The organism is Stenotrophomonas sp. KH_029 (genome assembly GCF_057839765.1).
The window spans coordinates 1265857-1381199 of sequence record NZ_CM174498.1 but is presented as its reverse complement, the minus strand read 5'-3'; the positions used below and the strand labels follow the sequence as shown (position 1 = coordinate 1381199).

The 115343-nt window shown below is 67.4% G+C and carries 88 protein-coding genes and 1 pseudogene (1 of these 89 running past the window's edge); 33 read left to right on the top strand and 56 right to left on the bottom strand.

Translation table 11 applies throughout. The features are described 5' to 3' along the window. Positions 1-31, top strand: the final stretch of a protein-coding gene (locus AC3ITM_RS06340) for a DUF885 domain-containing protein (RefSeq protein ID WP_489269206.1). It extends 1775 nt beyond the left edge of the window; the window shows 31 of its 1806 coding nt (coding positions 1776-1806); the start codon falls outside the window, past its left edge; its stop codon occupies positions 29-31. Positions 32-454: 423 nt separating this feature from the next. On the opposite strand, the gene AC3ITM_RS06335 is transcribed toward AC3ITM_RS06340, so the two are convergent. Continuing rightward, a complete protein-coding gene (locus tag AC3ITM_RS06335; protein ID WP_489269204.1) occupies positions 455-2287 on the bottom strand; it encodes an ABC transporter ATP-binding protein in 1833 nt (610 codons plus the stop codon). Positions 2288-2375: 88 nt separating this feature from the next. Continuing rightward, the gene (locus AC3ITM_RS06330; protein ID WP_489269202.1) at positions 2376-3971 is read right to left on the bottom strand and encodes a serine hydrolase; all 1596 of its coding nucleotides are present in this window, start codon (positions 3969-3971) and stop codon (positions 2376-2378) included. Positions 3972-4155: 184 nt separating this feature from the next. Between AC3ITM_RS06330 and AC3ITM_RS06325 the strand changes: the two genes are divergently transcribed. Beyond that, positions 4156-4974: a DUF72 domain-containing protein gene (locus AC3ITM_RS06325; RefSeq protein ID WP_489269200.1), complete on the top strand. Its 819-nt coding sequence runs from the start codon at positions 4156-4158 to the stop codon at positions 4972-4974. A 66-nt stretch (positions 4975-5040) separates the two neighbouring features. On the opposite strand, the gene AC3ITM_RS06320 is transcribed toward AC3ITM_RS06325, so the two are convergent. Next, positions 5041-5709: a Pr6Pr family membrane protein gene (locus AC3ITM_RS06320; RefSeq protein WP_489269198.1), complete on the bottom strand. Its 669-nt coding sequence runs from the start codon at positions 5707-5709 to the stop codon at positions 5041-5043. A 76-nt stretch (positions 5710-5785) separates the two neighbouring features. On the opposite strand from AC3ITM_RS06320, the gene AC3ITM_RS06315 reads away from it, so the two are divergent. Further along, positions 5786-6733 (top strand): DMT family transporter, encoded by a 948-nt coding sequence (locus AC3ITM_RS06315; RefSeq protein ID WP_489270041.1) that lies wholly within the window; start codon positions 5786-5788, stop codon positions 6731-6733. Between the two features lie 33 nt (positions 6734-6766). Here AC3ITM_RS06315 and AC3ITM_RS06310 read toward each other — a convergent pair whose 3' ends face one another. The 5 genes from AC3ITM_RS06310 to AC3ITM_RS06290 form a co-directional block, all read right to left on the bottom strand. Then, complete coding sequence (locus AC3ITM_RS06310) at positions 6767-7927, bottom strand: AAA family ATPase (protein WP_489269196.1); 1161 nt, start codon at positions 7925-7927, stop codon at positions 6767-6769. Positions 7928-8093: 166 nt separating this feature from the next. Continuing rightward, complete coding sequence (locus AC3ITM_RS06305; protein ID WP_228886675.1) at positions 8094-8816, bottom strand: pseudouridine synthase; 723 nt, start codon at positions 8814-8816, stop codon at positions 8094-8096. A gap of 60 nt (positions 8817-8876) precedes the next feature. Beyond that, a complete protein-coding gene (locus AC3ITM_RS06300) occupies positions 8877-10529 on the bottom strand; it encodes a sensor domain-containing diguanylate cyclase (protein WP_489269194.1) in 1653 nt (550 codons plus the stop codon). A 185-nt stretch (positions 10530-10714) separates the two neighbouring features. After that, on the bottom strand, positions 10715-13096 hold the full coding sequence (locus AC3ITM_RS06295) for a putative bifunctional diguanylate cyclase/phosphodiesterase (protein WP_489269192.1): 2382 nt from the start codon (positions 13094-13096) through the stop codon (positions 10715-10717). A 219-nt stretch (positions 13097-13315) separates the two neighbouring features. Next, the gene (locus tag AC3ITM_RS06290) at positions 13316-15250 is read right to left on the bottom strand and encodes a DEAD/DEAH box helicase (protein WP_489269190.1); all 1935 of its coding nucleotides are present in this window, start codon (positions 15248-15250) and stop codon (positions 13316-13318) included. A 265-nt stretch (positions 15251-15515) separates the two neighbouring features. Between AC3ITM_RS06290 and AC3ITM_RS06285 the strand changes: the two genes are divergently transcribed. Then, the gene (locus tag AC3ITM_RS06285) at positions 15516-15746 is read left to right on the top strand and encodes an RNA-binding S4 domain-containing protein (RefSeq protein ID WP_489269188.1); all 231 of its coding nucleotides are present in this window, start codon (positions 15516-15518) and stop codon (positions 15744-15746) included. Positions 15747-15760: 14 nt separating this feature from the next. Here the strand turns inward: AC3ITM_RS06285 and ubiM are convergent, their stop codons facing one another. The 4 genes from ubiM to AC3ITM_RS06265 form a co-directional block, all read right to left on the bottom strand. After that, a complete protein-coding gene (gene ubiM / locus AC3ITM_RS06280) occupies positions 15761-16936 on the bottom strand; it encodes a 5-demethoxyubiquinol-8 5-hydroxylase UbiM (protein ID WP_489270040.1) in 1176 nt (391 codons plus the stop codon). A gap of 134 nt (positions 16937-17070) precedes the next feature. Then, entirely contained in the window at positions 17071-17460 is a 390-nt protein-coding gene (locus AC3ITM_RS06275; RefSeq protein ID WP_228886670.1) for an MAPEG family protein, read from the bottom strand. 30 nt (positions 17461-17490) lie between these two features. Beyond that, a complete protein-coding gene (locus AC3ITM_RS06270; protein WP_489270039.1) occupies positions 17491-18033 on the bottom strand; it encodes a DUF4019 domain-containing protein in 543 nt (180 codons plus the stop codon). A 60-nt stretch (positions 18034-18093) separates the two neighbouring features. Next, positions 18094-19236 (bottom strand): COG3904 family protein, encoded by a 1143-nt coding sequence (locus AC3ITM_RS06265; protein WP_489270038.1) that lies wholly within the window; start codon positions 19234-19236, stop codon positions 18094-18096. A gap of 174 nt (positions 19237-19410) precedes the next feature. Here AC3ITM_RS06265 and AC3ITM_RS06260 point away from each other — a divergent pair, with 174 nt between their 5' ends. The 3 genes from AC3ITM_RS06260 to AC3ITM_RS06250 all read left to right on the top strand — a co-directional run bounded on the left by AC3ITM_RS06260 (position 19411) and on the right by AC3ITM_RS06250 (position 22795). Continuing rightward, the gene (locus AC3ITM_RS06260; protein WP_489269186.1) at positions 19411-20883 is read left to right on the top strand and encodes an AlkA N-terminal domain-containing protein; all 1473 of its coding nucleotides are present in this window, start codon (positions 19411-19413) and stop codon (positions 20881-20883) included. Next, positions 20880-21371, top strand: a complete 492-nt coding sequence (locus AC3ITM_RS06255; protein WP_489269184.1) for a methylated-DNA--[protein]-cysteine S-methyltransferase — start codon at positions 20880-20882, stop codon at positions 21369-21371. The genes AC3ITM_RS06260 and AC3ITM_RS06255 overlap by 4 nt, the downstream gene beginning before the upstream one ends. Positions 21372-21532: 161 nt before the next feature. Continuing rightward, a complete protein-coding gene (locus tag AC3ITM_RS06250) occupies positions 21533-22795 on the top strand; it encodes an alkaline phosphatase family protein (RefSeq protein WP_489269182.1) in 1263 nt (420 codons plus the stop codon). An 824-nt stretch (positions 22796-23619) separates the two neighbouring features. On the opposite strand, the gene AC3ITM_RS06245 is transcribed toward AC3ITM_RS06250, so the two are convergent. Together AC3ITM_RS06245 and AC3ITM_RS06240 are read right to left on the bottom strand one after the other, a co-directional pair. Next, positions 23620-23802, bottom strand: coding sequence for a 30S ribosomal protein THX (locus AC3ITM_RS06245; protein WP_038689543.1), 183 nt, complete (start codon positions 23800-23802; stop codon positions 23620-23622). Between the two features lie 113 nt (positions 23803-23915). Next, on the bottom strand, positions 23916-24329 hold the full coding sequence (locus tag AC3ITM_RS06240; protein WP_228886666.1) for a MerC domain-containing protein: 414 nt from the start codon (positions 24327-24329) through the stop codon (positions 23916-23918). Positions 24330-24499: 170 nt separating this feature from the next. Here AC3ITM_RS06240 and AC3ITM_RS06235 point away from each other — a divergent pair, with 170 nt between their 5' ends. The 6 genes from AC3ITM_RS06235 to AC3ITM_RS06210 all read left to right on the top strand — a co-directional run bounded on the left by AC3ITM_RS06235 (position 24500) and on the right by AC3ITM_RS06210 (position 32682). Next, positions 24500-26689, top strand: a complete 2190-nt coding sequence (locus AC3ITM_RS06235; RefSeq protein ID WP_489269179.1) for a TonB-dependent receptor — start codon at positions 24500-24502, stop codon at positions 26687-26689. A gap of 788 nt (positions 26690-27477) precedes the next feature. Then, positions 27478-27912, top strand: coding sequence for a MarR family winged helix-turn-helix transcriptional regulator (locus AC3ITM_RS06230; RefSeq protein ID WP_489269177.1), 435 nt, complete (start codon positions 27478-27480; stop codon positions 27910-27912). Then, positions 27909-29141: an MFS transporter gene (locus tag AC3ITM_RS06225; protein ID WP_489269175.1), complete on the top strand. Its 1233-nt coding sequence runs from the start codon at positions 27909-27911 to the stop codon at positions 29139-29141. Before AC3ITM_RS06230 ends, AC3ITM_RS06225 begins: the two co-directional genes overlap by 4 nt. 87 nt (positions 29142-29228) lie before the next feature. Beyond that, positions 29229-29795: a TetR/AcrR family transcriptional regulator gene (locus AC3ITM_RS06220; protein WP_489269173.1), complete on the top strand. Its 567-nt coding sequence runs from the start codon at positions 29229-29231 to the stop codon at positions 29793-29795. Next, on the top strand, positions 29792-31477 hold the full coding sequence (locus tag AC3ITM_RS06215) for an MFS transporter (protein WP_489270037.1): 1686 nt from the start codon (positions 29792-29794) through the stop codon (positions 31475-31477). The genes AC3ITM_RS06220 and AC3ITM_RS06215 overlap by 4 nt, the downstream gene beginning before the upstream one ends. A gap of 8 nt (positions 31478-31485) precedes the next feature. Beyond that, a complete protein-coding gene (locus AC3ITM_RS06210; RefSeq protein ID WP_489269171.1) occupies positions 31486-32682 on the top strand; it encodes an HlyD family secretion protein in 1197 nt (398 codons plus the stop codon). A 157-nt stretch (positions 32683-32839) separates the two neighbouring features. On the opposite strand, the gene AC3ITM_RS06205 is transcribed toward AC3ITM_RS06210, so the two are convergent. The 7 genes from AC3ITM_RS06205 to creB all read right to left on the bottom strand — a co-directional run bounded on the left by AC3ITM_RS06205 (position 32840) and on the right by creB (position 40528). Next, the gene (locus AC3ITM_RS06205; protein WP_228886659.1) at positions 32840-33325 is read right to left on the bottom strand and encodes a Fur family transcriptional regulator; all 486 of its coding nucleotides are present in this window, start codon (positions 33323-33325) and stop codon (positions 32840-32842) included. Positions 33326-33341: 16 nt separating this feature from the next. Then, a complete protein-coding gene (gltX, locus tag AC3ITM_RS06200; protein ID WP_489269169.1) occupies positions 33342-34745 on the bottom strand; it encodes a glutamate--tRNA ligase in 1404 nt (467 codons plus the stop codon). 88 nt (positions 34746-34833) lie between these two features. Further along, positions 34834-36438 carry a M28 family metallopeptidase gene (locus AC3ITM_RS06195; protein ID WP_489270036.1) on the bottom strand — a complete coding sequence of 535 codons (1605 nt, stop codon included), beginning with the start codon at positions 36436-36438 and terminating at the stop codon, positions 34834-34836. Between the two features lie 99 nt (positions 36439-36537). Beyond that, entirely contained in the window at positions 36538-36948 is a 411-nt protein-coding gene (locus tag AC3ITM_RS06190) for a hypothetical protein (RefSeq protein ID WP_489269167.1), read from the bottom strand. Positions 36949-36957: 9 nt separating this feature from the next. Next, positions 36958-38277 (bottom strand): cell envelope integrity protein CreD, encoded by a 1320-nt coding sequence (creD, locus tag AC3ITM_RS06185; RefSeq protein ID WP_489269165.1) that lies wholly within the window; start codon positions 38275-38277, stop codon positions 36958-36960. A 99-nt stretch (positions 38278-38376) separates the two neighbouring features. After that, positions 38377-39837, bottom strand: a complete 1461-nt coding sequence (gene creC / locus AC3ITM_RS06180; protein ID WP_489269163.1) for a two-component system sensor histidine kinase CreC — start codon at positions 39835-39837, stop codon at positions 38377-38379. A 1-nt stretch (position 39838) separates the two neighbouring features. Continuing rightward, the gene (gene creB / locus AC3ITM_RS06175; protein WP_489269161.1) at positions 39839-40528 is read right to left on the bottom strand and encodes a two-component system response regulator CreB; all 690 of its coding nucleotides are present in this window, start codon (positions 40526-40528) and stop codon (positions 39839-39841) included. A 45-nt stretch (positions 40529-40573) separates the two neighbouring features. Here creB and AC3ITM_RS06170 point away from each other — a divergent pair, with 45 nt between their 5' ends. From AC3ITM_RS06170 to AC3ITM_RS06155, 4 genes are all read left to right on the top strand, one after another. Beyond that, positions 40574-41431 (top strand): 23S rRNA (adenine(2030)-N(6))-methyltransferase RlmJ, encoded by an 858-nt coding sequence (locus AC3ITM_RS06170; RefSeq protein ID WP_489269159.1) that lies wholly within the window; start codon positions 40574-40576, stop codon positions 41429-41431. A gap of 117 nt (positions 41432-41548) precedes the next feature. Next, complete coding sequence (locus AC3ITM_RS06165) at positions 41549-42094, top strand: GNAT family N-acetyltransferase (RefSeq protein WP_489269157.1); 546 nt, start codon at positions 41549-41551, stop codon at positions 42092-42094. 190 nt (positions 42095-42284) lie between these two features. Continuing rightward, complete coding sequence (gene mfd / locus AC3ITM_RS06160) at positions 42285-45752, top strand: transcription-repair coupling factor (protein ID WP_489269155.1); 3468 nt, start codon at positions 42285-42287, stop codon at positions 45750-45752. 77 nt (positions 45753-45829) lie between these two features. Continuing rightward, positions 45830-46351, top strand: a complete 522-nt coding sequence (locus AC3ITM_RS06155; protein ID WP_228886650.1) for a hypothetical protein — start codon at positions 45830-45832, stop codon at positions 46349-46351. A 330-nt stretch (positions 46352-46681) separates the two neighbouring features. Here the strand turns inward: AC3ITM_RS06155 and AC3ITM_RS06150 are convergent, their stop codons facing one another. Continuing rightward, positions 46682-48778, bottom strand: a complete 2097-nt coding sequence (locus AC3ITM_RS06150; protein ID WP_489269153.1) for a M13 family metallopeptidase — start codon at positions 48776-48778, stop codon at positions 46682-46684. 216 nt (positions 48779-48994) lie between these two features. Between AC3ITM_RS06150 and AC3ITM_RS06145 the strand changes: the two genes are divergently transcribed. Then, entirely contained in the window at positions 48995-50077 is a 1083-nt protein-coding gene (locus AC3ITM_RS06145) for a hypothetical protein (protein ID WP_489269151.1), read from the top strand. 189 nt (positions 50078-50266) lie between these two features. On the opposite strand, the gene gpmA is transcribed toward AC3ITM_RS06145, so the two are convergent. After that, complete coding sequence (gpmA, locus tag AC3ITM_RS06140) at positions 50267-51016, bottom strand: 2,3-diphosphoglycerate-dependent phosphoglycerate mutase (protein WP_489269149.1); 750 nt, start codon at positions 51014-51016, stop codon at positions 50267-50269. A gap of 79 nt (positions 51017-51095) precedes the next feature. Beyond that, on the bottom strand, positions 51096-52154 hold the full coding sequence (locus AC3ITM_RS06135; protein WP_489269147.1) for a cation diffusion facilitator family transporter: 1059 nt from the start codon (positions 52152-52154) through the stop codon (positions 51096-51098). Positions 52155-52297: 143 nt separating this feature from the next. Here AC3ITM_RS06135 and AC3ITM_RS06130 point away from each other — a divergent pair, with 143 nt between their 5' ends. From AC3ITM_RS06130 to AC3ITM_RS06110, 5 genes are all read left to right on the top strand, one after another. Further along, entirely contained in the window at positions 52298-53722 is a 1425-nt protein-coding gene (locus tag AC3ITM_RS06130; RefSeq protein ID WP_489269145.1) for a GGDEF domain-containing protein, read from the top strand. Positions 53723-53822: 100 nt separating this feature from the next. Further along, positions 53823-54956: a metallophosphoesterase gene (locus AC3ITM_RS06125; RefSeq protein ID WP_489269143.1), complete on the top strand. Its 1134-nt coding sequence runs from the start codon at positions 53823-53825 to the stop codon at positions 54954-54956. 148 nt (positions 54957-55104) lie between these two features. After that, positions 55105-55491, top strand: coding sequence for a BlaI/MecI/CopY family transcriptional regulator (locus AC3ITM_RS06120; protein ID WP_489269141.1), 387 nt, complete (start codon positions 55105-55107; stop codon positions 55489-55491). Further along, positions 55488-56993: a peptidoglycan DD-metalloendopeptidase family protein gene (locus AC3ITM_RS06115; RefSeq protein WP_489269139.1), complete on the top strand. Its 1506-nt coding sequence runs from the start codon at positions 55488-55490 to the stop codon at positions 56991-56993. The genes AC3ITM_RS06120 and AC3ITM_RS06115 overlap by 4 nt, the downstream gene beginning before the upstream one ends. A 107-nt stretch (positions 56994-57100) precedes the next feature. Further along, a complete protein-coding gene (locus AC3ITM_RS06110) occupies positions 57101-59272 on the top strand; it encodes a TonB-dependent receptor plug domain-containing protein (protein ID WP_489269137.1) in 2172 nt (723 codons plus the stop codon). Here AC3ITM_RS06110 and AC3ITM_RS06105 read toward each other — a convergent pair whose 3' ends face one another. Both AC3ITM_RS06105 and AC3ITM_RS06100 read right to left on the bottom strand, forming a co-directional pair. Further along, positions 59273-60406, bottom strand: a complete 1134-nt coding sequence (locus AC3ITM_RS06105; RefSeq protein WP_489269135.1) for a fatty acid desaturase family protein — start codon at positions 60404-60406, stop codon at positions 59273-59275. A 2-nt stretch (positions 60407-60408) separates the two neighbouring features. Then, positions 60409-61485, bottom strand: coding sequence for a ferredoxin reductase (locus AC3ITM_RS06100; RefSeq protein ID WP_489269133.1), 1077 nt, complete (start codon positions 61483-61485; stop codon positions 60409-60411). A gap of 92 nt (positions 61486-61577) precedes the next feature. On the opposite strand from AC3ITM_RS06100, the gene fabR reads away from it, so the two are divergent. Then, complete coding sequence (gene fabR, locus AC3ITM_RS06095; RefSeq protein WP_228886691.1) at positions 61578-62243, top strand: HTH-type transcriptional repressor FabR; 666 nt, start codon at positions 61578-61580, stop codon at positions 62241-62243. 93 nt (positions 62244-62336) lie between these two features. Here the strand turns inward: fabR and AC3ITM_RS06090 are convergent, their stop codons facing one another. From AC3ITM_RS06090 to AC3ITM_RS06045, 10 genes are all read right to left on the bottom strand, one after another. After that, positions 62337-62699, bottom strand: a complete 363-nt coding sequence (locus AC3ITM_RS06090; RefSeq protein WP_228886643.1) for a glycine zipper 2TM domain-containing protein — start codon at positions 62697-62699, stop codon at positions 62337-62339. A gap of 238 nt (positions 62700-62937) precedes the next feature. After that, positions 62938-64128 (bottom strand): CaiB/BaiF CoA transferase family protein, encoded by a 1191-nt coding sequence (locus tag AC3ITM_RS06085; protein WP_489269131.1) that lies wholly within the window; start codon positions 64126-64128, stop codon positions 62938-62940. A gap of 130 nt (positions 64129-64258) precedes the next feature. Continuing rightward, positions 64259-66124 (bottom strand): glycoside hydrolase family 127 protein, encoded by a 1866-nt coding sequence (locus tag AC3ITM_RS06080; protein ID WP_489269129.1) that lies wholly within the window; start codon positions 66122-66124, stop codon positions 64259-64261. Further along, positions 66121-68310, bottom strand: a complete 2190-nt coding sequence (locus AC3ITM_RS06075) for a formylglycine-generating enzyme family protein (protein ID WP_489269127.1) — start codon at positions 68308-68310, stop codon at positions 66121-66123. The genes AC3ITM_RS06080 and AC3ITM_RS06075 overlap by 4 nt, the downstream gene beginning before the upstream one ends. A 37-nt stretch (positions 68311-68347) precedes the next feature. Next, positions 68348-69301, bottom strand: coding sequence for a ribokinase (locus AC3ITM_RS06070; protein ID WP_489269125.1), 954 nt, complete (start codon positions 69299-69301; stop codon positions 68348-68350). Next, positions 69298-70533 carry a serine hydrolase domain-containing protein gene (locus tag AC3ITM_RS06065; protein ID WP_489269123.1) on the bottom strand — a complete coding sequence of 412 codons (1236 nt, stop codon included), beginning with the start codon at positions 70531-70533 and terminating at the stop codon, positions 69298-69300. The genes AC3ITM_RS06070 and AC3ITM_RS06065 overlap by 4 nt, the downstream gene beginning before the upstream one ends. Before the next feature lie 163 nt (positions 70534-70696). Next, complete coding sequence (locus AC3ITM_RS06060; RefSeq protein ID WP_489269121.1) at positions 70697-72871, bottom strand: TonB-dependent receptor; 2175 nt, start codon at positions 72869-72871, stop codon at positions 70697-70699. Between the two features lie 243 nt (positions 72872-73114). Next, positions 73115-73996, bottom strand: a complete 882-nt coding sequence (locus tag AC3ITM_RS06055) for a LysR family transcriptional regulator (RefSeq protein WP_228886636.1) — start codon at positions 73994-73996, stop codon at positions 73115-73117. A 93-nt stretch (positions 73997-74089) separates the two neighbouring features. After that, complete coding sequence (locus AC3ITM_RS06050; RefSeq protein ID WP_489269119.1) at positions 74090-76534, bottom strand: sodium:solute symporter; 2445 nt, start codon at positions 76532-76534, stop codon at positions 74090-74092. 85 nt (positions 76535-76619) lie between these two features. Next, positions 76620-77477: an HpcH/HpaI aldolase/citrate lyase family protein gene (locus AC3ITM_RS06045; protein WP_489269117.1), complete on the bottom strand. Its 858-nt coding sequence runs from the start codon at positions 77475-77477 to the stop codon at positions 76620-76622. A gap of 707 nt (positions 77478-78184) precedes the next feature. On the opposite strand from AC3ITM_RS06045, the gene AC3ITM_RS06040 reads away from it, so the two are divergent. Continuing rightward, positions 78185-80710, top strand: a complete 2526-nt coding sequence (locus tag AC3ITM_RS06040; protein ID WP_489269115.1) for an aminotransferase class V-fold PLP-dependent enzyme — start codon at positions 78185-78187, stop codon at positions 80708-80710. Between the two features lie 13 nt (positions 80711-80723). Here the strand turns inward: AC3ITM_RS06040 and AC3ITM_RS06035 are convergent. Beyond that, a pseudogene (locus AC3ITM_RS06035) lies at positions 80724-80894 on the bottom strand (IS3 family transposase); the annotation flags it as partial. Between the two features lie 142 nt (positions 80895-81036). Next, a complete protein-coding gene (locus AC3ITM_RS06030; protein WP_489269113.1) occupies positions 81037-81933 on the bottom strand; it encodes a WD40/YVTN/BNR-like repeat-containing protein in 897 nt (298 codons plus the stop codon). A gap of 536 nt (positions 81934-82469) precedes the next feature. Here AC3ITM_RS06030 and mutS point away from each other — a divergent pair. The 3 genes from mutS to katG all read left to right on the top strand — a co-directional run bounded on the left by mutS (position 82470) and on the right by katG (position 88421). Further along, complete coding sequence (gene mutS / locus AC3ITM_RS06025; RefSeq protein ID WP_489270035.1) at positions 82470-85025, top strand: DNA mismatch repair protein MutS; 2556 nt, start codon at positions 82470-82472, stop codon at positions 85023-85025. A 328-nt stretch (positions 85026-85353) separates the two neighbouring features. Beyond that, positions 85354-85971 carry a DUF937 domain-containing protein gene (locus AC3ITM_RS06020; RefSeq protein ID WP_489269111.1) on the top strand — a complete coding sequence of 206 codons (618 nt, stop codon included), beginning with the start codon at positions 85354-85356 and terminating at the stop codon, positions 85969-85971. Between the two features lie 227 nt (positions 85972-86198). After that, positions 86199-88421, top strand: coding sequence for a catalase/peroxidase HPI (katG, locus tag AC3ITM_RS06015; RefSeq protein ID WP_489269109.1), 2223 nt, complete (start codon positions 86199-86201; stop codon positions 88419-88421). Between the two features lie 69 nt (positions 88422-88490). On the opposite strand, the gene AC3ITM_RS06010 is transcribed toward katG, so the two are convergent. Both AC3ITM_RS06010 and AC3ITM_RS06005 read right to left on the bottom strand, forming a co-directional pair. Continuing rightward, on the bottom strand, positions 88491-88895 hold the full coding sequence (locus tag AC3ITM_RS06010) for an RNA-binding S4 domain-containing protein (protein WP_489269107.1): 405 nt from the start codon (positions 88893-88895) through the stop codon (positions 88491-88493). Beyond that, positions 88888-89235 (bottom strand): hypothetical protein, encoded by a 348-nt coding sequence (locus AC3ITM_RS06005; RefSeq protein WP_489269105.1) that lies wholly within the window; start codon positions 89233-89235, stop codon positions 88888-88890. Before AC3ITM_RS06005 ends, AC3ITM_RS06010 begins: the two co-directional genes overlap by 8 nt. 64 nt (positions 89236-89299) lie before the next feature. Here AC3ITM_RS06005 and AC3ITM_RS06000 point away from each other — a divergent pair, with 64 nt between their 5' ends. Continuing rightward, positions 89300-90748 carry an MATE family efflux transporter gene (locus tag AC3ITM_RS06000; protein ID WP_489269103.1) on the top strand — a complete coding sequence of 483 codons (1449 nt, stop codon included), beginning with the start codon at positions 89300-89302 and terminating at the stop codon, positions 90746-90748. Between the two features lie 275 nt (positions 90749-91023). Here the strand turns inward: AC3ITM_RS06000 and rplS are convergent, their stop codons facing one another. From rplS to ffh, 8 genes are all read right to left on the bottom strand, one after another. Then, entirely contained in the window at positions 91024-91428 is a 405-nt protein-coding gene (rplS, locus tag AC3ITM_RS05995; protein WP_228886625.1) for a 50S ribosomal protein L19, read from the bottom strand. Positions 91429-91581: 153 nt separating this feature from the next. Beyond that, positions 91582-92340 (bottom strand): tRNA (guanosine(37)-N1)-methyltransferase TrmD, encoded by a 759-nt coding sequence (gene trmD / locus AC3ITM_RS05990; RefSeq protein WP_489269101.1) that lies wholly within the window; start codon positions 92338-92340, stop codon positions 91582-91584. A 5-nt stretch (positions 92341-92345) separates the two neighbouring features. Next, entirely contained in the window at positions 92346-92858 is a 513-nt protein-coding gene (gene rimM, locus AC3ITM_RS05985; RefSeq protein ID WP_228886623.1) for a ribosome maturation factor RimM, read from the bottom strand. A 43-nt stretch (positions 92859-92901) separates the two neighbouring features. Then, positions 92902-93162, bottom strand: coding sequence for a 30S ribosomal protein S16 (gene rpsP / locus AC3ITM_RS05980; RefSeq protein WP_017356068.1), 261 nt, complete (start codon positions 93160-93162; stop codon positions 92902-92904). A gap of 110 nt (positions 93163-93272) precedes the next feature. Continuing rightward, on the bottom strand, positions 93273-94079 hold the full coding sequence (locus AC3ITM_RS05975; protein WP_489269098.1) for an aminotransferase class IV family protein: 807 nt from the start codon (positions 94077-94079) through the stop codon (positions 93273-93275). Next, on the bottom strand, positions 94076-95152 hold the full coding sequence (locus AC3ITM_RS05970) for an NAD(P)H-dependent flavin oxidoreductase (RefSeq protein WP_489269096.1): 1077 nt from the start codon (positions 95150-95152) through the stop codon (positions 94076-94078). The genes AC3ITM_RS05975 and AC3ITM_RS05970 overlap by 4 nt, the downstream gene beginning before the upstream one ends. Before the next feature lie 76 nt (positions 95153-95228). Further along, a complete protein-coding gene (locus AC3ITM_RS05965) occupies positions 95229-95657 on the bottom strand; it encodes a hypothetical protein (RefSeq protein ID WP_489269094.1) in 429 nt (142 codons plus the stop codon). A 109-nt stretch (positions 95658-95766) separates the two neighbouring features. Continuing rightward, the gene (ffh, locus tag AC3ITM_RS05960) at positions 95767-97146 is read right to left on the bottom strand and encodes a signal recognition particle protein (RefSeq protein WP_228886619.1); all 1380 of its coding nucleotides are present in this window, start codon (positions 97144-97146) and stop codon (positions 95767-95769) included. Between the two features lie 131 nt (positions 97147-97277). On the opposite strand from ffh, the gene AC3ITM_RS05955 reads away from it, so the two are divergent. Beyond that, the gene (locus tag AC3ITM_RS05955) at positions 97278-98069 is read left to right on the top strand and encodes a cytochrome C assembly family protein (protein ID WP_489269092.1); all 792 of its coding nucleotides are present in this window, start codon (positions 97278-97280) and stop codon (positions 98067-98069) included. Between the two features lie 57 nt (positions 98070-98126). Here AC3ITM_RS05955 and AC3ITM_RS05950 read toward each other — a convergent pair whose 3' ends face one another. From AC3ITM_RS05950 to radA, 3 genes are all read right to left on the bottom strand, one after another. Further along, positions 98127-100433 carry a hypothetical protein gene (locus tag AC3ITM_RS05950; protein WP_489269090.1) on the bottom strand — a complete coding sequence of 769 codons (2307 nt, stop codon included), beginning with the start codon at positions 100431-100433 and terminating at the stop codon, positions 98127-98129. Positions 100434-100465: 32 nt separating this feature from the next. Then, positions 100466-102325: an ATP-binding protein gene (locus AC3ITM_RS05945; RefSeq protein ID WP_489269088.1), complete on the bottom strand. Its 1860-nt coding sequence runs from the start codon at positions 102323-102325 to the stop codon at positions 100466-100468. Positions 102326-102597: 272 nt separating this feature from the next. Beyond that, positions 102598-103977 (bottom strand): DNA repair protein RadA, encoded by a 1380-nt coding sequence (radA, locus tag AC3ITM_RS05940; RefSeq protein WP_489269086.1) that lies wholly within the window; start codon positions 103975-103977, stop codon positions 102598-102600. Positions 103978-104129: 152 nt separating this feature from the next. On the opposite strand from radA, the gene AC3ITM_RS05935 reads away from it, so the two are divergent. Beyond that, positions 104130-106193: a putative bifunctional diguanylate cyclase/phosphodiesterase gene (locus tag AC3ITM_RS05935; protein ID WP_489269084.1), complete on the top strand. Its 2064-nt coding sequence runs from the start codon at positions 104130-104132 to the stop codon at positions 106191-106193. A 222-nt stretch (positions 106194-106415) separates the two neighbouring features. On the opposite strand, the gene cyoD is transcribed toward AC3ITM_RS05935, so the two are convergent. The 5 genes from cyoD to AC3ITM_RS05910 form a co-directional block, all read right to left on the bottom strand. Beyond that, positions 106416-106766, bottom strand: a complete 351-nt coding sequence (cyoD, locus tag AC3ITM_RS05930) for a cytochrome o ubiquinol oxidase subunit IV (protein ID WP_228887606.1) — start codon at positions 106764-106766, stop codon at positions 106416-106418. Next, positions 106766-107383, bottom strand: a complete 618-nt coding sequence (gene cyoC / locus AC3ITM_RS05925) for a cytochrome o ubiquinol oxidase subunit III (protein WP_429000414.1) — start codon at positions 107381-107383, stop codon at positions 106766-106768. Before cyoC ends, cyoD begins: the two co-directional genes overlap by 1 nt. Positions 107384-107403: 20 nt before the next feature. Further along, entirely contained in the window at positions 107404-109401 is a 1998-nt protein-coding gene (cyoB, locus tag AC3ITM_RS05920) for a cytochrome o ubiquinol oxidase subunit I (RefSeq protein ID WP_228887609.1), read from the bottom strand. A gap of 8 nt (positions 109402-109409) precedes the next feature. Then, on the bottom strand, positions 109410-110486 hold the full coding sequence (gene cyoA / locus AC3ITM_RS05915) for a ubiquinol oxidase subunit II (RefSeq protein WP_489269082.1): 1077 nt from the start codon (positions 110484-110486) through the stop codon (positions 109410-109412). 274 nt (positions 110487-110760) lie between these two features. After that, positions 110761-111765 carry a 2-hydroxyacid dehydrogenase gene (locus AC3ITM_RS05910; RefSeq protein ID WP_489269080.1) on the bottom strand — a complete coding sequence of 335 codons (1005 nt, stop codon included), beginning with the start codon at positions 111763-111765 and terminating at the stop codon, positions 110761-110763. A gap of 808 nt (positions 111766-112573) precedes the next feature. On the opposite strand from AC3ITM_RS05910, the gene AC3ITM_RS05905 reads away from it, so the two are divergent. Further along, positions 112574-113143, top strand: a complete 570-nt coding sequence (locus AC3ITM_RS05905) for a hypothetical protein (RefSeq protein ID WP_489269078.1) — start codon at positions 112574-112576, stop codon at positions 113141-113143. A 93-nt stretch (positions 113144-113236) separates the two neighbouring features. Beyond that, positions 113237-114982, top strand: coding sequence for a hypothetical protein (locus tag AC3ITM_RS05900; protein ID WP_489269076.1), 1746 nt, complete (start codon positions 113237-113239; stop codon positions 114980-114982). Positions 114983-115343 lie beyond the last annotated feature (361 nt).

The following is a 115343-nucleotide window of genomic DNA, read 5'->3' as shown; positions in this document are numbered from 1 at the left end:
CCAGCTGATGCTGGACCAGCCGATCGAGTAAGCCGTGCCGCCGGGCGATGCCCGTCGTGCACGTATGGACAGGCGAACGGCCCGGTGAGAACCGGGCCGTTTTTCTTTGGTCTTCGCCGATCTGCGGGGAGACCAGCTGCAAACTACAGCCTCAGATCAAAAGCGGTGACGCACGTACTCGCTGGTTGGGCTGGCGCGGGTGGGTTGGTGGGACACGCCGTGAACCCCGCTCCGCGGTCCGGCCCAGCCGCCAGCGGCTAGGCGTTCGGGCGAATGTGAGGCAGTGCCTCGCAAGCAATCCGCCCTCACCCTTGGGGGCTTGGCGAAAACATGGATGTTTTCTACGAGCCTACAGGGATGTATTCACGGCGTGTCCCGCATACCCGCACCCGCCAGCCAAGCCGCCGGGACCGGAACAACAACAGGCATTGGCTTCCTGGCTTCTACGCCCTGGTCACGCGTCGGCCGCCACGAACCCGCCGGTCTGGCGCGCCCACAAGCGCGCATACAGGCCATTGGCCGCAATCAGCTGCGCATGCGTGCCGGTTTCCACGATCCGGCCTTCGTCCATCACCACCAGCCGGTCCATGCGCGCGATGGTCGACAAACGGTGCGCGGTCGCGATCACCGTCTTGCCGGCCATCAGCTCGTCCAGGTTGTCCTGGATGGCCGCCTCCACTTCCGAATCCAGTGCCGAGGTCGCTTCGTCCAGCACCAGGATCGGCGCGTCCTTGAGCAGTACCCGGGCAATGGCGATGCGCTGGCGCTGGCCGCCGGACAACTTCACCCCGCGTTCGCCCACGTGGGCGTCATAGCCCTGCCGCCCTTCGCCATCGCGCAGCGTGTCGATGAAGGCCGACGCGCGCGCCTTGGCCACCGCCGCGCGCAGCTGTTCCTCGGTCGCATCCGGACGCCCGTACAACAGGTTGTCGCGGATCGACCGGTGCAGCAGCGAGGTGTCCTGGGTGACCACCCCGATCTGCCCGCGCAGACTCTCCTGGGTGACCCCGGCGATATCCTGGCCATCGATGCGGATCTGCCCGCTTTCCAGGTCGTACAGCCGCAACAGCACGTTGACCAGGGTCGACTTGCCCGCACCGGAGGGCCCGACCAGGCCGATCTTCTCGCCCGGCGCCACCACCAGGTCGAGCCCGGCGATCACGCCGCCGGCCTTGCCGTAATGGAAATGGATGTGGTCGAAATGCACGGCGCCCCGGCTGACCTGCAAGGGCACGGCATCGGCACGGTCCTGCACGGTCAGCGGCTGCGAGATGGTGGTGATGCCGTCCTGCACCGTACCGATATCCTCGAAGATGCCGTTGATGGTCCACATGATCCAGCCGGACATGTTGTGGATGCGGATCACCAGGCCGGTGGCCAGGGTGATCGCGCCCACCGTGATATGCCCACCGTTCCACAGCCACAGCGCCAGCGCGCAGGTGCCCACGATCAGGAAACCGTTGACGACGGCGATGGTCACTTCCAGCCCGGTGGTGACCCGGGTCTGGCCGCGGTGCTTGGTTGCCAGTTCCCCGATCGCTTCGGCCACGTAGGCCTGCTCGCGCCCGCCATGGGCGAACAGCTTCAGCGTGGGCACGTTGGTGTAGCCATCCACGATGCGGCCCATCGCCTTGGAACGCGCCTCCGAGGCAAGCCACGCCCGCTGCTTGGCGCGCGGTACGAAGTACCACATGATCACCACGTAGCTGCCCATCCACAGGGCCAGCGGAATCATCAGCCGCCAGTCGGCCTGTGCGAACAGGTACAGCGCAGTGCCGGTGTAGACCAGGATGTACCAGACCGAATCGACCATCTGCACCGCCGATTCGCGCAGCGAGGTGCCGGTCTGCATCACCCGGTTGGCCATGCTGCCGGCGAAGTCGTTCTGGAAGAAGCTCAGGCTCTGCCGCACCACGTAGTTGTGCATCAGCCAGCGCGAGCGGTTGCTCAACCCCGGCACGATCGCCTGGTTGACCAGCAGGCTGTGCAGCGATACCAGCAGTGGCCGTGCGATCAGGGTGATGCCGGCCATCCACATCAGCGTGTTGGCATGCCGTGCAAAGAAGCCGCTGCCGGGCTGCTCGGCGACCATGTCCACGATGCGGCCAAGGAAATCGAACATCGCCACTTCGACCAGTGCCAGCAGCAGGCCGGCGATCAAGGTGGCCAGCAGCACCGGCCAGACCGGGCGCAGGTAATGGATATAGAACGGCACCACCTTGCGGGGTGGCATGCGCGCATCGATCGGCGGGAACACCGGAATAATCGATTCGAACCAGCGGAACATCGCAGTGCACCGAAAACAAAACAGGCCGCGATTATCCCACCGCGGCCTGCCTTTTGTTTTCACCTGCGCAACACGCCGCGCGTGCGGTTCAGCCCTTGTCCGCAGCGGCCACCGGCACCAGCAGCAGGTCCTGGAAATCGAAGCTGAAATCGGTCAGCGCCGAAATCGCCTGCATGCGCACTTCCCGCACCTTGCCGTCCGGGTCGAGGTTGAAATTCACGAAGGCATCGGCATTGAGCGAACGATCATCCCAGCGCACCAGGAAGGTATCGTGTTGCCAATGCTCCAGCGTGCCGATCAACTGCGCGGTCTTGCCGAAGCGCAGGCGCAGCTTGCCGCCCTCCTGTTCGATGAACACATCGCCGTACCACGCGTCGCGATAACCACCGGCATAGCGTGCCAGCGGCAGCGACGGCTTGGATTTCGCATCGCGCGCGGCCTGGTGCCTGGCCCAGCCCTCGTCCGCCTTTTCCTGCGACTTGGCGACGGCGGCCGCATACGCAGCGACCCAATCGGTGGCCGGTGCCTGCAGGTAGGCATCGAGCACGTCCATGGTGATCGCATTGAAGGCCGCGCCCACTTCCTGGTTGGTCAACACCACGATGCCCAGCTTGTGCTCCGGCACCAGGGTCACGCGCGAAACCATCCCCGGCCAGCCGCCGGTATGCCAGACCAGTTTCTGGCCACGGTAGTCGCTGAGGCTCCAGCCTTCGCCATAGCCGGCGAAGTTCGGCCGCGCCGCGGCCAGCTGCGGCACGCTCGGCTCGGGCACGACCTGCGGCGTGATCATCTGCCACATCGCCTGCTGGGTCTTTGCGGTGAACAGCGGCTGCCCGTTCTCCAGCGTGCCCTGGGCCAGCTGCACGTTCATCCAGCGCGCCATGTCGTGGACGCTGGAATAGATGCCGCCGGCGCCGGCATTGTTGGACCAGGTCAGCGGCGCGACGGTACGCAGCTGGCTGAAATCGTACTTGGCGTGACCGACCGCGGCGTTGTCGCCGGGCTGCAGATGGTCGGCGTTGTAGCGGGTGCCGCGCATCCCGACCGGCGTGAAGATGTGCTGCTGCAGGAAGTCCGCATAGGTCTGCCCGGACACCTGCTCGATCACCTGCTGGGCGACCGCGTAGAGAATGTTGTCGTAGGCATAGCGATCACGGAAACCGGCTTTCAGCGGCACGTTGCCCAGACGCTGCACCACCTCTTTGTTGCTGTAGGAGGTGGTCGGCCAGAACAGCAGGTCGCCCGCACCCAGGCTCAGGCCACTACGATGCGAGAGCAGGTCGCGGATGCGCATCTCGCCGGTGACATACGGATCGGACATGCGGAAGCCGGGCAGGTGCTCGATCACCCGATCGTCCATCTTCAGCTTGCCCTGCTCGGCCAGCAGGTTCAGCGCGGTGGCGGTGAACGCCTTGGTATTGGAGGCGATCGCAAACAGGGTGTCGGCCTGCACCGGCGCCGGCTTGCCCAGTTCGCGCACGCCGTAGCCACGCTCGAACACCACCTGGCCATCCTTCACCACCGCCACTGCGATGCCAGGCACGTCGAACTGGCTGCGCACGCGCTCCACGGTGGCGTCCAGGCGCTGCAGTGGCGCCGGTGCCGACGCCGACGCAAGGGGTGCGCATGCCAGCAGCACGAGGCCTCCGATCCAGGATGTGTTCAAACAGTGTCTCCTTTGCATGTCACGGGGGCGTGGACACCGTCAGGTCGCCGGCGCCGGGTTTCGCATGATGGTAACGCCGCGACGTTCAGGCTCGCCTGTGCCAGAAGCCAGTCCGTCCGGGAACACCGCGCATGACCGCCACCGCCATCAACCTAGCGCCCCGCATGGGGCAACGCCCCCGCGCAGCACGCCAGGCCGGCGCATGAGCGCAGCGCCCGGGCAGATCCGCGCCGGCATCGGTGGCTGGGTGTTTCCGGCCTGGCGCGGCGGCGCGTTCTACCCACCCGGGCTGGCCCAGCGCGAAGAACTGGCGTATGCCAGCGCGCGGCTCGGCTGCATCGAGATCAACAGCACGTTCTACCGTGCACAGACGCCGGCGGTGTATGCGCAATGGCGCGCGCAGACCCCGCCCGGTTTCCTTTTTTCGGCCAAGGCGCCGCGCACCATCACCCAATCCCACGACCTGTCCAGGGTGGGTGCCCGGGTGGAGGACTTCATCGGCGGCATCGTCGCGCTGGGCGATCGGCTGGGCCCGCTGGTGTGGCAGTTCGCCGAGCGCCATCCGGCGATGGCGCAGGAGTTCGATCGGTTCCTGCAGGGGCTGCCGCGCCAGGCCGACGGCCAACGGCTACGGCATGCACTGGAGGTCCGCAACCCGGCGGCATGGACGCCGGAACTGCTGGCGGTGGCCCGCGCGCACCATGTGGCGCTGGTGTTCAGCGGTTCTGCCGACTACCCCAGTTTCGCCGATCCCACCGCCGATTTCGTCTATGCGCGCCTGATGCAGGCGCGCGCCACGCTGCGCGCCGGGTATCCCGAGCGTGCGCTGGAGCAATGGTGCCTGCGCGCGATGCGCTGGGCGCGCGGGGACGACAACCCGGACCTGCCGCATCTGATGCCCGAAGCGCCGGCCAGCGGACCGCGCCAGGTGTATGTGCTGTTCATCGGCGCGGCCAAACAGCGCAACCCGGCTGCGGCGCTGGCACTGCGCGAGCAGTTGCAGCGGCTCGGTGCAGCGTAGCGCCGAGGGGTGGTCGGCTACCGTTCCGCACATCCCGCCAGACCCGTACCGACCAACGGTCGGTACCTACCGTGCCGGCGACCGGTTGCCCAGGCGCGCATCGATCCGCCACAGCAGCGCGCCCAGCGCCACGAACGCCAATGCCACCACGGCGGCATTGCGCGCCACCGTGGCCATCCCGAGCTGCACCAGGTCCAGGAACGGGTACGGGTACTGCCCGCTCCAGCGCCCGACCAGCAGTGCCCAGCCCAGGTAGGCCGTCGGGAACAGCAGCGCCCATCCCAGCTGGCGCCAGCACAGGTGGCCATGCGGCCCGGCCAGCCAGCCCAGCAGGTACAGCGCCGGCACCGCGTAGTGCAGGCCGGTGTCGGCCCACCATTGCGCGCCCTGCGGTTGCCACAGGGTGCGCAGGATCAGCACATAGATCAGCCCGGTGATGCCGATGTACAGCGCCACCGCCGCACTCGGCGCGGGCGCGGCCATGCCGTGGCGGCGGCCGCGCAGGCGCGCCAGGCAGACCGCGGCCACCGCGATGTTGCTCAGGATGGTGAAGTAACCCAGCAACTGCAGCGTGGCCAGGCCGTTGCCGCGGCTGGCGCCCACGCTCTGCAGCAGCAGCGCGTACTGCAGCCCGAGCGCGGCCAGCGCGACCAGGCCGGTCAGCGCGGCCCAGGCGCGCGCGCCGGCCGAAGGCGGCGGGACGGCGGCAGCGGGGTGGATGCGGGCAGGTTCCATCGGCGCAGCATGCCATGGCCTGCGCCGCCGCGACATGACCGTTTCACCCGGCCAGCCGGTGCCGCACAATACCCCGATGCCGATCTCCGACACCCGCAAGGCCCTGCTGCAAATCCACTTCTGCGTCCTGCTGTGGGGCGTCACCGCCATCCTCGGCAAGCTGATCACCCTGCCCGCACTGCCCCTGGTGTGGTGGCGCATGCTGCTGGTGGTGGCGATGCTGGCCCTGCTGCCGCGGGTCTGGCGCGGGCTGCGCCAGTTGTCGCCGGCGCTGTTCGCCGGTTACTGCGGGGTCGGTGCGCTGGTGGCGCTGCACTGGCTGACCTTCTACGGCGCGGTCAAACTGGCCAATGCCTCGGTGGCGGCCACCTGCATCGCGCTGGCGCCGGTGTTCACCGCGGTGATCGAACCGTGGGTGGCCAAGCGCCCCTTCCAGCTGCGCGAGCTGGCCTTCGGCATCGCGGTGCTGCCCGGGGTGGCGCTGGTGGTCGGTGGGGTGCCGCACGGCATGCGCCTGGGGGTGCTGATCGGGGCGTTGTCGGCGCTGCTGGTGGCGGTGTTCGGCTCGCTCAACAAGCGCCTGGTCAGCCATGCCGACCCGCTGACGGTGACCGCCCTGGAACTGGGCGCCGGCACCGTCACCTTGACCCTGCTCGCCCCGGCCCTGCCGTTGCTGCTGCCGGCCCTGGCCAGCCCGCTGTGGGTGGTGCCCAGCCTGCATGATGGCCTGTTGCTGCTGGGCCTGGCCGGGGTCTGCACGCTGCTGCCGTTTGCCCTGGCGCTGGTGGCGCTGCGCCACCTCAGCGCCTATACGGTGCAGCTGGTGACCAACCTGGAACCGGTCTACGCGATCGTGCTGGCGATGGTCCTGCTCAGCGAGCAGCGCGAACTGACCCCGCTGTTCTATGCCGGCGTGGCCATCATCATCGGCGCGGTGTTCCTGCACCCGCTGTTGAACCGCCGCAAGCCGGTCGAGCATGCCGAGATCCTGGCCACCGCCGAGGCGCGCAACATCGTCGATTGAAGGGCGTGCGCCGCACCGACCAACGGTCGGCAGCTACCGCGTGGGCCAGTGCCAGGCCGGCGCATCCAGCAGGCCCTGTCCCTCTACGCAGGTGCGGCCGAACGCCTTGTGCAGGCCGATCGTATGGCAGGCTGGATCCTCCTGCAGCGCGGCGATCAGGCGACTGGCATGCGACACCACCCACAGCTGGCTGCGTGCACTGGCGGCAATGATCAATCGCGCCAAGGCCGGCAGCAGGTCCGGGTGCAGGCTGGTTTCCGGTTCGTTGAGCACCAGCAGCGGCGGCGGTCGCGGGGTATGCAGGGCGGCCACCAGCAGCAGGTAGCGCAGCGTACCGTCGGACAGTTCGGTGGCCGCCAGCGGGCGCAGCAGACCGGGTTGCCGGAAGCTCAGCGACAGCCGTCCGTCATGGGCATCGATGGCCACCTGCGCGCCGGGAAACGCATCGTCCACGGACCGGGCCAGCGCCGGCGCATCGCCGATTTCCAGGATGGTCTGCCAGGCCGCGGCCAGGTCGTGGCCGTCATGGCCGAGCACCGGGGTGCGGATCGCCAGCGTCGGCTGCCGCGCCGGGGCCGCGCTGTCGGTGCGGAAATGGTCGTGGAAGCGCCAGCGCCGGATGTACTCGCGCAGCTGCATCACCTCGGGCATGCGCTGGGGGTCAGCCAGTTGCGAGAACAGGCTGTCGAACCCGGACAACGGTTCGTCCAGGGCTTCCCAGCTGCGCCCGGCGCGCCGCCGCACGCGCGCGCCACGGCGTTCGACCAGCAGGTTGGCAGTGCGCAGGAACGGGCCGGCCCAGATGCATTCGGCCTTGATCTGCGGCTCCAGGTCGAACATCGACTGGCTCGGCACCGGCAGGCCGAGGTCGATCGCATAGCCGAACGCCTCGGCGGCAAACCCCAGCCGCAGCGACACCGGCTGGGTCCGGGCCGTGCCCTGCAACGGCATCTCGCCATCGCGCACGCGCCGGTCCAGCTGTTCCGGGCCGGCCCACAATGCCGAGGCCAGCCCGCCTTCGCGCGCCAGCGCCGCCGCCACGCCCCCCTGCGCGGTTTCGGCCAGCAGGCGCAGCGCGCGGTACAGGCTGGATTTGCCGCTGCCGTTGTCGCCGGTGACCAGGTTCAGGCGATCCATCGGCACCACCAGACCCTGCAGGGATCGGTAGTTGGCCACGGCCAGGGTCTGCAACATGCGCGGGAACTCCATACTGAAGAGCCGGCAGTGTGCCCGGCACCGGTCGCAGCGCCTGCGACCGGCTCCGTCGGCGCGTACCACCCGGCTGCCGCCATCGCGCTTGGCAAGCTGATGTGCCCGCGCCGTCTATCGGCAGCGCCGGATCAGCGCATGATGCCGGCCATCACCATTCCTGTTGCTGGGGCAGCAGCCCCTTCAACTCGGCATCGGTGAGGTTGCGCCACTGGCCAGGCTTGAGCGCGCCGATCTTGATGTTGTCGATGCGTACCCGGCGCAGTTGGGTGACCCGGTAGCCGAACGCGGCAGCCATCAACCGGATCTGCCGGTTCAGGCCCTGCTGCAGGATCACCCGGAAGCCGAACTTGGCCAGCCGGCTGGTCCGGCACGGCAGCGTGGTTTCATCGCGGATGCGCACGCCGCGGGCCATGCCGCGCAGGAATTCGTCGGTGACCTGCTTGTTGACCGCCACCATGTATTCCTTCTGGTGGCCGTTCTCGGCGCGCAGGATCTGGTTGACGATGTTGCCGTTGCTGGTCAGCAGGATCAGGCCTTCGGAATCCTTGTCCAGGCGGCCGATCGGGAAGATCCGCTGTTCGTGGCCGACGAACTCCACGATGTTGCCCTTGACCGAGCTTTCGGTGGTGCAGGTGATGCCCACCGGCTTGTTCAGCGCGATATAGACATGCTTGCGGCCGCCGGCCTTCTTCGCCTCGCGCGCGCGCAGCGGCTGGCCGTCGACCAGCACCACGTCGTCCGGCCCGACCACCGCGCCGGTACCGGCGGGATGGCCATTGACGGTGACGCGACGCTCGCCGATCAGGCGGTCGGCTTCGCGGCGGGAACAGAAGCCGGTTTCGGCGATGAACTTGTTGAGTCGGGTTGTCATCGGGCCATTATCCGGCAAACACGGGCCGTACAGGGCAACGGCGTGGCGTTGCCGGCCGCGTCAGACCATCAGCGGGTCGCTGGCCGCGGCCGGCTGTTCAGCGTCGTAGACCTGGTTGCGGCCGGCGCGCTTGGCGCAGTACATGGCGTGGTCGGCGCGGCGCAGCAGCGCCGGCAGGTCGTCGGCCGGCCCGCGCAGCACCGCCAGGCCGATGCTGGCCGACACGTCCAGGCCCGGAATGGCCAACGCCTGCCTCACCGCCACCACCTGCTGGCGCACGCTTTCCAGCCGGGCCAGGGCGGTAAGGCGGTTGGTGCCGGGCAGCAGCACCAGGAACTCTTCCCCGCCCATGCGGATCACATCATCGTGGTTGCGTACCGCCCCGCGCAGGCCGCGCGCCACCGCCACCAGCACCTGGTCGCCGACGTCATGGCCGAACTGGTCGTTGATGTCCTTGAACAGGTCGATGTCCAGAAAGCCGATCGCCAGCGGCTGCTGCTCCTGCCGGGCCCGCTGCAGGTACTCGGCCAGCAGGCGCAGCCCGGCGCGGCGGTTGGGCAGGCCGGTCAGCGCGTCGGTGTCGGCCAGCTGGCGCATCTCGTCGCGCTGTTGGCGCAGCCGGCCCAGGCGCAGGTTCAGCGCATAGGCGGACATCATCAGGAACCAGGTGGCCGACAGCTGCAGCGCCTCGATCCGGTAGGCCACCACCCACTGCGCGTGCAGCGCATCGGCGATGATCATCACCCACCACGGCGCCAGCGCACTCAGCCCGGCCAGTGCATAACGGTCGCGCCGCAGCAGTGCCCACAGGCCCACGCCCAGGCATACCGCGCAGCCGGCCAGGTACAGCGTCTCCAGCGCCGCCGCCCACCAGCCCAGGGCGGCCAGGCCCATCCACGGCACGCACAGGCCGACCGCGATCAGCCCCCACAGCGCGCCCTGCTGGGCCCCGCGCGACCCTGGCCAGAGCCGGTCGCCGCCGTTGAGCCGCCACAGGATCGGCAACAGCAGCGCTTCGGTGAACGCGGTCAGCGCCACCAGCCACCACGAGGCGCGGTCGTCCACCGGCAGCCACGGCTCGGGGTAGCCGCTCAGGCCGCCCAGCACCGCCTGCCACAGCACGAACACCAGGCAGACCGCGACGAAGACCAGGAAGGAACGGTCCTTGGCGGTGACGTAGCCGATCAGCGCCGACAGCGCCAGCGCGATCGCCACGGCGATGCAGGCCGCGCGCACCAGCAGCCGCGCGGTGTCGTTCTGCTGCACCGGGCTGGGCCCGCCCAGCTGCACGGTGGGAATCCAGCGCGGTTTGAGCGGGGCGGCCCAGGCCACCACGATCGGTTCGTGCCCGCCGGCCGGCGGCACCACCACCATGCCGATCCCGGCGCGGAAGCGCGAATCGCGGGTGCGCGCGTCGTGCATGCTGCCGCAGATCTCGCGGTCGCCGTGGCTGATGCGCACTTCCCCGGCCAGCACGCCGAACACATCCACCGCCTGCGGCTCGCCCGACCAGCCATCGGCAGGCGCCGGCACCGCCAGCACCTGCTGGTGGCGCGCCAGCACATCGGCACTGCAGGCGCGCTGCGGCGTGCGCTCGGCGGTAGCCGCGCCCAGCAGCAGCACGTCATGCCCGACCCGGGCCGGGTCCAGCGCTGCCGCCGACGCCTGCCAGACACCGGGCCACAGCAACAGCCATGCCAGCAGCCAGCACACTGCGCCTTTCCCACCGAACCTGCCGTGCCCGTACCTCACGCCCTGCCCCGCCCGTTCCGTCGTGCCCACGCACAGCGCGTGCCGCCCCTGGCCGGGATTATCGCAAGATCCCGGCACTTTCACGCTGGACGGTACGCATCCGCATCCGCCGGCGTGCGAACGCTACGGCGACTGCTTGGCCGCGATCATGGCAGGCCTGGGCGGCCATCGGATGACACGCCGCTGCGCAGCGGGCGCAATGCCGGCTGGGTCATCCGCTCCAGGGCCATCGGGCGTTCGATCGCATAACCCTGCAACCCGTCCACGCCCAGCTGCTGCAGCTGGGCGGCCACCTCCAGCGATTCCACCCATTCGGCCACCACGGTCATATGCAGTTCGCGGCCGATCTCGGTGATCGCCCGCACCGCCGCGCGGCTGACCGGATCGATGTCCATATCGCGCACGAACACCCCGTCGATCTTGAGCATGTCCGCCGGCAGCTGGCGCAGGTAGCTGAACGAGGACAGCCCCGACCCGAAGTCGTCCAGCGCCACCCGGCAGCCGCGCGCCTTGACCCCTTCGATGAAGTTGCGGGCCTGGGCCAGGCTGCTGATCGCGGCGGTTTCGGTGATCTCAAAGCACAACTTGCGGGCCAGCCCGCGGTTGCGTTCGAGCAGGTCGCAGACGAAGGCCAGGAAGCTGGGCTCGGCGATCGATTGCGCCGACACGTTGACATTGCACAGGCCCAGCACCTGCACGTGCGCCGGGCACACCTGCAGGTGCCGGAACAGCAGCGACAGCACGTGCCGGTCCAGCGCCATGCCCATCCCATAGCGCTCCACCGCCGGCATGAACGCGCCCGGCCCCTGCAGTACCCCATCGACGCCGCGCATGCGCACCAGCACTTCATAGTGCAGGAAACCCGGGTCGCCGACCCGCTCGATGCGCTGGGCATACAGCAGCATGCGGTTGTCGGCGATCGCGCTGGACACCTGGGCCAGGCGGTCGGCCTCCAGCCGGCGTTCGTCCAGTGCCAGGCGGCTCTCGTTGAAGCAGTGCACGCGGTTGCGCCCGGCCTCCTTGGCCGCATAGCAGGCACTGTCGGCGGCGCTCATCAACCAGTTGACGTCCGCCGCCTCGTCGGTGACTTCCACCACCCCGATGCTGCAGCTCACCCGCGGGCTGCCTTCGGCATGCAGGAAACCGGCCTGGCCGAGGCTGCGCACGATCCGCTGCAGCGCCTGTTTGGCCTCGTCCTGGCCGACATTGGCCAGCAACAACGCGAACTCGTCGCCGCCCAGCCGGCCGACCCAGTCGCCATCGCGCACCGCGCCGACCAGGTAGTCGGCCATCCTGCGCAGCAACTGGTCGCCGGCCGCGTGGCCCAGGCCATCGTTGACCAGCTTGAAGTAATCCAGGTTGATGTAGCACAGGCTGTGCACGCCACCGTGGGCACGCACGTCCAGCAGCGCCAGCTCGATCAGGCGCTCGATCTCGCGCCGGTTGATCAGGCCGGTGAGCGGGTCGTGGCTGGCGTGGTGCTGCACCTCGCGGGCCAGCGCATGGTTCTGCGAGACATCTTCGATGATCGCAAATACCATCGGCGCATGCCCGGGCATCGCCACCAGGGTGCCGCTCCAGCGCCCCCACAACAGCCCGCCGTTGGCGCAGCGGAAGCGCAGTTCGGCCGGGCGCAGCTGGCGCGGCCAGTCGATCCGGCCGTGGTCGTCGAACACCAGCTCACCCTCGGCCAGCAGGTCCGGCAGGGCCAGCCCGAGCAGGGTTTCGCGGCGGTAGCCGAGGATATCGGCGATGGCCTGGTTGGCTTCAACGATGCCGCCGTCGGCATCCAGCTTGAGCATGCCCACCGTGGCCAGGTAGAACGCGGCGCGGAAGCGGCTTTCCTTCTCCAGCAAGTCGTGGCGTACCCGCCGCGCCAGCAGCACCGCCACCACGGTGATCAGCAGCACCGACAACCCGCCCACCACCAGCGTGGTGATCCGCACGATCCCTGCGGTGCGCCGCAGCGACATCGAGAACGCCTTGGCCTGGCCCTGCAGGTCGCGGTCCAGGGCCTGCAACCGGTCCTGCAGCATCGCCCGGGTCGCCGGGTCCACCTGCGGCCGTGCGTGCAGGGCCTGCGCGGCGCCGGCCAGGCCGACCAGTTGCAGCAGTGGCGCATCGGTCTGCCGCCACAGGTGCACCGCATCCTTGAAATAGGCCAGGTGGCCCAGATAGCGGAACGACACGATCAAGCGGTTGACGTCGCCCGGCGCATTCTCGCCAGCCAGGAAGCCGCGCCGTGCGCGCGCCAGGTCGGTGTCGGGCTGTTCCAGCGCACGCCGCGCGTCCAGGTCGCCCAACGGCACCGCCAGCGCCTGGCGCGCTTCGGCCAGGTCGCGCGGATGGCCGTGGTCGAGGTAGCGGCTGAGTGCGAAGCTGGCCTGCTGCTGGCTGCGCGACCAATGGCTCTGGCCGACGATCCAGGCCGTCGAGGCCGCCTGCAGTTCCTGGATCAGCGCGGAAATGCCGACCAGCCCGATCGCCACGCCGGTCAGCAGCGCAAAGCGCAGGGTCAACCCCCGCATCGGATACGGCACTCCCCTTGCACCAACGTCCCTGCCAGTTGCCAGCATCGCCGATCCCCCCCGGTGGCCTGTTGTACCAGTTCCATTGCCGCGTGGTCCAACCGGCAGGCTAGGGGCAGCCATGTTGAGATGGCGCGAAACCGCCTGGGCGCAGGCCCTGTCCCCTGAAACAACAACGCCAGCCCGAAGGCTGGCGTTGTGTCGATCACCGTGGGGCGATCAGAAGTTGCGCGGGCCACGCGGCTTGAAGCCATCACGGCGCGGCGGGCGGTCGTTGCCGCCGGGACCGCCCGGGCCACGCGGCTTGCCGCCCTGGCCGAACTTCGGCTTGAACGGCGGGCGCGCCGACGGGGTCAGGTCTTCGCCCGGCTCTACCTTGCGCATCTGAAGCTGCTGGCCCGAGACCCACACCTTCTTCAGGTGGGTCAGCAGGTCCTGCGGCATCTCCGCCGGCAGGTCCAGCACCGAGAAGTCGTCGTGGATGTCGATGCGGCCGATGAAGCGGCTTTCCAGGCCGGCTTCGTTGGCGATCGCGCCGACGATGTTGCCCGGCTTGACGCCGTGCACATGGCCCACTTCGATGCGGAAGGTTTCCATGCCCGGCTCGGCGGCACCACGCGGGGCGATGTCACGGCGCGGCGCGCGCTCGAAGCCGCCCTCGCTGTTGCCGAAATCGCCTTCCGGACGCGGCGGGCGCGGACCACGCTCGTCTTCACGACGCGGGCCACGCTCGAAGCGCGGTTCGAAACGGGCCGGGCGCTCGCCACGGTCGTTGCTGCGCTCGTTGCGCTGGTGCGGGGCACGCTCTTCGCGCGCACCACGGACCGGCGGGGTCAGCAGGAACGGCGAATCGCCCTGCAGCAGCTTGGCCAACGCGGCGGCGATGTCGATCGCCGGCACGTTCTTCTCGCCTTCCAGCCGCTGCAGCAGGTCGCGGTAGAACTCAGTGCCGCCGGCATCGAGCGTGTCGCTGATGCGGCTCATGAACTTGGTGATGCGGGTGTCGTTGACCGCGTCCACGCTCGGCAGCTGCATCTCTTCGATCGGCTGGCGGGTGGCGCGCTCGATCGCACGCAGCATGCCCTTTTCGCGCGGGGTGGCGAACAGGATCGCGTCACCGGTGCGGCCGGCACGGCCGGTACGGCCGATGCGGTGCACGTAGCTTTCGGTGTCGTACGGGATGTCGTAGTTCAGCACGTGGCTGATCCGCTCCACGTCCAGGCCGCGCGCGGCCACGTCGGTGGCCACCAGGATATCCAGCTTGCCTTCCTTGAGCATGCCGATGGTGCGCTCGCGCTGGGCCTGCTGCATGTCGCCGTTGATCGCCGCAGCGGCCAGGCCGCGGGCCTGCAGCTTCTCGGCCAGTTCTTCGGTAGCGGCCTTGGTGCGCGAGAAGATGATCATCGCGTCGAAGGGTTCCACTTCCAGGATGCGGGTCAGCGCATCGAGCTTGTGCATTCCGCTCACCCACCAATAGCGCTGGCGGATGTTGGCCGAGGTGGTGGTCTTGGTCACGATGGTGACTTCGGCCGGGTTCTTCAGGTAGGTCTGGGCGATGCGGCGGATCTGCGAGGGCATGGTGGCCGAGAACAGGGCGACCTGACGGGTCTCCGGCAGCTTCTTGAGCACCGCTTCGACGTCGTCGATGAAGCCCATGCGCAGCATTTCATCGGCTTCGTCAAGCACCAGGGTCTTCAGCTCGGACAGGTCCAGGGTGCCGCGGTTGAGGTGGTCGATCACCCGGCCCGGGGTACCTACCACCACATGCACGCCACGGCGCAGTGCCGACAGCTGCTGGCCGTAGGGCTGGCCGCCGTAGACCGGCAGCACGCGGAAACCGGGGATGCCCGAGGAATAGGTCTGGAACGCCTCGGCGACCTGGATGGCCAGTTCGCGGGTGGGTGCCAGCACCAGCACCTGCGGCTTGGCCTGGTTGAAATCGAGGTTGGACAGCACCGGCAGCGCGAAGGCGGCGGTCTTGCCGGTACCGGTCTGCGCCTGGCCGAGCACGTCGCGGCCTTCCAGCATCGCCGGAATGGTGGCGGCCTGGATCGGCGAGGGGGTTTCATAGCCGACGGTGGCGACCGCCTGCATCACAGCGTCGGACAGGCCGAGATCTGCGAACAGCAGCGGCGCGGGGGATTCTTGGGACATGGGGAACTCCAAAGCACTGCCGTTTGCGTGGCAGTGGGATAAAAAAGGGGATGGTCCGCGCTTTGGGCGCCCTTTCTTATCGCGTGCCCTGGCGCTGCTCGGTCGGAGGAGTACTGACTCGCTCAGGGGGCGATGATACCGCATCGTTCCTGAACAACGTGTACAGATTCCAGCGTGGATGCCGTTCTGCCGCGTGCTGGCGCACAATACGCGCCCTTTCCCGGCCCGGCCCAGCGCCCGCGCCCCTTCCCAGGATACCCGCTCCATGCAGACCCTCGAATTTGAACTGGAGCGCGACTACGTCGAGCTCAAGCAGCTGCTCAAGCTGGCCGACCTGGTCACCAGCGGCGGCGAAGCCAAGACCGTGATCGGCGATGGCCAGGTGCTGGTCGATGGCGCGGTGGAACTGCGCAAGGCCTGCAAGATCCGCGCCGGCCAGCAGGTACAGTTCGGCGACACCACCATCCACATCCTGGCCGACAGCTCGGTGCCCTGAGCCGCCCTGGTTGATCAGGACCGCGCGGTCAGCTGCGCGGCGATCAGCTGGCGGAACGGGGCCACCCCGTGGGCCAGCCGCAGCCCGGCCCGGCGCAGCAGGCGTGCCGGCAGACGGTCATCGGTATACAGCGTGGCGATCGCATTGGTGGCCTCGTACAGCGGTCGTGAGGCCAGCCGATGCGCGCGCTCGTAGGCCACCAACCCGGCCGGGGCGGCGATGTCCCGGCCGCGCCGCTGCGCCGCGCGCAGGGTTCGCGCCAGCCGGTCCTGGCTGAGCAGGCCCAGGTTGAAGCCGTGCGCGGTGACCGGATGCATGCCCACCGCGGCATCACCGATCAGGGCACAGCGATCGCCGGCGAACGCATTGGCATACACCCCCACCAGCGGATAGGCCACCGGCCGCGCCACCGGCTGCATCGCGCCCAGCCGATGCTCGAACAGCGCGCTGATGCTGCGCCCGAAGCTGGCCTGGTCCTGCCCCATCAAGGCCTCGATCCGGCGCGGCGGCAGGGTGATCACCGCCGAGGCCTGGTCGCCATTGAGCGGCAGCAGCGCCAGGGTGCGGCCGTAGCCGAACCACTCCCACGCGGTGTGCTGGTGCGGCACATCGATCTGCATCCGGCAGACCAGCATCGACTTGCCGAAGTCGCGCAGCCGCGCACCGATGCCGAGCAGGCGCCGGGTCGAGGAGAACCGGCTGTCGGCGGCCACCACCAGCGAGGCAGCGAGCTGGCGGCCGTCGCTGAGGGTCACCACGCTGCGCTGCGGCCCCGGGCTGACCTGCTGCACGCTGCACCGGTCCAGCAGTTCCAGCCCCGGCTGGCCCTGCACGCTGTCCCAGGCCGCGCGCCGGATCAGATGGTTGGGCACCAGCCAGCCCAGGTCCTGGGCATCGCGCTGGTGCGCGGCGAAGGTCAATGCGAACGGCGAGCCGCCGTCCATCACCTTGGCATCGCGCAACGCGGAAATCTGCGCCGGATCCAGCCGGTCCCAGATGCCCAGCCGCTGCAGGATCTGCCGCGAGGCATGGGTCAGCGCGATTTCGCGGCCATCGAAGGCCGCTTCGGCCAGCGCCGCGCGCGGCTGCTGCTCGACCAGGGCCACCTGCAGGCCACTGCCGGCCAGCGACCGTGCAAAGCACAGCCCGGCGGGGCCGGCCCCGGCCACCACCACATCCACCGACGGCAGGCCGTTGCCGCCCTGCGTGCTGCTGTCTGCCATGTCCGTCCCTGCCCTTGCCTGATCTACGCCGAGCTTAGCGCCGCCACCCGGCCACCGGCCTTGATCTGGATCAGCGGCGTCGGCCGCGGTTCACCACCGCGTTACAGTAGCGCCCACAGCAGCAGCACGATGCCGACCAGCGAGGCCAGCCACACCAGGCTGCGCAGGTACGGCACGCCGGCCGCATACAGCGGCAGGTAGACCACCCGCGCCCAGAAGTACAGTTGCGCGGCCAGCGCGGTCAGCCCGTCCTGGCGCTGGGTCAGCACCACCGCCAGCACCGCCGCGGCGAAGAACGGAAAGGTTTCCATGAAATTGGACTGGGCCCGCTGCAGGCGCCCGGTCAGCGGCCGCACCGGCGGGTTCTGGCCATCGCGGGCCGACGCATTCCAGTGCAGCCCGCGTTCGCGGGTGACGGCGGTGGAAGCGGCAAACAGGTGCACGATGCCCAGCAGCATCGACCACACCAGCATCTGGATCTCGATTGTCATGGCGTGCTCCTGCCGCAGGCGGCATCGGATTCAGGGGGTTGCGGCGCGCACGCTGTAACCGGCCAGGCGCCAGACCCGGTCTTCGTCGAGCCGGAAGGACACCAGCTCGCGCACCGGCTGGGCGCTGTTGGCAAAGCGGGTGGGGAAACTGACATTGATGTACAGCCCTTCGGGCACCGTCGCACCGGGCGCGTACTTGACCCGGGTCACCACCGGCTGGCCACGTGCGGCCAGGGCGCCCAGGCGCTTGCGGTCGGCGCCGAGCTGGGCGACGAAGGCCTGCTCGGTCACCGTCTTGCGCGCCACGGCCGAGGCACCCTTCCACGCCTCGGCGGCGCGGTTGGTATCCACCAGTTGCGCCACCTGCAAGGCCGCCGCGGTCAGCTCGGCATCCTGCTTGTGCAGCTGCGCCTGCTGCGCCGGGGTCAGCGCCGGGCGCGCCGGTGCGGCCACGGGTGCGGCCGCCGGTGCAGGACGGGCCGGTGCGGGGGCCGGGGTGGCCGGCGGCGGCGGAGTCTGCGCCAGGGCAACGGCCGGCAGCAGGAACGACAACAGCAGCACACTACGCATCAGGACATCCCGGGCTGGAAAACACTGCCGGGGAGTCTACGACGAAGCGCCGTGAGCGGCCCGTCAGTTGCGTTCCGCGGTTTCCACCGGCGGCTGGCCGGCGTCGCTGGCGGTACGCTCGGCGGCAGCCGCGCTGCCCGGCGCCTGGCTGGCCGGCAGCAGCGTGGACACATCGATTTCCGACAGCGGGCTTTCATCCGGGCAGGTCGCATCGGGGAAACCGAAACGCTGCTTGAGCCCCTGCCCGCAGCCGTTGACCGCTTCCAGTTCGCTGCCTTCGCGCTTGCACTCCTGGTCGAAGGCGATCAGGAAGGCGTCCTTGCGGCGGACGAAATCGTCGCCGCACTTGCGCATCTGCTTGATCCGCTCCAGGTCGTCCTGCACCGCGTTGGTGCCGTCCAGGCCGAACTGGCGCAGTTCTTCGCTGCTCAGCAGGCGCAGGCTGCGGTTGGGCACGGTCATCATCAGGTCGGCCACGCCCACCGCCACGCCGTTGCGCTGCAGGTAGTCCTTGACGTTGTCGTAGACCTCATGGAGTTCGCGGTTGAGTTCAGCGCGCGAGGTGGCCTTGGAACTGATCCGCATCATCCGGTGGATGCCGACCTTGCCGGCCACCAGGCGGTTGTCGCCGGCGGCCAGCACGAACACGCAGGCGCTGTGGCAGACCGAACCTTCGCGGATCCAGATGGTCCAGTTGGATTCGCCGATGCGGTCACCGGCCACGATCGCCGCCTCGACCTGGCCACCGCTGGAATCCAGGTCCAGGATGCGCTTGGAGATGCGCTGCGCGTCGGCCACCATCGCCAGCCGCGCGACCAGTTCGGAGAAGCCCGGATTGATCTTGCCCACATAACGCACCCGCACCAGGCCACGTTCGGCGCACGGCGCCAGCGCGGCATCGATGCTGCCGCGGTCCAGGGCTTCCAGCGCCACGCCATCGCCGGCCGCGGCGGCGTAATCGGTATCGCAGCTGACCCAGGCCTTGCCGTTTTCCAGCGCGGCCTGCGGCCAGCCCAGGTCGCCGCGCCTGGGCGGCGGCGGCACCACCGGCGGGGCATCGGCGGCGTTGATCGACACCATGTGATCGCCATCGGCGGTCTGCGCCCGCACCGCCTTGTCGGCGGCGGTGACATTGCCCGGATTCTCCAGCTGGCTGCAACCGGCCAGACCCAGGCACAACAACGGCAACCACCACGACTTGAGCAACATGAACGACCCGGTATCCGTACGGAGGAACGCGCGCAGCGGCACGTGGACGCCCAGTCTAGTGCGCGCGGCCGCGATCGCGGCAACCTGCCCTGAACCTACGGCCGGGGCGGCCTGGCATTGCTGTCCGAAAGCGGCGAGCCCGGCCATCCCCGAGCGCATAGACTGGCACCCATGGACACCGCCCTGCCCCTGGACTACGCCGCCTGCGAAAGCGCCCGCCTTGCCCGCGATGCGCGCTTTGACGGGGTGTTCTTCACCGCCGTGCGCAGCACCGGCATCTACTGCCGCCCGGTCTGCCCGGCACCGGCGCCGAAGCCGCGCAATGTCGACTACTACCCCACCGCCGCCGCCGCGGCCGCGGCCGCAGCCGGCTTCCGCCCCTGCCTGCGCTGCCGCCCCGAACTGGCCCCGGAGGCACAGGACGCGCTCAGCAATGAAACCCTGCAGCGCGCGCTGGCGTTGATCCACGATGGCTACCTGCAGGACGCGGCGGTCGGCGCGCTGGCCACGCGGGTGGGGCTGAGTGCGCGCCAGCTGCAACGCCTGTTCGTGGCCCGGCTGGGCGCCGCCCCGGCACAGATCCACGCCACCCGCCGCCTGCTGCTGGCCAAGCAGTTGCTGACCGAAACCGCGCTGCCGGTCACCGACGTGGCCATGGCCGCCGGCTACAACAGCCTGCGCCGCTTCAACGCCGCCTTCGCCGAGGGCTGCGGCATGCCGCCGACGGCGATCAGGCGCCAGCGCGGCCACCTCGATGCCGGCGCGCTGACCCTGCGCCTGGGGTACCGGCCACCGCTGGATTTCGCCGCGATGCTGGGCTTCCTGCGCCGCCGCGCCATCCCCGGCATCGAACAGATCGACGCGCACAGCTACCAGCGCGTGATCGGCCCGGCCGAGCGCCCCAGCGTGATCCGGGTCAGCGCCGACCCCAGGCGCCCGGAACTGCTGCTGCAACTGGGCCAGGTCGATCCGCGCGCGATTCCCGGCATCGTGCGCCGGGTGCGCCGCATCTTCGACCTGGATGCCGACCTGCGCATCGTGCATGCCACGCTGGGCAAGGAACCACTGCTGGCGCGCGGCATCGCCGCCCGCCCCGGGCTGCGCGTACCCGGCGGCTGGGACGGCTTTGAAGTGGCGGTACGGGCCGTGCTGGGCCAGCAGGTCAGCGTGGCCGCGGCCGCCACCCTGGCCCGGCGCGTGGTGGATCGTTTCGGCGCCGTGCTGGCCGGCATGCCCGAGGGCCTGGACCGCCAGTTCCCGGCGCCGCAGGTGCTGGCCGAGGCACCGCTGGAAACCATCGGGCTGCCACGGACACGTGCGGCCACCGTGCGCGCGGTGGCCGCCGCCGTGGCCGAGGGCCGGCTGGATTTCGGCGCCGGGCAACGGCTGGACAGTTTCGTTGAACGTTGCATCGCGCTGCCCGGGATCGGCCCGTGGACGGCGCAGTACATCGCGCTGCGCGCCCTGGCGCTGCCCGATGCCTTCCCGGCCGGCGACCTGGTATTGCAGCAGGTGCTGGGCGGCGACAGCCGGTTGAGCGAACGCGCCACCGAGGCACGCTCGCAAGCCTGGCGACCGTGGCGCGCCTATGCCGTGCTGCACCTGTGGCACCTGGCCACGCCCTCTTCCGGAGCATCCACATGACCCTGTTCTACGACACTTTCGACAGCCCGATCGGGGCACTGACCGTGGCCGGCGACGGCCAGGGCATCCACCACGTCCTGTTCGAGAACAACCGCTACGACGCCAAGGGCCGTGCGCACTGGCAGCACGACCCACACGCGCTGCGCGAGGCACGCACGCAATTGCTGCAGTACCTGCGCGGCGAGCGCCAGCGTTTCGACCTGCCGCTGGCACCGCACGGCACCGCGTTCCAGCTGCGGGTATGGAAGGCGCTGGCGGATATCCCGTTCGGCCAGACCTGGAGTTATGTGGACCTGGCCCGCCACATCGGCCACCCCACCGCCAGCCGCGCGGTGGGCGCGGCGAACGGGCGCAATCCGCTGCCGATCGTGCTGCCCTGCCATCGGGTGATCGGCAGCAATGGTGCGCTCACCGGTTTCGGCGGCGGGCTGCCGACCAAGGCGGCGCTGTTGCAGCTGGAAGCGCAGCGCGATTCGCTGTTCGCCTAGCGTTCGCTGTTGTTCTTTTCCTGGCTTGGCGGGAAGCCGGCCAGCGGCCGGCACTACCGATGCGGCGGGAGTCACCGCCGCCGACTGAAAATCGATAGTGCCGGCGGCGTCCCGTCATGGGTTGTCTTCGCCGCGTCACCGCCTGCCCCTATCATGGCGCGATGATTTCCATCCGCCTTCCACTGGCGCTTGCCGCCGCCCTCGCCCTGGCCGGCTGTGCCACGGCGCCGTCCACGCCGCCCACGCCTGCCGCCGCCGCGGCTGGTACTGCGGTTGCCGCCGCCCCGCCCAAGCTGCTGCTGGTGTCCATCGACGGCCTGCGCGCGGACATGCTCGACCGCGGCATCAGTCCGAACCTGTCGCGCCTCATCCACGACGGGGTGCGTGCGCAATGGATGACGCCGTCGTATCCCTCGCTGACCTTCCCCAACCACTACACCCTGGTCACCGGGCTGCGCCCCAACCACCACGGCATCATCCACAACAGCATGCACGAAGACATGCTGGGCACCTTCAAGCTGAGCCTGCGCGATGCCGTCACCGACCCGCGCTGGTGGGGCGGCGAACCCATCTGGGTGGGCGCCGAAAAGGCCGGCATACGCACCGCCACCTGGTCCTGGCCCGGCAGCGAAGCGGCCATCCAGGGCGTGCGCCCCAGCCAGTGGCGCGTGTTCGATACCCGCGTGCCGTTGCCCGAGCGCGTCGACCAGGTGCTGGCCTGGATCGGCCAGACCGACGCCAACGCACCGCGGCTGGTCACGCTGTACATGGAACAGGTCGACCATGCCGGCCATGAAAGCGGCCCGGAATCGCCGCAGTACGCGGCCGCCATCGCCGAGGTCGACCGTTCCATTGGCCGCCTGCTCGACGGGCTGCAGGCGCGCGGGCTCGATGCCGGCACCAATCTCATCGTGGTCTCCGACCACGGCCTGGCCGGCGTTCCCGCCGGCCAGGTGATCGCCACCGAGGACATGGTTTCGCCGGACATCGCGCGGCTGGTCTCGGAGGGCCAGTCGGTTGGCTTCGCGCCGCTGCCGGGCAAGCAGCGCCAGGCCGAAAAGGCCCTCATCGGGGCACACGCGCACTACGACTGCTGGAAGCGCCAAGCGCTGCCGCCGCGCTGGCAATACGGGTCCAACCCGCGTATCCCGCCGATCGTGTGCCAGATGCATGAAGGCTGGGACGCGCTGACCGGCGAGCGCATCGCCAAGCGCGCCCCGGGCAACCGCGGCTCGCACGGCTACGACAATGCCCTGCCCTCGATGCGCGCGGTGTTCATCGCGCGCGGGCCCTCGTTCCAGCAGGGCCAGACCCTGCCCGGTTTCGACAACGTGGATGTCTACCCGTTGCTGACCCACCTGCTCGGCATCCCGGCCGCGCCCAACGACGGCAACCCGCAGACCTTGCTGCCCGCGCTGCGCTGACCGCAGAGGATGACCGACGGCCCGGCCAGGTTCGTTCTGCGCTGAAAGCCAAAAAAAAAGATTCTTCGCCTATTTCCGGGGCTACAGCCCGTCAAATGCTGTGGCATTGCGGGGGGCATGCCACCGAGTAGGGCCGGCCGTTGTCCGGTTGTTGCCGCTGCTGTTGCCGCTTCGCGGATAACTTCAAAAGCGTTTCGTGCCCCTGCGGGGCGCGAGTCACTTTCTTGCTCGTGCAAGAAAGTAACCAAAGAACACGCCCCCGTCCGCTCGCCGGCGGGCTTTGCCCGCCGGTGCCCTGCGCTTCTCGCGTCATCGGGGGACGGCGCGGAACTCGCTGCGCTCAGACACCCGCGCCTCTTCGCCCCCGCTGCCGCTGCGATGCTCGACTCGCTCCAAGGGGGAGGTAGATCAAGATCAAAATCACAGACAACAGCAACAGCTGTCCGACCACGGTCTGAGGTTGCTCCAGCTCCTGGCAACCCCATCACAGATAGGTCCGACTCATGGTCGGACACGCATCGTCTCGGCATCACGCTGTCCAAACGTGGCTCGGACCTACGCTTTCCCGTGCGTGCCAGCCATGTGTGAAGGGTTGGCGTGGGTGGGTTGGCGGGACTGTCGAAAACATGGATGTTTTCGCCAAGCCCCCACGGATGGGTTCACGGCGTGTCCCGCCAGCCCACCCACGCCAGCCCAATCAGCACATACGTCGGCTACTGTCTTTGATTTGAGGCTGCCATTCGCAGCTGACTTTCCGTAGATCGGCGAACAACCAAAAAAAACGCGGCGCAAGCGCCGCGTTTTCTCAGACCCGCCAGGTGGGATCAACCGGCCTTGGCGACAGCCTTCTTGGCAACGGCCTTCTTGGCCGGTGCCTTGGCAACGGTCTTCTTGGCGACCGGCGCAGCTGCACCCACGGCCACCTTGCTCACCACGTGCGAGCGCGAATTGCCGTAGCTTGCGTTGAAACGCTTGCCCTTGGCGGTCTTGCGGTCACCCTTACCCATGTCAACTCCTTAGTCTGAATACTGCGAAATCTGATACCCGTTACTGACACGGGTTCGGCGGGGCCGCCCTCTCAGGCGCCCCCGCGCACGATCGGAAAGCCTACCACACGCACTCAGTGCGCACAGCTGGCGTCATGGACGTGGCCGTGGTTCAAACGCAGGTTGACCAGGTGGGCCACGCCCACCAGCACGCCACCAACGGTCATCACCACCGCGTGCGGCACCGGTGCATGGTGCAGCGGCCCGTACAGCAGGCCCGCCCACAGCGCGGTCAGGCCCGGCACCAGGAACCCCAGCGCGCGCAGCGCACCGTGCCGGCGGTAGCCCCAGACCAGGCTGAACAGCCCAAGCAGGGTCACGAAGCTGACCAGGGCCAGCTCCACCCCGTCGCCGAGCCAGACCGACAGGCCCAGCGACGGCGCGGCGGCCAGCAGGATCGGCAGCACCGCGCAGTGCACCGCGCACAGCAGCGAACCGGTGGCACCGAAGCGATCCAGCAGATGACGAACTCGAGCGAACAGGGGCATGACTTCCAGCAGGGTCGGCGAAGCGTTATGGAATAATATAACATCAATCCCGACGCGCACTCCCGTTCCCCGCTCCTGCCCCTGCAACGTCCTGTTCCATCCGCCCCGTGATGGGATTGCCGCGCCCCACCATTGATACAATGTAACAATTGACGACGGACCTTCTGCCCATGCGCTTTTCACCCTTCCTCAAGCCGCACGCTCTGTCCCTGGCGCTTGCCAGCGCCCTGTCCCCCGCGCTGGCGCTGGCCGCCGACGATGTCGGCCAACGTGACCATCACCTGTCCGAACTGTCCGCCGTGCAGGTCACCGCCTCGCCGCTGCAGGGCGACGCCGAATCGCTGGCGCGCCCGGTGGAGGTGCTGGCCGGCGAACGCCTGGACGAGCAGAAGGCCGGCACCCTGGGCGATACCGTGGCCAAGCTGCCCGGCGTGCAGAGCACCTTCTTCGGCCCCGGCGTGGGCCGCCCGATCATCCGCGGCCAGGAAGGCCCGCGCGTAGCGGTGCTGTCCAACGGCATGGGCAATATGGATGCTTCTACGGTCAGCGCTGACCATGCCACCAGCATCGAGCCGTTCCTGGCCGACCAGATCGAAGTGCTCAAGGGCCCGGCCACCCTGCTGTTCGGCAGCGGCGCGATCGGCGGCGCGGTCAACGTGGTCGACGGCCGCATCGCGCGCGAACTGCCCGACCGCCCGCTCAGCGGCCGCGCCGAACTGCGTGGCAATTCGGTCAACGATGAGCGCAGCGGCATGTTCCGGCTGGACGGGGTCAACGGCAACTGGGTGCTGCACGTGGACGGCCTGGTCCGCAACGGCGATGACTACCGCATCCCCGGCTATGCGGTGATCGACGGCCTGGAAGACCACAGCGGCCACGACCACGACGCAGACGACAGCGACGAACCGCGCCGCGGCCGCCTGGACAACAGTTCGGTGCGCACCCGCGCCGGTGGCGTCGGCGCCACCTGGCTGGGCGAAGGCGGCTACTTTGGCGCCTCGGCCAGCACCTACCGCACCAACTACGGCATTCCCAACGGCGCGCATGTGCACGCCGACGACCATGGTCATGACCATGACCACGCGCATGGCGATGAAGAGGAAGAAGGCGAAGAGCACGACGTGCGCATCGACATGGTGCAGAACCGCTTCGAGGCCAAGGGCGGTATCTACAACCCGGTCTCGTTCCTGAAGAACATCAACCTGCGCACCGCCTACACCGATTACGAGCACACCGAGCTGGAAGCGGGCGTACCGGCCACCCGCTTCACCAACCGCGGCATCGAAGGCCGCCTGGAAGCGGTGCAGCAGCAGCTCGGCGGCTGGGACGGCGCCTTCGGCCTGCAGTTCGGCAACAGCGATTTCGGCGCCAAGGGCGAGGAAGCCTTCGTACCCGATACCGGTACCCGCAACATCGGCCTGTTCGTGCTGCAGGAAAAGCAGTTCGGTCCGTTCAAGCTGGAACTGGGCGGCCGCCACGACCAGGTCAAGCTCGACCCGAGCGGCGATTACCGCGCGCGTAAATTCGATGCCACCAACCTGTCGGCGGCCGGCATCTGGAAGCTCAACGACGCGGTCGACCTGCGCTTTGGCGTGGACAGTTCCGAGCGCGCGCCGACCAATGAAGAGCTGTACGCGGCCGGTGCGCACATCGCCACCCGCTCGCTGGAAATCGGCGATGCCAACCTGAAGACCGAACGCGGCCAGCGCATCGAACTAGGCATCCATACCCACAGCGAACGCGTCGACTTCTCCGCCTCGATCTACCAGACCACCTTCAAGAACTTCATCTATCTGGCCGACACCGGCGTGGTCGAGGACCTGCCGGTACGCCTGTGGGCGCAGCAGGACGCGGTCTTCAAGGGCGCCGAGGCCGAAGCCCTGTTCCATCTGTTCGAAGGCACTGCCGGCGACTGGGACCTGCGCGTGTTCGGCGACTACGTCAAGACCGAACTGGACGGCAGCGGCAGCCGCAACGTCGACATCGCCGTGCCGCATGGCGACCACAACCACAACTACAGCGTGGAACTGGCCAACACCGGCTACCTGCCGCGCATCGCCCCGGCCCGTGTCGGCGCCGACCTGCGCTGGTCCCGGGATGGCTGGCGCGCCTCGGTCGGTGCGGTGCGCTACAGCCGCCAGAAGGACGTGGCCCAGAACGAAGACCCCAGCAAGGGCTACACCCTGGTCGACGCCCACCTGGCCTACCGCTGGGACCGCAGCGACAGCAACAGCTACGAGGTCTTCCTGGACGGCAACAACCTGACCAACCAGGAAGTGCGCCCGCATACCTCGCTGCTGCGCGACTACTCACCGCTGCCGGGCCGCGGCGTCGCCTTCGGCATCCGCGCGTTCTTCTGATCCGGCGGTCACCTCCGGGGCCGTCGCTTCAACCCTGAGGGGGCCGCAAGGCCCCCTTTTTCTTATTTTTCGCCGATTTTCGGGGAGTCAGCTGCGCGCTAAAGCCTCAGATCAAAGGCAATGACCGACGTATGCGCTGATTGGGCTGGCGCGGGTGGGTTGGCGGGACACGCCGTGAACCCATCCGTGGGGGCTTGGCGAAAACATCCATGTTTTCGACAGTCCCGCCAACCCACCCACGCCAACCCTTCATACATTGCTGGTACTCACAGAAAACAGCAGATCCGAGCTACGGTCAGACAGCCTGGCGTCCAAAGAATGCTGTCCGACCGCGGGTCGGAACTACCTGCGATGGTAGGGCAGCGAGTTCCGCACCGTCCCTTGCCGACGCGAGAATCGCAGGGAACCGGCGGGCGCAGCCCGACGGCGAGCGGATGGGGGCGTGTTCTTTGGTTACTTTCTTGCACGAGCACCAGCGCCGCAAGAGCGGCGCGGAACAGCGTAGCTGGCCCGTAGGGTGGCGCACACGGATGTGCGACATCAGAAAGTGACTCGCGCCCCGCAGGGGCACGAAACGCTTTTGAAGTTATCCGCGAAGCGGAAACAGCAACGCCAATGCATCCGGACAATGGCCGGCTGTAGTCCCGCACATAGGCGAAACCTTTTTTCATCCTCCGCCCAGCTTCCCCAATGCCGCTTTCCGATCCCTCCCGGCTTCGGCCGTCCCCGGCCTGACGCATTACGTGCATATGCACGTATGATGCACGCATCCCACCTGACTGCCGCCCATGGACCCGCTGACCGCCAGCCCCTGCACCTGCTTCCGCCTGCGCCGCGCCGCGCGCCGGCTCTCGCAGATCTACGACAGCCACCTCGCCCCTGCCGGCCTCAGCCTCAACGCCTACTCCATCCTGCGCCGCGCACCGCAACCGCGCCTGCTCGGCGACCTCGCCGATGCCCTCGGCATGGACCGCACCACCCTCACCCGCAACCTCAAACCCCTGCTCCAGGCCGGCTGGCTCGAACAACGCCGCGGCGATGATGCCCGCCAGCGCCTCATCGTCATCACCCCTGCCGGCAAAGCCTGCCTGCGCCGCGCGCGCCCGCTCTGGCAACACGCGCAGCGCGACGTCGAAGCCACCTTCGGCGCCGCCCCCACCGCACGCCTGAATGCCCTGCTGGACCAGCTCGACCAGTCCCTCCCACACGGAGCCCACGCATGAGCAGCACGCCGCAACACGCCCCCGGCATGCACTGGGGCCTGCTCATCGCCGCCTCGGCCATCCTCGCCATCACCATGGGCGTGCGCCAGACCTCCGGGCTGTACGTCGACCCCATCCACCGCGACACCGGCGTCAGCATCGTCGAGATCAGCTTCGCCCTGGCCATCGGCCAGTTCGTCTGGGGTGCCGTACAACCGGTTTTCGGCGCCGTGGCCGACCAGCGCGGCGCACTTCCGGTCCTGCTGTTCGGCGGCGTCCTGCTGGTCATCGGCCTGCTGCTGGCCCCCTACCTCACCAGCCCGCTCGGCCTGAGCTTCACGCTCGGCCTGCTCATGGCCGCCGGTGCCGGCGCCGGCAGCTTCTCGGTCCTGATCGGCGCCACCGCGCACCGCCTGCCGGTCGAAAAGCGCTCCCTCGCCGCCGGCCTGATCAACGCCGGCGGTTCGGTCGGCCAGTTCGTGTTCGCCCCCCTGGTGCAATGGATCATCGGCAGCGCCGGCTGGGCCCGTGCCATGTTCACCATGGCCGCGGTCACCCTGCTTTCCCTGCCACTGGCCTGGCCCCTGCGGCGACGCGCAGGCGACCATGCCCCCGGCACCCACCTCGCCGAAGATGGCGGCCTGCGCGCGCAGCTGCGCCTGGCCGTGCGCGACCGCAGCTACTGGTGCCTGCACCTGGGCTTTTTCACCTGCGGCCTGCACATCGCCTTCCTGGTCACCCACCTGCCCGGCGAAATCGCCCTGTGCGGTCTGTCGCCCACCGTCGCCTCCACCTCCATCGCCCTGATCGGCCTGTTCAACATCGCCGGCAGCCTGATCGTCGGCGCGCTCGGCCAGCGCTTCCGCATGAAGTACCTGCTGTTCTGGATGTACGCCAGCCGCGCGGTGATGATCGGCCTGTACCTGCTGGCCCCGCCCACCCCCACCACCTTCTACGTGTTCTCCGCCGCGCTCGGCTTCACCTGGCTGGCCACCGTGCCGCCCACTGCCGGCCTGATCGGCAAGCTGTTCGGCCCACGCTACCTGGGCACCCTGTTCGGCCTGACCCTGCTCTCGCACCAGCTGGGCGGCTTCTTCGGCGCCTGGCTGGGTGGCCTGGCCCTGGCCCACTCGGGCAGCTACCAGTGGATGTGGTACGCCGACATGGCCCTGGCGGCGCTGGCCGCACTGATCAACCTGCCGATCCGCGAGGCCCGCTACGGCAGCCATGGGGTTCCGGCCAGGCGCTGACTTCATCCGGCGTCGCTGTGCCCGGCCGGCGTCGACTACAGGCACCACGGCGCTTTCATTTCGGACACTTTTGTCCAAAAATGGGCCATGACCTCCCAACGTGCCGATGCGGCTGCCCGCCGCGCCCTGATCCTGGACGCCGCCGATGCGGTGTTCGGGCAACACGGGGTCACCGCCCCGCTGGACCTGGTGGTGGAGCGCGCCCAGGTCGGGCGCGCCACCCTGTACCGCAACTTCCCCGACCGCACCGCCCTGGTCGAGGCGCTGCTGCAACGCGCGGTGACGCGCATCGCCCGCCAGGTACAGGCCCTGGGCGAACGCGACGATGCCCTGTTCGAAGTGCTTGAAGGCATGGCCGCGCGCATCGTGCAGTCCCCGGCGCTGTCGGACTACTGGCGCGCGGTGGACCCCGACGATGCCTCGATCAAGGCTGCCCGGCAGACCATCCGTGACCTGCTCAAGGCCCCGATGCAGCGCGCGATCGACGCCGGCCTGTGCCGTGCGGACCTGCAGGTGACGGACATTTCACTGATCTCGGGCATGCTGGGAGCCGCATTGCGCGGCAAGTCGCGCGAAGAGCGGGCCAAGCTGGCCGCGCGCGCCCTGCAGTTGCTGCGCGGTGGATTGCAGGGACCGATCAACGCGGAGGGCTGATGGCGCAGTACCTCAAACCGATTCCGGACTGGGAAGAGCACGAAAAACCGACCCTGCCCGGCTCGGCGTCGATGCCGTGGCATCCGCCGCACCGGCGCCTGGCCTATGCGCTGGTGGCCTTGCTGGTGGGCATCACCGGCGGGCTGGGCAACGCCCTGGTCAGCGCCAATCTGCCGTTCCTGCAGGGCCAGCTCGGGCTCACCCCGGCGCAGGGCAGCTGGCTGGTGGCCGCCTATGCGATGGTCAATGTCACCGCCAACCTGCTGGCCTTCAAGTTCCGCCAGCAGTACGGCATCCGCCTGTTCGCCGAAATCGGGCTGGGCCTGTACGCGGTGCTGGCGGTGCTGCACCTGTTCGTGGGCAGCTTTGAGACCACGGTACTGATGCGCGCGGCCAGCGGCTTTGCCGGCGCGGCCTGCAGCACGCTGGGCACGCTGTACATGCTGCAGTCGCTGCCGCGCCGCTACACCGGCAACCTGCTGGTGATCGGGGTGGGCATCTCGCAGCTGGCGGTGCCGATCGCCTGGCTGGTTTCGCCGGGCCTGGTCGATACCGGCCAATGGCACAACCTGTACCTGTTCGAGGCCGGGCTGGCGCTGTGCGCGTTCGCCGCGGTGGTGGTGCTCAAGCTGCCGCCGGGCGTGCAGATCCAGGCGTTTGAACCGCTGGACTTCCTCACCTTCGCCCTGCTCGCCCCGGCGGTGGGCCTGCTGGTGGTGGTACTGGCCCAGGGCTATACCCGCTGGTGGCTGGACACGCCCTGGCTGGGCTGGGCGCTGGTGGCATCGATCACCCTGGCCACCGCCGGTTTCATCGTCGAGCACTACCGGCGCAATCCGCTGCTGCAGACCCGCTGGCTGGCCAGCCTGCCGGTGATCCACTTCATCATCGGCGCGTTCCTGATCCGGTTCCTGACCACCGAGCAGTCCTACGGCGTGGTCGGGCTGATGCGCACGTTGGGCATGGGCCCGGACCAGATGCGCCCGCTGTTTGCGGTGGTGCTGGCCGGCGTGGTCACCGGCATCGCCGCCGCGTCGCTGACCTTCGGCCCGAAGCGGCTGATCCCGCAGTTGCTGATGGCCATCGCGCTGCTCGGCAGCGCCGCCCTGCTCGACCAGAGCCGCACCAGCCTGGACCGCCCGCACGACTTCTTCGCCAGCCAGTTCCTGGCCTCGGTCGGTGCGGGCATGTTCATGGGCCCGCTGATCATGCTCGGCATCACCCAGGCGCTCAAACAGGGCGTGGACCACATGATCACCTTCCTGGTCACCCTGTCGATCACCCAGACCCTGGGCGGGCTGGCCGGGTCGGCGGTGCTGGGCACCTACCAGCTGCACCGCGAGCAGGTGTATTCCAGCGCGCTGGTCAGCCAGCTGGATCCGGCCGACGGTGTCGTGGCCCAGCGCCTGAAGCAGCAGCAACAGCTTTACGCGGGCCTGATCACCGATCCGGTCCAGCGCAGCGCGCAGGGTACCGCGCAGCTGGCCCTGGCCACCCGCCGCGAGGCCAACGTGCGCGCCTACAACGACGTGTTCTCGCTCAGCGGTACGGTGGCGCTGGCCTTCCTGGGCTGGCTGCTGCTGCTCTCGGTGCGCACCGCCGTACTCAAGCAATGGCGCAAGCGTCACCGGTCTTCTGTTCCCCTTGGCACAGCCGCGCCTTCCGGCGCGGCGCCCCGATGAGTCCCGACATGCCCACCTCCCCGCCGCGCGACGACAGCGCGCCAGAAAACGTCAACCCGCCACCGCCCACCGATGCCGCACCGGCAGCCGGCGCGGCCGCGGCGCCGTTCGCGCCGAAGTACCTCAAACCCAGCGGGCGCAGCGTGGCGATCATGATCGTGATCGCCCTGCTCGGCATCGCCCTGATCCTACGCGCCTGGTCGCTGTGGCCGTTCAACAGCAGCCAGGTCAGCACCGACAACGCGTATGTGCGTGGGCAGATCACCGTGCTCGCCCCGCAGGTCAACGGCTATGTCACCGAGGTGCTGGTCAGGGATTTCCAGCACGTCAAACAGGGCGATGCGCTGCTGCGCATCGACGACCGCATCTACCGCGAGAAAGTCGTCCAGGCCCAAGCCGACCTGGACAGCGCCAGGGCCGCGCTGGCCAATTCCGATCAGTCGCAGGCGCAGAACCGCGCACAGATCCAGGCCGCCCAGGCCAATCTCTCCGCCGGCCAGGCCGAACTGTCGCGCTCGCGTAGCGAACTCAAGCGCTACGAAGAACTCGCCGCGCAGCAGCTGGTGGCCCTCAACGACCGCGACAAATTCCGCACCACCACCCAATCGGCGCAGGCCAGCGTGCTGCAATCGCAGGCCCAGATCCGCATCGCCGAAGAAGCCCTCACTTCCACCCAGGTTGCCCGCAAAGGCCTGGAAGCCCGCGTCGAAACCGCCCAGGCCCAGCTGGAACTGGCCAGGATCGACCTGGCCAACACCGTCATCCATGCCCCGCGCGACGGCCAGGTGAGCGAAGCTTCGGTGCGCCTTGGCCAATACGTTACCGCCGGTTCGCAGCTGCTGTTCCTGGTGCCGGACACGCTGTGGGTGGTGGCCAACTTCAAGGAAGGCCAGACCTGGAAGATGCGCATCGGCCAGCCGGCCAGCTTCCGGGTGGATGCGTTCGACGGCGGCAAACTGCGCGGCCACATCGAACAGATCGCCCCGGCCACCGGCTCGGAATTCAGTGTGCTGCGCCCGGACAACGCCAGTGGCAATTTCACCAAGGTGGTACAGCGCCTGCCGATCCGCATTTCCATCGACCCCGACCAGCCGCTGGCCGGACGCCTGCGCCCGGGCATGTCGGTAGTGGTGAAGGTGGATACCGCTGCCGAGCCATCCGGCCGCAGTGAACCGGTTCCTGACGACGCAGCACGGTCGCGGTAGGGTCGCATCCCGATCGACTGCCGATGGCAGCGGGGACGCCGGTGGGGCATGACCTCTGTCCAGGCGGCTCCGGTCAACGTCATGCGCCAAAGCGCTGAACGACTATCCGGGCAGTCGTTTGGAAACCGACCCTACCGGCGCGGACGACCCGTTTCAGTCAACCCGCGCAGCGCGCGCACAACCCATGTACTTCCAAGGTCTGCGCCTGCGGCTGGAAACCCAGCTCCTTGGCGCGTTTTTCCAGCTGGCTCACGATCTCCTTGTCTTCCAGCTCCACCGCACTGTGGCAGCTGTTGCAGATCAGGAACGGTACCGAATGCTGCGCACTGCTGGGATGGTGGCAGGCCACGAACGCGTTGACCGATTCGAGCTTGTGCACAAAGCCATTGGCCATCAGGAAATCCAGTGCGCGGTACACCGTCGGCGGCGCATCGGCGCCGACGCCCTTGCCGCTGCGCACCCATTCCAGCAGTTCATAGGCCTTGACCGGCTTGCCGGCCTCGGCAATCAGGCGCAGCACGTTGGCGCGGATCGGCGTCAGCCGCAGCCCGCGCTCCGAGCACACGCGTTCGACCACCTTCACGAAGTCGGAGGCATCGTGAACGTGGTGGTGCGGGGCGGTACAAGCGGTTTTGGCAGGCATGCGCGGTCTCCTGTGGTCAGGCCGTCGGTACTTTAGTGAGTGCGACGTCGATGCGTTTCAAGGCCTCTTCACGCCCGGCCAGGAACACCGTCTGCGAAATGTCCGGGCTGACCTGGGTGCCGGTGATGGCCACGCGCAGCGGCTGGGCGACCTTGCCCATACCGATCTCCAGCGCCGTGGCGGTATCGTGCAGGGCCAGCGAGACGGCCTCGGCGGTCCAGTCGGCGACCCCGGCCAGCAGCTCGCGGGCCTTGCCCAGCGCCAGTTCCGCGCCCGGCTTGAAGTGTTTGGCCACCGCCGCCTCGTCGTACTCGGTCAGCGCCTGGTACCAGACCACGGCCTTCTCGGCCATTTCCTTCAGGGTCTGCACGCGGTCGCGCAGCGCCACCACCACGTCGGCCGGGGCCGGGCCGGCGGCCAGGTCCAGGCCCAGCTTGTTCAGCTGGTAGACCAGGTGCGGGGCGATGCTGGCCGGTTCGACGGTCTTCAGGAAGTGCTGGTTGACCCAGCCCAGCTTGGCCATGTCCAGCCGCGCCGCCTTGGAATTGCAGTTGGTCACATCGAACAGGTCGATCAGCTCCTGCCGCGTGAACAGTTCCTGGTCGCCATGCGACCAGCCCAGCCGGGCCAGGTAGCTCAGCAGCGCGTCGGGCAGGTAGCCGGCGTCCCGGTACTGCATCACATCGGCCGCGCCGGTGCGCTTGGACAGCTTGGCGCCCTGCTCGTCCAGGATCATCGGCATGTGCCCGAACTTCGGCACCGGCGCGCCGATGCCTTCATACAGGTTGATCTGGCGCGGGGTGTTGTTGATGTGGTCGTCGCCGCGGATGACCTCGCTGATGCGCATGTCCCAGTCGTCCACCACCACCGCGAAGTTGTAGGTGGGGAAGCCGTCCGGGCGGAAGATCACCATGTCGTCCAGCTCGCTGTTGGCGATCTCGATGCGGCCCTTGATCAGGTCGTCGAACACCACCGTGCCTTCCAGCGGGTTCTTGAAGCGGATCACCCGGTTCGGGTCGTCCCGATAGGGCAGCCCCAGCTCGCGCGCGGCGCCGTTGTAGCGCGGCTTTTCCTGCTTGGCCATCGCCGCTTCGCGCATGGCGTCGAGCTCTTCGCGGGTTTCGTAGGCGTAATAGGCCTTGCCGTCGGCGACCAGTTGCTGCGCCACTTCCAGGTAGCGGGCCACGCGCTGGGTCTGGTAGACCGGGCCTTCGTCGTAGCCCAGGCCCAGCCAGTCCATCGCCTCCAGGATCGCGTCGATCGCGCCCTGGGTACTGCGTTCGCGGTCGGTGTCCTCGATGCGCAGCACGAATTCGCCGCCACGGTGGCGGGCCTCCAGCCAGCAGTACAGCGCTGTGCGGGCGCCGCCGATGTGCAGGTAGCCGGTGGGACTGGGGGCGAAACGGGTGCGGCAGGTCATGGAAGGCTCGGGGAACGGGAATCCCCCGATTTTACCACCACCCCCGGGAGGGCACGGAGGAAGCGCACGCCTCCTCCGCTCGGCAGCCTCACGGCTGCGGCTGCGGCTCGGGCTTGCGCGGGAAGGCTTGCTCGCGCATGGCCGCATGGTAGGCGAAGGAGGCCACGATGGCGGCGGCCTGCTTCAGGTCTTCCGGTTCGGCGTGGTCCCAGGTATCGAGGTGGCTGTGGTGGACGTTGGTGAAGTAGTCCAACCGGTCCTGGATGAACTGGAAGCCCGGCAGGCCGATGCGGTCGAAGCTGATGTGGTCGGTGCTGCCGGTGTTGCGGGTGGCCACGGTGGTGGCACCGACGTCATGGAAGGGGGCCAGCCACGCCTGGAAGATCGGCACCGCGGCCATGTTCTCCTGCGCGTAGATGCCGCGGAAGCGGCCCGAGCCGTTGTCCATGTTGAAGTACACCTGGAACTTGCTGTAGTCGCGGGTCTTCTGCAGGGCACCGGTCGGCTCGCGCAACGAGGCCGGCAGCGCCTTCTGCGCCGCATCGGCAGGCACGGGGAAGCGACCGAAGTGGTTGGCCACATAGGCCTGCGAGCCGATCAGCCCTTGTTCTTCGCCACTCCACAGGGCCACCCGGATGGTCCGCTTCGGCTTGGCGCCAGCGGCCTTGAGGATGCGCATGGCCTCCATCATCACCGCCACGCCGGCGGCGTTGTCGGCTGCACCGGTGCCGCTGTGCCACGAATCCAGGTGCGCGCCGATCATCACCACCTCATCGGGCCGGCCGCTGCCACGGATCTCGGCCAAGGTGTTGTAGCCGGGCTGGTCGGCCTGGTCGGTGAAGCGCGCCACGACATCCACGCGCAGGCGCACGGGCTGCTTGGCCTCCAGTGCACGCGCCAGCGGATTGAAATGCTCGGCGATCATCGCCAGCTCGGGAATCCCGACCGATTCGCCTGCCTTGCGCGAGCCACCCCCGGCAACACGAATGATGCCGTTGTCCCAGCTGCTGATGCTGATCGAGGCCAGCGCACCTTCCTCGATGAAGAACGCGTTGACCCTGGCCGCCAGCGCCTGTTTCTCCTGGTACTCCTTGACCCGCTTGGCGCGGTCGGCCGCCACGTCCTTGTCCTTGGGCAGGGCGAATTCCTGCAGGCCTTCCAGCGACGTCGCATCATGCCGGTGCGAATCGGCGTCGGTGCCCCGCTTGTACTGGCGCGCCTGGCCCAGCAGCAGGATCTTGCCGCGCAGCTTGCCGCGGTACTTCTCGATGTCTTCCGGCGTCTTGATGTCCACCTGCACCAGGTCGCCCTCGACCGGACCGGGGGTACCCGGCGTCCATGCCTTGGGCAGCGCATGCAGCGGCTGCACGCGATCGCCCAGCATCTCCACGCTGGCCGAGGTGAATTCCCAGCCACGGCCGAATGCGTCGAAGGCCTCGTCGTGGACGTTGTCCAGCTTCCAGTCGTTGAACCTGCCGCGCGTCCATGCATTGGCCCGGGCCATCGCCGGCGAGTTGGTCAGGCGCGGCCCGATGCGTTCGGTGAGGTAACTGAAGGTGTCCATCACCTGCGACTGATGGAAGGCCTGTTGGCGGATCTTGCCCACCATCTCCAGGTCCACCGTTTCGCGCTGCTGCGCCGTTGCATTGCCACCCACCGCCAGCGCTACAGCCAGCACGCCCCACTTCAGCACATCGCACCCCTGCCTTCCGGCACTGCTCATCGAGCCGTCGAGTCTAGCCAGCGCCGGCACTGCGCCCCCGTCCCATCGGTCATGTACGCACCGTCGCGCTCAGCCGTTCCAGCCCAGCCACAGCTGGGCGTGCGTCGGCAACAGCAACAGCCAATGGCGACGGTCCACGCTGGTGCAGCCGAACACCGGGGCGTGCGCCGGCCAATCGGCCGGCAGGCCATCGATGCCGATCTCGGCCAGCGCCGCGCTGCCGGCCTTCCATGCCCGGTAGCGCGGCACCCGCCCGGCCACGGCGCCGCGGCCCTGGCGTGCGCCGGACAGCCAGTCCAGGCCCTGCCGCTGCACGCCCTCGCAACTGCGCCGGGCCAGCGTGAAGCGGACCAGGCCGGGGGCGATCCGCGCCCCCGGCAAGGCCGCCAGCACGCCACTGGCCTGCAGCAGCGCATCCACCTCCAGCAACGCGGGAATGCCCTGCCCCGCCCGTTGCCGCAATTTCTGTCGCCAGCCCATGTCGCCTCCTTACTTCAGGCTGGCGCCGAGTTCATACCAGTCGACCCGGCGGGTGATCCACATCGCCGTGGCCAGCACGCCGAACAGCAGCAGCGACCCCATCAGCAGTGCGTTGTTTTCCGAGATCAGCAGGCCGTACAGCGCCCCGTACAACACGGTCAACATGCCGGCAAAGCCCAGGCCACGCGCCCAGCTTTTCAATACCCCCGACAGGTACACCGCCTGCACCCCGATGCAGGCCAGCGCCGACAGCACGTAGGCCAGCCAGAACGGAATGTGCTCGGACAGGCTGAGCAGCAGCAGGAAGAAGATCGCCAGCGCCAGGCCCACCATCAGGTACTGCAGCGGGTGGATGCGCAGGCGCTTGATCAGCTCGAACAGGATGAAGCCGACGAAGGTGAGCAGGATGAACAGGATGCCGTACTTGCTGGCGCGGTCGGCCTGGGTATAGATGTCCACCGGATTGACCAGCTCGACACTGACCGTTTCCGGCTCGACATCCTTGCTGTCGCGCAGCTGCCGCTGTGCTTCGGAAGCCAGCGAGGACACCGCCCACTGCGCGTCGAAGCCCTGTTCGCCGACGCTGCGCTGGTTGGGCAGGAAGCTGCCGCCGAACAGCGGATGCGGCCATGGCGAACGGATCGCGATGCGGCTGTCATCGCCCACCGGCACCACCGCCAGCGAACGGGTGCCATCGAGCACCAGCTCCAGCGCCAGCGCACTGCCCTTGAGCATGCCGCCGCTGTCGTGCTCGAAGCCACGCAGTGGCACCTGCAGGCCCTTTCCGATGCCGCTCACCGCACCGACGCCCGGCTGCAGGGTCAGCGCTTGGCCATCGACCTGCAGCCTGGGCGAACCGACCAGTCCCCGCACATCGGCGATGCCGACCACCAGGTATGGCGTGCCGTACACGCGGCCGGGCTTGATCGGGTAGTCGTCGTCGGCGAACTCGGCGGTGACCTTGGCCTTCCAGCTGTATACCGGCACCCGGAACAGCCCGACCCGGCGCTCGTCGGGCTGCATCTGGCCGTCCACCAGCAGCTTGGACGGCATCTGCAGCCAGTAGCTGCTTTCGGTCTGGGTTTCCAGCTTCTTGTTGCCGGCCGCATCGACCACCTCGACCTGGCGGGTATCGGTCCACGGCACCACCCGCACCGGGCCGGTCAGGGTCTGCGCGCCGGCCCGGCTCTGCGATACGCGCAGGTAGGCCTCGTCACGGTAGGCCTCGCGCTCGTTGATCACGCCCTTGATCATCATCAGCGGGATCAGCAGCAACAGGATCAGCCCGCCGACGATGGCGAACCGCAACAGCATTTTCAGGGATTTCATGGCCCGTCCTCGGTTGGGAGGGGGCCAGCTTGGTGGCTGCCGGTGTGCGGGGTTTGTGCTGAGTTTGAAGTCTGTGTGAAGTGCCTGTGCCGGCGTGGCTCAGCGCCGGGCCGGCGCGGCCGGGCCGCGCCACGGCAGCCACAACGCGGCGATCGCGCCGCCGCCTTCGCGGTTGCGCAGCTGCACCCGGCCGCCATGCAGGCGCGCCACTTCCTGCACGAACGACAGCCCCAGCCCGGAACTGCGCAGGCCGGTGGCCGGGCGCGCCAGCGAATAGAAGCGTTCGAACACCCGTTCCAGCGCGTACTCGGGCACGCCACTGCCGCGGTCGGCCACCCGCAGCACCACGCCCTGCCCCTCGCGGGCGGCACTGAGCTGGATGCGGCCGGCCGGGCTGGAGAACGCCAGCGCGTTCTCCAGCAGGTTGTTCAAGGCCTGCCGCAACAGGTAGCCATCGCCCTGGATCACCAGCGCGTCGGGCGCTTCGACATCGATCTGCACCGCGGCGGCCTGCGCACGCATCGCCACCGCCGCCGCGGCGTGCTGCAGCAGCGGGCCCAGCTCGATCGGCTCGCGCTTCTGCAGCCAGCCATGCTGTTCCACCTCGGCCAGGGCCAGCAGTTTGTCGATGGTTTCGGTCAGGCGTTGCTCCTGGCCCTGGATGCTGCGCGCGAAGTGCACGCGGTCGGCATCGGGCAGCGGTTCCTGCAGCAGCTCGGCCGCGCCGCGGATCGCCGCCAGCGGGCTCTTCATTTCGTGGGTCAGCGACTGCACGTACTGTTCGACGTAGGCCTTGCCTTCCAGCTTGCGGCGCATGGTTTCCAGCGCCTGGCCGAGGTCGCCGATCTCATCGCGGCGCGGCTTGGGCGGCGGCACCGGTTGCCCGGCGCTGACCGCCTTGGCGTAGCGGTTGAGCCGGTTCACCCCGTGCATCAGCCAGCCGGTCATCAGCAGGCCGATCAGCGCCGACAGCCCGATCAACCACGCCCCGCGCTGCATGATGGCGCGCTGGCTGGCGGCGATGAACGGATCGATGCTGCGGTTGGGCTGGGCCAGGCTGAGCACGCCGATCAGCCGACGGCCATCGGCCGGGTCGTAGATCGGCGCGGCCACGTGCATCACCGAGTGGGTAGCATCGCCCGGGGTTTCCGGGCTGGAGCGCGCGCCGTACTCGCCGCGCAGGGTGCGGTAGACATCGTTCCAGCGCGAGTTGTCGCGGCCCACGCCCTGCCCGCGGGAGTCGTACAGCACGATGCCGCGGGCGTCGGTGATGGTGACCTGGTAGTCCAGGGTGCGCTTGGGGAATCGCCAGACCATCGCCTTGGGATCGCGGCGCTGCGCGCGGGCCAGATCGGCCACGAAGCGGCCGTTGCCGATGGTGCCGGCCTTGACGTCGCTGGCGGCCAGTTCGGCCAGGACGTTGGCCGCATCGACCAGGGTCGACTCCATCGCCTGGCGCACGCCGGGCTTGACCTCGTTGACGAAGATGCGCATCACGAAGAACGCGGCGATGCCCACGATCAGGAAGAACCCCAGGAACAGCTTCAGGCCAAGGCGCACCCTACACCTCCAGCGCGTAGCCCAGGCCGCGGTGGGTGCGGATCGGGTCGGGTTCGGCGCCGGCCGCACGCAGCTTGGCGCGCAGGGTTTTGACATGGGTATCGACGGTGCGGTCGGCGCTGTCGGCGGCGCTGTCCCAGCCGCGGTCCATCAACTGGGCGCGGCTGAGGATGGCGCCGGGGCGCTGCAGCAGCGCGGCCATCAGCGCGTACTCGTAGCGGGTCAGGTCCAGCGGGTGGTCGTCGAAGCGGATCCGGCGGCCCTCGCGGTCGATCGCAAAGCGGCCGTGCTGCTGCCAGCCGGCCGGTTCGGCCGCCGTACCGCTGCGGCGCAGGCGCGCGCGTATGCGCGCCACCAGCTCGCGCGGCGAGAACGGCTTGGCCATGTAGTCGTCGGCGCCCAGCTCCAGGCCCAGCACCCGATCGAACTCGTCGTTGCGCGCGGTCAGGAAGATCACCGGCACCTCGCTGAAGGTGCGCAGGCTGCGGCAGACCTCGAACCCGCTCATGTCCGGCAGGCCCACGTCCAGCACCACCACATCGAAGGGGTGCTGGCGCAGCGCTTCCAGGGCCTGTCCGCCGAGCAGGCAGTGCCGGGCACCGTAGCCCTCGCTGCGCAGGGCGTACAGCACGGTGTCGGCGATGGCGGTTTCGTCCTCGACCACCAGGACGTTGTGCAGGGGGCGGTTCATGCGCGCAGCATAGCCGCTGGGGCCGCCGCCCCGTACACTGCGCCGATGAATTACCACCACGCCTTCCATGCCGGCAACCATGCCGACGTGCTCAAGCACATCGTGCAGCTCGCCCTGCTCGACACGTTCAAGCGCAAGGACAGCCCGTTCTTCGTGCTGGACACCCACGGCGGCGCCGGCCGCTACCTGCTGGCCAGCGAGGAAAGCCGCAAGACGCTGGAAGCCGAGGATGGGGTGATGCGGCTGATGGCCCAGCCCACGCTGCCGGCGGTGATCGAGCGTTACCTCAAGGCGGTGCAGGCCGACAACCCGGTCGGGGCGATGATCAGCTACCCCGGCTCGCCGTTGCTGACCGCCCGGACCCTGCGCGAGCAGGACCGCATGGCGGTGTGCGAGCTGCAGGACGGCGAGGCCGCCGCGCTGAAGGCGCTGTTCGCCCACGACAGCCGGGTGGCGGTGCTGCACGCCGACGGTTATGCGCAGAACAAGGCGCTGCTGCCGCCGAAGGCCAACGGGGTCAAGATCGGCCGCGGCCTGGTGCTGATCGACCCGCCCTACGAGGGGCAGGATGCCGAGTACGTGCGCATCCTGGCCTCGGTGGGCGAAATCCTGGCGCGCTGGCCGCAGGCCAGCTTCGCGATCTGGTTCCCGATCAAGCAGCGCCGCACCGTCCTGCACTTCCTGCGCAAGGCCTGCGCGCTGCCGGTCAAGTCGGTGCTGACCGCCGAGCTGCTGGTGCGCCCGGACGATTCCCCGCTGCGCCTCAACGGCAGCGGCATGCTGCTGCTCAACCCGCCGTGGCAGTTCGACCAGACCCTGGCCCCGGCCATGCCGGCGCTGAAGCAGTACCTGGGCGAGGCCGGCGCCAGCACCCGCCTGCAGTGGCTCAAGCAGGCCGAATAACCCGCCCGGACACGGGCCGGCACCCCCGGCCCCCTTCCCTGAACGGCGTGAGCGTTCCGTTCACGGAACTGCCCCCCGGGGATGCGAGAATCCGAAGACCACCTAGGAATCACCGGTATGGCTACCCGTAACCGCATGCCGCCCTGGCACGAGATCTTCAAGGCACCCAGTGGCCATGAGCTGCTGATCCGCCCCATCCGTCCCGAAGACGGCGCGCCGCTCCACGCCGCGTTCAGCCTGTTCGGGCCGGAAGAAATCCGCGACCGTTTTCTGCAATCGGTGACCGAACTGTCGCCGGAAACCACCCAGCGCCTGACCCACCCCAATCCCAAGAGCGAAATCACCCTGGTCGCGGCCGAATCCCTGCCCGCCGGTGAAGCCGTGGTCGGGGCGGTGGCACGGGCCTCGATCATCCAGGGCACCCGCGAAGCCGAGTACGCCATCCTGGTCAGCCGCTTCCTGGTCGGCCAGGGCCTGGGCCGCCAGCTGATGCGCAAGCTGGTCAAATGGGCGCGCGGCAAATACCTGGACCGCCTGTACGGCGATGTGGCCGAACAGAACGAGCCGATGAAGCAGCTGGCCGCCTCGCTGGGCTTCAAGCCGGTGCCGCACCCGCAGGGCACACCCGGGCTGGTGCGCATGGTGCTCGAGCTCGATAGTTGAGGTAGTGCCGGCCGCTGGCCGGCTCCCGATGATGCTTCCCGATGTGCGTGGTTGCCGGCCAGCGGCCGGCACTACCGTCGTGCGGTGTACCTTTGCGTGGTTGCCGGCCGGCGAACCGCCATGTCGGTTCGCCGCCATCCGTACCGGCTGACACAGCCGCGACCGCACGGTCTGCTAAAATCGGCGGTCAATGTCACGTCCCTCCTCTCCCGTTCCGCCGCTGCCCCGTTCCGGCCAGCTCCGCGCCTGGTGGCGCGCTCCCGCATCGGCCACGGCGCTGGCGTGGTATGCCGCGCGTGCCGCCGAGGTACATGACGGGCCGCTGCTGGTCATCGCCCGCGACAACCATGGCGCCAACCAGATCGAAGCCGACCTGCGCACCCTGCTGGGCAGCGCATCGAGCCTGCCGGTGGTGGTGTTCCCGGATTGGGAAACCCTGCCCTACGACGCCTTCAGCCCGCACCCGGACATCATTTCCCAACGCCTGGCCGCGCTGCACCGCCTGCCCACGCTCGCCCGCGGCATCGTGGTGGTGCCGGTGCAGACCCTGCTGCAGCAACTGGCCCCGCTCAAGTACATCATCGGCGGCAGCTTCGACCTGAAGGTGGGCCAGCGCCTGGACCTGGACGCGGAAAAGCGCCGGCTGGAAGCGGCCGCCTACCGCAACGTGCCGCAGGTGATGGACCCGGGCGACTTCGCGGTGCGCGGCGGCCTGCTCGATGTCTTCCCGATGGGCGCCGATGCGCCGCTGCGGGTGGAACTGCTGGACCAGGACATCGACTCGATCCGCGCCTTCGACCCGGAGAGCCAGCGTTCGCTGGACAAGGTCGATGCGGTGCGCATGCTGCCCGGCCGCGAAGTGCCGCTGGACGAGCTGGCGGTAGCGCGGGTGCTGACCACCCTGCGCGAACGCTTCGACGTGGATACCCGGCGCAGCGCGCTGTACCAGGACCTCAAGGCCGGGTTGGCGCCGGCCGGCGTGGAGTACTACCTGCCGTTGTTCTTCGACCGCACCGCCACCCTGTTCGACTACCTGCAGCCCAACGTGCTGCCGCTGGTCGCCGCCGGCGTGGGCGAGGCCGCCGCGGCGTTCTGGGCGCAGACCCAGAACCGTTATGAACAACGCCGGCACGACCTCGAGCGCCCGCTGCTGACCCCGCAGGAGCTGTATCTCAGCCCCGAGGCGTTGAACAGCACGCTCAACGCGCTGCCGCGCATCGAGGTCTGGAACCCCGACCACCCGCGCATCGATCAGGCCCAGCCGCTGGGCGACCAGCCGTTGCCACCGCTGCCGGTGGCCGCCCGCGATGCCCCGGCCGGCGAAGCGCTGAAATCCTTCCTGGGCCATTACCCGGGCCGGGTACTGATCGCCGCCGATTCGCCCGGCCGCCGCGAGGCGCTGCTGGAAGTGCTGCTGGCCGCCGAGCTGAAACCGCCGGTGGTGGCCGACCTGCCGGCGTTCCTGGCCGACGCCAGGATCCGTTTTGCAATCACCGTGGCGCCGCTGGAAGACGGCTTCGCACTGGATGCCCCGCAGATCGCGGTGCTGACCGAGCGCCAGCTGTTCCCCGAGCGCGCCGGCACCACCCGCCGCAGCCGCCGGGTCGGGCGCGAACCCGAAGCGATCATCCGCGACCTGGGCGAGCTGACCGAAGGCGCGCCGATCGTCCATGAAGACCACGGCGTGGGCCGCTACCGCGGACTGATCGTGCTCGACGCCGGCGGCATGCCCGGCGAGTTCCTGGAAATCGAATATGCCAAGGGCGACCGCCTGTACGTACCGGTCGCCCAGCTGCACCTGATCAGCCGCTATTCCGGTGCCTCGGCCGAAACCGCGCCGCTGCACTCGCTCGGCGGCGAACAGTGGACCAAGGCCAAGCGCAAGGCGGCCGAGAAGGTCCGCGACGTGGCTGCCGAACTGCTGGAAATCCAGGCCCGCCGCCGTGCCCGCGCCGGCCTGGCGCTGCACGTGGACCGCGCCATGTACGAGCCGTTCGCGGCCGGCTTCCCGTTCGAGGAAACCCCCGACCAGCTTGCCGCGATCGATGCCACCCTGCGCGACCTGGCCAGCAGCCAGCCGATGGACCGGGTGGTCTGCGGCGACGTCGGCTTCGGCAAGACCGAAGTGGCCGTGCGCGCGGCCTTCGCCGCGGCCAGCGCCGGCAAGCAGGTGGCCGTGCTGGTGCCGACCACGCTGCTGGCCGAACAGCATTACCGCAACTTCCGCGACCGTTTCGCCGACTGGCCGCTGCGGGTGGAAGTGCTGTCGCGCTTCAAGAGCACCAAGGAGATCAAGGCCGAGCTGGAAAAGGTGGCCGCCGGTACCATCGATGTGATCATCGGCACCCACCGCCTGCTGCAGCCGGACGTGAAGTTCAAGGACCTGGGCCTGGTGGTGGTCGATGAGGAGCAGCGTTTCGGCGTGCGCCAGAAGGAAGCGCTCAAGGCGATGCGCGCCAACGTGCACCTGCTGACCCTGACCGCCACCCCCATCCCGCGCACCTTGAACATGGCCATGGCCGGGCTGCGCGACCTGTCGATCATCGCCACCCCGCCGCCGAACCGGCTGGCGGTGCAGACCTTCATCACCGCCTGGGACAACGCACTGCTGCGCGAGGCGTTCCAGCGCGAACTGGCCCGCGGCGGCCAGCTGTACTTCCTGCACAACGATGTGGAAAGCATCGGCCGCATGCAGCGCGACCTGGCCGAACTGGTGCCCGAAGCGCGCATCGGCATCGCCCACGGGCAGATGCCCGAGCGCGAGCTGGAACGGGTGATGCTGGACTTCCAGAAGCAGCGCTACAACGTGCTGCTGTCCACCACGATCATCGAATCGGGCATCGACATCCCCAACGCCAACACCATCATCATCAACCGCGCCGACCGCTTCGGCCTGGCCCAGCTGCACCAGCTGCGCGGCCGGGTCGGCCGCTCGCACCACCGCGCCTACGCCTACCTGGTGGTGCCGGACAAGCGCGCGATGACCGCCGACGCCGAAAAGCGGCTGGAGGCGATCGCCTCGATGGACGAACTTGGCGCCGGCTTCACCCTGGCCACCCACGACCTGGAAATCCGCGGCGCCGGCGAACTGCTCGGCGAGGACCAGAGCGGGCAGATGGCCGAGGTCGGCTTCAGCCTGTACACCGAACTGCTCGAACGCGCGGTGCGCAGCATCCGGCTGGGCAAGCTGCCCGACCTGGATGCCGGCGAAGAGACACGCGGTGCCGAGGTGGAACTGCACGTGCCGGCGTTGATCCCCGACGCTTACCTGCCCGACGTGCACACCCGCCTGACCCTGTACAAGCGCATCAGCAGCGCGCGCGACAACGAGGCGCTGCGCGAACTGCAGGTGGAGATGATCGACCGCTTCGGGCTGCTGCCCGACCCGGCCAAGCACCTGTTCGCCATCGCCGAGCTGAAGCTGCAGGCCAATGCGCTGGGCATCCGCAAGCTGGAACTGGGCGAGAACGGCGGGCGCATCGTGTTCGATGCCAAGCCGGACATCGACCCGATGGCGGTGATCCAACTGATCCAGAAGCAGCCCAAGCTGTACATCATGGAAGGACCGGACAAGCTGCGCATCCGCCATCCGCTACCGCTGCCGGAAGACCGTTTCAGCGCCGCCAAGGCGATGCTGCTGACCCTTTCCCCGCGCTGACCCATCCCCCGACACCCCCTGCTTCTGCGGGCCGGGGGGATTGTCCTGTTCCTATGCCCGCGACAAGGAGAGTTGCTTTGAAACGATTCCAAACCCTGCTGCTGGCCGCCGGCCTGGCCCTGCTCGGCGCCTGCAGCGGCGGCGGCAGTGGCATGTCCGCCAGCGAGTACCTGACCGAGAACGTGGCGCTGTGGAACGGTACGGCCACCACCGTGCAGCAGTGGACCATCGGCCCGCGTGGCGAGCAGCTGCAGAAGGCGCTGGGCGAAGGCAAGGGCCTGGCCACGTTCAAGTCCGGGCTGGAGGGCGCGCGCGCCGAGATGAAGCAGTACCTGGGCATGATCGACCAGATGCCGCCGGCCGAAGATGCCAAGGACGTGCACCAGAAGCTGCGCACCTACGTGCAGAGTTCGGATGAGATGTTCGGCATCCTGCTGGAAATCGCCGCGCTGCCGGAAGGCTACGACAAGGCGCAGATCATGCCGCTGGCCGAGAAGCTGCAGGCCGTGGGCAACCGTATCGACGGTGAAATGCAGGCCCTTGACGCGGCCCAGGGCGCGTACGCCAGCAAGCACGGCATCCAGCTGCAGCGGCATTGATTCCATGGTCCCCCGGACGCAGCCGGGGGACACCGGTGGGGTTGGCTCCATCGCACCGCCACACAAACGACGGGCGCACCGACCGAGGTAGGGTCGGATCCCGATCGACTGCCGGCCATCGTGCAACGTGCGACGAACGCATGACCGGTGAACGCAGCGAAGGTTTCTCCGGTCCAGGTCCATGCATCAAAGGGCGTTGCCCCGTCCACGGCAGTTGATTGGGATCCAACCCTACCTGCGCGTGCGCCGATACGCACCGGCCGCCCCGGTCGACGCCCCACAAAAAACCCGGCATGCGCCGGGTTTTTCGTTCCACTCAAGCGGCTGCGATCACCAGATCACGACCCGCTTGTCGTCGGCGCGCACCATCGCATCGCCGCTCTTGCACTCGAACGCCTTGGCAAAGGCCGGCATGTTCGACGGCGCCCCATTGGCGCGGAAGTTGGCCGGGGCGTGCGGGTCGGTGTTCAGGCGCACGCGCAGCTCGCTTTCGGTGAAGTTGCGGCGCCACACGGTGGCCCAGTTCATGAAGAACCGCTGGTCCTGGCTGTTGCCGTCCACCGCCACATTGGCCTTCGGATCTTCCTTCAGCGCCATCTGCAGCGCGTCGTAGGCCACGGTCAGGCCGCCCAGGTCGCCGATGTTCTCGCCCAGGGTCAGCTTGCCCTTCACCTTCACCCCCGGCAGCGATTCATAGCCGTCGAACTGCGCCACCAGCTGGTCGGTGCGGCCGGTGAAGGCCTTGCGGTCGCTGTCGGTCCACCAGTTGTCGAAGTTGCCGTTGGCGGCGAACTGGCTGCCCGAATCGTCGTAGCCGTGCATCATTTCATGGCCGATCACCGCACCGATGCCGCCGTAGTTCAGCGCCGGATCGGCCTTGGCATCGAAGAACGGCGCCTGCAGGATCGCCGCCGGGAACACGATTTCGTTCTTGGTCGCGTTGTAATAGGCATTGACCGTCTGCGGGGTCATGCCCCACTCGCTCTTGTCCACCGGCTTGCCGATCTTGTCCAGCATGAAGCGGTAGTTGAAGGCGCGGGCGGCCTGCATGTTGCCCAGGTAGCTGTCGGCGCTGGTCGCATAGCCGGACCAGTCGCGCCACTTGTCCGGGTAGCCGATCTTCGGGGTGAAGCTGGCCCACTTCTCCAGCGCCTTTTTGCGGGTGTCCTCGCTCATCCATTCCAGCTTCTCCAGGCGTGCCTTCAGCGCCACCGAGAGGTTCTCCACCAGGTGCTGCATCTGCACCTTGGACTCGGCCGGGAACACCGCGTTGACATACAGCTGGCCCAGGCCTTCACCGATCGCGCCGTTGACCGATTCCAGCACGCGCTTCCAGCGCGGCTGCATTTCCTTCTGGCCGCGCAGGGTGGTGCCGTAGAAGTCGAAGTTGGCCTTCTCGAAGGCGCTGCTCAGGTAAGGCGCTGCGTCATCGACGGTGTGGAAGCGCAGGTAAGCCTGCCAGGTGGCGGCCGGCACGTCGGCCAGCATCTTGTCCATCTCGGCGAAGAAGCCCGGCTGGGCCAGCGAGAACTTCTGCGCAGCCGGCACCTTCAGGGTATCGAACAGCGCGGTCCAGCTGAAGTTCGGGGTCAGCTTGTCCGCGTCGGCGGCGCTGAGCGGGTTGTAGCGCTTGGCCGGGTCGCGCAGTTCGATGCGCGACAGCGACGCCTTGGCCAGGCGGGTTTCGAAGTCCAGCACGGCCTTGGCCTGGGTCTTGGCCTGCGCGGCATCCACGCCGGACAGGGTCAGCGTCTGCGCGATGTAGGCAACATAGGCGTCGCGGATCTTGGCCTGTGCGTCGTCGAAGTAGTAGCCCTTCTCCGGCAGGCCCAGGCCGCCCTGGCCGACGTACGCGATGACGTTGGCCGAATCCTTGTAGTCGGCGTTGGCGAACAGCGAGAACAGCACGCCCTGGCCCTGCGCCTGGCTGTCGCGCAGGTACTGGGTGATGGCGGCGGTGTCGTTCAGCGCGGCGATCCTGTCCAGCTGCGGCTGCAGCGGGGTGATGCCGGCGGCCTCGATCTTGGCTTCATCCGAACCGGTGTTCCAGATGTCGGCGATCTTGGCTTCCACCGAGCCGGCCTTGGGCTTGCCGGCCGCGGCCTGCTGGACCAGCGCGTGCTGCACTTCCAGCGAGCGCTCGCGCAGGATCTCGAAGCTGCCCCAGGTGGTCTGGTCGTTCGGCACCGGGTTGGCCTTGAGCCACTTGCTGTTGACGAAGCCATTGAGGTCGGTACAGGCGGCGATCGCCGGATCCAGGTCGGCGCTGTCCAGCGAGATCAGCGCGGTCTTGAGCTGCGACGGGTCGAAGGCCGGCGTGGCCGCCTCCGCGGTCGCGGCAGGCGCGGTATCGGTCTTGCCACAGGACGCCAGCGAGGCGGCAATGGCGACGGTCAGGCCCAGCGGGACCAGCTTGGAAAACTTCATTCGACTCTCCGGCTACAGGTGGATGCATCACCCGGGTCACGGGCAATCGGGCAGCGTAGCGCGGGAGGTGGCGGGGCGGACCGGCCAAAGGTCACACTCGACTTTCGGCTAGAGCTTGGAACTCGGACCATACCCAAGATGTTGCGTGACCTTAAGGCCCTGATTGCGCTTCAATAGCGTTCAACTCAACTACTGAAAGCTCAGGGAGCAAAGCAAATGGACTTGGCCGACCCCAAAATCATCGCCCCAGCGGCAGCACTCGTCGGATCTCTTGTCGGCTCATTTGTCACAATGCGTATTTTCTGGTGGAAACGATCAGCAGAAATAGCAGATCGTATTTCGGATAAGATTCAGAAAAATGCGGACGCAGCAAGGGCAGAAAAAATACATGACTTTGACGCGTTCAGGCCATACGCAGACTCCTTGTTCGCGGCATCCAACAGCCTATTCTATCGCCTCAAAGAAATAATAGTTGACGAAGGCAGGGCAATCTATCTCGCTTCGACAGCCGCTCAATCCGACTACAACGTGTACAAGCGTTGGAGCACGATCTACAGAATGGCGACTGTGCTCGCGTGGGTTAGAGCATTTCGCAGAGAAAAGTCCTACCTTGATATTGCACTTAAAGATCCAAACCAAAAGATAGAAGATGCCATCAATTCGCTTGAAGCCAAGCTTGCCGATGGGCCACACATCGAAGACCATCGCACCAACGAACTTATCGCAGCCTTGATAATTAAGGCTACTAAACCGACATCACCATCCGAAAGAAGAACCCTCTCCGTGCGCGTAGAGAACACACTTCGATCTAAACTTGGACTATTAGGCGCAAAATCCGCCAACGAACTTGACGAAGACGAACAAAACAGCTTGATTAAAATGGTGGCAAATGACATATCAAGCTTCGGAGTTACCCATAATCCCGAACACATCCAACCACAAAAAAAGAAAGAAATAATTCGAATCCTCGGCATCAAAGAAGCCTGGATCTTTCGAGATTGGCAGCAAGCTATCGGTGACTTCATGATACGCCGAGCCCCAAACGGACCACGCCAGTACGACGTAATCGGGTATGGGGAATTCATGTTTTCTGCGAAGAAGGCGCTTGACGACCCTGAGGACAAAGATCACTGCTGGATTCGAAATCTCTACAATCTTTTCAATGACCTTCACCCCACTGAAGTTGATATCTTTGACGCGCGGCAGAATCAGATCCGCGCCACCTACTCCGCACTGGAACTCTTGATGTCCGCCATCAATGCTCAAAAAGAGTGCTACAGGAGTGCAGCCTCCACATAGTCTTTGACACCCCTGCTGGGCTGAACGAGGACTCTAGCTATCACGCACCTGAGCTGAGCCCCACCAACTCCGGGCAACGAGCAGGACTAGCACCCGAGGAGCTTCAACATCTTCTGCCGAACTCAGGCGACGATTTCATAAACCTGTTGGAACTTCCGCAAAAAGCCGGCTTTCGCCGGCCTTTCGTAGTTACCGGGCCTTACCCTGGTTCGCCACGGCCTCGGCGGCCTTGCGTGCCGCTTCCGGGTCGCCCAGGTAGCGGAACGACTGCACGGTGAGATCGTCGTTCAGCTCGAACAGCAGCGGGATGCCGGTCGGGATGTTGAGCTCCAGGATGGCTTCCTGCGAGATGCCGTTGAGGTACTTGTACAGCGCGCGCAGCGAATTGCCATGGGCGGTGACCAGCACGGTCTTGCCGTCCTTGAGCTGCGGGGCGATCGCATCGAACCAGTACGGCAACACGCGCTCCAGCGTGGTCGCCAGCGACTCGGTGCCCGGCAGCGCATTGCGGTCCAGCCCGGCGTAGCGGCGGTCGTGGATCGGATGGCCCGGGTCCTCGCGGTCCATCGCCGGCGGCGGGATGTCGTAGGAACGGCGCCAGATCTTGACCTGGTCCTCGCCGTGCTTGGCGGCCGTCTCGGCCTTGTCCAGGCCCTGCAGGCCGCCATAGTGGCGCTCGTTCAAGCGCCAGCTCTTGCTCACCGGCAGCCAGTCCTGGTCCAGCTCGGCCAGTGCGCCCTGCAGGGTGTGGATGGCACGCTTGAGCACCGAGGTGTGCGCCACATCGAACTGCAGCCCTTCCTCGCGCATCAGGCGGCCGGCGGCGGCGGCCTCGGCGCGCCCCTGTTCGGTCAGTTCCACGTCCACCCAACCGGTGAAGCGGTTGTCCAGGTTCCACTGGCTCTGGCCGTGGCGCAACAGTACGAGTTTCCGGGTCACTGCAGTATCTCCGACAGATGGCAAGGCAGGCCCGCATTGTAGCGGCAGCCCGCCCCGCCCGGCACGCCGGCGGCACCGGTCAGGGGTGCGGATGGCCGTGATGGCCCTGCGCATCGGGGCGCGAGCGGCGGCTGGTATCGGCGCTGGATGCCGCATGGGCATGCCCATCCGGACCGTGCGCATGGTCATGGTCATGGTCATGGTCATGCCCGGCATGGCCATGGCCGGCGCCGGCCGCGCCCGGGCCGCCCACGCTGCAGCTGTCGCCGCAATGGTCCGCCTCGATCTGCAGGGTCACATGGTCGATGTCGAAACCTTCGTGCAGGGCCGTGCCCAGCGTGCGCCGCAGTGCATCGGCGTCCACGCCGTCGGCCATCACCACATGGGCGGTCAGCGCCGGAGTGCTGGAGGCCAGCGCCCATACGTGCAGGTCGTGCACATCGACCACCCCCGGCAGCGCGCACAGTGCGCTGCGCACCGCATTGATGTCCATGCCCTTGGGCACGCCTTCCAGCAGCACGTTGATCGCCTCGCGCATCAGCACCCAGGTGCGCGGCAATACCCACAGGCCGATCAGCACCGCCAGGATCGGGTCGATCGGCTTCCAGCCGGTCCAGCGGATCAGCAGCGCGCCGATGATCACCGCCACCGAGCCGAGCATGTCGGCCCACACTTCCAGGTAGGCGCCCTTTACATTCAGGCTTTCGCCGCTGCCGGCCTGCAGCAGGCGCATCGAGACCAGGTTGATGCCCAGCCCGATTGCGGCGATCACCAGCATGCCGGTGGAGGCGATCTCCTGCGGCGCGCGGAAGCGCTGCACGGCTTCCCACAGAATGTAGCCGGCGACCACGAACAGCATGCCGCCGTTGATCATCGCGCCCAAGGCTTCCAGCCGCGCGTAGCCATAGGTGCGCTTGGCATCGGGCGGGCGCCGGCTCAACCGCACCGCGACCAGCGCGATCATCAGCGCCAGGGTGTCGGTGGCCATGTGCGCGGCATCGGACAGCAGCGCCAGGCTGTTGGTCCAGAACGCGCCGGCCACCTCCACCAGCAGGAAGGTGGTGGTCAGCCCCAGCGCCCACCACAACGGTTTTTCGTGGCGGATCTCGCTGGGCAGATGGTCGTGGTCGTGACCCATGAAAGCTCTCCTGGACAATGCCGGCAGGTTAAGCAGCGCCTCGCGCGGAGACTATTACACTTACCCCAGCGTTCAGTTTGCAACTCAATAACAACAGCGCCCGGCCGCTACCTCTCGACGGCCTGTGTGGCGGGAAGACAATCGTGCATAACGTTCCAAATCTTGATGATGCCAGCCAGGCGCTCGCGCTGGCCTGGGGCCAGACGCTGGCACAGACGCCGGCCGCTGCGGCGACACTGTTGGCGAGCCTGTCGGCGGAAAGCCCGCCCGAGCTGGCCCACCACTTCTACGATGTGCTGCTCGAAGACCCGCGCGCGGGCCGCTTCCTCTCGCACGACCAGGTGCGGCTGCGCCTGAAGCCGGCGATGCAGCGCTGGCTGCAGCAGATCCTCACCGCCACGCCGGACAGCATCAACGTGCTGGTCGCCGCGCAGCGCGTGATCGGTGACGTGCACGCGCGCGTGGGCATCCCGGTGGATCTGGTCGCCCGCGGCGCGCGCGTGCTCAAGCACCGCCTGTTCGACCGCATCATCGCGCAGGCCGAGGAAAGCGCCACCGCGTTCGCGGCGATCCACTGTCTCAGCGCATCGATGGATATCGCGTTGGAGGGCATGACGCTCGCCTATACCCACGCACGTGAGCGCTCCTCGCGCACCGACGCGGCGTATCGCCTGTTCTCGCTGGTGCAGAACGTCAGCACCGAGCGCGAACGGCAGCGTGCCCTGCTGCTGGACTGGGAAAACGCCCTGCTCTACGCGATGGCCAGCCAGAATGCCGAGGCGGAGCTCATCGGACTGGCGCAGTCCGAGTTCGGCCTGTGGTTCACCCACAAGGGCATTCCCAGTTTCGGCGAAAGCAGCGAGACCGGCCAGGTCGGTGCGTTGGTGGCCGCGGTCGATACGCAGCTTCAGGAAGCCTTGGCGCATGCCGATTTCGCGGCGCGCTTCGGCGCCCTGCAGGGCATCCGCGAGCGGCTGGCGCAGATCCGTACGTTGATGGGCATGTTGTTCGAGCGGATCGGCGAGCTCGATGCGGGCAGCGATGCGCTGACCAACCTGCTCAACCGCCGCTTCCTGCCGACCGTGCTGCGCCGCGAAATCGAACTGGCCAATTCCACGCAGACCCCGTTCTCGGTGCTGCTGCTTGATCTGGATCACTTCAAGGCGATCAACGATGCGCACGGCCACGACGGCGGTGATCGCGCCCTGCAGCACGTGGCCGCCCTGCTGGGCCAGCTCACCCGCGGCAGCGACTATCTGTTCCGCTATGGCGGCGAGGAGTTCGTGGTGGTGCTGGTGGCCGCCACCGACGTGCAGGCCGGGGTGATCGCCGAGAACCTGCGCAAGCACATCGCGCAGAGCCCGGTGCAGCTGGCCAGTGGCCAGACGCTGTCGCTGACCACCAGCATCGGCGTGGCGGCGCACGATGGCCATCCCGACTACGAGCGGCTGATGGCGCGTGCCGATGCGGCGATGTACCAGGCCAAGAAACACGGTCGCGACCGGGTGGTGCTGGCCAGCGACGACCTGTCCGATGCACCCGGGCGACAGGCCCTGCAACGCGGGTGATGCACCTGTTGCGGCATACCGGGCTGACCAATGGCGCATGCCCGGGGCGGCGCATGCGGCGTAGCATCGCCGCATTGCCGTCCGCCACAGGAACACCTCGATGTCGATCCGCCGCGCCCTGACCCGCCCTGCCGTACTGCTGCTCCAGTCGGCGCTGCTGATGACGCCGCTGCCGGGCAACGCGCGCGAGGTGGCCGCACCGGCCGAGCACGTCGATGCCGATGGCCCCTATGTGTTCCGCACCGCCACGGGTCTGGAAGCGGCCTGGGTATGCAAGGACCAGGTGATCCGCCGCACGCTGCCGGCGCGCGGCGAGGCCACGGTGATCGCGCCCGCATGCGGCTATCCGCACCCGCTGACCGTGCTGCCGCCGCGCACGGCGGAAATCGCCCGGTTCCCGGCCACGCCACGGATCGTCGCGCTGTCGGACATCCACGGCCAGTACGGCCTGCTGGTGAAGCTGCTGCGGGCGCACCACGTGATCGACAACGACGACCACTGGGCGCTGGGCGACGCAACGCTGGTGGTGGCCGGCGATGTATTCGACCGCGGCCCGCAGGTCACCGAGGCCTTCTGGCTGCTGTACAGCCTGCAGCAGCAGGCCGCGGCCGCCGGTGGTGCGGTGCACTTCGTGCTCGGCAACCACGAGACGATGGTGCTCTACAACGACCTGCGCTACGTCAACCCGAAGTACCTCAAAACCGCGCAGCTGCTTGGCCGCTCCTATCCGGCGCTGTATGGCCCCGATTCGACGATCGGCCAGTGGCTGCGCACCCGCCCGGTGCTGCTGCGCATCGGCGATACCCTGTTCCTGCACGGCGGCATCGCACCGGAGAACCTGGACCAGGTACGCGGCATGGACGCGACCAATGCCGGTTATCAAGCGGCGGTCGGCCTGCCCAAGGACCAGGTCAAGGCCGCGCCGGACACCGCCCGCCTGTTCGACGGCAAGACCAGCCCGATCTGGTACCGCGGCTACTTCGATGGCCGCATGGACACCGCCCAGGTAGAGGCGCTGCTCGAACAGCTGGACCTCGCCCGCATCGTGGTCGGCCACACCTCGATGCCGCATGTCAGCAGCTTCCACGGCAACCGCATCATCGCCATCGACAGCAGTATCAAGAAGGGAGAGAACGGCGAGCTGCTGTTCATCGAGAACGGCACGCTCAGCCGCGGCCTGCTGGATGGCTCGCGGGTGCCGCTGGCCGAAGGCCGGATCGGCGAAAGCGACTGAGCGGTCGTCGACGGCCGGGAACGGCGCATGGTTGGCAGGGGGACACCACCTCGCCTGTGACGGCATTGATCCGCCTCCATGACCACAGGGTTGCACCGCATGCGACATTTGTCGCACACTTGCGACACCTCGCCATACCGGAATCGCCATGTCTGCGTTGCCTACCCCCTCCAACGCCGAGCTGGAACTGCTCAAGGCGCTGTGGCGCCAAGGCGCCTGCAGCGCGCGGGAAGTGCACAACGGCGCCGTTGCCGCGCTGGACTGGTCCTATTCGTCCACCCGCAAGACGCTGGAGCGCATGGTCGACAAGGGTCTGGTCGAGGAAACCGTCGAGCATGGGTTGAACATGTACCGCGCGAAGGTGGGCAAGGTCGCCACGCTGGCCGCGCTCAGCACCGACTTCGCCCGCCGCGTGCTGGAGATCGATGGCGCGTTGCCGGCACAGGCGTTCGCCGACAGCCGCCTGCTCAGCGAGCAGGAACTGGAGCAGCTGGATGCGCTACTGCGCGCGCCAGCCAAGGACGGCCCGGCATGAGCCTGCCGACGCTGGGATTCTGGGTGGTGCACGCCGTCGGTGCGCTTGCCGGTGGCGGGGTGGCCTGGGCAGCAGGCCAGCGCATCCATCGGCGGTTGGGCCTCTCCCACGCCGCGTATGGCTACTGGATGGGGTTGTGGCTGTTGGCGGTGATGCCGGTGCTGCTCTCGGCGGCGTTGGCACTGTGGGCGCCGGCACCGCTCATTGCGTTGCCATCGGCCCTGACCCTGCCGTTGCCGGTCGCGCTGGACCTGGGCGATACCGGTGCGGCAGGCGCTGCACACGTTGCCTCTCCGTGGGTGCATCCGTCCACCGCCACGTTGCTGGGGGTGCTCTATGCCCTTGGTACCAGCGGTGCGCTGCTGCGCCTGCTGGTCAGCACGCGGCGCACCGGCCGGCTGTGCCGTGCGACCACGCCAATCGCAACGCAGGCATGGCCGGGCCCAGGCAGCCGTGCTTCAGCACGGCGTCTGATGGCCGCCGGCATCGCGTGCCGGGCCAGCGCGCTGCCGGTGAGCCCGTTCGCGGTGCGCTGGCCGCGGCCCTTGATTGTGCTCCCGGCCTCGGCACTGCAAGCGTTGGATGATCGTGCCCTGTGCCTGATCCTCGGCCATGAAGCCGCTCACCTGATGCGACGCGACCCACAGCGCGCCGGGTTGATGGCGGTACTCAACGCCCTGCTGTGGTTCAACCCGTTCCTGGCCCGGATCAGCGCACGCGTACAGTTGGCGACCGAGCTGCACTGTGACGCGCATGCGCTCGCCGAGGATGCCCAAGGCGGGCGCGAATTCGCCACCGCCTATGTACGCACGCTGCGGCTTTCCGCAGCGACCCATACGCCCTCCACCGCACTGACCCACCGCGATCTGGCCGGACATGAAGTCCGCATCCGCTACATGCTGCACGGCGACGCCGCGCGGCCGCTCTCGGGCTCACGGCGCGCGGTGTTGCTGGGGAGTGCGCTGCTCGCCGGCACCCTGCTGCTGGTCATGCAGGCTGGCACCGCGCAGCCCCTCCCCGGCTCCGTCGTCCCTGGCGCCGCCATGCGGGTATCGACGACGGACGCCACGCTGCCGCTCCGGCTCCCGCCGCCGAGCGACACCCGCATCGAGGTGCAGTTCCAGGCGCCCTTGGCATCACCGCGGATCACCGGTCATTTCGGCGACAGCGGCGGCATCCGGCAGCGCCCGCACCGCGGTACCGATTTCGGCGCGCGCACGGGCACGCCGGTACTGGCGCCTGCAGACGGCCGCGTCGTCGCCGCCACGACCGAATACCCGGACGGCCCCCAGTACGGCACGGTGGTGGTGATCGATCACGGTCAGGGGTGGCAGACGCTGTACGCCCACCTGCAGGGCGCCGATGTCGCGGTCGGCCAGCAGGTGCATGCCGGCGAACAGATCGCACGGGTCGGCAGCACCGGGCGCGTGACCGGCCCGCATCTGCATCTGGAAATGCTGCGCAACGGTGAACGCGTCGATCCGCAGGCGTACCTGCCATGACCCGCTAAGCCACTCTCGACCCACCGCCGCATTTCGTTTTCCTGACCACAGGAGGGGCGCGTGTTGCCCGGCGAAATGCGAACCAGGCCCTTCCACACGGATCGCCCATGACCCCTTCGTTCCGCATCGTCCTGGCCCTGGCCCCGCTATGCACCGCGTTCTCGAGCGTTGCGCAGTCACTGCCCGCGTCAGCGGCCCCGCCGACCACTGCGCTGGACACCGTGCAGGTGCAGGCGCAGGCCTACGACATCCGCCGCGATGACACCGCCACCCGGATCGTGGTCGGCAACGAGGCGCTGCGCCAGTACGGCGACCTCGGCCTGGTCGATGCGCTCAAACGCCTGCCCGGCATCACCGTCGGCACCGGCGTCCCCGGCCGCAACGGCGCGCTGTCGCTGCGCGGGTTGGGCGCGGGCTACACCCAGATCCTGCTCAATGGCCAGAAAGCGCCCACCGGCTTCGATCTGGACTCACTCACGCCGGAGATGGTCGAGCGGGTGGAGATCATCCGCGCGCCGACCGCCGACCAGCGCGGCGAAGCGATCGCCGGCTCGATCAACGTCGTGTTGGCCGCCGGTGCACGCACGGATGCCGACCAGCTGACGGTGGCCTGGGGCAACAGCAATGGCCGCAACACGCCCTCGGCCAGCTGGCAGCGCAACCGGCGCGCCGGCCATCGCAGCAGCGCGATCACGGCGACCGCATCGCGCCGTGAGTTCCTCGTTGAAGAAACCGGCACCGAACGTGCCTGGGACCCACAGGGGACGCCGACGGTATCGCGCGACACTACCCTGCGCGCGAGCGGGCATCGCGATGTGCTCTCGCTGGCGCCCAGCCTGGAAACCACGCTGGAGAACGGCGACACGCTTGCTTTGCAGGGGGTCGCCGATGCCAGCCGGTTCAATCGCATCACCGACATCGACTGGAGCACCGCGCGTGGCGAACCGCTGCGGAGCACCCGGTATCAACAACGCACGCGCATCGAGGTCGCCCAGGCCAATGGCAGTGCCACCTGGACGCGCGCCTTTGAACACGGCGGCACATTCACCACCAAGCTGCGCCTCGGCGGCAACCGCGAGCGCTATACCTACCGCGAGCAGGGTCAGGCACCGGAGGGGCAACAGAACCTGGACGACCACACCGATGCGCGGCTGAGCGTGCGCGACCTCAACAGCACCGGCAAATACACGCTGCCAACCCGCGGGCGTCATGCGCTGCAGCTCGGTTGGGAAGGCAGCGAGGACCGTCGTGACGAGTCGCGGGTGCAGCACCTGCTGCCGGTCGGCGGTGAAGCGGAGTGGTTCAGTGACCTGGCCTTCGACGCCCGCATCCGGCGGTTGGCGCTGTATGCCCAGGACGACATCACCCTCAGCAAGCGCTGGTCGGTCTATGCCGGGGCACGTTGGGAACAGATCGATACGCGTAGTGAGGGCAGCGGATTCAGCGGCATCCACCGGCGTGAGCAGGTACTGTCGCCGGTGCTGCAGTCGCTCTGGAGAATTCCCGGCACCACGAGCGATCAGCTGCGCATCGCGCTGACCCGCACCTACCGCTCGCCCACGCTGGCATCGCTGATCCCACGTCCCTACACCTCCACCAACAACCGCCCGCTCAATCCCGACGAACGCGGCAACCCGGCACTGCGCCCGGAGCTGGCGACCGGGCTGGACCTGTCCTACGAGACGTACGGCAAGCACGGTGCGCAGTTCAGTCTGGGCGGCTATGTCCGCCGGATCACGGATGTGATCCGCACCGAAACGCATCTGCAGGACGGGCGCTGGGTTGCCTCGCCGGTGAACGGCGGCACGGCGATGACCTGGGGGCTGGAGATGGATACCGCGTTGCGCCTGCCGCAGGTGATCGCCGGCGCGCCGGATGTGGCGCTACGCTTCAACGCGACCGCCAACGATTCGCGCGTGGACGATGTGCCCGGTCCGGACAACCGCCTGGATGAGCAGGTGCGCTTCAGCAGCACGCTGGGCGCGGACTATCAGATCCGCACGGGCTGGACGGTCGGCGGCAGTTACACCTACCGCACCGGCGGCTCGGTGCAGGTCAGTCCCGGGCAGTTCGAGATCAGCGCCTACGCACGCGAGCTGGACCTGTATGCACTGTGGTCGCTCCGCACAGGCAGCAAACTCCGGCTGAGCCTCAACAACGCGCTGCACCCGACGTTGAATACGGGGCAATGGCGGGTCAGCGAGGCAGGGACCGAGCAGCTGCGGCGGCAACGCAAGGCATCACCGCTGCTGCGCCTTCAGCTTGAACTTCCGCTCTGATCAGCCCGGCTGACGGCTGGCCTCGCCGACCGTCGGCAATGCACGCACGCGGCCCGGCCTGCTCGGGAACGCATGGCGCACGATCCGCCACATCACCTGGCCGAACTGCCGGGGCAGCGAGCCGGTGTTGTAGTGCTGGCCGTAACGCGCGCAGATCTCCTTCACCTCGACCGCGATGGCCGCGTAGCGGTTGGCCGGAATGTCCGGGAAGAAATGGTGTTCGATCTGGTGGCTGAGGTTGCCCGACATCAGGTTCATCAGCCTGCCGCCGGTCAGGTTGGACGAACCGCGCAGCTGGCGCAGGTACCAGTGGCCACGGCTTTCATCGCGCACGCAGTCCTTGGGGAAGGTTTCCGCGTCGGCGGTGAAGTGGCCGCAGAAGATGATCACGTAGGTCCACACGTTGCGGATCAGGTTGGCCACGATGTTGCCCAGCAGCACCGGCAGGAAGAACGGACCGGCCAGCGCCGGGAACAGCAGGTAGTCCTTGAACACCTGCCCGCCCATCTTGCGTCCGACCGGGCGGAACTGCGCGCGCAGCTGCTTGAAGGTCATCTTGCCGGCAAACACCCGGCCCAGGCGCAGGTCCTGGATGGCGATGCCCCATTCGAACAACAGCGCGAACACCACCGCCACCACCGGCTGGATCAGGTAGAACGGGCGCCAGCGCTGCTCGGGGAAGATCCGCAGCAGGCCGTAGCCGATGTCATCGTCCAGCCCGCGCACATTGGTGTAGGTGTGGTGGCGGAAGTTGTGGGTCTTGCGCCAGTTGTCGGCGGTGCCGGCGATGTCCCACTCGTAGGTGCTGCCCTGCAGCTGTGGGTCGCCCATGAAGTCGTACTGGCCATGGATGACGTTGTGCGCCAGCTCCATGTTCTCCAGGATCTTGGACAGCGCCAGCAGCACCACGCCGGCAATCCACGCCGGCACCAGCACGCTGTGCACGAATGCGCCCAGGAACAGCAGCGCGCGCCCGGCCACGCCGGTCCAGCGCACCCCCGCCACTACGCGGCGGATGTAACGCGCGTCGGCCGCGCCCAGGGTGGCCAGCTGGCGCGCACGCAGCGCATCGAGTTCATCGCCGAAGGACTGCAGGTCGGCGGCCGAGAGCGCGCGGTTTTGCACGGAAGACATCGTCAGAGCTCCAGGATCAGGTCGGTGCTGGCGCTGTTGACGCACAGCTTCACTTGCGTGGCCGGTTCATCGGCGTACTCGCCGGTCAGGATGTGGCGGGTGACCCCGGAGGCCTTGCCGCACACGCAGGTATTGCAGATGCCCATGCGGCAGCCGCTGGCCGGGCGCAGGCCTTCGGCCTCCAGCGCCTGCAGCAGCGAGGTGCCGCGCGGCAGGGCCAGGGTGCGGCCGCTGCGGCGCAGCTGTACCTGTACGGTGCCGGTTTCCGCATCGGGCAGCACCGGCGGGGTGAAGGCTTCGGACTGCAGCGCGGCCACCTGGCCATGCAGGCGCGCGCGCGCAGCATCGACGAAGCCACCGGGGCCGCAGACCAGCACCTGCGCAGTGGCCAGGTCGCCCAGCGCGTCGAAGGCGAAGGCATCCACGCGCGGCGACGGGGAAGACAGGTCGCGGGTCAATGCCAACTGCACGCGCAGGTTCGGATGGCGCGCCGACAGCGCCGCCAGTTCGTCGGCAAAGCACAGTTCCTCGCGACGCCGCGCCCAGTACACCAGGTCCACCTGCCCCGGCATGCCGGCCGCGTCGAGCTGGCGCAGCAGCGCGCGCATCGGGGTGATCCCGCTGCCGGCGGCCAGCAGCAGCAGGCGCTGCCCGGCGCTGGGGGCAAGGGTCATGTCACCGAACGCCTGGCCCAGTTCGAAGCTGTCGCCGACCACGGCGCGATGCGCCAGCTGCTGGCTGACCTTGCCGCCTTCGATGGCCTTGACCGTGATCGCCAGCGTGCCATCGGCCAGCCGGGTGGGGCTGTAACTGCGCGACAGGCGGCGGCCATCCACGTCCACCCCGAGGGTGACGTGCTGGCCGGGCTGCAGGCCACGGAAGTGCCGGTTCGGGCGCAGTACCAGGGTGACCGCGTCGGCGCTGGCCGGCTCGCGGGCAACCAGCCGTGCGCGGGGGCGGCGCAGGGTCCACAGCGGATGCAGCCGCCCGGCCCAGAAGTCGAACAGCTCCTCGGACACCCAGTGACGGGGCGAGATCGGGTTGCGGCGGCGGGCCGGCGGGCGGGGTTTGGCGCTCATGGAACCACTATACGCACGCACATACAGACGTGTATACATTTGTATATTGAATGGACGGGCTATGATTCAGGGACTTGACCACCCTGCCCCTGATGACCTCCCCAGACCTGCCCCTGTCCGCCGCCGACGATGCCCATCCGGCGCGCAAAGCCTCGATCTCGCGCGACGACCTGCTGGCCGCCGCGCTGGCCCTGATCGGCCCGCACCGCAGCGTGTCCACGCTGAGCCTGCGCGAGGTGGCGCGCGAGGCCGGGATCGCCCCGAATTCGTTCTATCGCCAGTTCCGCGACATGGACGAACTGACCGTGGCGCTGATCGACCTGGCCGGGCGTTCGCTGCGCACCATCATCGGCGAGGCGCGCCAGCGCGCGGCCTCCTCCGAGCGCAGCGTGATCCGGCTGTCGGTGGAGACCTTCTTCGAGCAGCTGCGCGCCGACCACAAGCTGCTGCACGTGCTGCTGCGCGAAGGCAGCGCCGGCTCGGACGCGTTCAAGCAGGCCGTCGACCGCGAACTGAACTACTTCGAAGACGAACTGCGCCTGGACCTGATCCGGCTGGCCGCCGCCGATGGCGGCGCGGTGCTGCACGAACCGGCACTGGCCTCCAAGGCGATCACCCGGCTGGTGTTCGCGATGGGCGCCACCGCCGTGGACCAGCCGCAGGAAAAGGACGCCGAACTGATCGAGCAGCTGTCGCAGATGCTGCGGATGATCATCACCGGCGCCCGCACCATCGCCGGGAATCCACCGACGCGCTGAACTGCAGCGACGAAGCTCTCGTATACGCAACAACGCCGGCCTGTGGCCGGCGTTGCAGGATTGCCTGCAGCGGTGCGGTGCACCGCGGGTGGCTCAGCGGTAGACGCGCTCGCAGCGGCGTTCCACCACCCGGTCACCGCTCTTCTGCTGATGGTTGCCCTGCACATTGCGGCCTACCGCACCGCCGGCTACCGCGCCGGCCACCGTGGCCAGCTTCTTGCCGTTGCCACCGCCGACCTGGTTGCCGATCAGGCCACCGACCACCGCACCGGTGGCGGTACCGGTGATGCGGTTGGGATCGCGGCTGTTGCGCTGCACTTCCACGTTCTTGCACACCACCTTGCTGCCGTCGTTGAAACGGCGGCCTTCGTCCCGCGGTCCGTAGCTCTGCGCCACCGCGCCGAACGAGGCGGCCAGCAGCGCGCCCATGCACAACATGCGTTGGGTCGGTTTCATGGTGTTCTCCTTACAACTTGCAGGACAGGGGTGGAGTGTCCGCCCATGCGGTGCAATGGGCAGTGAAATCCTGTCCATGCCACGTCAACGCGCGCATTGCGTTCAGGTGGCGGACACGCTGCGGATCGGCTCCCTGCCCTGCGTTACCGGGCGTGGAGCTGCCGACGGTGCGGTACAACGGCAAGGCAAAGGCCCCGCAGTGCGGGGCCTTCTGCTGTCCTGCGGCGGCACCCGGGGGTCATTCGCCCCCAACAGGCTCCAGCAGCGCGGCGACTGCGGCGGTGTCCTGGTCGAACACCGGCGCGGCGAACGGTTCCGGGCCGGGCGTGCGGCCGAATACGATCGGGCGGGTGATGCCGCGGTAGCTGCCCAGCAGCGGATGCGGCAACGCGGCGATCATGTCCTCGGCCAGTACCTGCGGGTGGTCGAACATGTCCTCGATCTGGCGCGCCGCCGCGCACGGCACCTCCTCGCCGAACAGGGCCTCCCAGGCCAGCGCGCTGCGCGTGGCCAGCGCCGCATGCAGCAGCGGCAGCAATGCCTCGGCATGCGTGGCGCGCTTGCGCACCGTGTCGTAGCGCGGGTCGTCGGCCAGCTCCGGCAGGCCGATCCTGGCGCACAGCGCCTGCCAGAAGCGCGGCGTATTGGCCGAAACGTACAGATGCCCCTCGGCGGTGGGATGGATGCCGGTGACGCCGCCCGAACGCATGTCGCGGCCGACCGCCGCCGGCTCGCCTTCGGCCCAGATCATCCGCGCCGATTGCATGGTCAATGCACTGCGCAGCAGCGACACCCCGACCAGTTGGCCCTCGCCACTACGCTCGCGCTCGTACAGCGCCGATGAGACCCCGGCCGCCACCAGCGCGGCGGCGTAGTAATCGACCACCGAGCCATACAGGATTTCCGGGGCGCCGCCGGCCTTGCCCTGCATCGTGCACATGCCGGTCATGGTCTGCAGCACCTGGTCGTAGCCGGCCTTGTCCTTCATTGGCCCCTGCTCGCCATAGCCGGTGACCGAGCAGTACACCAAGCGCGGGTTGAGCTTGTGCAGGCTCTCGAAATCGATGCCCAGCCGGGCCGGCACGCTGGGCCGGAAGTTGTGCACCAGCACGTCGGCCTCGCGCACCAGGCGCATCAGCACCGCACGCTGGTCGGGCTGTTTCAGGTCCAGCACCACACCCCGCTTGGAACGGTTCACACCAAGGAACGCGCGGCTCTCGGCCTCCAGCGTGGACGGATAGCGGCGCAGGTTGTCGCCGACCGGCGGTTCGACCTTGATCACCTCCGCGCCCTGGTCGGCCAGCAGCGTGCAGCCATAGGGCCCGGCGATATAGGCGCTCAGGTCCAGCACGCGGATGCCGCTCAACGGCCCGCTGGCGCCCTCCCGCTGGGCGATGGCAAAGGGAGAACTGCGGTTGCTTCCGGTCATGGTCAATGCACTCGATACCTTGAAGGAAGTTTCCTCCTGGGCAGCGGGAAGAAACAAATCGCGTGGGTATGTTCTGGGTGGACAAAAAACACGCTGCGCGGCCGGCGGCCCGCCGACCGCCACCATCGGGTCAGTCGGTGGGTGCCAGCGACAGCCAGCTCAGCCGCCAGCTGCCGTGCCCGCGGCCGCCGCAGCGGTAGTAGGGCTCCCAGCGCAGCGGCGCGCGCTCGTCCAGCAGCAGGGTGATCGGTGCGCCGTCGCCGGTGTCCTCGCCTACCTGCAGCCATTGCGCTGGCGGTGCTGCGGGCAGGCGCAGGGTTTCGTCGGTCTTGTAGCCATCGACCAGGCCGGTGGCGTATACCAGCGGCCCATGGCTGAGCCCCACGTACTCCCAGCGCAGCACTTCCTGCGCCACCGGCGAACCGTCCGGCGCACGCGATTCCTGCACGTTGATATTGGCGGCATGGTGCAGCCGCGGCTGCATCGGCAGGCGCAGCTCGATGCAGTCGCCAGCCTGCCAGCGGCGCTGCAGCTGCACGAAGCCGTCGCTGCCGACCTCCACCGCCTGCGGCCGTCCGTTGACCGCGATGGCGGCGTTGTCGGCCCAGCCCGGGATGCGTACGCCGATGCTGAAGGCCGCGGTGACTTCCGGTTGCACGGTGATCACCACCGTGCCCTCGAACGGGTAGCGGGTTGCCTGCTGCAGGCACACCCGGCCGGCCTGCGCATGGGCCATGGTGGCCTGGCCGGGCCCGTACAGGTTCACCCGCAGCCCGCCATCGGCGGCAACGCCGTAGGCCACCTGCGGCAGCTCCTCCACCGCCATCGCGCCGCTGGATTTGCAGCAGCGCCAGTAGGTGGTATGGATGCGCCGGCCGTTGGGATAGGTGTAATAACACCAGTCCTCGCCATTGGGCGCCATCGCCGCCAGCAGGTCGTTGTAGGCGGTGCGCTCCAGTTCGTCGGCATAGCGCGCATGGCCGGTGATGGCCAGCAGTTCACGGTTGAGCTGCATCCAGGCCAGCACCGAGCAGGTTTCCACATAGGCCTGCGGGAAGAACGTGCGTGGCGCGTTGAACACCTCGCGCGAACGGTGCGCCACCCCGCCCCACGGGCCGCCGCCCAGGGTGAGGTGCTGCTCGCGGATGTTCTGCCACAGGTTGTCCACCGCAGTCCGGTAGGCGGGGTTGCCGGTGGCCTTGTGCAGCTTGGCCAGCCCGACCAGGTTCCAGCTCAGCTGGTAGGCCTTGCCGGTGGCGATGAACGCGGCATCCTCGCCCGCCAGCGCCTTGTCGAGCAGGGCCAGGCGCGGATTGGCGTTGGCCTGCTGCAGGATGCGCTCGGCCAGGGCCAGATAGCGCGGCTCACCGGTGACCAGATACAGATCGGCGGCCGGGTCCAGCAACACCGTGGCCGACATGCCGTGGTGGTTGCCCAGTGTGGTGATGTCGATGCCCGACTCCAGCGCCTGCCAGCACAGATCGGCGATCCGGCAGGCGGCCTGCAGGTAGGCTGCATCGCCCAGCGCGCGCCAGGTTTCCAGCAGACCCAGGATCAGGTAGCTGTGGGTCCAGATATCCCAGGTGCGCAGCGCCGGCTCGCCGTTCCAGCTTTCCGGCTTGGGCGGCTGCGGCACGGTGAAGCGGCGTTCGGCCGCGTAATTGCCCAGGTAGCCGTCCGGGTCCTGCTGGCTGACCAGCCAGTCGGCCACCCGGCGCAGGGCCGCCTGCAACTGCGGTTGCCCGCCCTGCGCCACCGCACGCGCGGTGGCCGACAGCCACTTGCCGGCATGTTCGCCGTACCAGTCGCCTTCGTGGTTCTGCTGTTTGTGCGCCTGGCCGAAGATGCTGATCGGTGCGCTGTGCTCATCGACGATGAAGGTACTCAGGCGTCCGGCCCGGTTGGCCGCCAGGGCCTGGCCGAGCAGCCCGTCCAGGGTTACCTGCTGCGGTGCGACCAGGGTCATGCCACGTGCGCTGGCGTGTACAGGCGTCATGCCGCATCCACCACGCAGCGGAAGCCCACCGTGCCGGAACGGTCCTTGGACGGCCCCATCAACAGGTACTTGCCGTGCTGGTCCAGCCGGTACGCCTGCGGGAAATACCAGTGCGAGGTCTGCGGCTGGTAGCGGCTGCCGCCGCGCAGCACCGCCGCACGGGTGTGCGCATCGCTGAATTCGTCGGTCCACTGCCACACATTGCCGACCAGATCCTCCACCCCGAACGGGCTGGCGCCGCGTGGGTGCGCATCGACGTCGGCCGGCGGGGTGAGCCGGCGGCCGCGGTTGACCCGTGGCACGCGTGCGGCGTCCCAGTCGTTGCCCCACGGATAGTGGCGTTCGTCGGTGCCCTGGGCGGCGTACTGCCATTCCCAGGCATGCGGCAGCCGCTTGCCGGCCCAGGCGGCATAGGCGCGGGCGTCTTCGATCGAAACCCAGGTCACCGGTTTGTTGTCCCAACCGGCGCGTGGTGCGCCGTCCTTCCAGTCGGCCAGGAAGTTGTGGTCGTCGGCCGGCCGGTAGCCGCTGGCATCGAGGAAGCGCTTGAACGCGGCATTGGTGACCGGATGACGGTCGATATGGAAGGCCGGCACCTGCATGCGGTGGCGGTGATGGCGGCGCGCGCAGTCTTCCCACGGGTACTGCACATCCAGCCCGGCCCAGGTGAAGCCCTCGATCTCGATGCCACCGACCTGGAACAGGAACTGGCCGGCCGGAATCGCCACCATGCCGGTCGGGGCATCGGCCTGCGGCGCGGTGCGCGCGATCTCCAGCAGTTGCTGTGGCGCGGCCTTCCACGCAGCCGGGTAACTGTTGAGCGGTTGCCGGGCAGCGGCTGCGGTAGCGGCCAGGAACGCCTCCAGGCCCTCGACCACGCTGCCGGCGGCCACGCTCAGGACCGCGCCGAAACCGCGCGCTTCCATCGGCAGCGCCAGGTAGGCGCGGCCGTCGATGAGCTGCGGGGCCAGCGCGCGGCCATGCCACACGTCGTAGTAGCGCGTGCCATCGACATGCGCCAACGCGATCTGCTCGCCGTCCACCGCGTATTCGTTGCGGTTGATCAGGGTGTGCAGGGTCACGCCCTCGCCGGGGAAGCGGCTGGCGAAGATGCCGCCCTGCAGGCACACCTGGTACGGCTCCCAGTCCATCGACACCACCAGCTGCGGGAACTGGCGGTACAGGGTGGCGATCCGGCGCAGGGCCTCGCCGTCGCGCGGGGTGAACTGGTTCCACACGCCCCAGATGTTCTCCCAGGCGTTGTAGCCGATACCGTTGAAGAAGCAGTACTGCAGGTCGTGGTTGCGGTTGCGGCCCCAGCGGTTCTCGTAGTTGACCATGTGGCGCGGTTCCAGCCACTTCCACTTGGACACCGGCGGCACCGGCCCGTCGGGCGCCTTCTTGCCCCAGCTCTGTACGTTCCAGATCAGCTGTTCTTCGGCGCTGATGGTGGATTCGGGCTGCACCACCACCGGGTTGCCGCGCGCGTCGCAGGCGTCGAAGAAGGCGCGCGGCACGCCGTTGAAGGTATCGCCGTTGATGCCGTCGGCACCGACGGCCTTGACGATCTCGGCCAGCCCGTCCCAATGGGTCACGCCCGGGTCGCGGGTGCCGTGATCCCACGGTTTGGCCGGCAGGAACACCTTGACGCCACGCTTCTGGAACGCCTGCACCGCCGCCTTCAGGCCATCCAGGCCGCCGGGCATGTCATGGGCCAGGTCGAACTGGTTGCGGTCGTCGATGCCGATGTTGGGGTAGATGTACCAGATCAGCACCGAATCGATCCCGCCGAAGCGTTCGGTCAGATCATCCAGGTAGCGGTCGACGGTGTACTGGCCGCTGGCCACGTCGAAGAAGTAGCGGTCCTCGACCATCATCTGCGCATGCACGAAGTTGCGCTGCGCCCACTGCAGTTCCGGGCGGCGATAGTTGACGTCGGTGTAGCCGATGCGGACCAGGTGCTCGCGGCGCCAGTCCTTGAGCTCGTCCAGCCAGTCGGCGGCGCTGGCATTGGCATCGATCATCCAGCTGCCGATGTCGGCAAACGGCCAGGCCGGCGGCTTGCCCGGGGTGGGCAGGTAGCGGCCGGTGGTCACATGCGAGAACTTGTACTCGGTACCGATCGCCTCGCGCCCGTAATCGGCTGCGTCGTTGTCGTAGTCGGGGGTCTGGTACGGGGTGGTCATGGGCAAGGCATCCAGCAGGAAACAGAGGGGAGGCGATTCACCGGGCGCACCACGCCGCCAGCGCGGCATGGGCGTCGGCACCGGGAACACGCGCCGGGTCCGACAGCAGTGTGTCCACTTCGGCGCGGGTGGGAATGCTCGACTGCGCGCCGAGCCGGGTGCAGGCCAGCGCCGAGGCGGCGGTGGCCGCCAGCAGGGCCTGCGCCATCGATTGGCCGCCGGCCAGTGCGGCCACCAGCGCGCCGCAGAAGGTGTCGCCGGCGGCGGTGGTATCCAGCGGCGCGATCCGGAACGCCGGCTGCAGCACGATCTGCCCGTCCACGCGGGCCAGGCAGCCGCGCGCGCCCAGGGTCACGATCACGCACGGCACCGCCAACCGCGCCAGGCCGCTGGCCAGGTCCGGCGGGTTGCCGGCCACCACGTCCAGTTCGCCTTCATTGACGATCAGCACATCCAGCGCCTCCAGCAGCGCCGCCGGCAATCCCTGCGCCGGCGCGGCATTGAGCGCGACCTTGAGCCCGGCGGCGCGGGCGCTGCGCGCGTAGGCGGTCACCGTGTCCAGCGGGGTTTCCAGCTGCAGCAGCAACCAGTCGACGCCGTCCAGCGGCGGCAGGTGGTCCGCGCGCAGGCATCCATTGGCGCCGGGCGCGACGGTGATCGCGTTCTCGGCCGTGTCGGCCAGGCAGATGAAGGCGGTACCGGTCGGCAGCACCGGCTCGCGCACGATCGACAGGGCCACGCCGGCCGCACGCAACGAGGCTTCAATCGGCGTGGCGAAGTCGTCCTCGCCCAGCGCCAGCAGCATCTGCGTGGCCGCACCGCCGGCGCGGGCGCACGCCACCGCCTGGTTGGCGCCCTTGCCACCGGGGAAGGTGCTGAAACCGTGCCCCAGCACGGTTTCACCCGGCGCCGGGACATGCGCGGCGCGCACCACGAAATCGAGATTGGCCGAGCCGGCAACAAGGACGGTGGCCGCTGCAGCAACGCTCATGGGTCCAGCGCCTGGTCAACGCGGTTGTAGAAGGCCGTCCCGATGCGCGGCAGGTCATCGTTGCCCCCGGGCAGGTGCTGCAGCATCAGTATCGCCACCCGCCCGCGCGCCGGGTCGATCGCGTAGTAGGTGGACGCCGCGCCCGACCAGCCGAACGCGCCCACCGAGGCAGTCCGCCCCTTCATGGCCGGATCCAGCAGCACCGCACCGCCCAGGCCGAAGCCCTCGGCATCGCTGAACTCGGTCACCGGCCTGGGCAAGGCGGTGTGCACCAGCTGGTTCTGCATCATCGACGCCACCGTCGCCGGGCGCAGCAGCTGCCGCTGGCCATAGCGGCCGCCATCGAGCAGCATCTGCGCGAACCGGCCGTAGTCCGCGGCGGTGGCGTACAGGCCACCGGCACCGCTGGAGTAAGGCCGCAACGCCACGCCGGGCTGGCGCGCATGCGCTTCATCGGCCAGCACCAGGTCGCCGTGTCCGCCCATCGTGGTCAGCTCGACCACCCGCGCGCGTTCGGCGGCCGGCACCACAAAGCCGGTGTCGCGCATGTCCAGCGGGTCGAAGAGGCGCTGTTGCAGGAACTGCTCGAAGGGTTGCCCGCCCACCACTTCCACCAGCCGCGACAACACCTCGATCGACGTGCTGTCGTAGCGGAAGCGCGTGCCGGGCTCGCTCGCCAGCGGCACCCTGGCCAGGCGCGCGGTGTAGTCGGCCAGGCTGTGCGCCTGCTGCAGGTGCTGCTGCTCCAGCAGCAGCGTCACTGCCTCAAAGCCCTCCCCGCCCGCGGCAAAGCCGGCGGTGTGGGTGAGCAGATGGCGCACGGTGAGGGGGTTGCTGGCCGGGCGCAGCTGCGGCGCGGTGGCGCTGCCGCCGGCGAACACCTGCAACCGGGAAAACTCGGGGAGATGACGCGCCACCGGATCGTCCAGACCCAGTTTGCCCTCCTCCACCAGCATCAGCGCGGCCACCGAAGCGACCGTCTTGGTCATCGAGTAGATGCGGAAAATGCTGTCGCGCTGCATCGGCCGGTCGTGCGCCAGATCCTGCCAGCCGTAGGCGGCGTCGTGCACGACCCTGCCGTGGTCGATCACCAGCGCGACCGCACCGGTATAGCCCTGGCCGCCGGTGGCCTCATCCAGCAAGGCATCCACCGCAGGCAGCCGGGGCGGCGCGACCGGGGCGGGCAGCGCCGCCATGGCATGGCCGATGGCCAGCAGCAACAAGGCGAGCACGGCTAGGCGTGCTCGGGGGCGGCAATGACGGGCGTGGGCCCGTCCATGCGATGGCCTGTACATCCGCTCTCCTGCTGTCGGCGGCGGTATCGTCGCGACAGGGTAAGGCAAGAAAAGCGCAACGACGCTGCAGGGTGGCTGCAGCGCCGTTGCACGGTGACGATCAGAACGTGAAGGTGTGGGTCAGCGACACCATGCGGCCACGGCCGGAGAAGTAGTTCTGCCAGCCCGGCAGCTGCGACCAGGTGAGCACGTACTGCTTGTCCAGCAGGTTCTCGATGCCCAGCGACAGCTTGCCGTAGCGGCCGGTGTCGTAGTTCACGCTCAGGTCCCACAGCGCGTAGCCGTAGGTGTTTTCTTCGTTGAGGTAGACCGCGCCGTTGGACGGATTGACGAAGGTTTCGCGCAGGTCGCGGCTGAAGGTACGGCTCACGCCCAGGGTGGCATCGAGCTTGTCGTTGGGGGTCCAGGTCAGCGAGGCGTTGACCTTGTCCGGGGAGATGTCGAGGATGCCCATCTCCTTGTTCAGGCCCGAGCCGTCGTAGTACTGGGTCTTGCCGCGGATCCGCGAGTACAGCAGCGTGGCCTTCCACTGGTCGTTGAAGGTCCAGGCGCTGTTCATTTCAACGCCTTCGATCCGGGTCGGCGCGCGGGTGAGGATGAAGTCCTCGGTCACCTTGTCCACGGTCAGCGAGGAGCCGAACTCGGAAGTGGAGCGGTAAGCGGAGATCCCGACCTGCGCCTGCGCGCCACGCCAGTTGAAGCCCACTTCCCGGTTCTTGGTGATCAGCGGCTGCAGGTCGGCGATGCACGCCACCGCCTTGCACGGGCTGCTGGCCTGGATGTTGCGCAGCGGGATGCCGACGTTGGCGATGCCGAAGCCTTCCGAATAGGACGCAAACACCGACCACGCATCGCTGATCCGCCAGATCGCGCCGAAGTTGGGCAGGTTGGCCTTGTAGTCCAGCTTGCCGCCCTGCACCGGGGTGAAGTCGCGGTAGGCGGTGGTGGTGTAGCTGTCAATCTCCAGCTGCCCGTCTTCGCGGCGGATGCCGGCGTCCAGCGTCACCGGGCCGATGTCCCAGCTCAGCTGCGCATACGGGGCCACGCTGGTGTACTTCATCGGCGGCACCCAGACCCGGTTGGTCAGCGCCAGGCGCTGTTCGGCGGTGTCTTCGACCAGGTCCAGGCCGGTGCGCAGGCGCAGGCCTTCCACCGTGAACAGGTCGCCGTAGGCGTAGGCCACGCGCAGGCCCTTCTTCTCGGACTTGATTTCCGACTGGTCCCAGATCCGCTCCGCTTCCGGCGGGGCCGGCTTGACCAGCTGGCGGTCGGCGCCGTTCTCGGGCACATAGCGCATGGCCTGCTGCGCCCAGTAGGCATCCACGCTCAGATCGCCGCCGAAGAAATCGGCGTTGGTGTACTTGGCGGCGAACTGTTCGAAATCGTTGAACTCGGCCAGCGCGCCGGCGATGGAGCCCTTCTCGGCGGTATTGGTGCTGGGCACCGGGCAGTCGACGGGGTTGTAGCGGCAGCCTTCGACCGGAATGTAGTTGTGCTTGCCGCCGATGTGGAAGTTGCTGTAGCTGGCCTGGATGCGCTGCATCTGGCCTTCGCCGAAGGTGTAGCCGCCCTTCAGGAACAGGTTCTTGCTGTACGAATCGGACAGCGAGCCGGAGGTGTTCAGCCCGACCCGGCGGCCGTCGCCGTCATAGGCGATGCCGCGGTCGATGTAGGCGCCGCTGATCAGGAAGTCGGCCGCATCGCCCTTGTAGGTGTGGGTGACGCCGACCTTGGACTGCCCGCTGTTGTCCTTGAACTGGGTGCCGTAGCGGGTGCTGATGGTGGTCTGGTGGCCGTCCACTTCCGGGTTCTTGGACAGGTAATTGATGACGCCGCCGGCACCGCCGATGCCCTCGGCGGCCGAGGGGCCGTTGATCACTTCGATGCGGCCGATCACGCCCATGTCGGTGAAGGTGCCATTGCGGCTGCCTTCGCGCAGCGGCGAGCCCTGCGGCACGCCGTCGAACAGGCGCAGCGCGACGCGGCCACGCAGCGTTTCGCCGCTGTTGCTCATCGCCTGGGAGGATTCGGAGTAGCCCGGCACCATGCGCGCCAGCACTGCGGTGGCGTCTTCGGTCAGGTTCAGGGTGCGCTGCACCTGCTCCTGGTTCACCACGGTCACCGCGCCGGGTACCTTCTCGATCGAGATCGGGGTACGGCTGCCGGTCACGATCACCTGGTCCAGATCGGTGGGCGTGGCGCTCTGCGCCATGGCGGGGCCGACGACACAGGCCAACAGTGCAGTGCTGATGGCCGCGGAAAGTGGCTTGATCATTGGTTTCTCCCCCCCGATAAGGAAATGCGGGACAGCCGGCCGGGGAGCCGTCGCCACCGATGACGCACGTGGGCTTTCGCCCTTCAGCCGGCCGACGCGGAGTCCCTGCGGGTATCCACGTTCTGTCCGGCAACGAGGCGAGAGCCTAGGTGCGGCTCTGCGGCGATGGAACTGCGATTGGCTATGTTCAAAGCCTAGCTTTTGTTTCGCCTGGCCCTGCACAAGGCGCGAAAACCCGTGGTATCAGCGTTGCGGCTCGGTCAACGCCACCCGCGCCTCTTCCAGCAGCACGTTCACCAACCGGATGCGGACCGACGAACGCGACCAGACCAGGCCGATCCGACGCGGTTCGCTGCACTGCGGCAAGGGAATGCGCACGACGTTCAAGCCTTCCGGCCACGGCTTGGCCCAGTCGGGAACCAGCGACACGCCCAGGCCACGGTCGACCATCACCGCGATCGCATTGAGTGCATTGAGCTCGAAACGTTCGCGCGGGACGATCCCGGCCTGGCGCAGGTAGTCGTCGGCCAGCCGCCCGCCCCACTCATGGCGGTCGTAGCGGATCAACGGCTGCTCGCGCAGCAGCTCGTGCGGGTCGCGGCTGCCCAGGTGGGCCGGGGCCAGCACTACCAGTGGCTCTTCGCGCAGCTGCTGCCACTGGCAGGTCTTGGGCAGGGCGAACGGCGCCTGCAGCACCATCGCCGCGTCCAGGTCGCCGGCTTCCACCGCACGGTACAGATCGGCCGAATAGCCCGGTTTGATGAAGACATTGATCTGCGGAAAGGTGGCCACCATCCGCGACAGAATGTCCGGCAACAGCCCAGCCAGTGCCGTGGGGCAGGCGCCCAGCCGCAGTTCGCCGGCGATGCCGTTCTCGTTGGCCACACTGCGCAGATCGGCCACCTGGCGCAGCAGGTCGCGGGCCCGCTGCAGGATGCGTGCGCCATCCTCGGTGACGCTCACCGTGCGCCCGGCCCGGGCGATCAACGGCGCGCCCAGCTCGCGTTCCAGCGTGCGGATCTGCTGGGCGACCGCGGCCGGGGTGATATGCAGCGAACGGGCAGCGGCGGCCATCGAGCCGCGCTCCACCACGGTGACGAACGTACTCAGGAACTGGGTTTCCACGGTTTACCTCTCAGTGCGCCAGCACGCTACACCAGCGGCGGGCGTAATGCGATTGGACCAATGGCCCGCGCGCGCAAGCCCGCCGTGTGTCGTTTATGGCGCTGCCGCTTCGGCCGCAGTGTCGCTGTAGATGGTCAGGCCCTTCAGCGACTGCTTGGGCGCCGGGAAGAACAGGCTGGCGACATAGCCGATCACGATGCACAGCAGGATCGAGATGGCCAGGTAGAAATACGGGTGCACCAGGTCCATGCTCCAGCAGACCAGGGTGATCACCACCGAACCGGCCACCCCGATCGCCACGCCCGGTGCGTTGGCCCGCCGGGTGAACATGCCCAGCGTATAGGCCCCGGCAAAGCCGCCGCCGAGCAGGCCGGCCAGTTCGATGGAGACATCGAACAGCGAGTGGATGTCGTAGCGGCTCATCACCAGCGCGATACCGATACCGACCAGCCCCACCCCCACGCCGGCCCATTCGGCGATGCGCACGGCGGTCTTTTCATTCGGGTCCTTAACCAGCTTCTGGTAGAAATCCACCGAAACCAGCGTGGAAATCGAGTTGATGATGCTCGACAGGGTCGACATCGCCGCGGCGAAGATGCCGGCGATGATCAGCCCGGTCACCCCGGCCGGCAGTTCGGCGGCGATGAACAGCGGGAAGGTGGCATCGATCGGCAGCAGCGGATTCAACCGCTCCGGGTTGTTGCGGTAGTACATCCACAGCGCGGTGCCGATCCCGTAGAACACGAAGCCGCCGGGGATCATGATCGCCGCGAAGGTCCAGATCGAGCGCCCGGCCTCCTTGTCCGAACGCGTGGACAGCGCCCGCTGCATCAGCACCTGGTCCTTGGGGAAGGTCAGTACCACGTCGAACACCACCAGGAAAATGAAGCCCCACACGGTGGCCTTGGTCAGGTCGAAACTGAAGTCGAACAGCCGGGTCTTGTCTTCGGCGGCGGCGGCATTGAGCAGCTGCGGCAGGTCGCCGCCGGTCTGCATGAAGATGAAGCCGATCGCGAACAACGCACCGCCGAACATCACCACCACCTGCACCACGTCGGTCCAGATCACCGCCTTGGAACCGCCCAGGGTGGAGTAGATGATGGTGAACACGCCCATCAGCATGATCGACCAGATCACATCGACCCCGGTGATGGTGGAGATCGCCAGCGCCGGCAGGAACAGGATCACGCTCATGCGGCTGCCCAGCTGCATCAGGATGCACAGCGCGCTGGACAGCATGCGGATGGCCGGATGGAAGCGGGTTTCCAGGTAGGAGAACACGCTCATCAGGTCCAGCCGGCGCAGCAGCGGCACGATCCAGACCGCCACGAACATCAGGCCCATCACCGCGATCAGGTTGTTGGTCAGGTACTGCCAGTTGGTGTCGAAGGCCTTGGCCGGGATGGCGATGAAGCTGATCGAACTGGTGTTGGTGGCATACAGGCTGATGCCTGCCGCCCAGAACGGAATCGAACGCCCGCCGACGAAGAAGTCGGCGGTGCTGACGTTCTGGTCGCGCAGGTAGAAGTAAAAGCCCATGCCGAGCATGGCCAGCAGGTAGATGCCGATCACCGTCCAGTCCAGCCAGCGCAGCAGGTGCTTGCCACCCTGCATCTCCGCATACTGGAGCTGGCTCCCCTTGCTGCCGGCCGTGGCCCAGGCCAGCCCGTTGCCCCAGGCCGTGACGGCCTGCGGCGCCACCACCGGCGCCACGTCCAGCGTGGTCCAGGCATCGGTGATGGTATGGAAGGTACGCGCCTGGATGCGGCCATCGGCCGCCTTGACCAGCATCAGCAGGTGGGCCTGGCCCAGCGCGCGCACCGACCCGGCCACGATCGTGCCCTGCGGCGATGCCATCTGCTGCCAGCTGGCATCGACGTTGCGGCGCCACAGCTGGTCGCTTTGCCCGGCCACGCCCATACCGACATACAGCGCCCCCTTCTGCGCCTGCAGCGCGCTGGGCACGCCCGGCTGCGGCAGGTTTTCCAGCGGCTGCCAGGCGGCGCTGTCGGCGGCCGCCGTACGGCGGTACAGCCGGGTGCTGCCGGCCGCGTCGTTGCCCACCAGGTACAGTGCGTCGCCGAGGCCGGCGGCCTGGGCATGCGCCAGCGGCTGCGGCAGGGCCAGCGCCTGACCGAACGCCAGCGCACCGTTGCGCAGCGTCAGCGGCTGCAGGGTGGTGCTGAACGCATCGGCGCCCTGGAGCAGATAGGTGCGACCGGCGGCGCTGGCACTGCCCTTGAGCGCGTCGACCTGCGCTGCCACCGCTGGCAGCGCCTCCCATGCCTTGTAGTCCGCACCCAGCACCCAGGCGCCGTCCTGGCCGAGCGCCACGACACGCCCGTCCACATGGAACAGGCCACCGGCGGCAACCTGCGCCGGCAGCGCCGGCAGACTACCGGCGGCCACCGTGGTCAGGCTCTCGGCCGCCACCGCACCGCTGCCGGTAAGCAGCACTGCGGCAGCCAGCAGCCGCACGCTGCGCGTGCAGCGCCGCAACACGGTGGAGAGGAACGCGAACGGTGCAGGCTTGAGCATGGGTTCACCCGGAAAGAGCGCAGCAGAGCCGATGCCAGCCAGCGCGCAGGTAAGAGACAGTGGTCGATGCATCCCGAACGCGCAATCAGGCGGTCGGGGTGGATGAGGCGGCGAGCAGGGCTTCGGCGCGGCGCAGGTACGGCAGGTCAATCATCCGGCCCTCGAACAGGAACGCACCATGGCCATGTCCGGCCGCGTTCCCGGCGGCGGCGACGATCCGCCGCGCTTCGTCCAGCAGTGCCGGGGCGATGCCGAAGGTGGCATTGGCCAGGCCGACCTGGCGCGGGTGGATGCAGCTCTTGCCGATGAAGCCCAACTGCTGGGCCATCTGCGCCTCGGCCAGGAAGCCGTCGCTGTCGGCCACGTCGGGGAACGCGCCGTCATAGGCAAACACATCGGCCTCGGCCGCCGCCAGGCGCAGCGCGAACAAGGTGGCATGCACGTTGCCCAACCCGCGGTGGATGCCGTTGGGCGCGAACAGGTCGCCCAGGCCCAGTTGCAGCCCGGCCACGCGCGGGTGCGCGGCGGCCAGCTCGGCGGCGCAGCGCAGCCCGCGCGGGGTTTCGATAGTGACCAGCAGGCCGATCGGGCGGTCCACGCCGTTGTCGCGCTCGGCCCGCTCCAGAGCGGCGATGGCGGCCAGCAGCTGGGCGACCGAGTCGATCTTGGGAAGATTGAGCAGGCCCACCCCGGGTAGGGCCACGGTGCCCAGGTCGGCGGCGAAGTGCGCGCTGTCGGTGGCATTGGTGCGCACGATCAGCAGCTTGCCGCCGGCCTGGGTCTGCGGCCGCTGCACGAACCCGGCGACCTGGGCGCGGGCCTGGGCCTTGCCGGCCTCGGGTACCGAATCTTCCAGGTCGAAGGACAGCGCATCGGCCTGGCTGGCCAGGGCCTTGTCGAACAGGTCCGGCCGGGCGCCGGGGACGAATAACTTGCTACGCATGGTTTTCCCTCATCACCTGCGCAGTCTGCAGAATTGGAAAGCCTTTAAAAGTGCGGTCCCGGACATTCATTGGATAGCATTTGTTTCGACCGACACGGTCCGCTGCACCGCACCACGAGCTGGTGGACACCGAACCCCGCTGCGCTGCCCACACAATCGCCGAGATTCCCGCACCAACCTGGTGGCTGCTGCTTGCCCTTCCGGGGGAGGCCAACCGCCTGCGAACGCGGACGCGCCCGGCGCGATGGCGGCCGCGTATCGCGGACACCCCAAGGAAGTTTCGGTCGAGCAGCGTGTTCGGGACAGCGTCGCTGTCGCATCCGGGTAGCCGCCGTGCAGCGGCCGGCGGTCTGCACCACGGCCGCCATGCCCTCGACCGGCTCCAGCACGGAGGTTCCTGCACGCCGCCGATTCCAGAATGTCTGGCACGGAGCGTCAATAGAATGACGGAGTACTGCGACCGCGCCTGTTTTGATGCCACAACCAAGGCGCACCCAATTAATATTTGTAAATTCACTCCCGCCATCACAGATCCAGACAACCACTCCCGGTTCTCCAGGAAATACCGCCTTAATAGCCGGACCAGCAGATGTAAATCCAGAAATACCCGCCTATGATCCGGCGACATAATCTGGAAAGGCAATGCACTTTCTCCTGAATGTTTCACCCCGGCATCACCCACGTCGGCGCAGGCCTGCCAGGCCAGCATGGCATCGAGCCTGCACCGATCCTTCCAGATGTCATGGAAAACCCACAGCACGGCAGCCGCATTGCGGCTGCATTTGGAGCCCGCAATGCATGAAGCAGCGCAGCACCACTGCAAGTTGGTGTCGGACCAGACGTGGTCCCTGAGTACGTTCATGGAGTTCTATGAGCGCGTCCTGGGGCCCAGGCTGTTCAAACCCTACGGAGCGCTGCTGGTCCAGGAGATCCGACGGGACATCCGTGCCCAAGCGCCTCCCACCAGCATTCTTGAGGTCGCCTGCGGCACGGGCCGCATCACCACCCATCTTTACGACGATCTGGCCCGGCCACTGGGCATACAACTGGTCGCCTCGGACCTGTCCAGGATCGCCATCGACGTGGCCAGGACGGCGGTCAGCGATGAACTCCGACGCGACGTGGCCTTCCATGCGGACGTGGACATGGCCGACATGCCGTTCGCCGACGACAGCTTCGACATCATTGTCTGCGGCTTCGGCCTGATGTTCCCACCGGACAAATCGCGGGTAGCCCGCGAGTTCAAGCGGGTATTGCGCCCGGGCGGGAAAATCTACGGCACCGTCTTCCATTACAACCAGTTATTCGACCTGGCCCACCGTCAATCACAGAAACACTTCGGCACGCCCTCGGCAATCATGGACGCGGCCCTGAGCCTCAGCGACCCCACGCCCATTACCCAGGCCTTCGCCCTGGAGGGACTCTGCCGGGGCGTGGACGAGGTGACCACCTCCTGCCCCCTGTCGTTCCACCTGGATGACGCGGACACCCGCGAGTTCCTGTTCAACGCGTGCATCCTTCTGGAAGAGTTCAACCAGTGCGACAGCGCCACTCGGGAGCGCTACCTGAACGTCATGCTGCAGGAATTCAATGAGCTGGTTCCCGACCGCCACTACCAAGTCAAGGCCTGGCTGGTGCGCGGACAGGTTGACCAGGCGTGCAAGGCATCGGTTGCGCCGGGCCCGCCGCCCGATTTTTCCGAACTGCTCGCCTTCTGCCAACTGGCACCGGACCTTGTCGAGGATCGTGCCCACCGACCGCGCCTGCTGGACGATGCCCAGCTGCTGCGGCCGTACCAGGCGATGAAGGCAACGTTCCTGGCCGAGCACCCCGAGTACCCCGATGCCCAGGTCGAAGCGCTGCGGGCGCACGATTTCTCGCGTCTGGATGCCCAGCAAGCGGTCTACCTGGATCACGTCGGCGGCACGCTCGCACCGGAGAGCCTGATCGAGGAAGACCACCGCGTGCTCAAGAGCACCATCCTCGGCAATCCGCACAGCGGCTCGAAGTCTTCCGACCAGGCCTATGAAAAAGCCCGCGCGGAGATATACCGGCACTTCCGCTGCGCACCGGACGAGTACGAAATCCTGTTCACCCCCAACGCCAGCGGCGCCATTCGGCTGGTGGCCGAGTCCTTCCCCTTCGAAAGTGGCTCGGAGGTCCTGCTCACCAAGGACAACCACACCTCGGTCCACGGGCTACGCGAATACGCCAGGGCCAAGGGCGCCTCGGTGCGGTATGTCCCGCTGGACAAGCAGCTGCGTATTCTCGACAGCGCGATGCAGCGTTCGCTGGAGAACCTGGTCCCGGGGCATCCGCATCTGCTGGCCTACCCCGCGCAGTCCAATGCCACCGGCGCCCGGCACGATCTGCGCTGGGTGCAGGTCGCGCAGGAACGCGGCGCGATGGTGCTGTGCGACGCCGCAGCGTTCGTGCCCCAGTCCCGGCTGGACTGCACGCTGCATCAACCGGACTTCATCGCGATCTCCTTCTACAAGATGTTCGGCTATCCGACCGGGGCCGGCTGCCTGATCGCCAGGCGGTCATCGCTTGCCCGGCTGACGCCGCCGTCCTTCGCTGGTGGCTCGGTGTGCTACTACTCCGGCCCCTGGTCCCCCACCGACCGGCTGCTGCACCGCGATGACGGCAAGCGGTTCGAAATCGGCACGCCCAACTACGCCTCCTTCCATGCCATCGCCGAGGGATTCCAGTTCCTTTCCCGGCTTGGGGTTGAACAGCTCGGTGCCCGGTCCACGGCGCTGGCCAGGTGGCTGGAGGCGCGACTGCTTGAACTGAGGCACCAGATCAAGAGCCAAACCCCGATCTGCCGCATCTACGGGCCACCGGCCGAGCACAAGGGCGCGACCATCATGCTGAACTTCTTCGACTGCTATAACGCCGTCTTCCCGCATGCCCAGATCAAGCGGATGGCCGAAACCTTCGGCATCACGGTCCGCAACGGCTGCTTCTGCAACCTGGGCGCCGTGCAGCAGGCCACCTATACCACCGCCGGTGCCGAGCACTGCGAACTGGACAAGACCGAGAAGATCCTCGACTGCAAGACCTTCGATGACAAAATCCTCAACAAGGGCAACTGCGGCGCCATCCGTGTTTCGTTCGGGCTTGGCTCAAACTTCCGCGACGCCTACCGCTTCTACCTGTTCGCCAAGGGCCTGCTAAACGTCGAGGCTGCCCGACTGGAGGACACCGTCTCCGACGCAACGGTGAATTGAGCGTGGCAGGGTTCTACCCCGATATCACGGACGGTTGTAAAAGAGCTGCAACCTTCTGATCTTGCCTGGCGCCCCTTCGCCGCATCCTTGGATTGTGGCGTCGCTCGATGCAGTCAAACACATCCGCTCGTGCTGCATCCAGTGCGGTACAGCTCGTTCGGTAGATCCGCTCCCGCTTGAGCAGGCAACGCCGCCAGCTCGCCTCGACCCCGGATCGGCCCGCCCCCGCAAGGCGGCCCCATACGCCATTGGGTCAGAGGGAAGACAGAAACGGAAAGCATGACCATGCGCGAGCGTTCGATGAGCAGGGCAAGCCGGACAACCGCTCAAACAATTCTCGTCCATTTGGTTCCATCGAACGACATAAGATCGAACGCACCATTCGACCACATGACGTCGCTGGCGGCGCTCAACTGATAACAGGAGGCTGGACGATCATCGCCGAAGTTCACAGGCTCCAATTGCGATTGTTTCAGCCGATAGACATTCGACATGGTGGAGACGTAAAGAGCATCGACAAACCACTCCAAATCCCAGATATCATCGGAGACCGTCGTTTGATCGATGACGCTCCACGCATCCTTGCGCCCTTGCAGCAGTACCCCGCGGTGGCCCGCTATGTACACCGTTCCGTCAGGTGCGCACTTGACCGATGTGAGCGTCACCGATGTCGGCGATTGGCAAGACTGCCAATGATGCCCATCGAACAGCCATATCGCGCCATCCCGGCCAACGGCATAGATCTCCGTATTTGAGAAGCCGTGAATCGCCTGCGCATCGAACGTTTCCGGCAAGCCATCATCGATCCGTATCCAACGTTTGGGGCCGTCAAAGCGGTACACCATCCCCCTTAGGCCGACCGCAAAGGCTTGTCCGTTGATCGCCGCCACGCCGCGGATACCGCCCATTCTCGGCTCTTGGGGCGCAGGCGTGCTGTCGTCGAATATGTCACCGGTACTTGTACCGCTTGCCATGATGGCCGAGTAATGGCCGGCGCCCGATAGCGCAATGAGTCCCAGCTCAGGCCGGGAAACCATGGCCAACGAATGGGCGTCATAGTTGGCCTCGCCCCTGATGAAAGTGCCGTCCTTGTATTTGAACGTAATGGCGTGTGGAATCTCGTCGGCTTCTTTGCCGGGGTCTGCGGCATAGATATACCCAAGGCCCGGCAAACGCACTACCGCCGTGCGCATGATGAGGCCATTCAACGGTCTGTCAGGCATGGGGAACTTCCTTGAAAATAGATCTCATAGGGTCGTCGTATCCGAGACTTCTGGCGCGCGCCCAACCGCGCCAGACGGATTTGATCCGCTGGGCCACTATCCATCTGTCGATGAACCGGGCGTACGATCCGCTCACCCTGGCTCCCGTTCGGCAAATGATACATAAGCCGGGCCAGGGCCACGGCTGACAGTGTCTTCAGCGCAACGCTCACTGCTTTCCAATGCACTGATCTGGGCTATCGAGCAACCGCTTGCGTTTTTTGTCGTTCGTGAACATGTGCCTGCTGATGATGCTGCGCAGGAACGTGGCGGAAGCACTCTGGCTGTCGGTTGCCTACCACGCCGCCATCAATGCCCCCGGCGGCATCCCTGCTGCTCAGGCAGAACGACTGGGCACCCCGGTACCGCAACGGCACTGCCGCGGGGTACGGTCACCGCCGCCCTCCCCTACAATGGTCCACCAGGCAGCCCTCCGGCCTGCCCCCGACCTTGATGGACCCCGCGTGACCGAGAAGCAGCCCGAACACACCCCCCTGATGAAGCAGTTCTTCGCCGCCAAGTCCGGCTACCCGGACCTGCTGCTGTTCTTCCGGATGGGCGATTTCTACGAGCTGTTCTACGACGACGCGCGCAAGGCGGCGCGGTTGCTGGACATCACCCTGACCCAGCGCGGCAGCTCCGGCGGCGCGCCGATCCCGATGGCCGGGGTGCCGGTGCATGCCTACGAAGGCTACCTGGCGCGGCTGGTGGCCCTGGGCGAATCGGTGGCCATCTGCGAGCAGATCGGCGATCCGGCGCTGGCCAAGGGCCTGGTCGAGCGCAAGGTGGTGCGCATCGTCACCCCCGGCACGGTCACCGACGAGGCGCTGCTGGACGAGCGCCGCGACACCCTGCTGATGGCGCTGTCGCGCGGCAAGCACGGCTACGGGCTGGCCTGGGCCGACCTGGCCGGCGGCCGCTTCCTGGTCAACGAGGTCGATTCCGACGACGCGCTGGAAGCCGAGCTGGCCCGGCTGGAACCGGCCGAACTGCTGGTCCCCGACGAAGACAACTGGCCGGACTTCCTCAGGCAGCGCAGCGGTATCCGCCGCCGCGCGCCGTGGCTGTTCGACGCCGACAGCGGCCGCCGCCAGCTGCTGGCCTTCTTCAAGCTGCACGACCTGAGCGGCTTCGGCATCGACGACAAGCCGCGCGCCACCGCCGCGGCCGGCGCGCTGCTGGGCTATGTCGAGGAAACCCAGAAGCAGCGGCTGCCGCACCTGACCGCGATCGCCACCGAAACGGCGAGCGAGGCGATCGCGATGAACGCGGCCACGCGCCGGCACCTGGAACTGGATACGCGGGTTGATGGCGACACCCGCAACACCTTGCTGGGCGTGCTCGACACCACGGTCACGCCGATGGGCGGGCGCCTGCTGCGGCGCTGGCTGCACCGCCCGCTGCGGCTGCGCGAGGTGCTGGTGCAGCGCCATGACGCGGTGGCCACGCTGATCGACCGCGGCGCCGACGGCGACGTGCGCGAGGCATTCCGGGCGCTGGGCGACCTGGAACGGATCCTCACCCGGGTGGCGCTGCGCTCGGCGCGGCCGCGCGATTTCTCCACGCTGCGCGATGGCCTGGGCCTGCTGCCGGACGTGCGGGCCGTGCTGGCGCCACTGGATTCGCCGCGGCTGGTGGCCCTGCATGACGCACTGGGTTCTCATGACGAATGCGCGCACCTGCTGGCTTCGGCGATCGCCACTGCGCCGCCGATGAAACTCAGCGACGGCGGCGTGATCGCCGAAGGCTTTGACGCCGAGCTGGACGAACTGCGCCGGCTGTCCACCCATGCCGACCAGTTCCTGATCGACCTGGAACAGCGCGAGCGCGCCAGCAGCGGCATCGCCACGCTGAAGGTCGGCTACAACCGCGTGCACGGCTATTACATCGAAATCAGCAAGGGCCAGGCCGACAAGGCCCCGGTGCATTACACCCGGCGCCAGACCCTGACCAATGCCGAGCGTTACATCACCGAAGAACTGAAGGCATTCGAGGACAAGGTGCTGTCGGCGCGCGAACGCTCGCTGTCGCGCGAGAAGCTGTTGTACGAACAGCTGCTGGACACCCTGGCCGACCGGCTGGAACCGCTCAAGCAGTGCGCGGCCGCCTTGAGCGAACTGGACGTGCTGGCCGGTTTCGCCGAACGCGCGCAGGCGCTGGACTGGGCCCGCCCGGAGCTGGAAACCGCACCCTGCCTGCGCATCGAGCGCGGCCGCCACCCGGTGGTGGAAGCGGTGCGCGAACAGCCCTTCGAGCCCAACGACCTGGACCTGCATCCGGACCGCCGCATGCTGGTGATCACCGGCCCGAACATGGGCGGCAAGTCCACCTACATGCGCCAGAACGCGCTGATCGTACTGCTGGCGCATATCGGCAGCTTCGTGCCGGCCAGCCGCGCGGTGATCGGCCCGATCGACCGCATCCTGACCCGCATCGGCGCCGGCGACGACCTGGCCCGCGGGCAGTCCACCTTCATGGTCGAAATGGCCGAGACCAGCTACATCCTGCACCACGCCAGCGCGCACTCGCTGGTGCTGATGGACGAGATCGGCCGTGGCACCTCGACTTACGACGGCCTAGCCCTTGCCGATGCGGTGGCGCGCCACCTGGCCTACCAGAACCGCTGCTACACGCTGTTTGCCACCCACTACTTCGAGCTGACCGCGCTGGCCGACGAGCAGCATGAAGGCGGCGCCAGCGGCATCGCCAACGTGCACCTGGACGCGGTGGAACATGGCGATGCGCTGGTGTTCATGCACGCGGTCAAGGATGGCCCGGCCAACCGCAGCTTCGGCCTGCAGGTGGCCGCACTGGCCGGCCTGCCCAAGTCCACGGTGGCCCAGGCACGCCGCCGGCTGGCCGAGCTGGAGCAGCGCGGTGGCGAAAGCCATGCCGCCGCGGTGGCGCCGCAGGCCCTGGATGCGCCGCAGCAGTTCGGGCTGTTCACTGCGCCCAACACCGCTGCGCAGGACGCGCTGGCGGCGATCGACCCCGACGAGCTGACCCCCAAGCAGGCGCTGGAAGCCCTGTACCGGTTGAAGGCGCTGATCTGAGGGCACGGTCACGACCAACGGTCGTGACCTACCGCAAGGTAGCGCCCGACCGTTGACCCACCGCGCGGTAACGCCCGACGGTTGGCCTACCGCGCGGTAGCGCCCGACCGTTGGTCGGGCGAGCCAGGTAGTGCCGGCCGCTGGCCGGCTCCCCACACAGCCCGATCAACACGCAGCCGGCCAACGGCCGGCACTACCTCCACGGCCAGGCCGCCTGGTGCACCTAGGCGACAGCACACCGCCACGCCGGCGCGTGAAGCCTTCGCATTCCCGTAGTGCACGCGGCGTTATGCTCGGCTGGTTACCCACCCTCTGACCGGAGTCCACCGTGAACACCGAATCGCTTGCAGCCTCCCTCTTCCAGCAGCTGCAGCAGGGCCAGGGCCTGCAGCAGGTTTCCCAGCAGTTGGGCATCGACCAGAACCAGGCCAGCAGCGCAATCGGGGCGGCCCTGCCGCTGTTGATGGGCGCGATGGGCCGCAACGCGCAGCAACCGCAGGGCGCCGAGGCCCTGCTGGGTGCGCTGCAGCGCGACCATGCCGGCAGCGCCGGCGGCGGCGGCTTCGATCTGGGCGGGCTGCTGGGCAGCGTGCTCGGTGGCGGCGGCGGCAACGCCACCAACGGTGCCGGCATCCTCGGCCATGTGTTCGGCGGCAACAGCGACCGCGCCGCGCAGGGCCTGAGCCAGGCCACCGGGCTGGACAGCGGCAAGACCGGCCAGCTGTTGGCCATCCTCGCCCCGATCGTGATGTCCTACCTGGCCCAACGCTTCGCCAACGGCGGCAACCCGGCCCAGCTCAGCCAGGCCCTGGGCCAGGAGGCGCAGGCCGCACAGGGCCAGAACGGCGGCCTGCTGGCCTCGGTGCTGGACCAGGACGGCGACGGCCAGCTGGGCATCGGCGACCTGCTCAAGCTCGGCGGCGGCCTGTTCGGCGGCAAGCGTTGAACGCTGCCGGCACTATCAAATAGGCAACGGCTATTGCTTTGGTTGATTCATTCGAATTTACCAACTGAACCGTCTTGCTTAACGTGTCCGCATGCCTTCACGGCACGCCCCGGGCCCCCGCCCGGGGCCATGCAGCGGTGCGCTCCTCCGGGGCCACCTGCCCACGCGATGCCATCGGCCCCGGCTGCAGGTGGTTTCCACGTTCGCCAGTACACAGGTAGATACCCATGAAAAGCGAAGCCAAGTGCCCGTTCAACCATGCCCTGGTCGGCCAGGCCACCACCAACCGCGACTGGTGGCCCAACCAGTTGCGCGTGGACCTGCTCAACCAGCATTCCAGCCGCTCCAATCCGCTGGATGACCGCTTCGATTACGCCGCCGCCTTCAAGGGCCTGGACTACGCCGCGCTGAAGGCCGACCTGAAGGCGCTGATGACCGATTCGCAGGACTGGTGGCCGGCCGATTTCGGCCACTACGGCGGCCTGTTCGTGCGCATGGCCTGGCACAGCGCCGGCACCTACCGCATCGGCGATGGCCGCGGCGGCGGCGGTCGTGGCCAACAGCGTTTTGCCCCGCTCAACAGCTGGCCGGACAACGTCAGCCTGGACAAGGCGCGGCGCCTGCTGTGGCCGATCAAGCAGAAATACGGCCAGGCCATTTCCTGGGCCGACCTGCTGATCCTCACCGGCAACGTCGCGCTGGAATCGATGGGCTTCAAGACCCTGGGCTTCGCCGGTGGCCGCCCCGATACCTGGGAACCGGACCAGGACGTGTACTGGGGCCGCGAGACCACCTGGCTGGGCGGCGATGTGCGCTACGCGCACGGCGACCCTGGCGTCGAAAAGGCCGGCGGCGTGCTGGTCTCCGATGACGACGCCGACGGCGATACCCACTCGCGCAGCCTGGAAAACCCGCTGGCCGCGGTGCAGATGGGCCTGATCTACGTCAACCCCGAAGGCCCGGACGGCAACCCCGATCCGCTCAAGGCGGCCTTCGACATCCGCGACACGTTCGGCCGCATGGCCATGGACGATGAGGAAACCGTCGCGCTGATCGCCGGCGGCCACAGCTTCGGCAAGACCCACGGTGCCGGCCCGGCCGACAACGTCGGCCCCGAACCGGAAGCGACCGGGCTGGAAAGCCAGGGCCTGGGCTGGTCCAACGCATTCGGCAGCGGCAAGGGCGGCGACACCATCACCAGCGGCCTGGAAGTGACCTGGACGCGCACCCCGGCGCAATGGAGCCATGATTTCTTCGAGATCCTGTTCGGCCACGAGTGGGAACTGACCAAGAGCCCGGCCGGTGCGCACCAGTGGGTGGCCAAGGACAGCGAAGCGATCATCCCCGATGCGCATGATCCGTCCAGAAAGCACCGCCCGACCATGCTCACCACCGACCTGTCGCTGCGCGTGGACCCGGCCTACGAGAAGATCTCGCGCCGCTTCCTGGCCGACCCGCAGGCCTTCGCCGACGCCTTCGCCCGCGCCTGGTTCAAGCTGACCCACCGCGACATGGGCCCGCGCGCCCGCTACCTGGGCCCGGAGATTCCGGCCGAGGAATTCATCTGGCAGGATCCGCTGCCGGCCGCCGCGCAGGCACCGATCGATGCGCAGGATATCGCCGCGCTCAAGCAGCAGATCGCCGCCAGCGGCCTGAGCGTGGCCGAGCTGGTGTCCACCGCGTGGGCGTCGGCCTCGACCTTCCGCGGCTCGGACAAGCGCGGCGGTGCCAACGGGGCGCGTATCCGCCTGGCGCCGCAGAAGGACTGGGCGGTCAACCAGCCGCAGCAGCTGGCCAGGGTGCTGGCCGCGCTGGAGAAGATCCAGGCCGCGTTCAACGGCGCCGGCGGCCGCCAGGTATCGCTGGCCGACCTGATCGTACTGGCCGGCAATGTCGGCGTGGAGCAGGCCACCAGGGCCGGCGGCCACAGCGTCGAAGTGCCGTTCCATCCCGGCCGCACCGATGCCAGCCAGGCGCAGACCGACGTGGAATCCTTCGCGGTGCTGGAGCCCTATGCCGATGGCTTCCGCAACTACCTCAAGGGCCGCTACAGCGTGCCGGCCGAAGTGCTGCTGGTGGACAAGGCGCAGCTGCTGACCCTGACCGCACCGGAGATGACCGTGCTGGTCGGCGGCCTGCGCGTGCTGGGCGCCAATACCGACGGCAACGCGCAGGGCGTGCTGACCGACCGGGTGGGTACGTTGAGCAACGACTTCTTCGTCAACCTGCTGGACATGCGCACGCAGTGGAAGGCCACCGGCGACGGCTATGAAAGCAGCGGTGCCAAGGCGTGGACCGGCAGCCGCGCCGACCTGGTGTTCGGCTCCAACTCGGTGCTGCGCGCCCTGGCCGAGGTGTACGCCAGCGCCGATGGCGGGAAGAAGTTCGTACAGGACTTCGTGGCCGCCTGGGCACGGGTGATGGAACTGGACCGCTACGACCTGCGTTGAGGCGACGTCGCAGGCAGAAACAAAGACCGGGCCCATGGGCCCGGTCTTTTCATGTGCGCCGCATGCAGATCACAACGCATCCAGATCCCCCAGCGCCCGGATCAACCGCCGCGCGCGTTTGTCCGGCTTGTGCTCCGGCGCCTGGTAACCGTTCCTGGCCGCCGCGCGTTGCGCGCGCAGCTCGGCGCGCCGCGCACGCGAGGCCTCGCTTTCCTGGTACAGCTGCTGCGCCACCGGCGCCGGCCCGCGCAGTTCGCTCAGCGCGCTCACCTGCACTTCCCAGGTTTCATCGCCGCGGCTGATCTGCAGCAGCTCGCCCACGCGGATCGCGCGCGAGGATTTGGGGCGGTGCCCGGCCACATCGACCTTGCCGGTTTCCACGGCCTGCTTGGCCAGGCTGCGGGTCTTGAAAAAGCGTGCGGCCCACAGCCACACGTCCAGCCGCATCGCGGCCACGGATGTTGCTTCAGTCATGCTGCTTGCCCAGCTCCACGGCATTGGCCGGTTGTTTGTTCAGGGGTTGCGCCGCGTCCGGGTTGCCGCGGCAGCCGGTGCCGCCGATCAACACCGGCACGGCGGCGTCCAGATCGCGGCGCTGGCTGCCGACCTGGCATTCGGGTCGGTCCATCGGCCGCACCTGGGCATCACCCAGGCGGCCGTTACTCGAACATGCGGCCAGCGTGGCGGCAATCAAGAGCACCGCCAGCGCGGGCGTGATCGGCGAAACCGGGTTTACCGGGAGCCGGCCGGCGGCCGACACTACCGTGGTTCGGATTGCCTGGAGCCGGCCAGCGGCCGGCACTACGGTGCGCATCGCGATATCCCACTGACGGGCGTGATGCTAGTGTGCCCCTCCCCGGATCCGATCTCCACCGCCAATGGCCAAAGCGCCGCTTGACCTGACCACCGGCCCGATCGGGCGCAACCTGTTCCTGTTCGCGCTGCCGATCCTGGCCGGCAACATCGCCCAGTCGCTGAACGGGTCGGTCAACGCGATCTGGGTCGGGCGCTTCCTCGGCGAGGCGGCGCTGACCGCCACCGCGAACGCCAACAACATCATGTTCTTCCTGATCGGCTCGGTGTTCGGCATCGGCATGGCCGCCAGCATCCTGATCGGCCAGGCGATGGGCGCGCGCGACCTGCCGCAGGCACGCCGGGTGATGGGTACCAGCGCCACCTTCTTCATCGGCCTGTCGGTGGTGATCGCCATCGCCGGCTGGTGGCTGTCGCACCCGCTGCTGGCCGCCATGGGCACCCCGGCGCAATCACTGCCGCTGGCCGAAGCGTACCTGCGCATCATCTTCCTGGCCATGCCCACCCTGTACGCGTTCGCCTTCCTGAGCTCGGCGCTGCGCGGGGTCGGCGACTCGCGTACCCCGTTCCGCTTCCTGCTGCTGTCGGTGCTGCTGGACATCGTGTTCAACCCGCTGCTGATCTTCGGCCTGGGGCCGTTCCCGCAGCTGGGCATCGCCGGCGCGGCCTGGGCCACGCTGATCGCGCAGACGCTGTCGCTGATCGGCCTGCTCTGGTACATGCGCAACAAACGGCACGTGCTGTGGCTGGGGCGCAAGGACATGGCGCTGTTCAAGATCGACCTGCAGATCCTGCGCGCGCTGGTGGTCAAGGGCGTGCCGATGGGCCTGCAGATGGTGCTGATTTCGCTGTCGATGATCTTGATGATGAGCATGGTCAACAGCTACGGCACCGACACCGCCGCGGCCTACGGCGCCTCGCTGCAGCTGTGGACCTATGTGCAGATGCCGGCGATGGCGATCGGCGCGGCGTGTTCGTCGATGGCCGCGCAGAACGTCGGCGCCGGCAACTGGGACCGCGTGCGCGGCACCGCGCGCAGCGGGGTGTTGTACAACTTCCTGCTGACCGGCGTGCTGATCCTGCCGCTGATCCTGCTCGACCGCTATTCGCTGGCGTTGTTCCTGCCCCAGGCTAGCCAATCGCTGGAAGTGGCGCGCCACCTGAACCACATCGCGGTGTGGTCGTTCCTGTTCTTCGGCGTCAACTTCGTGATCTCCGGGGTGGTGCGCTCCACCGGGGCGGTGATCGCCCCGCTGCTGATCCTGGCGGTGTCGCTGTGGGGCATCCGGGTGCCGTTCGCCGAACTGCTGCAGGACCGCCTGGGCGCCGATGCGGTGTGGTGGAGTTTCCCGGTCAGTTCGTTCTGCGCGATGCTGCTGTCGCTGGCGTATTACCGCTGGGGCGGCTGGCGCAAGGCGCGCATGCTGCCCAGCCACCGCGAAGAACTGGCCGCGCCGGCCGAAGTACCGTCGGTACCGCCCTCGCCGGTGGCCGACCCCGACCCGCGCCCGTAGGTACCCACCGTTGGTGGGTACGAAGGTTCACCGTTGGTGGGTACGATGGTTCACCGTTGGTGGGTGCGGGCCCGCCGCGGCGATGAGCACCGAACCCGGTGGTAGATCCACGCCATGCGTGGATGCCTTCCGTTCCGGCGCCATGAAACCCTGCCGCATCCACGCATGGCGTGGATCCAACGGCCGTGCGCGCCACGCCCGGTACCCGTAAACGCAGAACGGCCACCCGAAGGTGGCCGTTCTGGTACCGCGACAACCGAAGTCGTCGGCGGGAATTACTGGGCCTTGGCGGCCAGGCGGGCAGCCTTGGCCTGCGCAGCGGCAGCCAGATCTTCCTTGATGCGGGCAGCCTTGCCTTCCAGGCCACGCAGGTAGTACAGCTTGCCGGCGCGGACCTTGCCGCGGCGCTTCACTTCGACCGAGTCGATGATGGCGCTGTGGGTCTGGAAGACGCGCTCGACGCCGTAGCCGTGCGAGATCTTGCGCACGGTGAAGGCCGAGTTCAGGCCGGCGTTCTTGGTGCCGATCACGACGCCTTCGTAAGCCTGCACGCGCTCACGGTTGCCTTCCTTCACCTTCACGTTGACGACGATGGTGTCACCCTGGCTGAACTTCGGCAGCTCACGGGTAATCTGGGCGGATTCGAAGTCCGAAAGAATGGTTTTGTTCAGCTTGCTCATGGGTGCACCGATAGTGTTCGGGTGGTCGTGTCGTTCGACAACGTGGGCTCATGCAGTCACCGGACTGTGCTGCACGTTTTTTGTAGGGTTTCCACCAGCAAGCCACAGGCCTGATGGGAATCGCCAATGATAACCGAAGATCCCGGCCCCGCGCTAGGGGGTGGGTTCCTCGGGCGGCGCCTGCCGGGCCTGCTCAAGCAGGATCCGGTCGGCCTTGGACAACCCGGCCTCGTCGAGCAGGTCCGGGCGCCGCAGCCAGGTCCGCAGCAGCGACTGCTGGCGGCGCCAGCGCGCGATCGCGGCATGGTTGCCCGAGCGCAGCACGTCCGGGACGGTGCCCCATTCATGCTGGGCCGGATGGCTGAAATGCGGGCAGTCCAGCAGCCCCTGCGGGCCCTCGAAACTGTCCTGGGCGGCCGATTCGGCATCGCCGAGGGCCCCTTCCTGCAGACGGGTCACTGCGTCGACGATCACCGCCGCGCCCAGCTCACCGCCGGACAGGACGTAATCGCCGATCGAGATTTCCTCGGTCACCTCGGCCTCCAGGAACCGCTCGTCGATGCCTTCATAACGGCCGCAGAGCAGGATCATGCGCGGCAATGCCGCCAGTTCCCGCACCTTGGCCTGGGTCAGCGGCCGGCCCTGGGGGCTGAGGTAGATCACCGGCGCCGGCGCCGGGTCGGCCGCCCTGGCCGCGGCCAGGCAGGCGCGCAGCGGCTCGATCAGCATGACCATGCCGGGGCCGCCGCCGAACGGACGGTCGTCCACCCGGCGGTAATTGCCCTCGGCGTAGTCACGCGGATTCCAGCCGTGCAGATCGAGCAGGCCGCGTTCGGCGGCACGGCCGACCACGCCCAGCGCGGCCGACTGCGCCATGAACTCCGGGAACAAGGTGATGACGTCGATACGCACCCGGCTTAAAACTCCGGATCCCAGTCGACCACGATCAGGTTGGCCTCGAAATCCACCGACACCACGAAATCGGGCTGCACGAACGGAATCATCCGCTCACGGTCGCCGTGCACCACCAGCACGTCGTTGGAGCCGGTCGAGAACAGGTGCGAAGCCCGCCCCAGTTCGACGCCATCGACGGTACGTACCTGCAGGCCTTCCAGGTCGACCCAGTAGTACTCGTCGGCCTTCGGCGGCGGCAACGCGCTGCGTGCCACATAGACTTCGGTGCCGTACATCGACTCGACCACGTCGCGGTCGGTGATATCGGGAAACACCGCCACCAGGTGCTTGCCGGCCTGTCGGCCGCGCGCGCCGGTGAGGGTGCTCTCCTGGCCGGCGGGGGTACGCAGGATCCAGGGCTGGTATTGGAAAATGGCGGTACGCGGCTCGGTCCAGGACTCGAGCTTGATCTCGCCTCGCACACCAAAAGCGCCGACAATCCTGCCCAGCAGGATCCGGCGCTCGGTATCTTTCATCTGTATAGGCCGAATGGGCCGCGGCAGGCGCGGCCCGTCAGGATCAGGCCGCCGAGGCCTGGGCCTTGGTCGCTTCCTTGTACAGGTTGCGAACCTTGTCGGTCATCTGGGCGCCGTTGGCAACCCACTTGTCCACCAGCGGCAGGTCCAGCACGATGCGCGATTCGGCACCCTGGGCAACCGGGTTGTAGTAACCCACGCGCTCGATGTTGCGGCCATCACGGGCGCTGCGCGAGTCGGTCACGATGATGTGGTAGAACGGACGCTTCTTGGCGCCGCCGCGGGTCAGTCGAATCTTGACCATGGTGTAAATCCTCTATTGCCCAGTCGCCAGGATGGCGCGGTAAGCCGGCGATTATAGCGGCGCCCCGCGGCCATTCCAAGCCTCTGCCGGCAGCTGAAGCTGAACAGGGCCTACCCTGCCCCGGCAGCCTTGCCGATCGGCTGCCACAGCGCCGTCTCCAGGATGCCCCTGGCCCGCTGGCAGAATGCCTCCGACTCGGGAAACAGCACCGCATCGATCGCCGCGATCGGCCAGACCCCGGCCGAGTTGCAGGCGACGGCACCATCGAAGTCGCCCAGTTCGGACAGGGCCACCGCACGCACCTGCTGCCCTTGCTGTGCAAAGCCGGCCTGCAACAGACGCTCCTGGGTGCCGCGCAGTGCCGGGGCCTGCGGCCATATGATCTGCCGGCCCTGCTGGAAGGCGATGTTCCAGGTAGTGCCTTCGCTGACTTGGCCGCCATCGGTAGTGAACAGCGCATCGTCGAACCCGTCCTGGAGCGCACGCCGGCGCTGGGCGAACAGGGGAAAGGTGCCGACATGCTTGAGGTGCGGCAGTTCCCGCTGGTACACCACCGTGCGCAGGCGCCGCGCGTCGGCCGGCATGTGCACCGGCGCGGCCACCGCCACCAGTACATCCACCTCGACCGCCTGCAGCGGCTGGCGGAAATCGAACCGGCGCGAGAACACCGTCACCCGCAGCGAGGCATCGGCCACGCCCTCGGCCTGCAGGGCCTGGGCCATCCAGGCCCGCACCCGGGCCGGGTCCAGTGCGGCACCGAACAACTCGGTGGTGCCCTGCTGCAGGCGCTGCAGGTGCAGGTCCAGGCCCTGCACGGCAGCGCCGCGCACCTGCAGCGAGGTGAAATGACCGTAGTTGGTCAGCGCCCCGGCCAGGTCGTCGGTACCGGCCGGGTGGCCGTTGCAGTACAGGCTCATCCCAGCAGCGCCCGGGCGTCGGACCACATCTGCGCCAGCACTTCGGCGGCCGGGCGGGCCGGCGCCATCCACGCCGACTGCCCGGCCCAGGCCTGCATCGCCTCGATCCGGTGCTGGCCATTGGCCTGCGCCCGCATCGGCGCGGTCAGCCCGCGCTGTACCGGGTACGGGCGCGGCGGCGGCGCATCGGCCTGCGCGGCGGCACGCACATAGGCGGTGGCCAGGCCGCGGCCGAGCCGGCCACTGAAGGCGCGGGTCGGCCAGGTGTCTTCGGGTTCGGCCGCGGCCAGCGCCTGCGACCAGGCCGGGTCGATCGCGCATTCGGGCGTACGCAGGAACGCGGTACCCACCTGCACCGCGCTGGCCCCCAGCAGCAGCGCCGCCGCGATGCCGCGGCCATCGGCGATGCCGCCGGCGGCGATCAGCGGAATCCGCAACTGGTCGGCCAGCCGCGGCAGCAGCGCGAACAGCCCCACCAGCTGCCGCTCGGCCGCGTCCGGGTCGAACGCACCACGGTGGCCGCCGGCCTCGAAGCCCTGCGCCACCACTGCATCGGCACCGGCGGCCTGCGCGGCCAGGGCTTCGGACAAGGTCGTGGCACAGGCGAACCAGGCGATGCCGGCCTGCTGCAGGCGATGCACCTGGGCGGCGGTAAACACCCCCATGATGGTCGAGGCCACCGCCGGGCGCGCGGCGATCAGCGCATCGAACTGCGCATCGAAATCGGCCGGGCCGGCATCGCCGGCACTGGCCGGCACCGCCGGGCCCCACTGGGCGAGGAACGCGCGCGTGGCGGCCTCACCTGCCGCATCGCGGCGCGGCGGCGGATCGGGAATCCACACATTGACCTGGGCCGGCCCGGGCGACTGCGCGCGGAAGCCCTCCATCCACGCCACGATGTCCTGCGGCTGGGACAGCACCGCGCCCATCGCGCCCATGCTGCCGGCATTGGCCAGCGCCACCGACAACGGCAGCGGGCAGGCACCGGCCATCGGTGCCAGCAGGACCGGGGCCTGCAAAGCAAAACGCCGACAGAAACCGTCGGCGCGCTCAAGGATCGAAGAACGGCTCACGCGCGGCGCACCCGTGGAAGGAGACGGTGCCAGCATACGCCGCACCGCCCTGCCCCGGCAGCCACGCCGGCCGGACTCAGCGTGCCGACACCGCGTAGGTGCGGACCAGCTGGCTGTCCACGTTGAAGGTGAAGGTCACATAGCGCGCGTCGTCGGCGGCAAAGTCTTCCTCGACCACCGCACGGCCGATCTCGGTGCCCTGCCCATCCAGGGCGCGGGCCACCAGCTTGCCCTTGAACGGCTTGTCGGCCACCACATACACCGCCGCATCCTTGGAACCCATGCCACGGCTCTTGCCCTGGGTCACGGTCAGGCCGCGTGCCGCCAGCGCCGGGTCGATCTGCAGGGTCACGCTCATGCGCTTGTCCACGCCCTCGCCCAGCCCGGCGACGAAATCGGCGGCGGTGCCGCTGATCGCGCTGCCGGCCTTCTGCGACATCGAGGTGTCGTCCTTGCAGCCGGCCAGTGCGAGGACCAGCGCCATCATCACGATAGACTTTTTCACAGACATTCCTTTGAAGTATCAAGGCCGCCAGTGAACCACTGGACGGAGGGTGCAACAAGAGGCAGGCACCGCCCCCGGGTGACGCTTGCAGCTGCCTGCGGCCAAGGCCTCAGCGGAACGGCATGCCGCCGCGGCCGCCCATGGCCCCCATCATGCCCTTCATGCTGCGCATCATGCCCTTCATGCCGCCGCCGGCCATCTTGCTCATCATCTTTTCCATCTGCTGGTACTGCTTCATCAGCTTGTTGACGTCGGCCGGGGTCAGCCCGGAACCGCGCGCGATGCGGGCGCGGCGCGAGCCGTTGAGCAGGCCCGGGTTGCGGCGTTCCTTCTTGGTCATCGAGTTGATGATGGCGATCATGCGCGGCACTTCCTTGCCCTGGCTGACCTGCTGCTTGAGGTGCTCGGGAATGTTGCCCAGGCCCGGCAGCTTGTCCATCAAGCCGCCGATGCCGCCCATGTTCTGCATCTGCTCGAGCTGGTCGCGCATGTCGTTCAGATCGAACTTCTTGCCCTTGGCGACCTTCTCGGCCAGCTTCTGGGCCTTGTCCTTGTCGACCTGCTGCTCGACCTGCTCCACCAGCGACAGCACATCGCCCATGTCCAGGATGCGGCTGGCGATACGGTCGGGGTGGAATACGTCCAGGCCATCCGGCTTTTCGCTCACACCGACGAACTTGATCGGCTTGCCGGTGATGTAGCGCACGCTCAGCGCGGCACCGCCGCGGGCGTCGCCGTCGGTCTTGGTCAGCACCACGCCGGTCAGCGGCAGCGCATCGCCGAACGCCTTGGCGGTGTTGGCCGCGTCCTGGCCGGTCATGGCATCGACCACGAACAGGGTTTCGGCCGGGTTGACCGCCGCGTGCAGGGCCTTGATCTCGGCCATCATCGCGTCATCGATGGCCAGGCGGCCAGCGGTATCGACAATCAGCACGTCGACGAACGACTTGCGCGCATCGTCGATCGCCGCGCGCACGATCGCTTCGGGCTTCTGGTCGGCGCTGGACGGGAAGAACAGCACCCCGACCTGGTCGGCCAGGGTCTGCAGCTGCTCGATCGCGGCCGGACGGTAGACGTCGGCCGAGACCACCATCACCTTCTTCTTGCGCTTTTCCTTCAGGTGCTTGGCCAGCTTGCCGACCGTGGTGGTCTTGCCCGCACCCTGCAGGCCGGCCATCAGGATGATCGCCGGGGCCGGCACATTGAGATTCAGGTCCGAGGCGGCCGAGCCCATCACGGCGGTGAGTTCGTCGCGCACGACCTTGATCAGCGCCTGGCCCGGGGTCAGCGACTTGAGCACTTCCTGGCCGACCGCACGCACCTTGATGCGCTCGACCAGGGCCTGCACGACCGGCAGGGCGACGTCGGCTTCGAGCAGCGCGATGCGGACTTCGCGGGTGGCCTCGCGGATGTTTTCCTCGGTGAGGCGACCGCGGCCGCGCAGCCGCTCGATGGTGCCGGAGAGGCGCTGGGTCAGGGACTCGAACATGGAGGCAACCTGTTCAGAACGAAAGACAGAGAGACGCACAGTATAGCCGGTCCACCAAGCGCCCCGGACCGCGCCAGCGGCCGGTGGCCGCAGCCATCGCCAGTACCCCGGGGGTATGCGAAACTTCCACGATGACAATCGTTCTCATCGCGACCCTGCTGTACCTGACCGCCACCGGCCTGCTGGTGCGCGCGGTCAGCCGTGATGACGCGGCCCGGTCCCCGGCATGGTTGTGGCCGGCGCTGCCGGCGATGCTGCTGCACGGCGGTTACCACGTGCTGGTGGCGATGCGCACCAGCGGCGGGCCGGACATGCACTTTTTCGCGGCGCTGTCGCTGGTCGGGCTGGGCATGGCCTGGCTGACCTCGCTGGTGGCCGCGCGCGGGCGCATGGCCGCCCTGGGCGTGCTGGTGTTCCCGATGGCCGCCGCGGTGCTGTGCATCTACCACGGCTACGGGCACGCGCCGAGCAAGCCGCTGGGTTGGCAACTGGCCACCCACGCCTGGATGGCGCTGCTGGCCTACGCCACGCTCAGCGTGGCCGCGCTGCTGGCGATCATGCTGTGGCTGCAGGAACGCGCCCTGCGCCGGCGCGACTTCCGCCCCTGGCTGCGCGCCCTGCCGCCGCTGGCGGACCTGGAAGCGCTGCTGTTCCGGGTGATCGCGGTCGGCTTTGCCCTGCTCACCCTGACCCTGGTCACCGGCGTGCTGTTCGTCGATGACCTGCTGGCGCAGAAGCTGGTGCACAAGACCGTGCTGAGCGTCCTGTCCTGGATCGTATTCGGCACCCTGCTGATCGGCCGCCGCCGCTACGGCTGGCGCGGGGCCAAGGCGGTGCACTGGACGCTGACTGCGATGGCGCTGCTGCTGCTGGCGTTCTTCGGCAGCCAGTTCGCGATTGAACTGGTGTTCAATCGCCGCTGATGCCGGCTGGGCAGAACCCGGCGCTACGGCGGGCCGCGCGCGCGGCCCGCCGCGTCATTACAGACCGTAACGTTCGACCGCATCCAGGTGGCGTTGCCGGTCCTGGTCGCACGCCTCGGCCAGGCGCAGCCAGCACATCGGATGCGCCCAGCCGGCGGTGGCATCGCTGAGGAAGCGGTGCAACGCGAGCGGCGGCTGGTCCTGCGGCTGGGCGACGGTGAACAGCACGCCGGGCAGTTGCCCGCCGTCGGTACCCGGGTCGGTCAGCAGGTAATCTTCCCGGCTGTGCTTCCAGAGCTTCCAGCCACGGGCCTCCACCGCCTCGCTGAACGCCGCCCAGGCCTGTTCGCCCGGGTCCACGCCATCGATCAGCCAGCTGGTGGCATAGCCGCCGCTTTCCAGCCGGTGCACTTCGGCGTAGGTCGGCATGAAGTGCTCGCGCTCGGCCTCGTCGTCGGGCAAGGGGTGGACCAGTTCAGCGTCGAACACCACCCAGTCATCCACCCGCTGCAGGCGGTTGGCCGGCGCATTTTCGATGATGCGCGCGGTGACCGGGCCGGTGCGGCGGGCGTAGTACTCGATCGGCTCGCCGGCATCCATGCAGCGGATGATGACCCAGCCGAAGTTCTCTTCCACCGGCCCGTCCACGCTCTCCAGCTGCATGTCGATGGCCGCGGCCGAATGCCGCACCGCCGCCCAGTCGCGCGCGGCGCTGGCGGCGGTCATGTGGTCCCAGTGCGCGCTGCGCGGCTCCTCCAGGACTTCGGTGAGGTGGCGGTACTGCTGCTGCGCATCGCCGAAACGCTTGGCCGACATGTACCCGGCTGCCAGCATGCCGCGCGCGCCATGCGACCCCGGCGACAGCGCCAGCAGCGCGGTGACCGCCTGCTCCAGCGCGGCCCAGTCCGACAACCGGTTGGCCATCTGCGCCTGGCACCACAGCGCGAACACCGGCACGGCGGCCTGGTAGTGCAGGGCCAGCCGGGCCAGGCCGGCTTCATCGCCGCGCTGGGTCAGCAGGCGCATCAGGGTATAGGCCGGCTGCGCATCCTCGTGCGGGTGCCGCTGCACGAATGCCCACAGCAGCGCGGTGGCATCGTCATCGGCGCCGCAGGCACTGAGCGCCGAGGCGGCCACATCGACCAGCGCGGCATCGTCGGGCCGCTCGGCCACGCCCTGCAGCAGCCATTGCGCCTCGCGCTCGGGATCACGCGCCTGCTCGGCGTCGGCCTGCGCCGACAGCCAGTCCAGCAACGCCGCCGCCGGCACCGGCAACGCGGCCTGCGCTGGCGCGGCGTCGATGCGCGCGGCCATGTCGGCCACCTGCGCGGCCGCACCGCGGTCCTGGCGCAACTGGCCCAGATGCTGGCGGGCCACGGCCAGGTGCCGGCGCGCCATCCAGACGGCCTGGCGCTGCAACGCCATCTCCACGCACAGGCCGGCGATCTCGATCACCACGCGGTGCGCGCCGACCTCGGAGAAATGCGCCAGCGTGGCATTGAGGCGGCTGCCCAGGTCCCAGGTATTGCGCTCGGGCACCGCGCGCACCAGCAAGGCCACCGCCTGCGCCCACAACCGCCGGTAGTTGGGCGACAACTGGCCGAACGGCACCATCGAGGCCATCGCCTCCTCGTCGCGGCCCAGCTGGGCCAGCGCCCAGGCCTTGGACAGCCTGCGCGGCACCGTGCAGTTGGCCGGCTCGTAATCGCCTTCGGCCGCCACTTCGGCCTCGCGCTGTTCGATCAGCGCCAATGCCTCGGCGGCGCGGCCGCTGGCCAACAGGATCTTGATGCGCATTTCCGGGAAGCTGTCACAGACCTTGCCGCCATGCGCCAGTACGGTGCCGGCCTGCGCATCCAGGTAGGCCAGCGCCTCATCGCTGCGCCCGTCGTCAAGCAGCGCGTCGGCCTTCTCGCAGCTCAGGCACTGGAAGCATGCCCAGCTCGGATCGACCCGTGCCAGTGTTTCCTCGCACACTTCCATCCGCTCGGGCACCCAACCCGGCCCGTCGATGTTGCCATAGCACGCGGCCAGATCCTGGGTGACGCAGATCGACTGCGGGCAGTCGACGGCGTCGGCGCGGTGCGCACGCTCGAACAAGGCCACCACATCGCCCAGCGCCGCCTCGCCTTCCTGGCGGTTGCCGACCCGGTTGCGCATTTCCCAGTGGCCAACGAATACCTCCAGCCAGGGGTTGTCCAGCGTCCTGCCCAGCGCACGTGCTTCCGGCAGCAGCGCATCGACGCGATCGGAGCGCAGTTCACAGACTTCATCGGTGAGCTGGGTCAGCAGCTGCGCACTCTGCCGCTGCCCAGCCTGGCCAAGGTCATCCTGCAGTTTTTCCACCCAATTCCAGATATCCATACGGTTGTATCGTCCTGTTGCAAAAAAAAGAGTCAGCGCGGCGCCTGCAGCATCTGCTGCAGGGCCACGCCGATATCGCCGAAGGCGCCGTTGAGATCGCTGCCGCCGGTACCGGCGTCCTGCGCGCGGCCCTGCGCACCGATGATGATCTTCAGCGAGCGCAGCAGGCGCGCGGCGGCCTCGGCCCGGGGATTGCCGCTGCGCAGCGCGTCCAGCAGCGCCTGCACCGCAGGGTTGTCCAGATTGAGGTACAGGCGCGACACCTGGCGGGGAGCGATGCGCGCGGTGAACTGGCGCGCCAGCCGCAGCGCGGCCATCGAAACGCGCTTGTCGTTTTCATCGTCTTCCAGCCGGCGCTTGAGTTCGGCTTCGCGGTCGGGCACCACCACCACCGGCAGTTCGGCCGGGCTGAAATGCGCCGGCAACAGCTGTTCGCCATCGCCCAGATGCCGTTCCAGCCAGGCCAGGTCCGCTTCGGGCAGGCTGCCGGGTTTGAACAACGCACGATTGCCCTGCTCGGTGCCCAGCTCGACCAGGCGCATGCCCTTGGCCTGCGCCCAGCGGCGCAGGAACGGCACCACCGCATAGCGGTTGCCGTGCGCCACCGGCACGCCCATCGCCCGGAACAGCATTTCCTCAAAGCCGCCGCCGTTGTCCAGGATCACATGCACCGCGCCGCGCGCCGGCAACGCACTGGCCTTCATCTCGCCCTGCGAGGTCGGCACGCGCACGTGCTCCATCAGCAGCTGGAACAGCCGTTCGTCGCACAGCGCCGCGCCCAGCAGGGCTTCGTTGTGGCGGGCCAGCACCCGGCGCCAGGCTTCGGGCTGCTGCCGTGCCACCTCGGCCAGGCCCTCGATCAGGGCTTCGGCCAACGCATGCTGGACGGCGGCATAGCCCTGGTCCCGTTGCAGGTCTTCGCGGCTGGCCGTGGGGGTCAGGCGGCTGGATTCGATCACCCCGCCGATGAACCCGGCCCAGGGCGGCAGCAGGTCGCGGGCATCGTCGTCGAGCAGCATGCCGCGCACGAACACCGACAGGTTGCGATTGTCGCTGCTGCCGTAGGTGGCGCCATCCTGCACCCACAGCAGGCCCACCGCGTCGCTGCCCGGCGCGGCACGCACCGGTACCGCGCACAGCGGCTCGAAATGACGCTCAAAGCGTGCGGCGAACTCCAGCGCACGGCGCTGCGCCTGCAGCGGGTGCAGCGCCACGCCATCGCGCGGCCGCCACGGCGGCGGCTCGGGGTTGATCGCCTGCGCATCGAGGCCGATGAAGATCGGTTCGCCCAGCAGCGCGCAGTAACGGCCGAGGATGTCGCGCAGGTGCGCTTCCTGGGCCAGGTGCTGGAAATCGGGGTGCAGCTCCAGCAGCACCTCGGTGCCCACCGCACGCGCCGGCATCGGCGATACGGTGTACTGCTCGGCATTGCTGGAAACATAGCAATGCCCCAGCGTCGGGCTCTGGTAGGAGGTGGTGCGCACGGTGACCCGCCGGGCCAGTACGAACGCCGACAGGAAGCCCAGGCCGAACATGCCGATCAGGCCGTCCTCGTCGGCACCGGCCTGGCGCAGGCCGCGGGTGTAGCCCACGCCCACGGTAGCCAGGTAATCGTGGATTTCCTGCTGGGTCAGGCCGGCGCCGGAATCGATGATGCGCACGATGCCGTTGCCGGCATCGCCGTGCACTTCGATGCGCGCCGGTTCGACCCAGCCGGGCTGTTCGAGGCGGCGGCGAACCAGCGAGTCGTGTGCGTTCTGCACCAGTTCGCGCAGCGCCACCACCGGGGTCGAATACAGATGCTTGCCCAGCACCGTCATCAATCCATTGAGATCGACGCCGGCGCGCCGGATTTCACTGGCGCCGGTGGCTTCGGGAATCGTGTCTTGCATGTACTGGCTTTCTCTGGGATGCGTGCCCGGGCATCGGACGGGGCGGGGGCGAAGGAACCGCCGGAAAAACTAGCACAGCGGCGCCCTCATCCGCCTGCATCGGTAACCGTCGCCAATGGCCTTGCCCCCCCCCCCCCCCCCGGCCCGTGCCGCCAATCGTTGCCGGCACGGCGTGGCGCGGCCTGAGGGCATCGCCATGCCGATGAACTACAGCTGTGCGCAGCGCATGACCGGCGCGGCGACGGGATCGGCACGCCGGGCTGCGCCCGGCGCTAGGCCGCTTCGATCGCCTCGGACAGCCGCTCCACCGCAATCACCTCCATGCCCTTCACGCTGCCGCCCTTGGGCGCATTGGCCCTGGGCACGATCGCGCGCTTGAAGCCATGGGTGGCCGCTTCGCGCAGGCGGTCTTCGCCATTGGGCACCGGGCGGATCTCGCCGGACAGGCCGACCTCGCCGAAGGCGATGGTCTTCTCGGCCAGCGGCCGGTCCTGCAGCGAGGACAGCACCGCCAGCAGCACCGGCAGGTCCACCGCGGTTTCCTGCACGCGGATACCGCCGACCACGTTGACGAACACGTCCTGGTCGCCGGTCAGCACCCCGCCGTGGCGGTGCAGCACCGCCAGCAGCATCGCCAGCCGGTTCTGCTCCAGGCCCACCGCCACCCGGCGCGGGTTGGACAGCGGCGAGGTATCCACCAGTGCCTGCACTTCCACCAGCAGCGGACGGGTACCTTCGCGGGTAACCATCACGCAGCTTCCCGGTTGCTGGGTGCTGCCACCGGACAGGAAGATCGCCGACGGGTTGGAGACCTCCTTGAGGCCCTTTTCGCCCATCGCGAACACGCCCAGCTCGTTGACCGCGCCGAAGCGGTTCTTGAACGCGCGCAGCAGGCGGAAGCGGCTGCCGCTCTCGCCCTCGAAATACAGCACCGCATCGACCATATGCTCCAGCACGCGCGGGCCGGCGATGCCGCCTTCCTTGGTCACATGCCCGACCAGGAACACGGCGGTGCCGGTTTCCTTGGCAAAGCGCACCAGCCGCGCCGCGCTCTCGCGCACCTGGCTGACCGAGCCGGGCGCGGCGGTCAGCGATTCGGTCCACAGGGTCTGGATCGAGTCGGCCACGATCAGCTTCGGCCGGGCCACGCTGGCATGCTGCAGGATCGCCTCGACCTGGGTTTCGGCCAGCGCATTGACGTTGTCCAGCGGCAGGTCCAGCCGCACCGCACGCCCCGCCACCTGCGACAGCGATTCCTCACCGGTGATGTACAGCACCGGCAGGGTCGCGGCCATCCTGGCCACCGCCTGCAGCAATAGAGTGGACTTGCCGATGCCCGGGTCGCCGCCCACCAGCACCACCGCGCCCTCGACCATGCCGCCGCCGAGCACCCGGTCGAACTCGCCGATACCGGTGCTGACCCGCAGGTGGTCGGTCTGCTGCACATCCTTGAGCGCCATGATCTTCGGCGCATCCACCTTGCCGGCCCAGCCGGAGCGGCGCGACGCCGGCGAGGCCTTGCCGGCGGTCGCGCTTTCCAGGGTGATCTCGCTGAGCACGTTCCACACACCGCATTCGGTGCACTGGCCCTGCCACTTGCTGTACTCGGCGCCGCATTCGCTGCAGACGTAGGCGGTGAGCCTCTTGGCCATGTCCAGTTCCACTTCATCAATTGTCCGGCAGGATAGCCGAGCGGCGTCGCAACAACCGAGACCGGGTGCGATCCATGCTCAAGATCGGCGGCCCGCCGCCGATACCGGGGCGGGCCGCTGCGTCCCTCCCCCACTTCCCCCAGGCTACCCCCATGACCGGCACCTACAGCCAGAGTCTTGTCGCGTTCTCGCTGCTGGTCGCCGTCCTGGCCTCGTACACCGCGCTGGACATGGCCGGGCGCCTGGCCAGCACCCAGGGCCGGGTGGCCCGCTGGTGGCTGGCCGGCGGCGCCGGCGCGATGGGCCTGGGCATCTGGTCGATGCACTTCATCGGCATGCTCGCCTTCCACCTGCCGATCCCGATCGGCTACGACCTGGCCATCACCCTGTATTCGCTGGCGGTGTCGGTGGGCGCCTCGGCGTATGCGCTGTGGCTGGTCGCGCGCGCGCAGCTGCCGTGGTCGCGGCTGGTCGCCGGCGCGGTGCTGATGGGGCTGGGCATCGCGGCCATGCATTACCTGGGCATGGCGGCCCTGCGCATGCAGCCGGGCATCGATTACGACCCGCTGTGGTTCGCGCTGTCGCTGCTGATCGCCATCTTCGCCGCCGGCGCGGCGCTGTGGATCGCCTTCCGCCTGCGCCTGGAGCAACGCCGCCCGTACCTGCTGCGCGGGCTGGCGGCGGTGCTGATGGGCCTGGCGATCGTGGGCATGCACTACACCGGCATGGCCGCCGCGCGCTTCCCGGAAGGCAGCATCTGCGGGGCCGCGCTCGGCCAAGGCATCGACAGCAAATGGCTGGCGGTGCTGGTCATCGTCACCACCCTGGCCACCCTGGGCATCGCCCTGATCGCCTCGGTGTTCGACCGCCAGATGCGCACCCGCACCGGCCTGCTGGCCGACTCGCTGGCCTACGCCAACGAGAAACTGCTGCAGGCGGCCCTGCACGACCCGCTCACCCAGCTGCCCAACCGCATGCTGCTGCAGGACCGGATCGAGCAGGCGATCGAGAAGGCCAGGCGCGGCCAGTCCACTTTCGCGGTGATGTTCTGCGACCTGGATGGATTCAAGGCCATCAACGATGCCTACGGCCACCAGCTGGGCGACAAGCTGCTGATCCAGGTGAGCGAACGGGTCGGCACGCTGCTGCGCAGCCACGACACCTTCGCGCGGCTGGGCGGCGACGAGTTCGTGATCGTGTTCCAGGTGGACGACCTCGACGATGCCGCCGTGGTGGCCGAGCGCATCATCGCCAGCCTGGCCGAGCCGTTCCTGATCGACGCGCTGGAGTTGCAGATCAGCGCCAGCCTGGGCATCGCGCTGTACCCGGCCGATGCCACCAGCGAACGCGACCTGATGGCGCACGCCGACGCGGCGATGTACCACACCAAGAAAGCCGGCCGGAACGGCTATACCTTCTTCACCGAATCGATGCACGTCAGCGCCAACCGCCAGCTCAAGCTGCTGCAGGAACTGCGCCGGGCGCTGACCCGAGACGAGCTGGTGCTGCACTACCAGCCCAAGTTCCCGGCCACCGGCCAGCCGTTGATCGGCGCCGAGGCGCTGGTGCGCTGGCAGCACCCCGAGCTGGGCCTGCTGACCCCGGACACCTTCATCCCGCTGGCCGAACGCAGCGGCCTGATCCTGCCGCTGGGCGACTGGGTGCTGGACCGCGCCTGCGCGCAGCTGCGCCAATGGCACGATGCCGGGCATGCCGAGTGGTCGATGGCGGTCAACCTGTCGCCGCTGCAGTTCGCCTCCAGCACGCTGCTGGACACGGTCAGGCGCACCCTGGAGCGGCACGCGCTGGCGCCGCGCTTCCTGACCCTGGAAGTAACCGAGACCACCGCGATGCGCGACGTCGAGGCCAGCCTGCTGATCCTGCAGGGGCTGACCGACATGGGCGTGCACATTTCCATCGACGATTTCGGCACCGGCTATTCCAGCCTGCTCTACCTCAAGCGGATGCCGGCCACCGAGCTGAAGATCGACCGCGCCTTCGTGCACGACCTGGAAGACAACGCCGAGGACGCGGCGATCGTGTCCTCGATCATCGCGCTCGGCCGCTCGCTGCAACTGCAGATCGTCGCCGAAGGCGTGGAAACCGACGGCCAGCGCCAGTACCTGAGCGACCTGGGGTGCGACCTGCTGCAGGGCTACCACCTGGGCCGGCCGGTGGCTGCCGAGGAATTCCTGCGGCTGGCGCAGGCGGCATAGGGCGCGGTTGGCGACAGTGGTGGCGACATGGCCGTTGAACGGAGCCGCTTTTTCGGTGGCCAGGACGCAATCTCGATGATGGTCGTGCGTGCAATGAACGCTGCAGGGCTATCGGCAGTCGCTTGGGAACCGACCCTATCGGGGCGCGCGCCCACCATCGGCAACGCCAACAAAAAGGCCGCCCGAAGGCGGCCTTTCCGTATGCAGCAACGTCCGAAGACGTCAGTGCATCATGTGCACGTTCATGTTGTGCATGACCCACAGCGAGCCGGCGACGATGATGCCGATCACCACCACGGTGAAGGCCGCCGCGCTGACGTTCCAGCGCTGTTCCGAGGAACGGTCCAGGTGCAGGAAGAACACCAGGTGCACCAGGATCTGCAGCACGGCGGCGACCACCACGATCACCCCGGTGGTGAAGCGCGGCAGGTCGCCGTGCATCACCGCCCAGAACGGGATGATGGTCAGCACCGCTGCCAGCAGGAAACCGATCAGGTACGACTTGACGCTGCCATGGCTTTCGCCGCCGGCACCGTGGCCGTGGTCATGTGCGTGATTGTCATGTGCGGACATTACATCGCTCCATTCAGATAGACGACCGAGAACACGCCGATCCAGATCAGATCCAGGAAGTGCCAGAACAGGCTCAGGCACGCCATGCGGGTCTTGTTGGTCTGGGTCAGGCCGTTCTGCTTGATCTGGATGAACATGATCAGCAGCCACAGCAGGCCGGCACTGACGTGCAGGCCGTGAGTGCCGACCAGCGCGAAGAACGCCGACAGGAACGCACTGTGGTCCGGGCCGAAGCCCTCATGCAGCAAGTGGTTGAACTCCCACACTTCCATGACCATGAAGCCGAAGCCCAGCAGCCAGGTCAGTCCCAGCCACAGGTACATCTGGCCGATCTTGTGCTTGTGCAGGGCGATCATGCCCAGGCCGAAGGTCAGCGAGGACACCAGCAGCAAGGTGGTTTCCCAGGCCACGAAGCTCAGGTCGAACAGGTCCTTCGGGCCGGGGCCGCCATCGGTGCCACCGGACAACACGATGTAGGTGGCAAACAGGCTGGCGAAGATGAGGCAGTCGCTCATCAGGTACACCCAGAAACCGAACACGGTGTTGCCGCCGGTGTCGTGGTGCTCGTGCTCGTCATGACCGTGGGCCGCCGCGTGCGCGGCGTGCCCAGGGTTCATGCTGTTGGGGATAGTGCTGCTCATGCCTTCAGCTCCGATTTCACCAGGCCCTGCGCCACCAGGTGGCGACGGTGCTCATTTTCGATCCGCTCCACTTCGGCGGCCGGCACGTAGTAATCCACGTCCTTGTCGAAGGTGCGCCAGATGAAGGTGCCGATCATGCCGATCATGCCGACGATGGCCAGCCACCAGATGTGCCAGATCATCGCAAAGCCGAACACCAGGCTGAAGGCGCCGATCACCACGCCGGTGCCGGTGTTGCGCGGCATGTGGATGTCGGTGTACTTGGCCGGGCGTTCCCACGCCTCGCCACGCTGCTTGCGCTCCCAGAAATCGTCCAGCTCGGTGACCTTGGGCAGCGCGCCGAAGTTGTAGAACGACGGCGGCGAAGAGGTTTCCCACTCCAGCGTGCGCGCATCCCACGGGTCGCCGGTCAGGTCGGCGGTCTTCTTGCGGTCGCGGATCGACACGGCGATCTGGATCACCTGGCACAGGATGCCGGCGCCGATGATGAACGCACCGAACATGGCGATCACCAGCAGCGGCTGGTACTCCAGGTTCGGGTAGCTCTGCATGCGGCGGGTCATGCCCATGAAGCCCAGAATGTACAGCGGCATGAAGGCCACGTAGAAGCCGATGAACCAGCACCAGAACGCGCGCTTGCCCCAGGTTTCGTTGAGGCGGAAACCGAACATCTTCGGCCACCAGTAGGTGATGCCGGCGAACATGCCGAACACCACGCCGCCGATGATGACGTTGTGGAAGTGGGCGATCAGGAACAGGCTGTTGTGCAGCACGAAGTCGATGGCCGGGATCGCCAGCATCACGCCGGTCATGCCGCCGATGGTGAAGGTGACCATGAAGCCGATCGTCCACAGCACCGGGGTGGTGAACTGCACGCGGCCGCGGAACATGGTGAACAGCCAGTTGAAGATCTTCACGCCGGTGGGAATGGAGATGATCATCGTCGTGATGCCGAAGAAGGCATTGACGTTGGCACCCGAGCCCATGGTGAAGAAGTGGTGCAGCCAGACCAGGAACGACAGCACGCCGATGCAGGCGGTGGCGTAGACCATGCCCTTGTAGCCGAACAGCGCCTTGCGCGAGAACGTGGCGATCACCTCGGAGAACACGCCGAAGGCCGGCAGCACCAGGATATAGACTTCCGGGTGGCCCCAGATCCAGATCAGGTTGATGTACAGCATGGCGTTGCCGCCACCGTCATTGGTGAAGAAGTGCGTGCCCAGGTAACGGTCCAGGGTCAGCAGCACCAGGGTGACGGTCAGCACCGGGAAGGCGGCGATGATCAGCACGTTGGTGACCAGCGCGGTCCAGGTGAACACCGGCATCTGCATCATCTTCATGCCGGGGGTGCGCATCTTCAGGATGGTGATGAAGAAGTTGATGCCGCTCAGCGTGGTACCCAGGCCCGCCACCTGCAGGCCCCAGATGTAGTAATCGACACCTACCCCTGGACTGTATTCCTTGCCCGACAACGGCGGGAAGGCCAGCCAGCCGGTCTGCGCGAACTCACCAACGCCCAGCGAGATCATCACCAGGCCCGCGCCGGCCACGAACAGCCAGAAGCTGAGCGAGTTGACGAACGGGAAGGCCACGTCGCGTGCGCCGATCTGCAGCGGCACCACCACGTTCATCAGGCCGGTAATCAGCGGCATCGCCACGAAGAAGATCATGATCACGCCGTGGGCGGTGAAGATCTGGTCGTAGTGGTGCGGCGGCAACACGCCCTCGTTGCCGCCGGCGGCCATCGCCTGCTGGACCCGCATCATGATCGCGTCGGCAAAGCCGCGCAGCAGCATGACGAAGGCCACGATCAGGTACATCGCGCCGATCTTCTTGTGGTCCACCGAGGTGAACCACTCCTTCCAGAGATAGCCCCACAGCTTGAACTTGGTGATCAGGGCCAGCACCAGCAGGCCGCCGATCCCCGCGCCGATCAGCGTGGTGATGATGATCGGGTCGTGCGGGATGTCGGCAAAGGTCAGTTTACCCAACAGATTCATGCTCATTCTCCCGAGCCTGCGTGACCGGCATGGCCGGCGGCGGCGTGCTCGTCTGCAGTGTGTGCGGCGTCCGCGGCAGCGGGCTGGTCGGTATGGACCGGCAGCTTGGCGGGTTCGTCAGGGGCACTGCCCTTGGCCGGCATGTCGTGGCCTTCGTGGCTTTCGCCCGCGGCGCCGTCATGCTGCATGGCCTTGTGGTCGTGCTTCATGCCGTAGTGCTGGTTGTCGCCCATGTGCTTGGCGATCACCCAGTCGAACAGGCCGGCTTCGGAGGTGCCGTAGTAGGTCACCGGATGCCAGTCGTGGTTCTTCTCGGCCACCAGCGCGGCGAACGCGGGCTTGTCCAGGGTGGTGCTGGTGGCGCGCACCTTGGCCAGCCATTCCTGGTACTGCGCATCGGTCACCGAGTGGGCGGTGAAATGCATTTTGCTGAAGCCCGCGCCACTGTAGTGCGAGGACATGCCCGGGAACTGGCCGGTCTCGTTGGCGATCAGGTGGAGCTTGGTCTCCATGGCCGTCATCGAGTAGATCATGCTGCCCAGGTGCGGGATGAAGAACGCATTCATCACCGAATCGGAGGTGATCTTGAAGTTCAGCGGGGTATCGACCGGGAAGGTGATCTCGTTGACCGTGGCGATCTTCTCTTCCGGATAGATGAACAACCACTTCCAGTCCAGCGAAATGGCCTCGATCACCACCGGCTTCTTGTCCGACACCAGCGGACGGTACGGGTCCAGCGCGTGCGAGGACCGCCAGGTCAGCACGGCCAGCACCAGCACGATCATGCACGGGATCGACCACACCACCACTTCGATCGCCGTGGAATGCGACCACTTCGGCTCGTAACGGGCCTTGGTGTTGGTCGCACGGTACTTCCAGGCGAAGGTCAGGGTCATGATGATGACCGGCACGACGACCAGCAGCATCAGCACCGTGGCGGTGATCAGCAACGTCTTCTCATCGTGGCCGATCTGGCCCTTGGGGTTGAGAATGGCCGAGTTGCAGCCCGTAAGGAACACGGACAGCGCAAACAGCAGGCCCGGACGCAAAAAGCGTCCCAGGGGGTTCAACGGAATCATCGGTCGATCCAATTGCGTAGGGAATGCCAGGTCACGCCCGCCCACCCCGGCCAACGCCGGGTGTGCCGGTCCAAAGGGACAGGCACAGGAGACGATCATGTCAGCCCTCTAATTTTAGGCCGTCACGCATCATTTAAGAAAGGCATTGACAATGATCCGGCGCAGGAAAGCCCCGGTTTTGGCTGCGACACGTTGTCGCAGTGCCCGCCAAGCCGCCACAATCGGCATGCTCCCCATCCATGTATAGACATGTAGGGGGCCGCAGCGTCCCGCGTCAGCCTGCCGCCACCCGGTTCGGGCAAGCCCGGCCAGCGGCAAAATCGTTCAGGTTGCCCAGCGTGATCGCCGAGATCTCCTGCAGCGCCTCCATCGTGAAGAAGCCCTGGTGCCCGGTGACCAGTACGTTGGGGAAGGTCATCAAGCGCTGGAACGCGTCATCATCGATGATCTCGCCCGACCGGTCCTGGAAGAACAGCGCGCTTTCCTGCTCGTACACATCGATGGCCAGGTGCCCCAGGTGGCGCGACTTCAGCGCCTGGATCACCGCCTGGGTATCCACCAGCCCACCGCGCGAGGTATTGACCAGCATCGCGCCGGGCTTCATCCGCGCCAGCGAGCCGGCATTGATCAGGTGATGGGTATCGGGCGTCAGCGGGCAGTGCAGCGAGACGATGTCGGCGCGCGCCAGCAGCACGTCCAGCGTCACGGACTCGCCGATGCCCTCGAACCCGGGCGCCGGGTACGGATCATGGCCGAGCACCGTGCAGCCCATGCCCTTGAAGATGCGCGCGGTAGCCAGGCCGATCTTGCCGGTGCCGACGATGCCGACGGTCCGGCCGTGCAGGGTGCGGCCAAGCAGCCCGTCGAGCATGAAGTTGCCTTCGCGCACCCGGTTGTAGGCCCGATGGGTGTGGCGGTTGAGGGTCATGACCAGCGCCAGCGTATGCTCGGCCACCGCCTCGGGCGAATACGCCGGCACCCGCGCCACGAACAGGTTCAGCTGCTCGGCCGCGGCAACATCGACATTATTGAAACCCGCGCAGCGCAGCAGCACCGCGCGTACGCCCAGGGCGTGCAGCGCGTGCAGCACCGGCGCATCCAGGCGGTCGTTGACGAACACGCAGACCGCCGTGCAGTCCTGCGCCAGCGCGGCGGTATGCACGTCCAGGGCCGCGTCGAAATACAGGAACTCCCACGCCCGCCCCGTGCCATCGCGCTGGTTGGCCTCATCGAGGAATCGACGGTCGTACGGGCGTGCGCTGAAGACGGCGACGTTCATGAGGGCTCCGCGGAAGGATCCGGTATGCGCCCCATCTTACTGGCGGGCGGTGCGGAGCCACGCCATACACCTGAGTCGCCGTACAGCCGTCCGCCACACTACGACCAACACTCGGAATGGGCATGCTGACCGGCTGCGCCGGCGGTTACCTGCGGCAGCTGTTGTTCTGTGCTGCGCGCCGAACGGGGTTGAACGCCTACGCGCGGCGCGCAGACGGTAAAAAAAAACAGCCCCGCCCAAGGCCGGGGCTTTTCGCTGAATCTGGGGCGGGAAACAGGAGTCGAACCTGTGGCCTACGCACTACGAACCCAGCCGGCTGACTCCGGCGAGCGATCCAAGCGCCAGCAGCTCAATGGATGCACCCCACTCCGGCCGACCGGACCGGCATGGACCGTTGCCACGGAACTGACCCGACTGATGGTAAGCGCCAACTAAGCCTAGGGTTGCGGACAACTCCACCCCAACAGTCGCCGCTGCGAACGAGGACGAGGACACGCCTTATCTATACGGACATTCCACCGCGGAAGTCCATACCGAGAAGCATCGCATTAGATAAGCGCGGTTGAAACACATCGAAAAGGTTATAAAACAACGACTTAACCCAACCCACGGAAGCGTTAAGTGCCTCATAAGCCAGACGGCACAAGACCTTAGCAGCGGCAACACAGGCTGCGCTATCCTTAGATTGTCAGGGCCATAGTTCGTGAACTTGCCAATCCCATAACTCCACCGCGCTCGGGGTGATTCGCCAAGATGAGCAAGTTGCGCCAACCGTCAAAATTAGACTGCGTTATACAAGGAGAGTTGAGTGGATCCGCTAACGGTAGCTACAAGCTTCGCGACCATTGTTGGGCTTCTCAGCAACTACAAGAACGAAAGCTCAGCAACGCAGCTTTCTGAGTTCATCGAATGGTTACGAGCTAAGCACCACGAGGATGTGGCGCAAGATATAGAGCGCAATAAGATGCTCGCAGTTCACCTTAAATCCCTACTTTCGCTAAACCACCAAGAACTCCTCCTTCGGCTTAATTCACTGGATGAGGTCCTGGCATCGGTCGCGTCCCACATACAGACATTTTCTGACCTAGCGACATCTGTGCGGCCCCACGGAGCCCTTTCTGCCCAGGCAATTTCGATTGTCAAACAGTTCGCTGATTCCGGCGCGAACGAACTATGGGAACGTAAGTCTATCAATTCGACCAGTTATCACTTTCTTAGCGGTGCAGGCCAGCTTGAGGTTCAAGAAACACGATTCATAGAAGACGATTTGACCACCCTGGTAGAGCTTGGAATTTTTCGACTTGATTACGGCAGCAAGGGGACTCGCAAGTTCATCATTACACGACAGGCTGTCCAGCTCGCAAATTCAGCCAATTAGCGCTCTTAAAGCGCAATAACGGTGCGCGCCAACATGGCAGGATGATTGCCCAAGGCGAGCCCAAGCCTAAACAATTGCAAGGACGATTCGCCAATGAGATTCAGGCAACCATCCGGAATTGATGCCGACGCCAAAGGCGCAGTATTTTTTGCACAGTGCCTTGACGAGCTGCTGTACGAATACACTCCGGCAACCTATAAGCCCAGAGTCATGAGCCCTAGCAGCCTCGGAGCCGAGGCCCTGTTAATAATCGGGCACATCGAAAGTGGATCCATGGACAGGAAACGACTCACATCCGTCCTTGAGGAACTGGCTGCAATAATTAAGTCAGACCCCGTGGCAAAACAATTACTTCCCTTTGAGCCAGGATTTTACCTATCCTTTAGCCCAGAAGAAAAGCTCTCTGACATCCGCGTACGGCTGTCGCTACTGATAAACGTACTTAAGGGATCTAGATACACCAACGAGTTACAGCATCAAATAATTAAGCTCTGCTCTTCTGACAAACAAAAGTCGGATATCCGTACCGCCGCTAAAAGCTGGGTATCCGCCATGCTTTCGCTTGGCTACAGCAAGGAACACATTGCCACTCAGTCCTCAGTGTTTTACGACGGATCCGCAGGACTGTCAGAGCCAGCCCACCTAGCCATCTTCTTCCACCCCTTTGATATGCGCCAACATAACTACGATGTGCTTTTCACGGCACCCAAGATAATTAAAGAAACAGAAGCATCAGCCCTGTATTTTAGAATTCACCTCCCCGACAACGAAGACGACAAAACCGCCATCGCTCAGGAGCAAGGGTTTTCTCCAAATGAGGATGACCTACTTGTTGCGGTTTGCGATGTGACCGCGAAGGACCCCTATACCGCAAAGAACGACGCAGAGAAGAGGCTGGAGCGGCTATCCGACATGTTCGCTCTCTTTCATCACAAGCGCAAAATTCACTGGCAACCCGGAGCACTATCCATTAATCACGAGGGGGTAGTCGTCAAAGTCAATGCCGCGACATCCGGAGCCAAGCGCTCTCGGGACAGCCTGCCAACAAAAGCTTCGCAGAAACTTGCAGAAGCAATGAATGGGCTCAGCTTCGCTGATCGTCAGTCCTTCGATCGCTTCATTAGCGTTGTAAGGCTGCATGGCTCGGCACAGGAGGCGACCAGCGCGGAGGCTCAACTCATAAACTTGTGGACTGGCATGGAAGTACTGGTGCCAAGGGCATCAGACTCAAAGCTTCGAGGGGTACTGAAACTCATCATGCCATTCCTCAACCACGGGTACTTTGATCGCCTCCTCTTCGCTTTAGCGGGCGACCTCTATCGGTGGAACCGGAAAGGCACTTCCGAGCTGCTGAAGCGCGTACAACAGCCGGACTGGAGACCGCATCAAAAGCTAGCCCTTGCACTACTTGGCGGACCGCACGAAGAAGTTCGAACCGATTTGTACAAGATGACGGAGGACTATGCCCTTCTTAAAAATCGCTGCTTTGAGATATCACATCTAATTTCTAAAAGAGAGCATATGAATGAGCGAATCATTGCTCACGAGAAGCGAATTACCTGGCAGATTGAAAGGATTTACCGCGCACGCAACTCGATAATTCATGATGGCAAGTCTCCAAGCCAGACGGACGCGCTAGTCGAGAACGCTCATGAATATCTCGACGGGTTTATTGAGAGGTTCATAAGCTTGTGCGCACGACACAAATATGCCAAGACTCTCGACGAGGCGATTGAGTTCCAGTCCAGATATCATCAAGCATGGAGAAAGCAACTTCGCTCCAATGAAGAAGTTACTTCCAACGACCTCCTGCAGGCCTGCGGTCTCGATGCGTCTTAACCGCATGCAGACAAAGCTCAATTATTGCTTCAACACCACACCCAATACACAGCGCCGTTTCAAGTACACTTAGCGTAGGCGACCTTTCGTCGACCTGACACACTCCTTCCGGAACGGCTGCTCCAGCAGCAAAGTTCGGAGCGCGGGGGAATGCGCGACGCTGATCCCCGCGCTTCCGAATGAACATGCCTGTTTGGCGCACCTTGACGGGGAAGCTTACGCCCCCATCCAAGCCAGTGATGCTTGAGAGTAGCGGATCTCAATCCCGAGTTAGAAATGGGGATGTGTCAAGCTTGGTACGTAAGATTGCAACCCACCTACTTCAATCGCTAATCGATCACCTCTAAGCTCAACTGCAGGT

Excerpts from the sequence above, each read along its gene's own strand:
- AC3ITM_RS06335 (WP_489269204.1), bottom strand. The coding sequence starts at position 2,287 with ATGTTCCGCTGGTTCGAATCGATTATTCCGGTGTTCCCGCCGATCGAT.
- AC3ITM_RS06330 (WP_489269202.1), bottom strand. The coding sequence starts at position 3,971 with ATGCAAAGGAGACACTGTTTGAACACATCCTGGATCGGAGGCCTCGTG.
- AC3ITM_RS06325 (WP_489269200.1), top strand. The coding sequence starts at position 4,156 with ATGAGCGCAGCGCCCGGGCAGATCCGCGCCGGCATCGGTGGCTGGGTG.
- AC3ITM_RS06320 (WP_489269198.1), bottom strand. The coding sequence starts at position 5,709 with ATGGAACCTGCCCGCATCCACCCCGCTGCCGCCGTCCCGCCGCCTTCG.
- AC3ITM_RS06315 (WP_489270041.1), top strand. The coding sequence starts at position 5,786 with ATGCCGATCTCCGACACCCGCAAGGCCCTGCTGCAAATCCACTTCTGC.
- AC3ITM_RS06310 (WP_489269196.1), bottom strand. The coding sequence starts at position 7,927 with ATGTTGCAGACCCTGGCCGTGGCCAACTACCGATCCCTGCAGGGTCTG.
- AC3ITM_RS06305 (WP_228886675.1), bottom strand. The coding sequence starts at position 8,816 with ATGACAACCCGACTCAACAAGTTCATCGCCGAAACCGGCTTCTGTTCC.
- AC3ITM_RS06295 (WP_489269192.1), bottom strand. The coding sequence starts at position 13,096 with ATGCGGGGGTTGACCCTGCGCTTTGCGCTGCTGACCGGCGTGGCGATC.
- AC3ITM_RS06290 (WP_489269190.1), bottom strand. The coding sequence starts at position 15,250 with ATGTCCCAAGAATCCCCCGCGCCGCTGCTGTTCGCAGATCTCGGCCTG.
- AC3ITM_RS06285 (WP_489269188.1), top strand. The coding sequence starts at position 15,516 with ATGCAGACCCTCGAATTTGAACTGGAGCGCGACTACGTCGAGCTCAAG.
- AC3ITM_RS06275 (WP_228886670.1), bottom strand. The coding sequence starts at position 17,460 with ATGACAATCGAGATCCAGATGCTGGTGTGGTCGATGCTGCTGGGCATC.
- AC3ITM_RS06260 (WP_489269186.1), top strand. The coding sequence starts at position 19,411 with ATGGACACCGCCCTGCCCCTGGACTACGCCGCCTGCGAAAGCGCCCGC.
- AC3ITM_RS06255 (WP_489269184.1), top strand. The coding sequence starts at position 20,880 with ATGACCCTGTTCTACGACACTTTCGACAGCCCGATCGGGGCACTGACC.
- AC3ITM_RS06250 (WP_489269182.1), top strand. The coding sequence starts at position 21,533 with ATGATTTCCATCCGCCTTCCACTGGCGCTTGCCGCCGCCCTCGCCCTG.
- AC3ITM_RS06245 (WP_038689543.1), bottom strand. The coding sequence starts at position 23,802 with ATGGGTAAGGGTGACCGCAAGACCGCCAAGGGCAAGCGTTTCAACGCA.
- AC3ITM_RS06240 (WP_228886666.1), bottom strand. The coding sequence starts at position 24,329 with ATGCCCCTGTTCGCTCGAGTTCGTCATCTGCTGGATCGCTTCGGTGCC.
- AC3ITM_RS06235 (WP_489269179.1), top strand. The coding sequence starts at position 24,500 with ATGCGCTTTTCACCCTTCCTCAAGCCGCACGCTCTGTCCCTGGCGCTT.
- AC3ITM_RS06230 (WP_489269177.1), top strand. The coding sequence starts at position 27,478 with ATGGACCCGCTGACCGCCAGCCCCTGCACCTGCTTCCGCCTGCGCCGC.
- AC3ITM_RS06225 (WP_489269175.1), top strand. The coding sequence starts at position 27,909 with ATGAGCAGCACGCCGCAACACGCCCCCGGCATGCACTGGGGCCTGCTC.
- AC3ITM_RS06220 (WP_489269173.1), top strand. The coding sequence starts at position 29,229 with ATGACCTCCCAACGTGCCGATGCGGCTGCCCGCCGCGCCCTGATCCTG.
- AC3ITM_RS06210 (WP_489269171.1), top strand. The coding sequence starts at position 31,486 with ATGCCCACCTCCCCGCCGCGCGACGACAGCGCGCCAGAAAACGTCAAC.
- AC3ITM_RS06205 (WP_228886659.1), bottom strand. The coding sequence starts at position 33,325 with ATGCCTGCCAAAACCGCTTGTACCGCCCCGCACCACCACGTTCACGAT.
- gltX (WP_489269169.1), bottom strand. The coding sequence starts at position 34,745 with ATGACCTGCCGCACCCGTTTCGCCCCCAGTCCCACCGGCTACCTGCAC.
- AC3ITM_RS06190 (WP_489269167.1), bottom strand. The coding sequence starts at position 36,948 with ATGGGCTGGCGACAGAAATTGCGGCAACGGGCGGGGCAGGGCATTCCC.
- creD (WP_489269165.1), bottom strand. The coding sequence starts at position 38,277 with ATGAAATCCCTGAAAATGCTGTTGCGGTTCGCCATCGTCGGCGGGCTG.
- creB (WP_489269161.1), bottom strand. The coding sequence starts at position 40,528 with ATGAACCGCCCCCTGCACAACGTCCTGGTGGTCGAGGACGAAACCGCC.
- AC3ITM_RS06170 (WP_489269159.1), top strand. The coding sequence starts at position 40,574 with ATGAATTACCACCACGCCTTCCATGCCGGCAACCATGCCGACGTGCTC.
- AC3ITM_RS06165 (WP_489269157.1), top strand. The coding sequence starts at position 41,549 with ATGGCTACCCGTAACCGCATGCCGCCCTGGCACGAGATCTTCAAGGCA.
- mfd (WP_489269155.1), top strand. The coding sequence starts at position 42,285 with ATGTCACGTCCCTCCTCTCCCGTTCCGCCGCTGCCCCGTTCCGGCCAG.
- AC3ITM_RS06150 (WP_489269153.1), bottom strand. The coding sequence starts at position 48,778 with ATGAAGTTTTCCAAGCTGGTCCCGCTGGGCCTGACCGTCGCCATTGCC.
- AC3ITM_RS06145 (WP_489269151.1), top strand. The coding sequence starts at position 48,995 with ATGGACTTGGCCGACCCCAAAATCATCGCCCCAGCGGCAGCACTCGTC.
- AC3ITM_RS06135 (WP_489269147.1), bottom strand. The coding sequence starts at position 52,154 with ATGGGTCACGACCACGACCATCTGCCCAGCGAGATCCGCCACGAAAAA.
- AC3ITM_RS06125 (WP_489269143.1), top strand. The coding sequence starts at position 53,823 with ATGTCGATCCGCCGCGCCCTGACCCGCCCTGCCGTACTGCTGCTCCAG.
- AC3ITM_RS06120 (WP_489269141.1), top strand. The coding sequence starts at position 55,105 with ATGTCTGCGTTGCCTACCCCCTCCAACGCCGAGCTGGAACTGCTCAAG.
- AC3ITM_RS06115 (WP_489269139.1), top strand. The coding sequence starts at position 55,488 with ATGAGCCTGCCGACGCTGGGATTCTGGGTGGTGCACGCCGTCGGTGCG.
- AC3ITM_RS06110 (WP_489269137.1), top strand. The coding sequence starts at position 57,101 with ATGACCCCTTCGTTCCGCATCGTCCTGGCCCTGGCCCCGCTATGCACC.
- AC3ITM_RS06105 (WP_489269135.1), bottom strand. The coding sequence starts at position 60,406 with ATGTCTTCCGTGCAAAACCGCGCGCTCTCGGCCGCCGACCTGCAGTCC.
- AC3ITM_RS06100 (WP_489269133.1), bottom strand. The coding sequence starts at position 61,485 with ATGAGCGCCAAACCCCGCCCGCCGGCCCGCCGCCGCAACCCGATCTCG.
- fabR (WP_228886691.1), top strand. The coding sequence starts at position 61,578 with ATGACCTCCCCAGACCTGCCCCTGTCCGCCGCCGACGATGCCCATCCG.
- AC3ITM_RS06090 (WP_228886643.1), bottom strand. The coding sequence starts at position 62,699 with ATGAAACCGACCCAACGCATGTTGTGCATGGGCGCGCTGCTGGCCGCC.
- AC3ITM_RS06085 (WP_489269131.1), bottom strand. The coding sequence starts at position 64,128 with ATGACCGGAAGCAACCGCAGTTCTCCCTTTGCCATCGCCCAGCGGGAG.
- AC3ITM_RS06080 (WP_489269129.1), bottom strand. The coding sequence starts at position 66,124 with ATGACGCCTGTACACGCCAGCGCACGTGGCATGACCCTGGTCGCACCG.
- AC3ITM_RS06075 (WP_489269127.1), bottom strand. The coding sequence starts at position 68,310 with ATGACCACCCCGTACCAGACCCCCGACTACGACAACGACGCAGCCGAT.
- AC3ITM_RS06070 (WP_489269125.1), bottom strand. The coding sequence starts at position 69,301 with ATGAGCGTTGCTGCAGCGGCCACCGTCCTTGTTGCCGGCTCGGCCAAT.
- AC3ITM_RS06060 (WP_489269121.1), bottom strand. The coding sequence starts at position 72,871 with ATGATCAAGCCACTTTCCGCGGCCATCAGCACTGCACTGTTGGCCTGT.
- AC3ITM_RS06050 (WP_489269119.1), bottom strand. The coding sequence starts at position 76,534 with ATGCTCAAGCCTGCACCGTTCGCGTTCCTCTCCACCGTGTTGCGGCGC.
- AC3ITM_RS06045 (WP_489269117.1), bottom strand. The coding sequence starts at position 77,477 with ATGCGTAGCAAGTTATTCGTCCCCGGCGCCCGGCCGGACCTGTTCGAC.
- AC3ITM_RS06040 (WP_489269115.1), top strand. The coding sequence starts at position 78,185 with ATGGCATCGAGCCTGCACCGATCCTTCCAGATGTCATGGAAAACCCAC.
- AC3ITM_RS06030 (WP_489269113.1), bottom strand. The coding sequence starts at position 81,933 with ATGCCTGACAGACCGTTGAATGGCCTCATCATGCGCACGGCGGTAGTG.
- mutS (WP_489270035.1), top strand. The coding sequence starts at position 82,470 with ATGAAGCAGTTCTTCGCCGCCAAGTCCGGCTACCCGGACCTGCTGCTG.
- katG (WP_489269109.1), top strand. The coding sequence starts at position 86,199 with ATGAAAAGCGAAGCCAAGTGCCCGTTCAACCATGCCCTGGTCGGCCAG.
- AC3ITM_RS06010 (WP_489269107.1), bottom strand. The coding sequence starts at position 88,895 with ATGACTGAAGCAACATCCGTGGCCGCGATGCGGCTGGACGTGTGGCTG.
- AC3ITM_RS06005 (WP_489269105.1), bottom strand. The coding sequence starts at position 89,235 with ATGCGCACCGTAGTGCCGGCCGCTGGCCGGCTCCAGGCAATCCGAACC.
- AC3ITM_RS06000 (WP_489269103.1), top strand. The coding sequence starts at position 89,300 with ATGGCCAAAGCGCCGCTTGACCTGACCACCGGCCCGATCGGGCGCAAC.
- rplS (WP_228886625.1), bottom strand. The coding sequence starts at position 91,428 with ATGAGCAAGCTGAACAAAACCATTCTTTCGGACTTCGAATCCGCCCAG.
- rimM (WP_228886623.1), bottom strand. The coding sequence starts at position 92,858 with ATGAAAGATACCGAGCGCCGGATCCTGCTGGGCAGGATTGTCGGCGCT.
- rpsP (WP_017356068.1), bottom strand. The coding sequence starts at position 93,162 with ATGGTCAAGATTCGACTGACCCGCGGCGGCGCCAAGAAGCGTCCGTTC.
- AC3ITM_RS05975 (WP_489269098.1), bottom strand. The coding sequence starts at position 94,079 with ATGAGCCTGTACTGCAACGGCCACCCGGCCGGTACCGACGACCTGGCC.
- ffh (WP_228886619.1), bottom strand. The coding sequence starts at position 97,146 with ATGTTCGAGTCCCTGACCCAGCGCCTCTCCGGCACCATCGAGCGGCTG.
- AC3ITM_RS05955 (WP_489269092.1), top strand. The coding sequence starts at position 97,278 with ATGACAATCGTTCTCATCGCGACCCTGCTGTACCTGACCGCCACCGGC.
- AC3ITM_RS05950 (WP_489269090.1), bottom strand. The coding sequence starts at position 100,433 with ATGGATATCTGGAATTGGGTGGAAAAACTGCAGGATGACCTTGGCCAG.
- AC3ITM_RS05945 (WP_489269088.1), bottom strand. The coding sequence starts at position 102,325 with ATGCAAGACACGATTCCCGAAGCCACCGGCGCCAGTGAAATCCGGCGC.
- radA (WP_489269086.1), bottom strand. The coding sequence starts at position 103,977 with ATGGCCAAGAGGCTCACCGCCTACGTCTGCAGCGAATGCGGCGCCGAG.
- AC3ITM_RS05935 (WP_489269084.1), top strand. The coding sequence starts at position 104,130 with ATGACCGGCACCTACAGCCAGAGTCTTGTCGCGTTCTCGCTGCTGGTC.
- cyoD (WP_228887606.1), bottom strand. The coding sequence starts at position 106,766 with ATGTCCGCACATGACAATCACGCACATGACCACGGCCACGGTGCCGGC.
- cyoC (WP_429000414.1), bottom strand. The coding sequence starts at position 107,383 with ATGAACCCTGGGCACGCCGCGCACGCGGCGGCCCACGGTCATGACGAG.
- cyoA (WP_489269082.1), bottom strand. The coding sequence starts at position 110,486 with ATGATTCCGTTGAACCCCCTGGGACGCTTTTTGCGTCCGGGCCTGCTG.
- AC3ITM_RS05910 (WP_489269080.1), bottom strand. The coding sequence starts at position 111,765 with ATGAACGTCGCCGTCTTCAGCGCACGCCCGTACGACCGTCGATTCCTC.
- AC3ITM_RS05900 (WP_489269076.1), top strand. The coding sequence starts at position 113,237 with ATGAGATTCAGGCAACCATCCGGAATTGATGCCGACGCCAAAGGCGCA.